Below are 112,816 nucleotides of genomic sequence, written 5' to 3'. Positions count from 1 at the left end.
CGACGCATGCGTCGGGCCACCGGTATAGACGGACACGCCGGACAGTGAGCGTTCCCTGCTGTTGGAAACGAGCGGCGGCCTCGGTAGGAATTGAAAGTTCGATCGAGTTTGAAATCGCCATAGACAAGTCGACCTTGCCGAGTCATCCCGCTGGTTGTCACCGCTTCCCGGCGGCTTGTTCCTCCCAAAGGCGCAGTAGGCGTGGATTGGAGACCCGGGAGCGGTTCCTGTAGCGCTTGTTCTTGCCGGCGAGTATCTCGGAGGCGAGCTGGTGGAGTTCCAGGGCGGAGCTGCCACGCCAGTTCAGCTTCAGGGCTCCGGCTAGCAGTTCGTCCGCGGTGAAGGCATGGCCATGCTGTCGGAGTTGCTGCAGTCCGTCTAGCACGAGGTCGAAGTCGCTGGGGTGCCCCAGTCCCGTGCTGCTGTTAATGCTGCCGGTGAAGGCCTCCAGGGCCTCCCAGACGACGGGTTCGCGGACAGTGGGGTTGGCCGGAGGGATAACGTCTCCACCCAGGTGTTCCGGATGGTAAGCGTCCACCCAGGGCTGGAGCCATTCGTTATTGGTGGAGATCGCCACGATGGCGGAGGCGCCACGGAGATCCTCGGCCGCGGCCAAGGACTCCATGTTGGGGCAGTACACAATCAACGGCCCTCTGGGGCTTTGATTGCTACTGGTGTGGCGGTCAGCGCTGATGCGCACGCCGCGCTTCTCCAGCTCCTGGAGCGGGGGGACGTCCCGGATGTAACCGCGCTGCGGAACCCGCAATCCAATGGATTCCCAAGCTGGGGTCTCACTTTGGTTAAAGGCCCACTTCAGGGCCGGGAGAACCGCATCCTCGGGCCGGACGGGTAAAGCGACGTACGCCCGTGGGGCGTCACGCTGAGGCTCGAACATCACCATGGGTGAGGGCCTACTTTCTCGGCTCGAAGCGCAGCACAACAGTCATGACCGGCTTCAGCCCTTCGGCGGGTGCGGGTCATTGCCGTAGGAGTTCTTCTCTCCGATGCGACCGTCCTTGTTCTTGATGACGTGCTCAGCACCCCGGTCCACGGCCATCTGCCGCCCGGTTCGCTGGGCCTCCGCCTTCGTGGCCGACACATTGCTCGCGCGGCTGTTCCCCTCGACCTTGTTCTTCCACACGCCGTCCTCGGTGTACGTCGTAACGCTGGGCTTACGAGCCATGCCATTCCCCTTTCGAGTATCAGTAACGGAGTGCTGTCCCTATGTAATCGAATCTACCCAAGAGGTCCGACGGCCTAACTAGCTCTGTGATGCCACCACCGATTGAACGTCGGCGCAGGGGTTGCTTCCGTCGCCCTCCTTTTCCTGCGAAGGGCGGGGGTGCGGGTGCTCCCAGGCGGCACGTGCGAAGCAGGAGGGGCCCAGAACAGCGCAGCAGATCAAACAGAATACTCCGCTGGACAGCAGCCAGCTGAACCAGGGTGGCCCTTCCGTTACTCCTCGGGTGCTGAAGCCCTGGGCGAAGCCGATGAACACGCTCAGGCACCACAGGCCAACCCCGAGCGAGAGCAGCACGGCCACGCCTTGCCATCCGATCTCGTGGACCGTTTGTCGGCCGGTAAAACCGTCCACGCTTTTTGCGACCAGGGGCTGCCCGTCGAGATATGCCTGGGCAATCCGGCGCCGCTCATGGATCGAATTGGACCAGCGCATGATGCCGTAGAAGACAAGCACCAGCATCCCGAGCCCTGCGGCGGTGACACCGCGATTCTCTGCGGTGAGTGCTTCCCGGATCGGCGCGTCGGTCGGAATGGCCCCGAGGTAGGACGCCGTTGTTGCGGCCCAGCCGAGGCTGAGGAAGATGACCAAGGCCGCGAGTAAGAGCTGTCGGCCGGGGACGGCGTGTAGCGCCAACAGTTTCGCGGTGGTCTCACGCTGGAGGCTTTGAGCTACCGATCGGTCGAAGGTGGGCGAGTGGGACTCTGCTTCCTCCCGCCAGTAAGCGGCCTGGCGCCGTAGTCGCGCGCCCAGAGCGAGCTGGCTCAAGGCCATGGGGATGCCTGCGACCGAGGCGGCAGCAGCAAGCAACGGTGCGATGAGATCAATCAAAGGATTCACGAATGCAATTATGTCTCTGTTTCAGAAACCTCTGCCCAACCGACGCGTGAGATACGACTTACTTAGCGGCGGCGTAATAAGCATTCTGAATGTCTCGTGGAATCCGCCCGCGGTCGGAGACGTCGTGCCCGTTGGCTTGAGCCCACTTTCGGATTTTGGGTGTGTCCGGGTTCCATCGGATCGCCGAACGATGGGGGCCTGTCTTGGTTGACCTGCTGGGGATTGGACGACTTCCTGCAATGAACGGGCGTAACGCTTGCCGCAGTTTTTTGGCGTTGGCTGCTGAGAGGTCGATCTCATAGTCGCGCCCGTCCAAAGCGAAGGTGAGGGTCTCGTCGGCGGGGCTGCCGTCGATGTCGTCCTTGAGTTGGAGTACGACGTTTTGGGCCATGGGTGGTGGTTCCTTCCGGTCCCTGGGCAAAGGGCTAGGTCTAAGACTGGCAGAGGTTGTTGACACTCAGACTTTCCGATCCTAGTGGCCCGTCTGGTGCGGGTTTGACCAGGTCGGCAAGGTATAGATAGACCATGGTTGCCGCTCAGGAAACGTCCCTTCAGCGCATTCTCGAAGGCGAGAAGCAGTACATGGTTCCGCTCTACCAGCGGCCCTACCAGTGGAGCAGGAAGCAGTGGTCGGTGCTGTGGCAGGACATCGCTCAACTGGCCGAGGACCGAAAGGAACAGCTAGGGAGCACGCATTTCATCGGGTCTCTCGTGCTCGCTCCGTATCCGGGCAACGTGGCCGGGGGTGTGACGAAGCACTTGGTCGTCGATGGTCAGCAGCGGTTGACCACACTGACGATTCTGTTGGCTGCCATCCATGACCACATCCTGTTGATGGATCCCGACGACCGACGTGGGGCGAACCGGATCATGCACCAGTTCCTAGTCAACCAGTACGCCGACGATCCGCACCGCATCAAGCTGGTTCCCACTCAGGCCGACCGACAGTCCTACATCGACGTCATCGACGGAGTGCCCGGCGCCGATGGGGAGGACGCTGTCGGGGAAGCCTATCGTTTCTTCCGCGCTGCGTTACTGAACGAGGACGTCGACATTCCCGCGGTGGAGAACGCCGTGACGAGTGGCTTGTCGCTCGTCTCGATCAGCACGTCGGAGTCCGACAATGTGCACCGCATCTTCGAGTCCCTCAACAACACGGGTCTGAAGCTGTCGCAGGGTGACCTGCTGCGCAACCACATCTTCATGCGGCTCCCCACTCTGGGTGAGGAGGTCTATCGATCCACGTGGAAACCTCTCCAGGACTTATTGACTCGTGAGGAAATGGACGCCCTGTTCTGGTTGGACATCGTGCAGCGCAATCCGAAGATCACCATCGGTGACACCTACCAGGAGCAGAGGAAGCGCTTCGAACAGTTCGCCTCTGAGGAGGAGATCGCGAGGGAGGTGACTCGTCTGCTCGGGTTGGCGCGTCTGTACCGGTTGATCAGCCACCCTGACGAGGAAAAGTCCGCAGCGGTCAGAGCTCGTCTCCAGCGGCTCATGGACTGGGGCTCGGCCACCGCCGCGCCGCTACTGTTGCACCTACTGACGAAACGCGCCGAGGGCCATTTCGACGACGAAACCTTGACCGAAGCCCTAATGGTGATTGAATCCATGCTGGTCCGTCGGGTCCTGATCGGGCGCCCCTCGGCGGGTTTGAACCGGTTGTTCGCTCAGGCAGTGGCCGAGATCCCCGGCGGCGCCGATGTGGTTGACGAGGTGCGGGACTACTTCTCCCGGGGCCAGCGTTACTTCGCCTCCGACAAGGAGATCGCTCGAGCCGTACACGACATGCCGTTCTACCGGCAGGGCCGTGCCAATCAGCGCAAGCTCATCCTCCTCTGGCTCGAGGAGCTCTACGGGAGCCGTGAACCGGTGGATCCTGCGAAGCTAACCATCGAACATGTGCTCCCCCAGACCCTGTCGGGCGGGTGGCGGCAGGTGCTGGAGGCCACAGGCGATGTTGCAGCTGTCGATGAGATTCACCAGAGCCTTGTGCACACTCTCGGCAATCTGACACTCAGTGGTTACAACTCCAACATGAGTAATCGGCTGTTCGAGGATAAGCGAGCCGAGCTGGGCCGGAGCGGACTGCGCATGAACCAGTTCATCTCCGCGAAGCAGGAGTGGGGTCCGGAGCAGATCCACGCGCGTGCCGATGAAATGGCGGAAATGATCTGTGAGGCGTGGCCTGGCCCAAACCCCGGTGTTCGGGACGAGGGGCCGGATGATCTGTGGTCGCGGCTCGACCGGATGTTGGCTGAAGTTCCGGCAGGACGGTGGACCACGTACGGGGATCTCGCGAAGGCATTGGGAACCGCAGCCCAGCCCATCGGCAATAGATTGCGCGACTTCCCGGTCCCTCACTCTCATCGCGTGCTGACCTCGGACGCTCGCCCCGCAGCCAACTTCAAGTGGTCCACCGGTGGGCAGACGGACGAGCCGGCTGAATTGCTCCAACAAGAAGGCGTCGTTTTCGACACTTTGGGACGCGCCAGCGTCGACCAACGATTATTCCCCGCAGACCTGGTCTTGCTCGTGTCGGAACCCGAGGATGAAAAATTCCCGGACACAAGACCCAAGTATGCGTCCTGATTAATGATTTTTGCATCGAGTCAATTTAACGTGAAGCAGTCCTGGCTGCGGTTCTCGTAAGTCGAAGTGAAGTCCGTTTCCAAAACGCACCGACCAAAAAACCTACTGAAAATCCACTGCCGAGGCTCAGAACAGGCAGCTCGCGTCACTTTCGTAAAAGAGATGGAACGCTCAAATGCCTAAGGGTAGCAATCTGCTAGGTCAAATACTAATCAAGCGCCCCGCGGAGACGAAGGCCGGACTTTTCCTGACCGTTCGGCAACCGTGACTTCAACTACTGTATAGCAGAAAACAGAAACACTAAGCACGATTTGGTATTTGCATAACGACATCCCAAATCAATTTGGGAGAATTGAGGGTAGGTTATTGTGAGTAGGTTTGATGTTGTAATAAATAATGCAGCTGATTCCATGATTAATTCCGTCGACATGTTCAGAATAATGTTGCCGTCGGATCGCGGTTCAAAACATGCGGGGGAAGAGGGGCGGTATGTTGAGCATATATTTGCAGAATTTTTGCGAGCTAACCTTCCCTCTGCCGTAGAAGTGGGCACAGGGTTCGTGCTCGACATAGATAGGAATTTGCATAGCTATCAGGTGGACATACTAGTGTATGACCGTTTGGGGTATGCGCCATATATAAAGTATGGGGACGCCGTAATTGTACCTAAAGAAGCCGTAATTGCAGCTATCTCAATTAAGAAGGTACTGCGAATCAAGGAAGTTGCGCATGAATCAAAAAGCTTGGGGCACATTGGCGAAATTTGTGGAGGATTCAGTCTGCCACGGCCATACTTGGCTCTGGTTGGTATCGACAGTGAGCGCAGGGCGGGCACCAATAAATCAATGGAAAGTTTTATTCAAAGAGTATTCGGGGCAATTCAGCGTGGTTACCCGGATCGAGCTCAGGGCTATTGTTCTAATGAACTTATAGACGCAGTAGTTGTTCTAGAAGAATTTTTGATCAAGAAAACTAGTAAAAAAGAGAACTCCCCCAAGGTGAGAAAAAGCGTGGATTATAGATGGTTTGGGGGTAGTGGTATAAAGCGCAGCACTCGGGCCATGGCGGTACTCCATGGGATAGAAAAGGTTTTAGCAGAGCGTGATGCTGTGAGATCTGAAAGGCCAACTTTTGGACTCACTCCAAGATCAGGGTCCAAGCTTCTGGGTTCCATTCCTATAAAATTTGAGGATCGAAAATATATCAACATGGAGCGCGTGCAAAAGAAAGCGCTGAAAAAGGAAATTGCCCACCTTTTGTTCCTATTGAAAAGCAAAAGACTACTTGAAAGCGCATAGCAAATTAAACACCAATTAATAGGGACATGTCGAGATGACGGAAGACATGTGCGGCCGGCTCGCCGCATTCGACCAGGCGAATAGCGCTTTGTGCAGAAACGCCGTACTGGCCGGGACGAGACCGCCGAGGCTGTGCAGTTGATGGCCGAGGCCAGTTGGGAAGACCGGGACCGCCAGCAGGACGCAGACGAAAAGAACCAGCACCCCGAGGCGCTGGCCGAAGAGGCTGACCACAAGTACGACTCGGCCGAGCGTCCCCAAGAGTTCGCGGCCAGCTTTGAAAATCTATCCGACGGCGAGGCCGTGCAGGCACGCTTTAGGGTCGCCTAGGATCAGGCCAGCCTGCCCACCGCCGCCGTCTTCAAAGCCCAGGGCGTGACCCGAAGGCCCGCCAGACCCACGGCGCCAGCGGCCAGACGAAGGCCTCGCAGAAGGGCATGGGCCGGTAGGGATGGGCCCGAAATTTCGCGGGTAATGTTAGTCCAGAGTTGGCTTTGTGCTTACAACGCCTTCCGGTTGGTTCCTCAGCCGATCATCGCCGGAAGCTTCGGCTTGCAGAAATTGGAGTGTATGTGTCGTCATCACGAGATGACCGGTCCGCTGACTTGGTCGACAAGTCGTCCGGCGACCCCGTCGCGACGGGTTCTGTTGCTTTTAATTTGCTGCGTAGGGGGCACTAGTTACGGTGACAGAGACGATTGTCGAGGAGCTGGTCGTGAAGTCGCGCCATCGTGTCAAGAGCTACGGTGAGGTTTTCACTCCGAGTCACATGGTCAACCGGATGCTTGACTTGGTCCGCGAGGAGTTGGAGACCGGCCGCGACTTCGTCGACAAGACCTTCCTTGAGCCTGCAGCGGGCGACGGTAACTTCCTCGTAGCGATCCTCCGTCGCAAGCTCCACGCGATCGAGGAGCGGTACCCCGTAGAGGAGTGGCCGGAGGAGTCACTGTTCGCCCTGGCCTCGATCTATGGCATCGAGTTGCTGGAGGATAACCACCAGGACGCGAAGGCGATCATGATCGCCGAGTTTCTGGGGTTCCACCAGGCCCACGGCATTCCCTGCGGTCCAGAAACGGACCTGCGCCGGGCGGCGGTGTTTCTCATCGACACGAACATCGTTCGCGGCAACACCCTGACCGGTCTGACCCCTAAGGGGCAGTACATTCAGTTTTCGTGGTGGAACCGGATCGAGGGAGCGGCGGGCATGGTGCAGCGTGAGCCGTTCACGCTCGTCTCGTTGCGCGATAACGGTGCCCTCGATTTCACCATCTACGACAACTATCAGATGTGCCGGATCGACAAGGTCCACGAGGAAGTGAGGGCCGATGCCTAGTCCGAAGATCAGCACGTTCCGCGAAATCACTCCGCTGGTCTATTCGTGGACGACGCCGGATATTCCCAAGTACGTCGGCTGGGAGAAAATCGGGTACACGGAGCAGGGGAGCGCCATGGTCCGTGTTGCACAGCAGGCATCCCAGTTGTCGGTGGAGAAGAAGCTGCTGTGGTCGCGCCGAGCCTTGTTCACCTCTGAAGCCGGTGGGCGCTTCACGGACAAGGACTTCCATGGCTATCTTCAGCAGCAAGGCGTCAAGCGCGAGACTGAGCCCAAGCGCACCGAGTGGCACCACTTCGACCCTGCGCCGAAGGGGTCGGTGGACTACTTCAACGACTTTGCTGGCCAGGACTTCCCCGATATCCCGATCAGCGGCCACGAGGATGATTACATCTTGCGCCCTGAGCAGCAGGCGGCCGTTGACCAGGCCGTGGTTGCCTTTATGTCCGGCAAGGAGGAGGTGCTTTGGAACGCCAAGCCACGCTTCGGTAAGACGCTGACGACGTATGACCTCATGCGGACACTTGACGTCGTCAGGGTGCTGGTTGTCACTAACCGTCCCGCGATTGCGAACTCCTGGTTCGACGATTTCACCCGCTTCATCGGCCACCAGACGACGTTCCGCTTCGTCTCAGAGTCGCCCTCGCTGGCCGGCCGCGTACCCATGACTCGAAAGCAGTGGCGGACCTTCTCCCGGAACCACATGGAGGATGACCCGCGCATCGTGGAGTTCGTTTCCCTGCAGGACCTCAAAGGGTCGCAGTACTTCGGCGGCTCGTACGACAAGCTCAAGCACGTTGCCGGGTTTAAGTGGGACTTGCTGGTAATTGATGAGGCCCATGAGGGCATTGACACCACCAAGACCGACGTTGCGTTCGACCAGATCAAGCGCAAATGGACCCTGCACCTGTCGGGCACGCCGTTCAAGGCGCTGGCGTCAGGCAAGTTCGACCAGGACCAGATCTTCAACTGGACCTACGAGGATGAGCAGACCGCCCGTCAGAACTGGACCAATGACGGCCAGGAGAACCCGTACGCGGCGTTACCGAAGCTCAACCTGCTGACCTACCAGATCTCGAGGATGATCACGGATCGTCTGGCCGAGGGTGTCGCCATCGATGAGGACGAGGCGAACATCGACTACACCTTCGACCTCAATGAGTTCTTCGCGACGAAAGACAACGGCTTCTTTGAGCATGAGCCTGAGGTCATTAAGTTCCTCGACTGCCTCGCGGCCAATGAGAAGTACCCGTTCTCCACCCCCGAGCTGCGCGATGAGATTCGCCACTCCTTCTGGTTGCTCAACCGCGTCGCCTCGGCTAAAGCTTTGGAGAAGATTCTCAAAAAGCACGACGTCTTCAAGGAATACACCATCATTCTGGCAGCCGGCGACGGACGCTCTAACGAGTCGGACCCGGTCGCAGCAGGCAAGTCCCTCGACAAGGTACGCACGGCCATCACCGAGGCGGAGAAGTCGGACGGCAAGACCATCACGTTGTCTGTCGGGCAGCTAACCACAGGTGTCACAGTGCCGGAGTGGACCGCGGTCATCATGTTGTCGAACCTGTCCTCCCCGGCCCAGTACATGCAGGCGGCGTTCCGGGCACAGAACCCCTGCACGTTCGAGCGCGGCGGGCAGGTCTTCCAGAAGCAGAACGCATACATCTTCGACTTCGCGCCCGAGCGTACGCTGACGATCTTCGATGCCTTTGCCAACAACCTGCACCCGAACCCCTCGGGCGACCAGGGGGTGCGGCGGGACAACATCGGCCGGCTGCTGAACTTCTTCCCGGTGCTGGGTGAAGACGCTGAGGGTCGGATGATCGAGCTTGACGCCTCCCAGGTCCTAACGTTCCCGAAGGTATTCAAGGCCCGCGAGGTCGTGCGCCGCGGCTTCTTGTCGAACCTGCTGTTTGTGAACGTCGCCGGCATCTTCCGGTACTCCGAGCACATCAAGGAAATCCTGGACAAGCTGCCTACCGCGAAGCAGGGCAAGGTCAAGACCGGGGAACCTATCGAGATTCCGCAGCCGCCGCCCGTCACTGACCCCGACGGCAGCGTCCAGGTCGACGTGGAGACCGTTATCAACCCCAAGGTCTCCGAGCTCGGCCAACCCATCTACAGCATCGAGGACATCCCTACCCCCGAGCCCGACGCCCCGGCGTCCACGAGAGCGACAGCGATCGCCAAGGCAGTGACCGAGCAGACCCGCTCCAAGCGCGAAGAGTTAACGAAGGTCTACGGGCTCACCGACACCCAGGTCCAGCGTGACATCAAGCGCACCGAGCAGGCCGTGAAGGATCAAATCGAGCGCGCGTACACCGAGCGCAACATCGCAAGCAAGCACCTCGAGGACGAGCTGAAGAACGCGGCCACAGATGCTGAGGCCCAGGCTGTTGAGGCCAAGAAGGCCGAGCAAGACGAGACGTTCAAGGCAAACGTCATGGCCATCGTCGACAAGACGATGAAGGAAATCGTCCCCGAAGTGGTCACCCTCGAAGAAACCAAAAAGGTGCAGAAGCGCGCAGACCAGACGATGGACGACGCTCGGTCCCACCTGCGGGGCTTCGCCCGTACGATACCCATGTTCCTCATGGCATACGGAGATCGCAGACTCCGACTCTCGAACTTCGACGACTACACGCCCGACGACGTGTTCGAGGAGATCACGGGCATCAGCGAGGCCGAGTTCCGTCTGCTGCGCGACGGCCAGGAGGTCACCGAGGAAAACGGCACCGTCACAAGGATCCCGGGCCTTTTCGACGAGACGGTCTTTGACCAGGCCGTCCAGGAATTCCTGGACAAGAAAGAATCGCTGGCCGATTACTTCGACGACTCACAGACCGAGAACATATTCGCCTATATCCCGCAGCAAAAGACGTCGCTGGTCTTCACTCCGCAGCCGATTGTAAAGATGATGGTTGACACACTCGAGGCGGAGAATTTGGGCATTTTCAGCGACCCGGACAAGACGTTCGCGGATCTTTTTTCCACAGCAGGCCTGTTCCTGATGGAGCTCGTACGCCGCCTCGACACCGGCCTGGCCGAACTATTCCCCGCCCAGAATGAGCGCCTCCAGCACATCCTGACCGCACAGATATTCGAAATGAGCCACAACGAGATCCTGCACCGCATCACCATCGAGGCCGTCTCCGGAGGCCTTGATGAACGGAAGAAGTGGATCAAGGACTCCGGTCACTTCAGGGTCGGCGATCTCGCTCGAATGACCCCGGAAGATCGGCAAAAAATGGTCGACGAGATGCTGATGGAAGGTAACTGAGATGAACAAAAAATTCGATGTCGTCATCGGTAATCCGCCATACCAGGAGGAGGCCGGTGGTACTGCGACTCACGGCAGGCCCATCTACCACCTCTTCATGGACGCGGCCTACGAGGTCGGAGAGAAAGCCGTGCTCATCACCCCGGCGCGTTTTCTGTTCAACGCTGGATACACCCCGAAAGCGTGGAACGAGAAAATGCTTGCCGACCCCCACCTGACCGTTCCGCACTACGTGCCCAACAGCGACGAGCTTTTCCCCGGCACGGACATCAAGGGCGGCATCGCCGTCACCTACCGCGACGAGGACTTCGAAGGCGAGCCGGTCGGCACCTTCACGAAGTACCCGGAACTCAACACGATCCTCCATAAGGTTGTCGAGTCGCACGAGGAGTCTATCGCCCTCAAAATCACGAGTTCCCGCTCATATCGGTATACAGCCGAGATGCACAATGATCACCCGCAGGCGTCATCCACAATGTCGAGTGGTGAAAAGTTCAAAATCAACACCAGAACCTTCCAGCAACTCTCCTACCTTTATCACTCCGAAGCCCCTGGGGGAAACGAGGGGTATGTTCGCGTGTACGGGCTTGCCGGGCGTGGTCGGGCCTACCGCTGGATTCGTAGCGAGTACCTCACTGGCCCGAAGAGCTTCGGAGCACACAAGGTCGTGCTCCCGGCCGCGAACGGTTCCGGAGAATTGGGGGAGGTGCTGTCGACTCCGATTGTCGTGGGGCCACAGGTGGCGGTCACTCAGACCTTTATTACGATTGGATGCTTCGACGACCAAGCCACTGCTGAGGCTTGCCTTAAGTACATCAAGTCGAAGTTCGCCCGCGCACTTCTCGGCGTTCTCAAGATCACCCAGCACAACCCTGCGAAGGTCTGGAAGTATGTGCCGCTGCAGGACTTCACATCGGGCTCGGACATCGACTGGAGCAAACCGATCCCTCAGATTGATCAGCAGTTGTTTGCCAAGTACGGGCTCGACGTGGACGAGATCGCCTTTATCGAGGCCCAGGTCAGACCGATGGAATGACCGTTGGAAAGGCGTGCCAGAGGTTGATGCGCCCTACCTGGCTCTCCTGGCCCCGCCGAGCGTCCACAAGATATCTAAGCGTAATGATGAGCCCAAACCGCTGGCTGGCACCAAGGCGCTCTCCTAACGATAACTGCAGCCATACCAAACGAATGGCAATGTTCCACTTTCTTGAGCCGGAAATCCAACATAGAAGACGTCCCCTAATCACTGAGGACGCGGGCAGTCCAGTAATTGCCCTGGGATGGTTTTTGCCCTGGCTGGCCCACCAATAGTGACTGGTCATGCATTGATCCTCGCATTGGCGGCGCACCGGCCTCAAAGCCGCCTGTAGACTATCAACTCCGAGATTCAACGGAAGTCGGAACTGTCCGACTCCTGGCTTGATGACGTTATCCACCGCATTGATGACCTACAGGTCAAACTAAACACACAGCGACCTCCCTTTACTCTCGTTTGAGGCTATCACGGACCTGATTGGCTGCGCGGTCTGAAATACAACAGGTGACTGTGCCGGCGGATGTCTTTCGTCAGAGATCGGCCATAATGATAATCAATAATTCCAGCACAGAGCTGGGCGCAGGCGCCTTCGCAGTAGCGCCGCATCACTCACCCGGACTACACCGGGGCTGGAGGAACACATGAAGGCGATCGAGACGATGTAATAGGCGCACCGGGAAGCCTTAGGACTATCATTGCCAATTCACGGATGGCAGAGTAAGCAAGACCGTAAGGTCCCTAGGCTCAATATTCTTTCGGTCAGCAATAATCTTTACAGCGCGTTGTTTCCGCCATGTATTTACGGACATCACCAATCGTTACCGCTCGTCAGGCGCATGAACTTGCAGGCGAATATGGGAAAAAATATTAAGTCTTCCTAGGATTTTGTTATGCTAGAAAAAATCAACTGGCATAAAAACTAATTGCAAGAAGACCCCCAAATGTTTAAAGGAAAAATCAATAGAAGTTAGTTATCAAAGGTGAAGGGAAAATTGTGCCGAAGTCAAGATTATTTTTCTCAGACTACTTCGATATTGATGAGCGCTTTCTTGAAAACTATGGAGCACTGAACATTTGTATCGTTTCGGACTTACCTCTATTTATCGATCCTTTCTTGCTGTTTAACAGCAAAAAACCCGAATATAAAGCTCTTCATGAACAAATTGTGGACTACCTGATATATTTGCGTGACAATTCTAGTCCTAACTTGGACGTGGGTACAATTACAAACCTATATAGCTTTAAGGAAGTAACTCAAAATTGGCTTGGATTTACTATGTTGGGGAATCGCGGAAGTGCGCTTGGAGAAGAGTTTGCTCATTCCCTAAACAATTCTCTTCAAGAAATTTTAAGTAACTTCGGCCAGGAAAGCTATACAAGCTCCTCTCACGTAGAAAAACTAGCACTTATTAGTCCGGGTGTCGGTCGAGACAATATTAGCGATTTTACTGTAAATTTAATAAAGAGATACCTTCTCCAGTACACAGAAACGTTCGCTCGGCGGTACGTCGCCGATGAGCAACGCGATACGTTTGCAGTCAAACGTTCATACTTCAATTATGCAACGCATTCTTGGGTAACCGAAAACTACATGTTACCGCGTCTGGGGGATGATTACGTACTGCTCACACCAAAAGACATCCTTACAAGGGATGAAACTTGGATTAACCATCGCGACATGCTGGCTAAGTATCAGCAGCTACCCGCCGCAATTGGGGACAATGAACTGCGAGCCCAAATTAATCGGTACTTCGGAGAGCGACTAGGGGTTAGGCCGAACCAAAAAGAACGGAGAAAGGCAGCCGCTGAAACTATCAAGCAGTTCAAGGAACTTGTTGATGTCTACATCGGGCAGCAGGAGGAAAGGGGTCCTGCGGCACAGGAAGTGTCCAATGAAAAAGTCAGTTTAGCTTGTTCATTGTTCATTGATTCAGTTCGTGAGTTAATAGATGAACTCAGTGTAAAGACGAAAGTTTATGAAAAGCCGTGGACTAGCTACGACGAAGCCCGTCAGCGGGTTTTCATGTTCAAGCAATATGTTGAAAATCAAGACGGATATCAGGTATTAAATCGCGGGGGCAAAATAGGATTATCTAATGAAGAGAAAGACAATCATCCATCCAATGAAAAGGAGGTTCAGCTCTACTTCGGTCTTGTTTGGTGTAATAGCGATTTCGATGTCAATAGGGAGGTCAATAACGGGCGGGGGCCAGTAGACTTTAAGGCTAGTTATGGTGCCCATGACAAGTCGTTAATTGAATTTAAACTGGCACGAAGTTCAAGTCTTAAGCGGAACTTGGAAAAGCAATTATCAGTTTACGAGGCAGCTAATCAAACCCGTAAATCACTTACTGTGATAGTTGTATTTACTGAAAATGACCAAGTTAAGCTAAATAGAGTGCTGGGTGAGCTTCAGCTTACAAATGAAGAATCGATCATTGTAATTGATGCGCGGAGGGACAATAAGATCTCGGGATCAAAGGCTTAGCAAGCACCTCAGGGTCGCATTGTCCTCGCATGGCATATTTGGCGTTCGAGGTCGGTTGCAGTCGCAGGCCACAATAAATCTATTGTTAATCCAAATCGGAATTATTTCCCTTTTTGAGTCATTGGATTTTTTGGCATCTGCATGTGAAAGAGCAATTTTGTAGTGATTTTTCCACGCCATAACATAGTCCTTACATCGGAACTCTGACCTAACGTATATATTTTCACCTCGAGTGGCTCTATTAGATCTGTTCGCGCTTGAATGACGATTTCAGAACCTTATGATGTCCTGGTGATTTGGCTCTTCATACTTCAGCGTGGTTACTGGTTGGTCAGGTAGGGGTGGTTCTCGCCGACGGGGGTCGTGCTGCGCGGCTCAACTCGCTTTCGTCGAACACATGCGTGCCGCTCTTGTAAGTCTGTATCCCATTCCAATCTGGACTGAAGACCTGTACGTGCCAATGCGTGATGGCCACTCCACCTTTGGCCCTCCCGCACTGGTCCGCACGCGACACTCCCACAAGGCTTTCCCGGGTGTGGAACTGGGGGGGAGTCGTCGTGTAACCCATGGGATGCGAGACGTCTCGTCCGGAAAAGTTGCGCCCGCATGATTCCGCGGTCCGGTGTGTCTCGCATCTTTGTGCTTTATCCAGGAGCCTAGAATTCGATACTCAACGTCGGTTGCGAGACAGATGAGGTGGACATGGGGAAGATGATCGGCTACGCCCGAGTATCAACACGGCAACAGGATGCGGACCGTCAAGTGTCTGACCTGCTGGGTGCGGGCGTGCGGCGCGATGACGTCTATGTGGACAGTGGAGTGTCTGGCGGGCGTGCTTCGCGTCCACAGTTCGACAAAGCGGTAACTGCCCTCGAGGAAGGCGACACCCTGGTCATCACCACGCTGGACCGGCTGGGCCGGTCGACGCAGAACATGCTGACCTTCGCTGAGGCGCTGCGGAGGAGAGGTGCCGGGTTGCGGGTACTCAACCTGGGTGGGGGAGACGTGGACACCGCCACCCCGATGGGCTCGATGGTCTTCACCGTCATGGCGGCGCTGGCTCAGATGGAGCTGGAGATCAAGCGGGAGCGGATCACCGACTCGGTAGCCAAACGCCGTGCCGCCGGCAAGGACCTCGGCGGGCGGCGGCAGACCTTCACCGACTCCCAGATCCGCAACGCCCTGCGACTGATCGACGGTGGGGAGCCGGCCACCCAGGTCGCCCGCGACCTCGGGATGTCGCGGGCGACTCTCTACCGGCGAATCCGAGAGCTGCCAACCGCCGTCGTCTGAGCGGGCGGCAGCCCAGTTCGGGGGAACCGTCGATTGAATCGTGACCGTGAGGGATTCAGGGCTCGAGCGCTGCGGATTGGCTGAGCCCTAGAGTTCCGCTGGAGTCGCCGGCCAATGGTCAGCGGCAGGTGCGCCCGTGTTGGCCGGGGCGGCTTCGGCGCCCTCGGACCCAGGCACCCACCCCCACACCGGCCAGTGCCCAGAAGGCACCGGCGCCCACTCCGGCGAGCACGATCCAAAACGGTACGCGCAACTGGTCCTCCAGGGGAGGCCGGGACGCGGTGCCCGTGGTGTTCTCCGTCATGGCGGCAGGATGGCACAGGCGACGGTGGCTACGGGAGCGTCACTAAGGTCTGTGTCGGTCCGCGAAGCGGCCTACAGGGCCCTTCGGATTTGAGGGGTCGGCGACGGTATGGGCGGCTCGGGCTGGTTCCGAAGTGATTGCTGAAGGCTCTGCTGAAGTGGGCAGGATCAGCGGGTGCACGAGCAGCTCGGTTCTTTTGGCTTTACATATGGCCGGTTAGCGGCAGACTGTGGGGCGGTGGAGGCTCCTCCATCGGCTGATACTGCTTCTGGTGACAGAGTCCTGCTCGCGCTCATCCACGACGGCTGCGCTTGCGCTTAGATCAATTCGGCATGGGGGCCCTCATGGACGGCGAGGTAGATCCTGTTGCGCAGCTCGTTGGCCTCGGCGGACGTGAGTGTCCGCAGGAGCGGGCGGATGTGGATCCGGATCAGCGCGTTGCTCTGGCCGGCGTTGATGCCGAGGCGCTCACGAGCTGTGACCGGAAGCTGCGCACATCGCGTCAACGATAGGACCTCGACGGCTTCGAGGAGGTCCGCGTCCTTGCCCAGGGCTGTCCGGACCCGGTCACCGATGGTCTCGCCGTCTTCGCTGTCGTCGAGCACGACGGAGATGTCCCGACGCGTGCCGGGGAGCAGAGAGACCTGCTGCCAGGGCTGCAGGTCGAGCATCTGGGCTGCGATGCGCGGCTCCGAGGAGCGCAGATAGCGGATATCTGGAATTGACTTGCGCAGCATCAGGGCCCGTTCCAGCCCCATGCCCAGGGCCAGTCCGGACCACTTCTGCGGGTCCACGCCCGAGCCGCGCAGCACCTCGGGGTGGATGCGCCCGCATTCGGCGAGCTCGAGCCACTCGCCCTCCAGGTTCACGTCCACCTGTCGTCCGCCGAGCGTGTACGGGTGCTCGACGTCGGTGATCTGCCATTGCGCCCCGGGCAGGACCGCTTCGACGACAATGGTGATCATCTCGAGCAGGTCCTGATCGGTGGTCTGCGATGTGGAACGGATACGCCACAGGTCGACCTGATGTGGTTCCCCCACGTGCGTGCGGTCGACGACGTCGCGCCGGTAGACGAGGCCTGGGACGACGAGCAGTTCGTCGACGGCGGACCGGCCGCGGTAGTCCTGCAGGGCCCTGGGCAGCTCCGCGCTGGTGTGGGTACGCAGCACCACGGTGGGCGAGACGTAGCGGGTGTACCGCTGTGCTCTGGTGATGTCACCGGGGTCGTAGCCCAGACGGTCGTAGTTGTCATGGGTCGCCACGAGAGGTGGATGGTGCACCCGGCGGACGGAGCTACCCCATTGGTGCTGCAGCGCGGTGACAAGATCCTCCAGCAGCAGCTGCATCGAGTGCGCCCCTTGTGCCGGGTCGCTGAGATCACGCAGGCTCAGCGCGCGGGCAAGCTGGTCAGGGCTGAGGTACGAGAGTGCCGACATGGAAGTCTCCTGAGACGGTTGGGCCGATGCTGGGAATAGAAATTCCCCCGGCCGTGCCTGCGGAGACTAGGCGGCGTGACGTTGCGCGCTCACCACCCCGCGGCCACTGAACGGCCGGGGGTGCAGAAATCGCTGAACACGCTCCATGCGGTTAAGGGTAGCAACGATGACCAGCACCGGCACCTGTGCCGACTGCTGACCGCAGCCGTGAAGCGCCCGGTCCCGATGGCGGCACGGGCAGACCCGGCCACCCGTGAAAGAGCGATCAAGCGGACCATGGACCAGTTCAGTGGCCCGTCAGCAGGGGGGTGAGTGATCGTCTCCAGGAAGGAGGGGGTCCGCCAGCACCGGCCGGAACGCCCTAGCCGGCCTCGTCATGGTGGGTCCCCCCTGCGCGGCGTGCCCATTGGGGAGGAAGCCGGGCATGCCAGGATCCAGGTGGAAAGCTTGGTGCGGGCGGGTCCCCGGTGGGTCCCGAGGAGGCAGCCTGTCTCCGCGGCACGGGAACTCTAGGTGCCGGCGTGGGTACTCTCCTCCGGCTACTCCGCCGTGCCCTTGTCGAAGAGGAACCGGGCCACCGCCTGGGCCGACTCGGTGAGATCGCCCTGTCCCGTGTCCGTGAGCACTCCGCCGAGCCAGAGGTCTGCGAAACCGTGCACGAGGGACCAGGCGGCCAGGGCGGCGACCTTCGGATCCGGTCCCACCACTTCGGGTGGCAACGTCGCAATCCCTGCGGAGAGCGCCTCGGCGGCGGCGGCGCGCGCCTGGACGACGTCGGCGCGGGAGGCCTCGTAGAGGTCCGGGCGGAACATCACCTGGGTGTGCGCCCGGTGCTCCACGGCGAAGTGCACGTAGGCGACACCGACCTCAAGGAAGCTGCCGGTGCGTTCAAGCACCTCGGTGAGGTGATTCGCGAGCATCTGGAACCCCTCCGCCGCCAGGGTCGTCAGGAGCCCGGCCTTGTTGCCGAAGTGATAGGCGGGGGCCGCGTGGGAGACCCCCGCCCGGCGCGCCAGGTCCCGCAGGCTCACCTGGGAGGGCCCCACCTCGAGCACGGCCTGGACAGCGGCATCGAGCACCGCGCGGTGGAGGTCGCCGTGGTGATAGGTGCGGGGGGTCATTCCTGCACCCTACCCCATATCTAGGCATTGACAAGATCCCGCCGGAGGCGCAGTCTTGTCAGTGACAAGATAGAACGCCAAGGAGGGCGCCATGTCAGTCTTGCTCGTCTTCCTCGCCGCCACCCTGGCAACGCTCGGCGTCGCCGCACTCCTTGGGCGCCGCCGCCTCCGGGAGTCAGCACCCCTGGCCCTGCGCGCAGGTCTGGCGGTGATGTTCCTCGTCACCGGGGTCTCGCACTTCGTGGGTCTGCGCGAGGATCTCGTCGCGATGGTGCCGCCCGTGCTGCCCCACCCTGAGCTGCTCGTCACGGTCACCGGGGTGCTGGAGCTCGCCGGCGCACTCGGGCTGCTGCTGCCTCGGACGGCCGCATGGGCAGCCGGTGGGCTGGCGCTGCTGATGGTGGCGATGTTTCCTGCGAACGTCTACGCCGCGTCCGCCGGTCTGACGCTGTCCGGGGAGCCGGCCACCGCCTTGCTGCCGCGTGCTGCCATGCAGCTGCTCTACATCACAGCCGCCGTCGTCGTGGTGATCACGCACTGGCGCCGCGCGGTGCTCGGCGACGCGCTGGGAAGGCTCACCACCGCCCTGCCCCGGGCGCACGGGCCCGCCGCAGCGATGCACGAGGAGGCTCCCACCGCCGGCATCGTGCTGATCTCCCGGCTCCGGCTGCGCTCGGCCAGGCACGTGCCGGGCTTTCTGCTCGCTTCGCTCCGGCTGCGGCGGGCCCTGCGACAAGCACCCGGGGCCCTCTGGCTCGATCTCGCCGCCCAGCCGCTGACCGCCACCTTCTGGACCTGGTCGGGGTGGACGGACGAGGACGCGATGCGCCGCTACACCGGCTCCGCACTCCATGCCCACGTCATGCGGACCTACCGGCCGCACCTGCAGGAGTCGACCTTCCGCACGCTCCCCGCCGCCCAAGCACCCACAACGTGGCCGGAGGTCAGAGGAATGCTCGACGCCACGACCGCCGAGCGGTAGCCCGCGACAGTGGTCGCAGCGGGGGCCCCTGCCGGAATCACTCCGGCAGGGGCCCCCGATGAGTCCATGAACCGCGGTGCCGCAGAATGAGTGGCCCGTGGGCGACTCACTCGGTGGGACCGCCCCTGAACTTTCCTTTGGGATGGCAAGGTAGCCAGACATCCTGTGCTTTACATATGGCCGGTTAGCGGCCAGGGAGTGGGGGAGTCCTCTTGCCTGCCGGATTTCGTTCCGCACTGGCTCCCAGGTGTTTATGCAGCTTCTCACCCCGCTGCAGCATTTGGGACGGTCGGCGCAGAACATGCTGGCCTTCGCCGGGGCACTGCGAGGTACAGGCGCCGGGCTGCGGGCGCTGAAGTTCGGTGGGGGAGACGTGGGCCCCCACACCCCGTGAACTCAATGGTCTTCACCGTCATGGCCGCCTTGGCGCCGATGGAGCTGGAGATCAAGCGGGAGCGGAGCACCGACACGGCCGCCAAGCGGAGAGCCGCCGTTAAGGACATCGGTGGTCGGCGCCAGACCTTCACCGACTCTTAGATCCGCAACGCTCTCCGGCTGGTCGAGGCAGGAGAGCCGGCTACGCAGGTCGCGCGGGACCTGGGAATGTCCCGAGCTACCCTCTACCGCTGGATTCGAAAACTGCCCATGCCGACCTTCTGGGTGAGTGCTATCGGAGTATTCAGTGGGTGGTCTTCGCGGTCGGCCGCCGAGCTGTCACCGATCCGCTCCACGCCCCGCTTCAGGAGCGGTGGCCGCCCGTGAGTCCCGAGCCCGCTGCTCCCCGTGGCATGTGTAGTGGTCCCACCAGTGGATATCGACGGGGTATATACCTGGCATCCGGGTAAGCGACTTCCGCGGGGGGCAACTCGGCACGAGAGTGGTGACTGGGATCACAGGGCGTCCGTGTCGGCCGTCCCGGAGGGCGAGGAGATCACGTGGACCGCAGCGACGCGATGGGCAGCATCGAGGCCATGGCCAAGAGGTGCCGCAACTGGGGACGTTGGGGTGAGGACGACGTGCTGGGCACCCTGAACTTTATCGATGACACCAAGCGCGTGCAGGCCGCCAGCCTGGTGTGCACCGGCCGGAGCTTCTCGCTGGCCCAGGCCTTCGACACGAATGGCCCACAGACTGGGTGGCGGCGCCGCACGAATCCGGTGCACACCATGACCGACACCGGCCTGGAGGCGGAGTTCGGCGACCAGGGCTTCCCGCACGGCTTCGGCGGGGCCGACGACGTGATTGCCATGCCCCTGCAGTGCTCTACCCAGTGGGACGGGCTGGGGCATATCTTCGACCGCGGCCGTGCCTGGAACGGCCGCCGCGCCGGGGCGGTGGTGACCTCCGACGGGGACGGGGTCACCGGCATCGAGACCGCCGCCGCCCAGCTCGTCAGCCGCGGGGTGCTGCTCGACGTGGGGCGGGCGCTGCAGGGGGAGCTGGGCCTGGAGCGCCCGGAGCTGCCGGACGGCTTCGCGATCACGCCCGGGCACCTGGAGGCCACCATCGACCACCAGGGCGCCTCATCACAGGTGGGCCGGGGCGACATCGTGCTGATCCGCACCGGCCAGTACGCCCGCACCCGCCGCGAGGGCTGGGGGCACTACGCCGGGGGTCCGGCCCCGGGGCTGTCGTTCACCACCGCCCCGTGGCTGCACGAGCGGGAGGTCGCCGCGGTGGCCACCGACACCTGGGGGTTCGAGGTGCGGCCCAACGAGTTCGACGACGCCTTCCAGCCGTTACACCAGATCGTGATTCCCAACATGGGCTTGTTCATCGGGGAGATGTGGGCCCTGGACGACCTCGCCGCCCACTGCGCGGCCGAGTCCCGCTACGAGTTCCTGCTCTCCGCTCCCCCGCTGCCGATCACCGGGGCCGTCGGGTCCCCGCTGAACCCCGTCGCCCTGACCTAGGACCCGCACACCGCGCCTTGTCCCGTCAGGCCTCAGCACATCATGCGGCGACTGCCACCGGACGACACCCATGACCACCCACCGAGGAAAGACCACCACCATGCCCGCAGTCCAGAAAATCGGCATCGTCGGCTCAGGCGCCGGCGGCCTCACCCTCGCGGCCCTGCTGGTCGACGCTGGCCTCGACGTCGAGGTGCTCGAGAAGGCCGGCGGCCCCTCGACCCTGGGCTCGGGCATCACCTTGCAGGGCAATGCCCTGCGCATTTTCCGCAACCTGGGCATCTGGCCGCAGGTGCATGAGAAGGGCTACCCCTTCGACACCCTGGGGTTGCGCGCCCCGGACCCCGAGGCCACGGTGATCGCCGTGCTCGATGACGTGAGGGTGGGCGGGGAGGACCTGCCGGCAACCCTGGGCATGCCCCGAGCAGAGCTGGCTGCGATCCTGCGCCGGCGTGCCGAGGAGGCCGGCGCGACGATCCGCTACGGGGTCACCGTTACCGGGCTCGAGCAGGACAGCGACTCCGTGACGGTCAGCACTGTCGCGGGCGAGGATCTTGCCTACGACCTGCTGGTGGGGGCGGACGGGTTGAACTCCTCGGTGCGCACGGCGATCGGCATCACTGACCGGCCGCGCCGGACCGGCATGGGCATTTGGCGGGCCTTCGTGCCGCGCCCGGCCGAGGTGACCCGCACCGATCTGTACTACGGCGGTCCCGCCTACATCGCCGGCTACTGCCCGACCGGGCCCGACACCATGTACGCCTACCTGGTCGAGGACGCCCAGGAACGCCACGGCGCCGACGGCCCAGCTGTCATGGGCGAGCTCGCCACCGGCTACGGCGGGCCGTGGCGGCAGATCCGGCAGAGTCTCGACGAGAGCGCCAACGTAAACTACACCCACTTCACCACCCACCTGGTCGAGGGCCCCTGGCACCGCGGACGTGTGGTGTTGCTAGGCGACGCCGCTCACAGCTGCCCGCCCACCATCGCCCAGGGCGCGGCCATGGCCGTGGAGGACGCCGCCGTGCTCGCCGAGGAACTGACCCGGGCCGACAGGTTTGACGACGTGGTGCTCACTCATTACTGGCAACGGCGCCTGCCCCGCGCCCGCACCGTGGTGGAGGCCTCGGTGCAGCTGGGCCAGTGGATGCTCGAGGGCAAGCAGGACGCCGACGTGCCCGGCCTCATGCACCTCGTCGCGGACACGATCAAGGCGCCGGTGTAGGTGGTGCGCGCGCACCATAGGGCATCACAGCATCTCGTCTGATCACTGAAAGGACTCCACCATGGTCAAAATCGCTCGCTGGACCCAGGACGGCGCCGTCCGCACCGGGTTCGTCCACGAGGGCCGCTGCCTGACTCTGCCCCAGGGCACCACGCCCCAGGTGCTGTTCGAAGCGGGTCTGGAGGCCACCCTGGAGCTGGCCGCCCGCACCGTAGCCGACGCCCCGGCCGACGCCCCGGCTCTGGCCGAGGTGCGCCTGCTGGCCCCGGTGACTCCGCGGACGGTGCGGGACTTCGTCACCTTCGAGGAGCACGTCGAAGGAGTCTCGGCCAGCATCGACGGCGCCGGGGGCGTCGTGGAGCAGTGGTACGAGGCGCCGACCTTTTACTTCACCAACCCGCACACCGTCCGGGCCACCGGGGAGACGATCCCGGTGCCGGCCGGGTGCCACCGCATGGACCTGGAGACCGAGGTCGCCGCGGTGCTGGGCGCGGTCGACGGGCTCACCGGCACGAACCTCGAGCCCGAGGATGCCCACCGGATGATCTTCGGGTACACGATCCTCAACGACTGGTCCGCCCGGGACGTGCAGGCCCGGGAGATGAAGGTGCGGCTGGGCCCGTGCAAGGGCAAGGACTTCGCCTCCACCCTGGGCCCGTGGATCGTCACCGCCGACGAGCTCGAGCACCGCCACGACGCCGAGGGGTTCCTGGACCTGGCCATGACCGCCTGGATCAACGACGAGCCCCTGGGCACCGACTCCCTGGCGCACATGGGCTGGCCCTTCGCCGAGTTGGTCGCCTACGCCTCTCAGGACTCCCTCGTGGCCCCCGGGGATGTGCTGGGCTCCGGGACGTCCGGAAAGGGCTGTCTGGCCGAGCTGTGGGGCCGCAACGGGGCCCTGCTCCCGCCGCCGCTTCAGGAGGGGGACCGGGTGCGCCTGGTCGTGGAAGGCATCGGGGAGATCGAGAACACCATTGGGGCTCGCCGCCGCGACGGCGTTCCAGCCGTGCCGGCCCGCCGGCGCGGCCGGGCCCGCGCCGGCGGACCGATGGAGACCACCACAACCACCACAGCGCTGTGACGGGATGTGATCAGGGCATGATCGGAGCATGAAGGACGTCGACCTCAACCTCCTGCCCTCGCTGCAGGCGCTACTGGAGCTGCGCAACGTCTCGAGGGCGGCCGAGCGGATGCATCTGAGCCAGCCGGCCATGAGTGCGGCACTGTCCAGGTTGCGGCGCCACTTCAACGACGAGCTGCTGGTGCGCGCCGGGCGCGGCTACGAGCTCACCCCCTTCGCCCAAGCCCTGGCCCCCCGGGTGGACCAGGCCCTGGCCGACGTGCAGGACGCCATGCAGCTGCGCACGGACTTCGACCCTGCCGCCAGCGACCGCACCTTCGTGCTGGCCGCCTCGGACTACGTCACCGGGGTGCTCATCCGCCACCTGCGCGCCCACATCGCCGCCGAGGCCCCGGGAATCGCCGTGGACTTCGTGCCCACCTCCCGGGCCCGGATCAAGCCGGGATTGGAGTCCTTCGGCAACATCGATCTGATCGTGGGCCCGATGGGCTTCGATCTGGCCGGCAGCACCCGGCAGCTGTTCCGCGACGAGTTCGTCGTGATCATGGACGCGGCCAACCCTCTCCTGGGGCAACGGGAGCTCACGGTGGCCGACATCGCCACCGCCCCGCAGGCGGTCGGGGAGTTCGGTGGCAGCATCATCACACCCCCGATGCAGTTCTTCCAGCGGATGGGACAGTCCCCGGCCGTCGCGGCCCGGGTGGCCGGGCTGCAGGCCCTGCCCTCAGTGGTGGAGGGCACCGACCTGGTGGCATTGGTGCCTCGGATGCTGGCGGCCCGTGCCCAGGGCGTGGTGGCGGTGGAGTTCGCCCCCAATCTGGAGGTGCCGTTGGTCGAGTCGATGTACTGGCATCCGCTGCAGACCTCCGACCCGGCCAACTTGTGGCTGCGGTCGCTGGTGCAGCGGGCGGTCCAGGGCCTGGGCGAAACCGTCCTCGACGCCCACCCGGTACGCGTCGGGGCGACGCTCCCGAGCTGAGCCGGCCCCGCCGGAACCGTCTCGGTTCTGGCCCGGCTCAGCGCAGGGCGTCGGAGATCGACTTCGCCCCGCCGTGACCGCTCTGCCCGCCGTCGACGGGGATGTCGGCCCCGGTGATGAAGGAGGCCAGAGGGCTGAGCAGGAAGACCACCATGGCCGCCACTTCCGCCGGCACCCCGGCCCGACCCAGCGGGATCTCCCGCAGCGCGGCCTCGAGGAAGGTGGGATTGGCGCCGGCGGTCATGGGGGTCTCGATGAAACCGGGGTGGAGGGTGTTGACCCGGATGCCTCGGGGAGCCAGTTCAGTGGCAGCCACCGCTGACAGCCCGCGCAGGCCCCACTTGCTGGCGGTGTAGGCCACCGGATAGTGGGCAGTCAGTGCTGCGACGGAGCCGACATTGACGATGGAGGAGCCCGGGCCCATCAGCGGCACGCAGGCCTGGATGCCCAGCAGGGGGCCGGCGACGTTGATGTCGGCCACCTCAGCCAGATCGGCCGGGGTCGCCTCGAGCAGACGGGGACGGCGGGTGATGCCGGCGTTGTTGACCAGCCCGTCGACACGGCCGAAGCGATCTTCCAGCGTCCGGGCCAAGCTGGACCATCCTGCGGGGTCGGCGACATCGAGGGGGTGGTAGGTCACGGTCTCACCGCAGCCGGTCATCACCTGGTGCAGTTCCGCGGAGGGGTCGGCGCCCCGGGCCGTGGCGATCACCTGGGCGCCGGCTGTGGCCAGCAGCTCCACGGCCGCCAGTCCCAGTCCGCCTTTGGTGCCGGTGACCACTACCGTTCGTCCGGTCATGTCGATCCCGGTGTCCGCCACCGCAAGGGTCGGGGCCGTGCTCTTGTCCATGGAGGGTCCTTTTCGTCGAGGTGTGGTGCCGGTCACCAGTGTGGAGCCGGGGGCCGCGGGGTGGACTCGCGGCCCCCGGATGCCTGCTATCGATGCCGTGGATGCCGAAGTGGAGGACCGGTCAGGTGGCTGACTGCCCCATGGTGGCGCGGAAGCGCTGCTCGGCTTCGTCGATCTCGCCCAGCTGGCCCAGGATCTCTTGGGGGTTGGAGTCCCCGATCACCTTCTGCAGCAGCGGGGTGTGGTCGAAGATGGCGTCGCGGACCGGCCGCAGGGGGCGGGGGGCGTGGTGGAAGACCTTGCCCAGGGCCCAGGCGATCTGGGTGTGACGGGCGGTGTGCGGCCGGCGCGGGGACTCGAAGCCGGCCAGGGCCGCGCTGACCTGGTCGTGGTCGCGCAGATCCACCCCGGCCAGGGCCCGGCCCAGGAAGTAGCCGTCCTCGATCGACATCCCGGCCCCGTAGGCGGCATAGGGAGAGGTGGGGTGGGCGGCGTCACCGACGATGGTCACCCGGCCGGTCGACCACTGCTTCAGCGGTGTGCGGTCGCGCAGCACCCACCGCTGGACGTTCTCGGGCGGGGTCGCGGCGATCAATTGGGGCAGCGGGGTCGGGAATCCGGCGGCGAGGGTTGCGGCGGCGTCGTGCAGGTCGGCGGTGAACTCGTCGGTGGCGTCGTGGGCGGTGAGCACCCACCACTGGAAGCCGTCGCGGCCCTTGCGGCGGATCGAGGTCCACGCCCCCTGGGTGACGCGGTCGTGGGAGACCACGCACAGCCCCGGCTCGGCCTCCACAGGCGGGTCGTAGATGAACCCACCGAAAATGTGCAGATTGTGCTCACGGATGGGCTGGTCTCCCCAAAGGGTCTTGCAGACCATGGAATGGATCCCGTCGGCCCCGACCACGACGTCGGCTTCGACCACCTCCCCGTCGGCCATGAACAACCGGGCCCCGTCGCGGTCCTGCTCGATGCGCTCGACCCCACGGTTGGTCTGCAGCATGCCCTCGGGCAGGGCAGCCAGCAGGCGTTCGTAGAGCTCCGGGCGCAACAGGCCGATGAACCCGCCCCCGTAGTGGTCGATGACCTCCTGCGGGAGATTGACCGCGGCCCGGACGTGGCCGGTGACGCTGCGGAACTCGGAGCGGCAGGGGGCGCCGAAGTCCTCCAGGTCCACCCCCATCAGCCCCAGGGCCTTGATGGGCGGGGGCCACAGGTTGAGGATGTTGCCGGCCGGGCGGGCCTGGGCGTAGCGCTCGAACAGGGTGACCTCGTGGCCGGCCTGGTGGGCGGACAGGGCGGTGGCCATACCGGCGGGGCCGGCGCCGATGACCGCGACCCGGCCACGGGAAGGAGTGGAGTTCATGATGGTCCTCAAAACGGTGTGAAGGAACTGATGCAAGGAAAGCGGTGCAAAGAAAAGTGGTGCGGCGCGAAGGTGGTGCAGGAAAAGCGAAGGCCTCAGGAGGCAGGGTCCGCCTGGAGCAGGCGCATCTGTGGCTCCCCGTCGGTCAGACCGGCCACAGTAGAGAGGAACTCACGGGTGTGCTCGTGGTCCATGTGGGCCTCCAGGGCGGACTGGGAGGCCCAGATCTCCACACTGGTGATCGCGTCGGGGTCCTCGAGGCTGATGTGGAAGCCGTACTCCACGCATCCCTCGTCGTGCCGGGATGCCTCGGCTACCCGCCGGCAGGCCTGCAGCAGCTCCTCCCGACGACCGGGTGCGGGACGGGCGACGCCGATGGCGATAATCATGGGTCCTCCTCGATGAGGCGATGATGGTGGAAGACGAGCAAAAACGTAGTGTGCACTACGCTTTAGACAGAAGGATGTGTCCTCTCTCACAGCGGTGTCAACCCCTCTGCGGGGGACATTCCGCTCGGGAGGCTGCACGACGGATGAACGGGAGGCACTGATGCCGGGGCCCTACGAAATGACCGAGGACGTCGACTACACCGTGCGCCCACCCCTGCAGCAACGCAGCCGCCAGACCTGGGAACGCACCCTGGCCGCCGGAGTCGAGTTGCTGCGCGAGGGAGGGCATGACGCCTTCACCATCGCGGCCGTGTGCGAACGGGCTGGGGTGCCACCGCGGGCGATCTATGCCCGGGTGGACACCAAGGAGGCCCTGTTCCTGGCGGTCTACGAGCACGGCCTGGCGCAGGTGCGTGAGCACATCCAGCAGCTCTTCGACGGGCTGCCCGTCTCAGGCGACTCCCCGGGGCATCTGGTGGGGGAGGTCGTGCACGGAATCGCCGGGGTGTTCTACCGCCACGAGGCCTTCCTCAAGCCGGTCCTGCTCCTGTCCAGCACCCATTCGGAGGTCCACCGCCGCGGCAGCGCCTACAGCCAGGAGCTGGGCGAGAACTTCGTCGTCGCCCTGCGGCGCCTGGTGCCACAGGTTCAGCACGAGGACCCCGTCAAGGCCCTGCGCTTCTGCTTCGGGCTGATCCACTCCGCGGTGGTGATGCGCACCATGTACGGGCCCGGCTTCGCCGTTCCGGCCGTGTCCCAAAAGCAGTTCCAGGACTCGTTGGCTGAAGCGGCCGCACGCTACCTGTTTGCCCGGCCCACTCAGTGATCCACTCGTCGTCACTACTATCGGGCATCCATGGCGCGGATACTTGCTATGCACAGATGCCGATTCCCCGATCGGCGGAACCCTCCCAGGATGGTGTTCAGGATCACAACCGGTCCCCCCTCCTTCAACGAAAGGTTCCCCGTCGTGGAGAAGCTGCTGGCTCACCTGAGCCACCTCGAGATCACCAGCCCCGACGTCGAGGCCTCCGCGGCCTTCTACGTGGAGAAGTTCGGCCTGCGGGAGGTCCACCGCGAAGACGGCCGGGTCTACCTGCGCTGCTGGGGCGACTACGACACCTACAGCCTCGTCATCGTCCCCGGCGAGGAGCCCTCGCTGGGCCGGATGGCCTGGCGCACCACCTCCCGCGAGGCCCTGGAAACCGCCGCCGCCCGTGTGGAGGCCACCGGCGTGCAGGGCCAGTGGACCGAGGGTGGCTACGGCTACGGGCGGGCCTATGAGTTCACCGGCCCCTACGGCCACCCCATGCGCCTGGTGTGGGAGGTGCAGAAGTACGAGGCGCCGGCGGAGTTCGCCTCCACCTACCCCGACCGTCCGGAGAAGCGCAGCGCCCACGCCGCCGCCCCGCGCTTCCTGGACCACGTCACCGTCGCCACCCAGGACGTGCGCGGCTTCGCCAAGTGGTACTCCGAGACCCTCGGCTACCGCACCATGGCCTTCGTCGACCTGGAGGAGGCACCCATCACCGTATTCTCCGTGCTGACCACCAACGAGAAGTCCCACGACCTGGGCGTGGTGCTGGACACCTCCGAGCGGGCCGGGCGGGTCAACCACATCGCCTTCTGGGTGGACACCCACGAGGACCTGCTGCGCACCGCCGACGTCATGATGGAGCACGGCACCCCCATGGAGTACGGCCCCTCGATCCATGGGGTCGGCGAGCAGAACTTCCTGTACTTCCGCGAGCCCTCGACCCTGCGCATCGAGCTGAACTCCGGGGGCTACCGCAACTACGTCCCCGACTGGGCCCCCAACACCTGGACCCCGGCCGAGGGATCCTCCAACTTCTACCGCAACGGCATCATGCCGCACTCCATGACCGAGTCCTTCCCCCATGCCGAAGGCTTCACCGCCACCGAGGAAGGGGCCTCGGAGGAGATGAAGGCCGCGATCATCAATCCCTACGCGACTCAGGGCCGCGGCTGAGCAATGCACCACACGCCCGGGCATTTACGGCCCGGGCGCCGGGGTCCCGGCCACCGCGACAGTGGCCGGGACCTCCGCGGCACATCGACAGGAGCACACATGACCACCACGCCACCGCACCGGACCGGGCGCCTGGAGGGCAAGGTCGCGGTGATCACCGGCATCGCCTCCGGCCAGGGCCGAGCGGCCGCCTGCGCCTTCGCCCGGGAAGGCGCCACCGTCATCGGTTGTGACCTCGACCTGGACGGTGCGGCCGCCACTATCGCCGCCGTCCGCGCCGCAGGCGGCACTGCCGAGAACGCCCGGCGGGTGGACCTCACCGACGAGGCGGCCGTGGCCGCCTGGGCCGCCGACGTCGGCACGGCCCACGGGCGCGTGGACGTGCTCTACGCCAATGCCGCCGCCACCCGCTTCGCACCAGTGGAGGAGATCTCGTTCAAGGACTGGCGGTGGAACTTCCGCCACGAGGTCGACGTCGTGTTCCTGCCCGTGCGCGCCTTCTGGCCCCTGCTGGTCGCCGCGCAGCGGTCGGCAGTGGTTCTGGTGGGCTCCACCGCCGGGGTGACCGGGTCGGTCACCAACGCCCGGCTGGCCCACACCGCGACCAAGGGCTCGGTGGTGGCCATGACCAAGCAACTGGCCGCTGAGGGCGCGCGCAAGGGCATCCGGGTCAACTGTGTCAGCCCCGGAATGATCCGCACCCCCGCCACCGAGGCCGACCTGCTCGCCGAGGACCATCCCATGCGCGCCATCGCCGGCCACATCCCCTTGGGCCGGGTGGGGGAGGCGGAGGAGGTCGTCTCCTGCGCGCTGTTCCTCGCCTCGGAGGAGGCTTCCTACGTCACTGGCACCAACCTCATGGTCGACGGCGGCTGGTCGGCCGTCCTCCCGGGCTGAGCTTCCCGATTTCCCCTCCACGTTCTGCGAAAGGACCTGCACATGTTCGAGTACTTCCCCGGCAACTACGTCTGGAACCTCGGGGTGGTCGCCGCCCTCAACAGCGGCGGCTACATCGACGAGGTCGACCGCGCCTGCCGCCCCCTGCGCGATGTGGCCACCACCAACGAGGATGTCGGCACCCAAGATTTCCTCACCGCCTGGACGGGGCTCGTCGACCAGCTCGTCGCCCAGGCCCAGGAGATGGAAGCCACCGGCCGCACCCGCGCCGCCGGGCAGACTTACGCCCGGGCCACCAACTACCTCATCAACGCCGAACGCATGCAGGCGGCCGGCTCCGAGGGACGCCTGACCACCTACCGCCGCTGCCTGGAGCTGCTCGAGCGGGCCTTCCGGCTCTCCGACCCGGCCACCACCCGGGTGGAGGTCCCCTTCCGCGACACCACCCTGCCGGCCTACTTCACCCAGGCCCCGGCCACCGCGCACGGTCCCGCCCCGGTGATGATCATGTTCAACGGCCTGGACTCCACCAAGGAACACATCTACTGCTCCGGGCACGGGGTCGAGCTGGCTACCCGGGGAATCTCCACCTTGATGGTCGACACCCCCGGCACCGGGGAGGCCTTACGCCTGCAGGGGCTCACCTCCCAGATCGACACCGAGAAATGGGCCGCCGCCTGCGTGGACTACCTCGAGACCCGCGACGACGTCGACCCGGCCCGGATCGGGCTGGCCGGCTGGTCCCTGGGCGGCTACTACGCCCCGCGAGCCGCGGCCTTCGAGAAGCGCCTAGCCCTGGTCGTGGCCTGGGGCGCCAACCACAACTGGGGCGCCGTCCAGCGCCGCCGCCTGCAGAAAGAGGGGGAGCGGCCCGTACCGCACTACTGGGAGCACGTCATGTGGGTGTGGGGCCACGAGGACCTGGACACCTTCATCGACTTCGCCGACGACGTCCACCTCGACGGGGTCGTGGAGAACATCACCGTGCCCTTCCTCATCGTCCACGGGGAGAACGACCGCCAGATCCCCCTGGAGTACGCCCACCGCTCCTACGACCAGGCCGTCAACAGCCCCAAGCGACAGCTGCGGATCTTCACCAAGGAGGAGGGCGGGGCCGAGCACATCGGCTTGGACCACCTGCCCTACGTCAGCGCCTACGTCGCCGACTGGGTCGCCCAGACCTTCCAGGAGCTGGCCACGGGAACCCTGGCCTCCGGCTAGGAGGCCACTGCCGTAGTGTCCGGACAGGCGCCCACCAAGTAACAAGAACAGTCCAGCAGGGGGTGAGGAACAAGCACGTGCAAGTTCCCCACCCCCTGTTTCAGCAAGGGTTGGTGACCTCCCGACTGAGTTAGAGAGGTCAGCCACCCTTTTAGGGCCGTTGGTTGCCAGATGGAGAGCAAAGTCAAGACGGCTCCGTCCCCGGCTTTACATATGGCCGCGTTAGCGGCCAGTGAGTCACGGCAGTTACCTCAGCGGCGTTGCGCTCCTGATGCACTGCCAGGGATCCTGTGGTCCGCTAAAGTCCAAAGAGGGTGATCGATTCCCCTGATGTTGATATCGATTGCCTTGTCCGGTGGTGAATTTCTCGCCTTCGGTGCCCTCACGCAAGAATTTCAGAGAGGAATCGCGATGGCCGATCAGAGCGCCCCCGAATCCGAGGAGGCGTCGGCAACTACCGCTGAGAAGGCGTCCGAGCAACTCCTGAAGCTGGTCGGTAAGGTGATCGACACAGGTGTCGGTCCACTAGCGGGGTCGATCACATGGGCGGAGGATCGGCTGGCCCGCGTCCAAGGAACCCGCTACGAGCCCAACGCCGAACCGACACGGAAAGTCCGGCCGGAAGAGCACGATGATGTCGAGAAGGCGATCAAGAGACTGATCGTAGAGTCGGTCGAAGCGGCCGGTGTTAGCGGTTTCGTGACCGGGCTGGGCGGGTTCATCGCGATGCCAGTAACTGTTCCCGCGAACATGGCGGGCGCACTGGTGATCAACGCTCGTCTCGCCGCTGCCATCGCCTACCTGCGAGGGTATGACCCCAAGGATCCGCACGTCCGCACCGTAGCCACGCTCATCGCGGTGGGTTCAAACGCACAACAGATCGCGACGACAATCGGCATCAAGGTTGGCGAGAAGATGGCGATGCAGGCGATCAAGCAGCTCCCGATAAAGTTGATTCGCGAGATTAACAAGAAGGCCGGTTTCATGCTCCTGGCCAAGTACGGATCGAAGCGTTCGCTCATAACCTTGGCGAAGGGTGTACCTCTCGTCGGTGGAGTGATCGGCGGCGGGGTGGACGCGACCATGACCAGCGTTATCGGCCGCACCGCGAAAGCGATGTTCCCCGCCGACTGATCGATTCGCCTCCCAGTAGTCACCTTGGTCTCAGCGCCAGCCGATCCCCATCCGGAAGTCTTGAGCGGAGCAGCCGGGGAACCCCACTGATGTCGGTGACAGCCCAGCACTGATTACCCCGGCATGAAGGCGGCTTGCTTCAGTCGCGTTCCAAGCTCAGGTATCGGTCGACGGTGGCCCGCCCGACGCCGATGATCTTGCCGATGTCTGCCGGGGTGAGCCCTTGGGTTTGGAGGTCGCGCGCCCGCGTGGCCTCCGGGTGTGATGATCATCGGGCGCTCGATCGTGACTTGGTGGCGGCCGGCTCGGCGCCCGTGAGCCACAGCCATGTCAGCCTTGGTCCATTCCGAGAGCTGTTCGCCAAGCTTGACCACGTGGAGTGCTCCAGCACGGTGATGGGACTACCGGACGTTCACGGGACTGTCTCGTAGATCAGATTGTCACCGCCTCCATGGCACGGATCCGCAGGGTGGCCAGGGGCAGGGGTTAGTTGTAAGCACCAATGCTGAGAGGGGCTCAGACGAACGGTGTCCGCCCCCGAAGAAGGTAACGGGGGCGGATACCGTTCTGTGGAGATCCACGTTGGGCGGCCCTTCCACGGCGAGGGTGGACTGCCTGTCGAAGCGGTGCGACGGGTTACGGCGTCCTTTCTCTGGGTTCTTTCTCGTTGACGCGCTGGGTAACGAAGGTGCCGTCTTGTGGTTGTTCCGAGGCGGATCTAGCCCTGGTGGCCTTTTCCCGGGCGGCGGCGCGTTCGTCGTCGGTGAGTGGTCGGAGGTCGGCGGCGGCTGGTCCGGTGATCCCGGTTGCGAGCAGCGTCGCGGCGGCCAAAGCGGCGCCGACGCGGTGCATGATTCTCATGTCATCTCCTGGTGCACTGGTCACTGCGTGATCCACTCGCCTGAGTGACGTTCCCTGGGGCGCATCCTGGGTTGCTTGCCCTTGGTTAGGGGGGACGAGTTCCCGGTGCACTTCTTGTTGTATTTACCCCGCCGGAGGGAAGGGCAGAGGCGCCGGGCATTCACCCTTGGTGCGTGCTTCCTTGGAGATGCTTTCGCCCCATTCATCGCCGTAGTAGGTCGCGTACTGGTGGACGATGCCTCCGAATGGGCCTGGGGCGTTCTGTGCCCCATTGGACACAGTCCGACCCGTGCAACTGGCGTTGTCCGGTGGAGCGGCTGCAACTGGTGCGGCTCCGAGAGTGGAGGCGCCCACGACAAGAGCAGCGGCGAGTGTCGCGGTGCTCAGTTTTGATGTCCACTTGGTCATGCTTCCCCCTGGTGTTGGTACAAGGTGGGCCCCAACTTAGAGCTGATAGCGGTGCATGAGAATAGGCACCGGGAGAGCGTCACGATGTGACGATGCACGAGCTGGGGCTGCTCCGTCGAAGCGGAGCAGCCCCAGCTCCTTTCGGTGACCGCTCGGAGTGGAAGCCGTCCATAGCCGGCGGAAGCAGAAGTGCCACGTGCGCGCGTTAGGTGACCTGCCGGCTGTGGTCGGGTGGTCGGTTGGGGTCCCCGCTGTCCATCATGGGTGCGGGAAAAGCCGCGGAGCGATGGAGCTTTTGCCGTGCACATGTGGGCACGGGGCCAGTACCTCAACCACGGTCATGATCTGTCAGGAGGCTGCAGCCGCAGGCTCCATCGTCTGCTTCTGGGAACCGTCGGTGCTGGAGCCGGCGCTGTTCTTGGTCGCCTTGCGACGGCGCTGCACACGCTGCACCTTATCCGGTGCAGCCAGACCGATCTTGCGTAGCTCTTCGGCGGTCCAGCCACCATTGTTCACGGCGGCCTGGAACGCGGCGGTGTCGTTCTTCTCAGCCTCCTTGAGGGCCTCGCGAGCCTCATCGAGGGCGCCGCGAGTAGCAATCGCCCGGCGGACGTAGTCCATCCGGTCGTTGAGCAGCCGCTGGGCGGCTTCCTCGGCCTGCTGGGGGTCGGTGAGTTTCGCCATGCCCCCACCTTAACGGACGCACACCGTGCGTTCCACCGTCCACGGGCGCTGAGCCGGCGCTTCGCACCCGTGGTGCCCCAGCGGAGCAAAGCTATGTTTTATGTGCCATAAAACGGGTGCACCGCTAGCCCGCGGGGCTTTGCGGTGGCACACTGGTCGTGTGGGGCCCACTTCAGTGGGGGCGCTGCGCTGGGCCGGCAAGGAAAGGAGGTGCTGTGGTGGAGGGCGAGAATCCGCGCCACGTGTGGAAGTCGAGGCGGAAGCGGATCGAGGGCAAGACCCAGTACGTCCGGGTGTCCATGTCGGAAGCCGAGCGTGCTGCGTTGATGGTGCTGGAGCAGCAGACCGGGCTGTCACCCTCGGCGCTGATGGTCGAGGCGGTGTTCGGTTCTGCCGATCCGGTGGCGGTGCAGCTGCGGCGGAACCAGTTGGCGGAGTTGCTGGCGATGCGCCGGCTGATGGCCACGATCTCGAACAATGTGAACCAGATCGCCCGGCACGCCAACAGCACCGGTGAGGTGTTGCCGGAGGCGGTCGAGACGATGCGGGAGGCTCGGCGGTTCGGTGAGGAAGTGCTGGCGAAGCTTGAGGAGCTCGCGCCGTGATCCCGAACATCACCAAGGGTGACAAGCCGGTCGGGCTGATGAAGTACCTCGTGGGTCCGGGGCGGTCCAACGAGCACACCGACCCGCACCTGGTGGGCGGCTCCCCGCTCATCATGGCGTGGTACGACGATGTGCAGCTCAACGAGGACGCCGCGGTAGGCATCGCCCGCGAGGTGGATCTGAACCGGCGGATGCTGGGCTTTGATGCAGACACCAAGCACATCTGGCACTGCTCGTTGTCGATCCCGTACCAGGACCGTGAGGTCACCGACCAGGAATGGGCCGACATCGCGAGTAAGTTCATGGACGGGATGGACTTCACCGAGGCCGGGGCCAAGGCCCCGTGCCAGTGGGTGGCGGTGCATCACGGGCGCTCCACCAAGGGCAACGACCACATCCACATCATGGCCTCCACCATCCGTGAGGACGGGACGAAGTGGGCCGACGGCCACGACTACGCGCGGGCGCAGAAGGTCGCCCGGGGCATCGAGAAGGACTTCAACCTCATCCAGCTCGGCAACCACTCCGAACGGTGGCTGCAGCAGGGAGAGATCGCTTGGGACAGCACTAGGGAGCCGACCCGCTTCGCGCTGGAGCGCACCGTGCGCGCGTGCGCGGTGGCCGCCGAATCGGAGGCGCAGTTCGTCCGTTTGATGCGCCGGGCCAACCTGCTCGTGCACCCCCGCTTCGCCGCCGGCACGGACTCCGTAGTGACCGGATACTCGGTGGCGGAGCGTCCGCCGAAGGGAATGCGGCCGCTGTGGTTCGGGGGCGGCAAGCTCGCCCAGGACCTCACCCTCCCGTCCCTGCGGACCCGCTGGCCGGACACCCCGGTCTCGGCGCAGGAGGCGTCAGAGGAATGGATGGCGGCCAAGCGGCACCGCCGCATCGTCCACCCCGACGCCCCCGGTGCGGTACTGGATGAGGAGACCGCCCGGCGGTTGGCCGGGGAGTTGAAGGAGGTGCGCCGGCGGCTGGTGAAGATTGCCCCGGACGATCACCAGTCATGGGCACACGCGGCCCGGGAAGCCTCCGGGGTGTTCGCGGCCTGGTCCCATGCGACCGAGGACGGCCAGGGGCCGCTGGGGCGCACTGCCCGGGTGCTGGCTCGGTCCGCGCATCGGTCCGGGGTGAAGATCACCACCCCCTTGGAGCCACCGTTGCGCACCAGTGGCACCACCGCGTTCCTGCTGGCGGCCACCCGGGCGCCGTCCCCGGTGGCTCAGGCGCTGATCATGAATCAGATGCTGCGGATGACCCAGGCGTTCTACGAGATGCACCAGGCCAACCAGGAGCTGCGGGAGACCCGGCTGATCAACGACGCCTTCGAGCAGCACCTGGCCGCCGTCGCCGCCCCCTTACCCGAGGTGGAGACCTCCGCCCCTACACGCTCGGCCTCTCACGCCGGACCCGCCCGTGACCGCGGGACGTTGCGGGAGACCCAAGGAACCACTGCCACGGTGCGCCCCTATATGGATCACACCCGAGACGAGCACGGAATGGAGCTGTAGCGATGAGCACACAACCCGACGGCGTGAACGACCTGCTCTCCCGGGACCTCCAAGCGGCGATGGCCGTGGCCGGCCGCTGGGGCGAGATGATGGCCCGGCAACGCGCCGAGCAGGTCCGCCAACGTGTCACGGAGCAGCAGCACCGGCGACGCGAGCTCCAGGAGCGCTTCGAGGCCGAACGCGCCGTGATGCGCACCGAGCTCGCCCCCGTGGAACAAGACCGGTTCTGGGAGAACGCGAAACCTGAGGACATCGCCGGCCACTACGGGCTGGCCTGCCAGTGGGAGGACTACGACGAGGTCGCCAAGACCGCGCGGGCACGGATCGAAACGGAGGTGAAGGACCGCCACGGATTGTCCGTGGAGGACTACCTGAACGACCACGCACCCCAACAGCAGCGCACCGACGATCCCGACCAGGAGATGGCCGCCCGCGATGTGAAAGACGCGCAGCGGGACCACGCCGAAGCCGCCCGCAACGCCGCCGTGGCCGCACAAGGAGACCTCCAGAACGACACGGACACCCGTCACGCGGCCTCCGACGCCGAAGAGCTCTGGGACTCCGGAGACCGCAGGGCCCGCCTAGCGGACAGCCTCATGGCGGCCCTCGGCAGGACCGAAGCCGGCCGCGACGGTGTGCAGGCCCGTCTAGCCGCGGACCGGGACCAGGGGACGCCGCCGGTTAAAGCGGTGCGCTCCGCCAAGCAGGGCCCCAGGGTGCGCAAGATCATCGGCCCCAGGGTCGGCAGGCAAAGAGGTCTAGGGCTGGAATAGCCCAGTGCTCTACTGTGTGCAGTAGTAAAGAAGCACCTGACTTCACTTTGGTGTAGAACGGTGTTCCAACCTCCCATCATGGGTGCGGGCTATGATCGCTCCTTCGTTCAATGAAGGGTGAAGGGAGAAGTGCGCTGGTGTCTCATAACGATCCAGATCCCCTCAATAAAGATCGACCGTCTAAAAATAGGATTATTGAAGGCGTAATATCAGGAACAGTTTCCGATTTGCTTGCAAAATCAATTGGGGCGGCGGTGGTTATAGTACTTGCTCTTCTGGGCGTGCCCCCTCTTATTGATTACATAAGGACAGAAGTGGGCCCTACTCCACCTCCACCTACGGCAGCGCCTTCCGATAAGCCTGTGTCGCCGAATTCTGAACCTCCCACGGTCATTGCAGAGCCTCCACCCCCGCCCCTCCCACCTACTCTGAAATCCTCGCCGACACCCACGCTCGCCAGCATCCGTGTCAGCATAAGTGAACCGCGTAATGTGATATATGGCGAAAAAGTTGGTCCAAACCGTTTTAAACGAGATGACCAACATGGCAAAGTAATAGTTTCGTACACGTGGCAAGCCATTAGAAGCAACGGGACTGTGAACGAGAACCTCGAGTGCGCGATTCATGCGGAGGTAGCTGGTCCTCAGTGGGTAGCAGCGATGGAGGCGGACGAGTGCACCTTTGAAGATGAAGGCAGCATCAGTTTCAGCGACGACAATGTCCAGGAATATACTGAACCAGGTGATTACGTTGTTACGGTGACGGATCAGCTCACAGGTGCAACAGGAACGGCTACATTCACCGTAGTTTAAAATTCTTTTCTTGTATGAAAAAGTTCCTCTGACTGGAACTGCAGGGTCAGGAACAAAAACTTTAAGACGTGTTATCGCGGCGTGCAGCCGTAAACGGGGACTTTTTCTTTTGGTAGTGCGCGCATGGTGAGGTCGACGTAGTTGCGCCACCACGCTGCCAACCCGGTGGAGGAGGCGGTGCGCGGGTTCTTTCCAGGCGCGCCACAAACCAAGCGACGCATCCCTGCCTTTCGTGGCGCCACCCGCGGGCGCACGAGGTGAAGGTGATGGAGCGGCCAGCGATGTCGATATGGTGCTAGTACTACTAGACCGAGATGCCCGTCGACAAACTTGGCGACGTCCGTGTGGACGACAATCTCGAGTCCACCCCAGGCATAGGAATCCTGATCAAAACAACTCGATACCTAGTGAGTAGTTCGATGCCCAGTACAGCACAGCCTCCCACAGCGCATTTTGTAACTAGAAAAACCGCCGGACAAAAGTCTTAGCACGTGCAGGAGCCCTGTGGGTTAATGCGCCGATAATCGTGATTATGTAAAGTCACCATCCGCGTATCCCAGAAGAGGCATGACGGGTCTCTCTCCCCGTCACGTGCCGACCCCTCGGCCGGGGCCAGGTGCTGGGCCGAGTCCGCTGCCGGTCATGGAGACGGCTCTGCCGAGGGGAACCTCGCACTCCTTATGGGTCGAGCAGGATCGCGGCGGCCGGGCAGGCCATCGCGGCCTCGCGGACCGCATCGTGCGCAGCCTCTGGTGGTGCTACATCGAGCAGTATCACGACGCCGTCTTCCTCGCGCTGGTCGAACACCTCCGGCGCCAGGGCGGCACACTGCCCGGAACTGCAGCACCTGGTGTCGTCCACGCTGACCCGCATGTCCGCCCCCTCGTCCCCGGCCGACCCCGGGAAGGTGTCAGTGCCATGTCGCGGGTGGATGAGTCCCCGCCCTCCTTGATGTAACAGCGGCGGCTGGAGCGCTCTTCCTTCGGACATCTATCGTCGCTGGTCATGACGTATATGGACGGGTTTCCAGCGGCTCGGTAGCGTGGACCACCACGGAAGAAGCTGCGCCGTACGGTTACCAGGACTTAGGTGCACCATGACCTCCACCGAACCCGTCACCCTGCCGCTCACCCGGCAGTGCCCCGACGCCCCACCGCCCGAGCACCTGAGGTTGCGCGAAGAGGCGCCCATCTCCCGGGTCACCCTGCCCTCCGGAATGACCGTGTGGGCCCTGACCCGCCACAAGGACATCCGCGCGATGCTGGCCGATCCGCGGTTCAGCTCCGACCGCAACCATCCCGGGTTCCCGGCCTTCACCCACGAGACGATCCCGGTGTCCTTGAGCCTGCTCGGCATGGACCCGCCGGCGCACGGGCCGGCCCGCCGAGCAGTGATGGGAGAGTTCACCCTCAAACGGATCACCGCACTGGGCCCGCGCATCCAGCAGATCGTGGACGAACGCATCGATGCCCTGCTGGCCGGACCCCGCCCGGTGGACCTGGTGCCGGCACTGTCCCTGCCGGTGCCCTCACTGGTGACCTGTGAGCTGCTCGGGGTGCCCTACGCCGACCACGACTTCTTCCAGACCCGCTCCGCCACCCTGCTCTCCCGCAGTGTGGCGGTGCGGCAGATCCAGCAGGCACTGGGCGAACTGCTGACCTACCTCGACCGACTGATCGCCGCGAAGCAGCAGGATCCCACCGACGATCTGCTGGGCCGCCAGATCCGCAAACAGCAGGAAAAGGGCACGGTAGACCATGAGACCCTGGTCAGCCTGGCCTTCCTGCTGCTGGTGGCCGGTCACGAGACCACCGCGAACATGATCTCCCTAGGCGTCCTGGCACTGATCGAGCACCCCGAGGACCTGGCCGTGATCCGCCAGGACCCCAGCAGGACCCCCGATGCCGTGGAGGAGCTGCTGCGCTGGTTCACGATCGCCGAACTCGGTACCTCACGGGTGGCCCTGGAAAACGTGGAGATCGGCGGGGTGCTCATCCGCGCCGGGGAAGGCGTCCTCGGGCTCTCCAACACCGCCAACCGAGATCCGGAGGTATTCACCGACCCGGAGACCTTCGACATCGACCGCGGCGGCCGCCACCACCTCGCCTTCGGCTACGGCCCGCACCAGTGCCTGGGCCAGAACCTCGCCCGCCTGGAGCTACAGATCGTCATCAACACCCTGTTCCGGCGCATCCCCGACCTCCGGTGCGCCGTTCCCGTCGACGAGTTGCCCTTCAAGAACGACTCCGACATCTACGGCCTCCACGAGCTGCCCGTCACCTGGTGACCACGGTCGTCCAGGCACGCTCGATGAACGTGACTTCCTGGCACGTGGCCATCTCCTGTGTTCCTCGGGCTCCGGAGCGCATCGCGAGTGCACCTGATACTCCTGCTTCCCGGCCCGGCACCGCTCCCGGCTCACCCGCCAGGCGGGCGCGGTGTCGTACTGCACCGCCTGCGAGGGCCGAGCGCCGCCGGCCATGGACGCCCCGGCAACACTTGAGGCCTCGGCACATAGTGCGCCGGGGCCTCAAGTGTTGCCGTACCGCCCATCAGGGGCGGTGGCCGGGTGAGGTTAGTTCTTCGTCGTGGCCGGGCGCCGTCGTCCCAGGACGGCCCGGGGGTTGAGCTTGTCGGTGTAGGCGATGGAGCCGTAGCGGAACAGCTGCACCGCCACCCGCAGCACCAGCACCCCAAACACGAACAGCTCGGCGATCACGATGCCGGCGGTGAGCGGGCCGAGGGTGCCGAAGCCGTTGCGCAGCATCGCGGTCACCGGGGCCGTGAGCGGGAAGAACGTGAAGACCTGAACGATCAGCGCACCGGGGTCGGAGATGATGAGGCTGATGGCATAGAAAGGGATGAACATCGCGAAGATCAACGGCCCGAAGATCACCCCGGCGTCCTTGGCGGTGGGCATGATCGCCCCGATCGCCACCAGCACCCCGGTGAACAGCACGAACCCGCCGACCAGCAACAAGAAGGCCACGGCCATGGTCCCCGCATCCAGAGGCAGCCGGCTCAAGTCGAGGTCGGGGATGTTCAACCGGGTCCGGAAAAAGACGTAGCCGATCACCACCGGGGCCAGCAGCACCAAGATCTGCACTACCCCGACGGCGAAGACGGCCAAAATCTTACCCATCACCAGCGTGGTGGGGTTCACCGTGGTGAGGATCATCTCGGTGACCCGGTTCTCCTTCTCCTCCAAGGTGGAGTTGAGCATCTGGTTCGACAGCATCACGATCACCAGGAAGAACACCACCAGCAACCCCAGCGGGGCGATCGCCTCGGTGAACCCACCGGTGACCTCCCCGTCCCGGAAGATCGTCGACTCCACGCTGAGCTCGCCGGCCGCGGCCGCGGCCAGGCCCGGGTCCCCGATCTGGGCCTGGGCGGCGGTGGTCAGCAGGGACTCGGCCACCGCCTCGTAGGCCCCGTTGTCGAAAAGCCCCCGGTCGGCACCGATCACCTCGATCGGCTGGACGGCCGGATCATCGGGGTAGGCGAAGTAGGCGTCCAGCTCCCCGGCCTTCACCGCCTCGATCGCCGCAGTCGGGTCGGTGGCGGGTTGCCCGCCGTAGGCGGCGGCCAACTCTTCCGGGATCGTCCCGGAGTCGTCCGTGTAGGCGAAGGCGATCTCGGCCTCGGCCTGGGCGTCCTCGGAGTCGCTGATCGAGGAGTTGGAGGTGAACGACAGGGCGAAGATGATCGCGATGACCACCGGCACCACCAGAATCGCGATCCAAAACCCGCGCTTGCGCACGGTCCGCAGGAACTCGAACCCGACGACGGTGGAGAGATTGTGCTGCGCCATCAGGCCCCCACCCCCACCGTCTCGGGCTGGGTGGCGTCGTCGAGGCTGTCGGTGCCGTAGACCCGGATGAAGATCTCCTCCAACGAGGTCCGGGCCGTGGCGAACCCGGACACCGGGACGCCGGTGCGCACGAGTTCGGTGAGCACGGTGGTCTCATCGGCCCCGGGTGTTGGGGCGATTTCGGACACCTGCCCCTCCCCTGCCGGCTGAGTACTGAGCACGGTGTAGTGGTGTGAGGGTGGTAGCGCACCGGTGTGGGTGAGCCGGTAGGTGGTGCCGCCGAACTGTTCCTGGACGTCGCGGACGGTGCCGTAGGCGTGGGAGGCGCCGTCCTTGAGCAGGATCACCCGGTCACAGAGCCGCTCGACCTCTTCCATCTGGTGGGTCACCATCACCACCGTCGCCCCGGCCTTTTGCTGGTCTTCGATGATGTCCATCAGCAGCCGGCGGTTGACCGGGTCGAAGCCCTTCGTCGGCTCGTCCAGGATCAACAGCTCCGGGGTGTTCATGATCGTCACCCCCAACTGCACCTTCTGCTGCTGACCCCCCGAGAGCTTGTCCAGACGGGCGGTCGCTTTTTCGGCCAGTCCGACGCGTTCGAGGTATTCCAGCGACCAGGACCTGGCCTTGGTCTTGTCGAGGCCTTTGAGGCGGCCGAAGTAGGTCATGGTCTCGAGCACCGGTTCCTTCTTGTACAGCCCCCGCTCCTCCGGCAGGTACCCGAGCCGGGCGCCGTCGGCGGGTTCGAAGGTCTTGCCGTTGATGTGCAGGACCCCGGCGGTGGGCTGATAGATCCCCAACAGGGCCCGCAGCGTCGTGGTCTTGCCGGACCCGTTGGAGCCGAGGAAACCGAAGGTCTCCCCCGCGTGCACGTCGAAAGACAGGTCGTTGATGACAGTGGTGTTCCCGAAAACCATCCGGAAGTCGTCAATGTGGACCAGCGGCTCACTCATGGTGTTCTCTTTCGCATACGTCCAGCCTACGGAGGCGCTGCTTACCGCCGCCGGAGCCCTGCCTCCGGCGCCTCGAGGGAATCCTGGTGCCGCGTCCTTGCTGCCCGCGATGCCTCGGAGCCCTCCCCATGCTCGGTCGTCTGCACCAGTGATGGTGGGGGGCGTCCCTTCGCTCCGGGACACCGCGTTCCCGCCCGGTGACCCTCAGCTGGCCTCCTCCCACCGATAACTGGCGCCAGCAGGCCGTTACAGGGCCGCACGAGAGCCTGTCGTGGTGACGTGCTGCGGCTGGACCGTCACATCCACGGCCTGTTCGCTTTGGTGACCGGCCGATAGGAGGATGAGAGACGCCTCGATCCCCCGTGCCGGGTACCTCCGTGATCCCCGAGATGACCCGGCCCCTCCCCCAGGAGCGACATGCCCCTCTCCCACTCCGCCTCCCGCCGCGCCCGCGGCCGCACCGCCGCGGCCTGGACCTCGGCGGCCATGGCCCTGGCCCTGCTCGCCGGCTGCTCGAGCGCCCCGGCCGACCCCGGTGGCAGCCCCGCCACCGTTGCGAGCACGGCGGCTCCCTCACCCACGGCTTCCAGCGCGTCTGCGGAGCCCGCTACCACTCCGGCTCAGACCCCGGCCGCGCCCGCGGCCGCATCTTCCGAGGCTTTGACCGCGCTCAACGGGTTGAAGGTCGCCGCCCGGGGCACCATGTCCGACTACGACCGCGATCGTCTGTTCGGCGGGTGGATCGACGCCGACAGCGACTGCGAGGACACTCGCCAGGAGATTCTCCACCGCGACCTCGCCGACGTCGTCTCCGCCGACGGATGCACGGTCGACTCCGGACTCCTGAACCCGGATCCCTACACCGACACCACGATCAACTTCGTGCGCGGGCCGGCCACCTCCTCCGACATCCAGATCGACCACGTGGTCTCCTTGGGCAATGTCTGGATCACCGGGGCCCGCAACCTCTCCCAGGACCAGCGCGTGGACCTGGCCAATGACCCGTTGAACCTGCTGGCGGTGGACGGGCCGACCAACCAGGCGAAGTCCGACAAGCCCGCCGATGCGTGGCTGCCGCCGAATGTGGACTTCCGCTGCGAGTTCGTCGCCATCCAGATCGCAGTGAAGGCCAAGTACGAGCTGTGGGTCACCGTCCCAGAGAAGACCGCCATGACCGAGGTCCTCGCCGACTGCGAAGGCCAGGAAGTCCCGACCGCCGCGGTCGTCGCCGACCTCGAGGCCAACGCCCCGGCCCCGGCCGAGGAGGCGCCCGAGCCAGCACCTGTCCCGGCGCAGAAGGCCCCTGAGCCGGCCCCGGTAGTGCCCGAGCCGGTCGTCCCCGAGCCAGCCCCAGTGGCACCGGCCCCGGTCGTTCCCGCTCCGAAGCCCGAGCCGGTGCCCGCAGTGCCGGCGGCTCCGGCCGCGGCGTTCGCCAACTGCTCCGCGGCCAAGGCCGCCGGTGCGGCCCCGCTCTACGCCGGGTCCCCGGGCTACGCCCCGAAGCTCGACCGTGACGGTGACGGCGTGGCCTGCGAGAGCTGAGCCCACCCCCATCAGCACGAAGCCCCGCTTCTCCTCGTCCCGGCAGGGAACAGGAGGGCGGGGCTTCTCCGTGTCATCGGTCGATACTCAGGAGCTCCAGGAGTCCCCGGGCTGCTTGGGCCAGCCAGCGGTAAACGCCTCGCGAACCGCGGACTGCTGTCGTTCGAGCGGGGCGGTCTCGGCCTCGGCGATCACCGTGACGAACGCCTTGGTGTCCTCCACCAGCGAGGTGATCTTCTCGGGTTGTCCACGGCCCAGCTGTAGGTGGTGGCGTAGTCGACCCGGTGGCCGGAGGCCACCACGGCACCGTCCTCGGCGATCTCCACGGACACGGGATGAGCTCCTCTGCAACGCCGGACTACTGGTCAGCTCGAGCGTAGTCAGGCCACCGGCACCGAGCCCGGGCGCCACGCGCTGTCGTTAGGCAAGACCGGCAATTACTGGACTACCGAGGACAGCACAGACGCACGCCCCACGAATTGTGGGCGCGGTTCAGTCGGTGTGCGTGATCCTGGAGGTTCTTGATGGCATGGAGGTCGTCCCCGGGATGGGCGCAGCCCGAAGCTCTGATCGCTGGCCGTTCTTACTTCGCCCATACCCCGAGCTCGTTGCCGCTGGGGTCGGCGAAATGCAGTCTCCGGCCTCCCGGGAACGTGTACGGCGCCTGGAGGATGCGCCCACCGGCTTTGACGATGGCCCGCTGCGTTTCCTCCAGATCCTCCGAGTAGAGCAGCACGAAGGGGCCTCCGTTTGGGCGCGATTCGGAAGCGGCCAACAGTCCTCCCACTTCGGCGCCGTCATCGGTTGGGGAGGCGATGCCGGCGTATTCGGGACCGTAGTCGACAAGTCGCCAGCCGAATGCCTCGGCATAGAAAGCTTTCGCCGCGGCGAGATCGGTGACGGTCAGTTCCACGTAGTCGATCGAGTGATGGCGAGGCTGGGCTGTCATGACGGAATGGTAGCTGCGGATCAACATTTCCCGGCGGGCGAGTTCTACTCCACCACCTTCTTCGTGGACAGCGCCCGGTATCGGTCTTATACGAGGTTGCCGTAACTGAAGACTGTCCTGATGACAGCATTTGCCACCCCTGTCACACCACATCTGAGGACCACTTCACAAGATGGGTTCTAGCCGACGCGGAAGACCTGGATCAGCACGCCGTCCGGTCCTCGTTCTCCGGTGCCGATGAACAGGGTGCGGTTCATCCATGCATGTGGGCCGGCCTCATCGGCGGTCAGGCGTGGCACGCAGCAGAAATAAATTCTGGTGGGATCAACGGTGCCACCGGCCATCACCGTGCGCAGGTCCTCCGGCGTCCCGGCGCGCAGGGCGCGGTTCTGCACCAGGATGCGGTGGCCGTCGTCGAGTTCCAGGACGTAGTCGGCGGCCAGGTAGGCCAGATCCTCGGTGGGGTACTGCTGGAAGTCCGCCCCGACGTCAAGCACCCGGCCGGCGACTCCGGGACCGTGGACCCGGCCGCCGCGGATCGGGACCACGCGTCGCACCCCGTCCACGGTGGCACCGACGGTGATCGGGGCGTCGACGTCGACGTCGATGGTGGCGATGTACTCGAGCTGCGGTGCCGGTGGCGTACCAGGTGCAGACGGGTTCTTTTGGCGGGGGTTGCTCATACGTAGTTCTTTCCTCGAGGGGCTTCCGGTTGCCGGATCGATGTCCTCAGCACGTCGATGGCTGCGGCGACCCGGCGGGGTGGGCGGTGTCCGGCTGGCACGACTGCCACCACGGAGTTGGTTGGGACGTCGTCGGCCACGGGTCGGTACACCACCTCGGTCTCGTCAAATGTGGCGCCGGTGGCTGGCAGGCTGTTGGCGAACGAGTAGCCGAGGCCACGGCCGACGAGGGTGCGGATGGTGTCCATGGTGGCGCTGCGCCAACCGACCCGGATGCTCAGCCCCACGGACTCGACGATCGCCGTCATCCGCTCCGCGGTAGGAGGGACGTCCAGCAGCACGGCCGGCTCCTCGACGACCTCACGGAGCCACACCGACTCGGCTCCGGCAAGCCGGTGATCGGCCGGCAGCATCAGATGCAGGCGCACCGGGGCGATCTCGACCTGGTCGAAGTCGGTGTCGGCCTGCTGGGAGTAGAGAAACACCACGTCCAGGCGCCCGGTGCGCACCTGCTCCTGCAGATCCTGCGGCGCACCCTCTTTGAGGCGCAGGTCCACGAGCGGGTGCTGGTGCGTGAAGTACTCCACCAGGGGCGGCACCAGCCGCGGCGACAGCGTCAGGCTCACCCCGACCCGCAACGGTCCGCGCATGCTGCCCGCGCTCTCCGCGATCGCTTCCTGCGCCTCAGCCACCCGCTCCAAGACGCCACGGGCATGGGCGGCAAACTCCACCCCAGCAAGAGTGGGTGCAACCTTCCGGGAGCGGCTGCGCACCAGCAGAGGTGTGCCCACAGCCTTTTCCAGCTCCGCCACGGCCATGGACGCGGCGGCCTGGGAAATGTGGCAGGCGACCGCAGCAGCCGTGACGGAGCCCAGATCCACGGTGGCCACGAAGTACTGCAACTGTCGCAGGGTCAACTCAGGCATCAGTTCCTCTGATGAGTCGCATTGGTTCAATTGAATTTTCATATCTGGTGACCCAGCTCACACTAGAGGTCATTCCCACCCCGCGCCAATTCCTGGAGGACACTCGTGAGCATTCCGGACACCGACTCCCTACGGCCCCGCATCGTCACCCTCGGCACCGCCGGCGGACCGCGCTGGTGGCGTGCCGAGCAAGCGAGCCGGCGCACCGGCATCGCCACGGCCGTCGTGGTGGGCGAGGCGGTCTATCTGGTGGATTGTGGCCACGGCGTGGGCCGGCGGATGGCCGAGGCCGGCCTGGAGATCCGCGACCTGCGCGGAATTTTCCTGACCCACCTGCACTCTGACCACACCGTGGACCTGGCCAGCCTGGCCATTTTCGGGCTCTACGAGCTGCTGGATCGGGTCGGTGACCCGGTGCGCATCATCGGCCCGGGCAACCGCGGGGCGCTGCCGCCCGCCTCGCCGCGGGCCGTCGTGGCGCCCACCCCGCTTGCCCCGGACTGCCCGACCCCAGGGACGCAGGAGATGTTCGAGACCCTGATGCGGGCCCACGCCACGGACCTCAACGACCGGATCATCGACTCGCTGCGCCCCTCCCCCTTCGAGCTCTTCGAGGCCCAGGACATCGTCGTCCCGGCCAGCACCGGCTACCACCCCAACGAGAACCCGACCCCGGACATGGAGCCGTTCGAGATCTACCGCGACGAACTGGTCACCGTGTCCGCGATCCTCGTCGAGCACCCGCCGATCGCCCCGGCCTTCGGCCTGCGCTTCGACACCGCCGAAGGCTCGGTCACCTTCTCCGGCGACACCGCCTACACCCCCAACATGATCCGGCTGGCCCGCGACACCGACCTGCTGCTGCACGAAGCCATCGACTTCGGCTACGTCGAGCGCCTCTACGGCGACAAGACCGACGAGGGCTCCCGTGCCGCCCGGGACCACCACTACAAGTCCCACACCTCCGTGACCGACGCGGCCCGTGTCGCCCAGCAGGCCGGGGCCCGCCAGCTGGCCCTGCACCACCTCGTGCCCGGCACCGCACCGGATGCGGTGTGGCAAGAAGCCCGACTGCATTTCGACGGCGTCTTCCACGTGCCCGACGACCTCGACGTCATCAACCTGCATCCCGCCCTGGACCGTATCGCTCTCTGACCTGCATCATCTTCTGAGGAGCCACTGTGACGACCACACCCACCACCACCCAGCAGAGCCCGCCACCTCCCGGTCCGGCGGTCCAGGAATCGCTGAACACCAAGGACATGCGGCGCATCCTGGCATCGAGCTTCGTCGGCAGCGCCATCGAGTACTACGACTTCATCCTCTACGCCACCGCCGCTTCCCTGGTCTTCAACCACGTCTTCTTCGCCAACCTCGACCCCGCCGTCGCCCTGTTCGCCTCTTTCGCCACCATGGCCGCCGGCTACCTCGCCCGCCCCCTCGGGGGCATCGTCTTCGGGCACTACGGCGACCGGATCGGGCGCAAGAAGATGCTGGTGCTGTCCATGCTGCTCATGGGCGGAGCCACCGTGCTCATCGGCCTGTTGCCCACGACCGCACAGATCGGCATCGCAGCGCCAGTCATCCTCGTGCTGCTGCGCCTGGTCCAGGGCGTGGCCGTCGGTGGTGAGTGGGGCGGGGCCGCCCTGATGGCTATGGAGCACGCCCCCCAGCGCAAGCGCGGCTTCGCCACCGTCTTCGCCAACGCCGGCGGTCCGGCCGGCGCCATCCTCGCCACCCTGGTCGTCTCGGCCGTCTCGGCCCTGACCGGTGACCAATTCCTGGAATGGGGCTGGCGCATCCCATTCCTGCTCTCCGCGGTACTGATCGTCGTCGGCATGGTGATCCGCCTCAAGGTCACCGAGACCCCGATGTTCGCCCAGCTCGCCGAGGCCGGCGAGAAGCGCCGCCTGCCGCTGACGGACGTGCTGCGCAACCACCCGCGCGCGGTGGTCCTGGCGCTGATCGCCGCCACGAGCTTCTACTGCTGCCAGGGCCTGCTCACCGTCTGGGGCGTCTCCATCGCCGCCGCAGAAGGCGTGGATCGGGAAGCGCTGCTGAACTGGAAGGCCGCCGGCGCGGTCGTGACCCTCGTTGTCACCTTCTGGGCCGCCCGCATGAGCGACCACATCGGCCGCCGCAAAATGCTGACCATCGGTGGGGTCATGGGCATCGTGGCCGCCTACCCGCTGATGCTCCTGCTCAACAACGGGACACTGTGGGGCTTCGCCGTGGCCATCATCATCGGCCAAGGCGTGATCCAGGGCCTGCTGTACGGCCCGATCGGCGCCTTCATCGCCGAGCAGTTCCCCACCCGAGTCCGCTACACCGGTGCGTCGCTGGCCTACCAGGGCGCCTCAGTGCTCGGCGCCGGCTTTACCCCGATGATCGCCACCGGGCTGATGATCGTCGGTGGCCTCACCCTGGTGGCGGTGTTCTGGGTCACCGTCCTGGCTGCTGGCGTGGTCGCCGTACTGCTGACCAAAGAAAGTTCCCGCACGGCCCTCAGCTGAGCACTCCACCCTCCCGCGGCGGCCACCCCTCGCAACGACGCGGGGTGGCCGCCGCTGGACGGAACTGGGACTGCCGGCAGACCAGCGGCACCCGCAGTGAGGGCACACCGGGACCGCCAGCACGGTGGGTTGAGGCTTCTGATTCATCTGCCACTGTGACGAAGCATCCCCGCGACCACTTCATCCCCGACACCTCCGCCCAACCACTCATCGATCGGGGTCCTGTGCGCTGGCACCGAGCCAGGCCCTTGGATCACCTGGCCAACAAACGCACCTTTGTGGCCTGGATTCTCCGTGAGCCGTCACTGACGACGAATCTGTTCCTGCTCGTCCTACTCGCGGTCCCCTAACCGGCCATATGTAAACCCCGGGAGGGACTAACCCTGTAGTCGATGCCCTGGTGGGGCCGAGGACGCCGTTACTGCGGTATCGATTGGTCTGGTGGTTCCGGGTTTCGGTTACGGAAAAGTGGCGGAGTGGGGCGAGTGGGGGCGACCGACTGGTCGGAAGCAGCGACGTAGGTGCCGGCGTGAGGTTGACGTACCAGCAACCCGGCAGCAACAAGGTGGTCTATGGCTTTCCTGACCGTGATCCGTGACACGTTCAGTCGGGCGACGAGCTCGCTTTCCTTTTCCAGCTTGGCACCTGGGGTTAGCACTCCGTTGCGGATGGCATCCTTCAGGGCCAGCTCCAGTTGGTAATAGAGGGGTATGGGAGAGGTTTTGTCGATCGCCAGTGGCAACGTTGCAGACATTGTGGGCTTCCAGAAGCACGTGGATTGATGGGGACTACAGCGAATACCGGGCGCGGGCGGCATCTGTGTGATGGGTCCGGGTCCGCATTCACAAGGTCATGCGGCATCTTTGGGCATGGCAGGTCGCGGCCCGTTGCATGGGTGTCGAGGCGGTCCGGCCTATCGGAGGGATGCTGGGGTGACAACGCCCGTGGGGAACAGGCCGAGGGTATGTTCCGCACGGGCGTTGTCACCGGTGGCCGCCCCTGGTGCCTGCCGGCGTTGCTGGGCGGTTGCCATCGATGTTCCGACGTGACCGGTAGGCGCCGGTGACGGTGAGGCCCATCGGTGCGCAGGGCACCTGAGCTTTGCCGCTTAGCGAGGACGGGCGCCGACGCTGGTGTGTGGCAGCGCTTGGAGGAACTGCGCTGAGGCGCGGACATCGGCCATCGGTCCCACACCGTGTGGTGGCCCGGAGAGCATGGTGTCCTGTTCCAGGACGTACCATCCCGGGTAGTCGACGGCCTCGAGCTCGGCGACGATCTCGGCAATCCGGCAATCGCCGGCGCCGAGGGGGACGAACATTCCTTGCCGGACCCCGGCGGTGAACTCCAGCTCGCCGCGTCCGACTTGCCCAGCCATCTCGGCATCGACGTCTTTGAGGTGGACGTGGCCGATGCGGGAGGCGTGCTGTCGCACCAGCTCCAGCGGGTTCGTGCCGCCGATGAGCAGGTGTCCGGTGTCGAGGCAGAGATCGACGGAGGTCGCCTCGAGCACCCGGTTCACCGCGGCGGCGGATTCGATCATGGTGCCCACGTGCGGGTGCAGCACAGCCGTGATCCCCTGCTCAGCGGCCCGCCGGACGACTCGCTCCAGGTTTGCCCCGAAGACCGCCCACTGCTGATCGTCCATCTGCTGCTTGTCGTCGTAGGAGACGGCTCCGGTGTCGGCGGACAGCACCAGCACCTGCGCTCCGGCAGCTTTGAAGGCCTCCAGTTCGGCTTCGACCGCAGACATGGGGTCGTGGTTCTGGTCGTGGAGGACGACCGGCAAGAAACCGCCGACTGCCCTGAGCCCGTAGTCCCGCAGTGCTTGGGCGCGGTCCTGGGGGTCCACGGGCAAGAACCCGACAGGCCCGAACTCGGTGGCGGAGATTCCCAGTTCCGCCATCTCAGTCAGTACCTGTTCAGGGGTCAATTGGTATCCCCAGCCCTCGGCCTCACACACTCCCCACGAAATGGGGGCGGCGGCCAGGCGGTCGGTCATGATTGCCATATACGTATCCCTGTTCTGTGTGGTGTGTGGACTACTGCCCGTGGCGGGGCCGTTCACCGGCGGCCTCCCCGGCCAGCTGCTCGTCGGACCCGAAGTGGGCGAAGGCGCCGAGCTCCTCGAACTCGTTCTCCCCGGCGTTGAGGCTCACCACCGGGATCCCGGCCTCCTCCGACCGCTGCAGCACATCGCGCATTGCGTCGGGCTTGGCCAGAGTCACGGCGATGCCGTCGACGCCCTGATCGATGTACTGCTGCACCAGCTGGGCTTGCCGGCCGCCCTCGGGGTCGGAACCGTAGAGGAACTCCACGTTGTTCTTGGCCGAGGCCTCCTCCGTCCCCTTGCGGATGGTGTCCCAGAAGGTGTCGTCGGGCGCGGCGTGGGTGACCATGGCGATCTTCATCGGCTCGGTCTGGGCCACCTGGCCGCCCTCCCCCTCGGCCGCGGCGGGCGTACGCCCGCCCTGCGACGAGCAGCCGGCCAGGGCCAGAGCGGGAACCAGCAGCGCAGCTCCGGCTAGCCGTCACCGGGATGCCCACCGACGGGACGGGGTGGAAACACGTCGTGCAGTCATGGAAATGCTCCTCTCTCGGCAAGGCTCCGCGCCTCGATGCGCACCTACAAATAACCCCATGCAATGTGTTGCCGCTCACACTAATACGTACTACAGTTTCTGCCAAGGGATTTGTCAGGACAACGTTTCATGACCCGTTCTGGCCTGTTCTCGCCCCGTAGACCTCTCTTGAAGGAGCAACTCGTGTTCGACTCGCGCACCTTGAACGTCGGTTTGATCGGTGCCGGCCGCATCGGCTCCAGCCATGCCCAGCTCATCGCCCGCGCCATTCCCAACGCTCGTCTCGCGGCCGTGGCTGATCCCGTGGACGGTGCCGCCGCCCGCCTGGCCGTGTCGCTGGGGGTGGACACCGCCTACACGGACATCACCGAGCTGCTGGTCGACCCGGCCCTGGATGCGGTGGTGATCACCGCCCCGGCCCGCTTCCACACCACCCTGGTGGAGCAGGCCGCCGCGGCGGGCAAGGCGATCTTCTGCGAGAAGCCGGCCGGGATGACCTTGGAGGAGATCGACCGGGTCCACCGCGCCGTGGATCAGAACGGGGTGGTCTTCCGGATCGGGTTCAACCGCCGCTTCGCCGACGGATTCCCGCAGGCCCGCGCGGCCATCGAGGCCGGGCGAATCGGCACCCCGCAGCTGCTGCGCTCGACCACCCGCGACCCGGGACTGGCGAACCCCGGCGCGGTGGCGCCGTGGACGATCTTCCTGGAGACGCTGATCCACGACTTCGACACCTTGAACTTCCTCAACCCCGCCGCCCGGGCGGTACAGGTGTACGCGGTGGCCGATGCGCTGGTGGCCCCGGACTTCAAGGAGGCCGGGCTGCTGGACACCGCCGTGGTCACGATCCGCTACGACAACGGGGCGATCGCCACCGCCGAGGCCAGCTTCTCGGCCGCCTACGGCTACGACACCCGGGCGGAGGCCTTCGGCTCGGCCGGCATGGTCACCGCCGGGGACCTGGCGGCCTCGAGCATGCGCTACTACGGCCCCGAGGGCCTCGCCGCCGACACGGTGCGCGCCGACACCCAGTCCATGCGTAGCGCCTACACCGGAGAGCTGCAGGCCTTCGTCGACACTGCCTTGGGCACCCCGACCGAGGGGCCAGGCACCAAGGCCGCCCGGGATGCGCTGCGGATCGCGCTGGGCTGCATCGAGTCCTACCGCACCAACGCCCCCGTCGAGCTCTCTGTCGCGGAGGCCACCCGATGAGCGGGTTCACCCTGGCCGCCAACGCGGAGATGCTCTACGGCGACCTGCCGTTTGAGCAGCGGGTGCGGTGCCTGCACGAGGCCGGGTTCGAGGTGGAGATCTGGGGCTGGACCACCAAGGACCTGCCCGCCCTGGCCGCCACCGGGGCCCGGTTCGGGTCCATGACCGGCTACGTGTCCGGCAGCCTGGTCGACCCGGACGGGGCCGCCGCGCTGCTGCGCACCGCCGAGGACTCCCTGGCGGCGGCGGCGGTCCTCGACTGCCCCCGGCTCAACGTCCACGGCACCGGCCTGGATGACAAGGGCCTGCCCGTGGTGGCCCATGAGGTCGTGACCGGGACCGACTGGCTGGCTGCGGCCCGCACCCTGGAGCGGCTGGCCGCCCTGGGCGAACGCCACGGGCGGATCTTCACCCTGGAGAACCTCAACACCGCCGTCGATCACCCGGGGGTGCCCTTCGGACGGGCCGAGGACACTCTGGCCCTGGTCGCGGCGGTGGACAGCCCGCACCTGCGGCTGAACCTGGACCTGTACCACGCCCAGATCGGGGAGGGGAACCTGGTGGAGCTGTGCGCCCGGGCTCTTCCGCATATTGGGGAGATCCAGGTCGCCGACGTGCCTGGGCGCTGCGAGCCCGGCACCGGGGAGATCCACTACCCTCGGGTCGCCGCGGCCCTGACCGAGATTGGATACGAAGGAGTGGTCGCGATGGAGGCCTTTGCCGCCGATACCCCCGACGTGGCCCTGCAACGCTTCCGCGACGCCTTCACCACCTCCCGGCGATGACTCCCACCTCCGCGTCACAGGACGCCCCCGGCCGCCCGGGCCGGCGCCGCGTCACCATGCGCGATGTCGCCCAGGCGGCCGGGGTCTCCCAGCCGCTGGTTTCGATCGTCTTCCGCGACGCCCCCGGGGCCAGCGAGGAGACCCGGGCCCGTGTGCGGGCGGTCGCCGCCGAGCTGGGCTATCGCCGTGACGAACGCGCCCGCGTGCTGCGCCAACAGCACTCCCGGCTGCTCGGGGTGGCCTTCGAACCGATGCAGCCCTTCCACGGAGAAATCGTCGACGGCCTGCACCTCGCCGCCCAAGAGCACGGCTACGACATCGTCCTTTCTGCCATCACGCCCCACCGCGCCGAAGACGCTGCCGTCGAAGCCTTGCTGCGCGACCGGTGCGAGGTAGTGATCCTGCTGGGCAGCTCATTGCCTCAAGACCGGCTGGAGCACCTGAGCAGAACCTTGCCGGTCGTCTCTGTCACCCGGGCCGTCACCTCGGAAGCCATCGCCAGTGTCGCCACTGACGACCACCGGGGCATGGTCCTGGCCGTGGAACACCTGATCTCCCTCGGCCACCAGCGCATCGCCTACATCGACGCCAACCGTGAAGCCGGCGGCCAGGACCGCCGCGCGGGGTATCAAGACGCCATGACTGCCGCAGGCCTTGCGGACCAAGCCCTCATCGTGGCCGGCGGCGCCTCGGAGGCCGAAGGTGCAGCCGCCGTCACCGAGCTCCTGTCTCAAGACCCCGCCCCCACAGCCGTGATCGCTTTCAACGACCGTTGCGCCGTCGGGGTGATCAGCCAGGCCCGGGTCCTCGGCCACAGCGTGCCCGAAGACCTCTCGGTGGTCGGTTTCGACGACTCCGAGCAGGCGTCCCTGCCCTACATCGATCTCACCACCGTGGCCCAAAACCCTCATCAACTGGCCCACACGGCCGTCGAGCTCGCCCTGCGCCACCTCACTACCGCAGCGACAGACACTCCCGCCCCAGGCGAACACATCGTGATTCCCTCACAACTTGTCACCCGCACCAGCACCGCTCCTGTCCACCTCTGATCCTCAAAGGAAACCAAAATGGTCACATCTTCTATGGGCAGCGCCGCGTCCAAGCCGTCGCTGCCTCCGCTTGTTCCGGGGCCGTATCGCCAACGGCTTGGCACAGTGGCACTCATCGCAACGTTCGGTGGTTTGTTGTTCGGCTACGACACGAGCGTGATCAACGGTGCGATGGAACTCATGTCCCGGCCCGACCAGCTCAATCTCGATGCGATCGGTGAAGGTATAGCGGTCAGCTCGCTGCTCTTCGCTGCCGCCGCTGGCGCCATCTCGGGCGGCCGGTTGTCAGACGCCTGGGGTCGCCGCAAGACCATCATTCTGCTCGCGGCGATGTTCTTCGGCGGAGTGATCTTCTGCGTCGTAGCCCCAAACCTGGCGATCATGGTGGTGGGCCGCATCATCCTCGGCCTGGCCGTGGGCGCCGCCTCGACCGTGGTACCGGTGTTCCTGGCAGAACTGGCGCCCTTCGAAATCCGCGGTTCACTCGCCGGCCGCAATGAGCTGATGATCGTCACCGGTCAGCTTGCCGCGATCGTCATCAACGCGATCATCGGCAACCTCTGGGGCGAGGAGCACCCCTGGGTCTGGCGGGTCATGCTGGCCTTCGCCGCGCTGCCGGCGATTGTGCTGTTCTTCGGCATGCTGCGCATGCCGGAGTCCCCGCGGTGGCTCGTGGAGAAAGGCCGCAACGAGGAAGCCCTGGAAATCCTCAAAAGCCTGCGCCCGGAGGATCGCGCCAAGCCGGAGCTGGATGAGATCTCATTCGTCACCAACGAAGAGGAAAAGCTCATCCCGATGGACCTCGCGGGCATCTTCAGCAACAAGAACCTGTACCGCATCGTGCTCATCGGTTGCGGCATAGGGTTCTTCCAGCAGCTGACCGGCATCAACTCAATTCTCTACTACGGGCAGAGGGTGCTCATCGATGCCGGTTTCTCGGCCGGTGGAGCACTCATCGCGAACATCGCGCCTGCGGTCATCTCGGTCATCACCGCGATCATCGCCCTGCGCATCATCGACCGCATCAGCCGCCGCAAAACGTTCTTGTTGGGGTACGGGCTGGTGACGATCTGCCACATCCTCATTGGCACCGCCGCCACACTGCTGCCCGAGGGAAGCCCGATCAAGCCGTATGTGCTGCTGGTTTTGATCGTGCTGTTCGTCGGCTCGATGCAGCTGTTCCTGAACATCGCCACGTGGGTCACGCTCTCGGAGATCTTCCCGCTAAAGATGCGTGCCTTCGGCATGGGTATGTCGGTGTTGGTCCTCTGGCTCACCAACGCCTTCCTAGGACTGTTCTTCCCGACAATCATTGCCGCAATTGGAATCTCAGGCTCGTTCTTCGCCTTCGCGGTGGTCAACGTGGTCGCATTCGTCTTCGTCTACAAGGCAGTGCCGGAAACCCGCGGACGCACCCTCGAGGAACTCGAGGAAGATGTCACGACCGGCGCAATCTACGTCATCAACAAGCCACAACACGTGGACTCCTGACCGAACACTCACGATGAGCCCGCCGCCACTCGAGGCGGCGGGCTCATCGCCACTCACGGAACATCCACCGCAGGACGGTCCGCCGCTAACCGGCCATATGTAAAGGGCGCGCTCGATGAGCCAGGTTGCGGATTCGACGCCTCATGGCTTTCGGTGATGTGAGCTTTTTGTGAGTCTGCAGCGTTGATTCGATCCACCCGTTGAGGTGAGCTCAATCGCCGTTTTCGCGGGACCTTGTACTTTTGAGGTGCTCAGGGTCGATGGCTACCGTGGAGTGGCCTTCGTGATCGCCGGGCGATCGCCATGAGCACCAGGACGACTGCGCACAAGCTGCCCAGGAACAATGCGGCAACGGTCACGGCTGTGCTCAACGAACTCACAGTGGCCAGGATCCCGACGCCGATCGCGACACCACCCTGCAGGAAGTACGCGACGAGGTACAGCAACGACAAGTTGGCACCGCGGTGCTCCTCTGGTGCAGCACGGTTCATGACCCCCAGGCCGCCGGAGAAGGCAAAGGAGTACGCGACCCCGCCGACCAGGCACCAGGCGAAGAAGAACCCGATCAACCCGGATGCGGCGGCCACCACCATGAGAGTCAGACTGCCGGCTGAGAGCAGTGCACCGATGACTACTGCAGCCTGCACGGGCAGCCGCGTCGAAAGCAGTGCCGTGACGCCGATCGCTGCGGCCGAACAGCCCAGGAGCAGGCCGGTCACCAAAGCGTCGTCTGTCTGCGTGAACTGGCGGATCATGTGCGCACCAAGGGACAGCATGATCGCACCCACGCAGTAAGCGAGGGCAACCGAGATCGTTGCGATCATGAACGTCAGTCGTACTCCCGGGGCCAAGCGCAGCGCCTGGGGCCGCCATCGCGGGGCGTTCGAAGGACGGTCATCGGGAGAGAGTGTGAGAGCGATGATCGTGCAGAGCGCCAGACCGAGAAGGACGATGTAGCTCCAGAACATCGGCAGGGGCACGAATCGGGCGAACAGGCCGCTGAGCACCAGGGCGAGCATTAGCCCAGTGGCGGTCGAAATCGTGGCCAGCGTGCTGGCGAACCGAGGATTGGAGGTGACATTGTTCTCCACTAGCGAGGCGGTTGCGGCTCCCATCGCCAGTCCGGTGCCTGCTCCCTGGAGCACACGTCCGGCGAACAGGAATCCGACGTTCGGGGCGAGGGCGAAGAGCACGGCTGAGGCGGCGATGAGGACAAGGCCGATGATCATGACTTTTCGTCTGCCGAGCTGGTCGGATAGTCCTCCGAACAGGGGTAGGACAATGATGATCGCGAGCTGGTAGGTGGCGAACACCGCGGTAATGACCGCAGGGGTGAGCCCCCATTGCTCTGCGTACGTGGGGTAGAGGACGCTCGGCGCCCCGCTGGACCATAGTGCCAGGGCCAGCACCGATGCCGAGGCCCAAAATGCTCTTCGCCTGCCGAAGCGACTGGGGCGCGTGCTGGCCTGAGGGATGATTTCATGGCGCGCCATCGCTGTCGTTTGCCGTGTCATTGCGGAGGCAACTCCTGTACGTGTGTTGCAGCGGTGCTGGTGCCCTGCGTGGACAAAAGGCTCCCCATGTCAGCAGCAGCTCAGGCCAGGGTCAGCACGGTCTTGCCGGGGCCGGACTTGGTGGACTGTGCCGTGGCGGCCTGCTCGAGAGGGAAGGTCGCGGTGATGGTGGGGGTGAGCTGGCCGGTGATGGTCAGCTCGGCCAGGGCGGTCATGCCCGCGCCGTCTGCTTCGACGAACAGCCCGGCGAGGCGGACTCCCCGCTCGCGTGCGTCGTCTTCGATGGCCGCGAGGGTTTGGGGCAACGTTGAGACCAGGATGCCATCGGGTTTGAGCACCTCCAGTGCCTTGACGGGGTAGTCACCGCCGACGGTCTCCAGAACCACATCGAGGTTGTCGGTGGCTTGGGTGATGTCGGTGGTGGTGTAGTCGATCACCTCGTCGGCGCCCAGCGTGCGGACGAAGTCGGTGTTTGCGGTGGAGGCCACGCCGATGACATATGCACCATGGGCCTTGGCGATCTGGACGGCGAGGTGCCCGACTCCGCCGGAGGCCCCGTTAACCAGCACCCGGCTGCCTTCACCGATCCGGGCGGTGTCCACCAGCGCCTGCCAGGCGGTTAGCCCGGACAGGGGCAGTGCCGCGGCCTGGACGTGGTCCAAGCAATCCGGTTTCGGTACGAAGGCGCGGGCCGGTCCCACGGCGTACTGGGCGTGGGCGCCGTGCCCGTGCGGGAACGGCAGCATCCCGAATACCGCATCGCCGGGCCGGTGGATGGTCACTCCTGGGCCGGTGACTTCCACGGTGCCCGCGAGGTCCCAGCCGAGCACGAACGGCGGCTGGCCCACGAACATGCCGGTCTGCCGGTTCATCCCGTCGACGGGATTCACGCTCGCGGCGTGCACCCGGACGAGGACTTCGCCCATGCCGGGTTCGGGCCGCTGGACGGTGGTGGGCTTGAGGACCTCGGGGCCGCCGAGTTCGTCCTGACTGATGGCCTGCATCGTGTGGTTCATGCCTTCTCCTTACCGGTGGACAGGTGAGTGGTGGTCCAGCATGGTTTCGGTGAACTGTTCCCAGTACTGGAAGATCCCGCCGTGGCCGGCGTTCGGGTAGATCACGAGCTGGCTGTCTGGGATGCGGCGGTGAAGGTCTTCGGACAGTTCCGAGGGGACCATTCGGTCGTGGTCGCCGTTGGCGACCAACGTCGGGGCAGAGACGGAGGACAGGTCCTGGGGCTCGGCCCTGCCCCAGGCCTTAATGACCTTCAGCTGCGTCCGGAAGGCCTGCGTGGTAATCGAGGCGTCCCGGTCCATGACGCGTTCGTCCAGCCGCTGCAGGTACGCTTTGGCAGCGTCCTTGCCGGTCTTGTCGCGGTTGAAGAAGAGGAACTCCTTGGCGTCGGTGCGCGCCGCCGCTCCGCGGACCATGTCCCAGTACACATACGCCGCTCCGGTGGGCCGGTTGATGCCGGCCCCGCCCGCCGGGCCGGTTCCGGCCAGCGTAAGGCGCCGCACCAGTCCGGTGTGGTCCAGGGCGATCTGCTGCGCGATGAAGCCACCCAGGGAGAAGCCGACGAGGTCCACTTCGGTGAACCGCATCGCCTCGATGAAGCCGACGGCGGCGTCGGCCATCCCCTTCACGGTAGGGGGCACGGTTCCGCTGGACGCGCCCACGCCGGGCAGGTCCACGGCGATGACGCGGTGATGGCGGGCCAGCGCGTCCATGAGGCGGGGATCCCAGTTGTCCAGGGTGGCCCCCAGATGTGCCAGCATCACGACCGGTGTGCCGCCGGAGGCACCGAGTTCTCGGTAGGCCATCGTTTGGCCGCCCGCGAGGATCCGCTGGGTCGGAGCCGTCACCCACGTCGATGCCAGGGCCTGTGATAGACCGTCGCCCTTCGGCCCACCGGCATCGTGGGGCGCGACCGATTCGGTGCTGACGAGCACCTTGCCGCGAACCCCGCCCGACAGAAGCGCTTCCAGCGCCTGCCTGGTCTGTTCGAACGGCAGAGTCCGGTCGACGACCGGCCGGATGGTGCCCTGGTCCACGAGTCCAGCAATCGTGCGCAGCTGGTCCCCATGGGGTTGGATGAACAAGAAGTGGTAGATCACGCCCAGCCGGCGGGCCTGCCGCCGAATGCCGCTGCTCAGGGCGCGGATCGCAGCCTTCACCACCGGGTTGACCCGTGCCTGCGCCGCGAAGTCCGGGTCCGGCGGCCCGGTGATGCTGATGACGGTGCCGCCTGGCCGTAGAACGCCCAGGGACTTCTTCAACGTTTCGCCGCCCTGGCTGTCCAAGACGAGATCGACGCCGGACAGCTTCGCTGCGAAGTCCTCCGTGCGGTAGTCGATGACGATGTCCGCGCCGAGTTCCCGCACCAGATCGGCATTGGCGGCGCTGACCGTGGTCGCCACGGTAGCGCCTAAATATTTGGCCAGCTGAATGGCCACCGAACCCACGCCCCCCGACCCGCCATGGATGAGGACGGTCTGGCCGGCACGCAGCTGCCCCATCTCCACGAGTGCGTTCCACGCGGTCAGACCGTTCACCGGCAGGGACGCGGCTTCCGCCATGGTCACCGTGCTTGGCTTCAACGCGAGGTACTTCTCATCGATGGCAATCAGCTCGGCGAAGGCCCCCATCCTGGTCAGGTCCGCATAGGCGAACACCTCCATCCCCGGCTCGAACTGGTGGGCCAGAGACCCGGTGGCCACCACCTCACCGGCGAACTCGCTGCCCACGACCATCGGCAGTCTGAACGGGAAGATCTGCTTGAACTCACCCGTACGAAGACGCTCATCACCATGGTTGACGCCCGCGGCCTTCATCCGCACCAGAACCTCGTGGTCGCCCAGGACCGGTTCGGGCACGTCCGCCTGGCGCAGCGGGGACCCGTACTTCTGTAAGACGAACGCCTTCATGCCAACTCCTGCAGGGATCTACCATGGTGGTTGTAAACTGTTACCAGTGACCCTATTCGGACTGGTAACACAGTGCAACTACTTGGAGGTTGGCTTGATCACGTCGCCACGGTCGGGGTGCCCGATCAACCGCGCCCTGGAAGTCGTCGGGGATCGATGGAGCCTGGTGATCCTGCGCGACGTCATGGCCTATGACCGTCGCAGCTTCCGTGAACTGTTGACGGCCAACGACGAAGGCATCAGTGCTCCTGTGCTATCCAGGCGCCTGGCGGATCTGACGAGTGCAGGGTTCTTGTCCAAGACCGAGGCCCCGCGGGGAAAGCAAGGGCGGTACTCACTGACCGAACTCGGGATCCGAACAATCCCGCTAATGGTGGAGTTGGCTAACCTGGGCGTCGCCATCGACCCATCCACCGCGGAACAGAGGCCGGGGTTCATGCGCTCGGGCAATAACGACGAGCTGGGTTCCAGAACCGAGGACCTACGGAGACAGCACATCGGCGCAGACGACGCGGCCGACGTGCCCTTGCCGCGGTGACCTGGACCGCGACCGCCGACTCAATCCTCGAAAAGGTCGCCCGCGGCCGCGTCGCGCTTCAAGCCATCCAGCAAAACTGAGACACACCATTAGCTCAGTTCTGGGCTAGTCGAAGCTCACCACGGCCGAAGGAGAAGTTCTCCTTCGGGACCGGCACCAGTGCGATAAACACGTCATCGGCGCTGATACCCAGGGCCCTGACGGTGTTGTCGCAGATCGCCCGGACTACTGCGCGTTTGTCGGCCAGCGGTCGTTCCGCGGTGAAGAGAACGGTGATGATCACTGCGTTCTCGCTGCGGTTCATCCCCATGTACGAGGGGTCGAGGAACAGTGAACCGGCCGGTTGGTCGGAGATGATGACGAACTGGTCCTCGCGGGGAATGCCCAGGGCCTCGTGGAGGGCTCCAGGCAGTGCCGAACCCAGGGCCTGCTTCTGTTGAGGCGAGAATCGGTCAGCGGGGATGTGTGCCTTGAATACGGGCATGGTTCGGCCTTTCACTGGGGGTAGATCAGCTCTTGGCCACCTGGGTCGCAGCTTTGCCGTTCACGTCGTTTCGAGCGGGAAGACCAGCAGAGAGCCGGAGGCTGTTGCCACGGTTTCGCCGCCCTTGTCGACGACCTCGCCTTCGGCGAAGATGACTCGGCGGCCAGGTTTGACGACCCGGCCCGTGCAGGTCAGCGGTCCACTGTCGGCGCTGACCGGCCGCAGGTAGTTGGTTTTGATCTCGATCGAGGTGTACCCGGTCCCAGCCGGCAACGTGGAGTGTGCTGCACATTCCAGGGCAGAGTCGAGCACTGTGCCGACGAAGCCGCCGTGGACCACGCCGATCGGGTTGTAATGCGATTCGTCGGGCTGGCCGCGGAACGTCACCGTGCCATGCTCGACGTCGACGAGGTCCATGTTCACATGACCCGCCATGGGAGGATTCGGCAGATCCCCGGCGACCATTCTTCGAAGGAACTCGATCCCGTCGAGCGTGGGCATCACAGCTCGCCCCTCGCGTGGGTCACGCCAGCGGATAACCGTTTCCCTTTCAGCCGTGAGGGAAGATTCAGAATCAGCCATGCCGGACTCCATTCCTTGTTTCCTGGTCGGTGAGGTGCTCAGGCGGTTCGGTCCGGCGGTGTTCCCGGAAGGGCTACGTTCTGCAGCCGGAGGAGTCCACGGGCCAAGACCTTCGAGGCCGCATCGTCGGTGATGACGACCTGCCACAACTGCTGGGTGCGTCCCTGCTGGAGCGCTTCAGCCTGGACCGAGGCGAGCCCGCCGGTGGACGGTCGCAGGAAGTCGGTGGCGTTGTGCACGCCCACGGCGAACTGGCCGCGCTCGGCCACCGCGTAGCTGGCGGCAACACTTCCTGCGGACTCGACGATGGTTGCGTAGAGACCGCCGTGGACCACTCCCCACGGGGTGAAATGGTCCTCGTTGAGCTCGACGTGACCGCGAAGACGAGTGTCCCCGACCTCGTCGATGACAAACCCTGAGGCGGCAACGAACCGGCTCGCGTCCTCTAGGGAGAAACCGGGAATCTTCGTTGCACTGCTGGTCATAGGTGACCACCCCTCACTGGCTCTGTATTCTGAAGCTAGAGTAGGGGCCTAAAGCTGTCAACCAGGACGTCATAGGTGAAAGGGGTTCGCTCACCATGCGATGGCTCGAGATGGATACCGGCAATTGCTCGATCCAGCGCACGCTGACCGTCATCGGGGAGAAGTGGACGATCCTCGTCCTGCGCGAGGTGTTCAACGGAGTGCGTCGGTTCGACCAGATCCGGGAGCACACGGGCATGTCGGACGCGGTGCTGGCCGACCGGCTACGCACCCTTGTTGCCGCGGGCGTGCTCGAGGCCATGCCGTACCGCGAACCGGGGCGGAGGGCCCGTTACGAGTACCGGCTGACGGCGAAGGGACGTGATCTCCATCCGGTGCTCATCGCCCTGCTCCAATGGGGCGACCGATACTGTGCCGATCGTGAGGGACCCGCCATCGTCGTCGCCCACGAGGGATGCGGTGAACCCGTGGAAGCAGTCGTGGAATGTGCAGCTGGCCACCGTCTCGCCTCTGCCGCAGACAGCTATGCGCTTCCCGGCCCGGGTGCGCGTCGGCGGGCATAGGCTCTGTCAGCTGAGGGCCGGCGCGATTCCCGGCCATCTGTAAAGGTTCGCTGATCAGGCCTTTCCTGGCGGGCTCGATGATCTCCTGACTGGGCCTTCATCGGTTGCTTATATTCACTCCTTGCTGACAGAGAGGGCTGCCGGACCGGTAGCCGGCCTTATGTAAAAACCCATTGAGATTGGTGCATATAAACGTTCAGCGCTTCGTATATTCCATCGGTCGGGAAATACGGCTACCTGTCTCGATTGAATTTTCGTTCGCTCCGTAGGGGTCGCAGTCGGTGTAAAGGCGGGTCCGCCCGGCCTGCGCGCTCATGACGCGGCCCCGGCCAGGCCCAGCAGGCGCACCGCGTTGTCCTTGAGGATCTTCGGGCGGACCTCGTCCGTGAAGGACTGCTGCTCGAAGGCGCCCAGCCACTTCTGGGGGGTGATCAGCGGGTAGTCGGTGCCGAAGAGGACCTTGTCCTGGAGCATCGCGTTGGAGGCCTTCACCAGGGACTCCGGGAAGTACTTCGGCGACCAGCCGGAGAGGTCGATCCACACGTTGGCCTTGTGCGTGGCGATCGAGTTGGCCTCCTCCTGCCACGGCACCGAGGGGTGGGCCATGATCACCTGCAGCTCGGGGAAGTCCGCGGCCACCGCGTCCAGCAGCAGCGGGTTGGAGTAGCCCAGCTTGATCCCGTAGCCGCCGGGCAGGCCCGCGCCCATGCCGTTCTGCCCGGTGTGGAACAGTGCCGGCACCCCCAGGGCCTGGATCGCTTCGTAGAGGGGGTAGAACCGCTCATCGGAGGGGTCGAAGCCCTGCAGGGACGGGTGGAACTTGAAGCCCTTCACCCCGTGGTGCTCCACAAGCTTCTTCGCCCGCTCCACGGCAGGCCCGCCCTGGAGCGGGTCCACGGAGCCGAAGGGGATGAGCACGTCGTTGTTGCGCGCGGCACCGGCGGCGATCTCCTCGATGGAGTTGGGCTCGTGCCCCAGGGCGGTGGTGGCGTCGACGGTGAAGACGACGGCGGCCATCCGCCACTGCCGGTAGCGCTGCGCGATGGTGTCCAGGGACGGGGAGCGGTCCTCGGACTTGAAGTACTTGGCGGAGGCCTCGGTGAGCGCTGCCGGCAGGGAGGGGTGCCCGTGGTCGGAGCACTCGATGTGCACGTGCATGTCGATGGCGTCCAGAGACGCGAGGTCGAGCCCGTACTCGTAGATCATGCAGATTCCTTTCAGGGGCCCCGTTGCCTAAATCAGGTGCTATCCAGCAGCTTGATCTGCTTTTTGGGGCGCTAACCCACGTTGTTGACGTCAAGGTCGTTGCCGATGACCACTGGCCCATCGAAGTAATTCTCAATGCAGGGTCCGTGAGCTGTAAGTCAAATAAAGAAGGGACTTGTTGAGTGGCCGTGCAAGGCCCTTCGTTGCGGTAAGTGCGTCCGGATCACGCGGCAGGGCTGTTGACGGGGTCGTAGGACTGGGCGTTTGAGGTTGCCCCACCATCGATGGAAATGATTGTTCCGGTGATGAACGAGGCTTTTTCCGAGGCCAGGAACACCACGGTGTGAGCAACCTCGGAAGGGTCGGCGAGCCGGTGCATGGGCTGAGGTGCCATCAGGCTCTCTTGAGCCTCTTGCGGAAGATTGAGGACCATCGGTGTGCCGATCGCCCCCGGGGCGATGCCGTTGACGCGGATGCCGAAGTTCGCGTACTCGCCGGCAGCGGTCTTCGTCAGCCCCACAACCCCATGCTTGGCGGCAACGTAGGCCCCGGCCTGGGGAGTTCCAACCAGGCCGGCTTCGGAGGCGGTGTTGATGATCGCGCCACCGCCGTGCTCCATCATGTGGTTGATTTCTTCCTTCATGGCCAGGAAGACGCCTTTGAGGTCGACGGCGATAATCTTGTCGAAGTCTTCCTCGGTGGTGTCGGCCAGGAAACCGCCGACGAGCACGCCGGCGTTGTTGTGTGCGAAGTCCAGCCGGCCGTAGGTCTCCACGGTGGTGGCGATCAGGTTCCGGACACTGGCAGCATCTGCCACATCTACGGGGACGAAGACGGCCTTGCCCCCTGCCTCTTCGACCAGACGCACGGTCTCCTCGGCCTGGGCGCGCATCGGTCCGATGTCGGCGACGACGACCGAGGCGCCTTCACGGCCGAAGGCGATGGCCGTGGCTCGTCCGATACCGCCGGCGGCGCCGCTGACCAATCCGGCCTTGCCAGTGAACTCACTCATGGAACTCCTTCTTTTATGGGGTGATCACGATCTTCACCATCGGGTGGGGGCACAGTCGGCGGCGGTAGTTGCCGGAGGGGTGGGGCAGGTGGAGGCAGTGCTGCCGTGATAACTGGAGGGATCTTGCGGTCAGCGTCAGAGGATTTGGTGCTCATTGAGGCAGAGCATTTTGCGTTCTCTTTTTCTGAGGTCCCGGACCTACCCCACCTGCATGGGCGGCATGGAGTCCTCCACGAGCTCGGGGTAATGAGGAGTACTGGAACTCAAAACCTCGACGCGGGCACCCGCAGGTAGGGCAGTAAAATTCTTGATGGAGTGGGAGCTTTCTGCCATGGGTGGTGGCCTTTCTCCTGTGTGGCTCCTCGGCTCAGGGGCGATGATTCTCCTCCCATTGTCGAAGCGGCCCTCCTGGACCTACACAGGCGCCAGAAGCTCGTGTGCTGCCCGAATGGGGGAGCTATCGGGAGAGATATCCGCCGTCAATGGGCAGGTAGGCTCCGTTGACGAAGGACCACTGGTCTGCGCTGATCATGGCGACAACTTCACCGACTTCACGGGGCTTACCCATCCGTTCGATGGGATGAGCCATGTCCAGTGCTGCGCGGGTTTTCTCGTCCAGGGCCATCTCTAGACCGGTCTTGATGAAGGCCGGCCCTACCGCGATGGCCCGAATGTTCTGTGCCGCGTAGTCCACGGCGATCTGTTTGGTCAGCCCGACGACGGCGTGCTTCGCGGCGACGTAGGGCGCCAGCCCTGGGAAGGCAACCTGTCCGAGGATGGAGGAAATGTTGATGATCGTTCCTCCACCGTTGCGCAGCATGGCCGGCACCTGGGCTTTGATGCCGTAGAAGACACCGTCCAGATCGATCGACAAGGTGCGCCGCCACAGATCGGTGGAGATCTCTGCCATTGGCGTAGGAGGCGGGGCGATGCCGGCGTTGTTGCAGGCGATGTCGAGACGCCCGTAGGTATCCAGGGCAAATTGAACGAGTCCCCGGCTTTCCTCCGGGGAGCTAACGTCGGTGTGGTGGTAGGTGGCGGTGCCACCAGCATTGAGGATGAGCTGGACGGTTTCCGCGCCCGTGTCATCGTTGATGTCGGAGACGACGACGTGGGCGCCTGCCTGGGCATAACACTGAGCGATCGAGCGGCCCAGGCCTGCTCCGGCTCCGGTGACCAGGGCGACTTTGCCTTCCAACGGCATGAGATTCCTTTTTTCGGTGCTGGGAGGGGTGGAGGCAGGACCGGGCCTGAGGTTTTATGCCTTGTTCTGGTGGAAGTGCTGAGCAGCCTCGATGAACCACTGCATGGCCTCTGGGTTGGCCAGGGACGTAAGGTTCACCGCCTGTTCCGGGGCGAAGCCGGCGAATAGTTTCTTGACCGGGACTTCCACGCGCTTGTTCGAGTGGGTCTTGGGGATGGCTGGGGCGTGAATGATTTCGTCGGGGACGTGACGGACCGAGGTGCGGGCCCTGATCTGTTGCTTGACCCGGTGAGTGAGTTTCTCGGTGAGTTCCGTGCCCTCGGTGAGCACGACGAACATCGGCATGTAGTACCCGCCGTCGGGTTGCTCGGCCCCGACCACCAGGGAGTCCTCGATTTCTTCGATGCCTTCCAGGGCGGCGTAGATGTCGGCGGAGCCTAGGCGCACGCCCTGGCGGTTGAGGGTGGCGTCGGAGCGGCCGTGGACGACGAATGCCCCTTCGGGTGTCTCGGTGATCCAGTCCCCCTGGCACCACACCCCGGGGTATTTCTCGAAGTAGGCGGCCCTGTACTTGGATCCGTCCGGGTCGTCCCAGAAGCGCACCGGCATCGAGGGCATGGGTCGGGTGATCACCATCTCCCCAACCTCACCGACGACTTGCTGGCCCTCGTCGTTCCAGGCCTGCACGGCCACGCCCAGCAGTGGACCCTGCAGTTCGCCCAGGTGCACGGGTTCCAGCGGGTTGGAGCCGATGAATCCGCTGCAGATGTCGGTTCCTCCGGAGTCGGAGCCCAGGTGGACGTCGGCTTTCGCTGCCCGGTGCACCCAGGCCCAGGTGGAGTCGGGCAGCGGGGAGCCGGTGGAGAGGATGGATTTGAGCCTGGACAGGTCCCAGTCCTTGCCCGGTTCCAGTCCGGTGCGCTCGACCAGGGAGAGGTAGGCGGCCCCGACGCCGAACATCGTGGCCCCGGTCAGAGCTATCACTTCGAACTGCCGGTCCTTGTGGCCGTAGGTGGGCGATCCGGCGTAGGTGACCACCGCGGCCCCGGAGGCCATGTTGTTGACCAGGGTGTTCCACACCATCCAAGAGGTGTTGGCGGCCACGTAGTAGAGATCGCCCGGTCCCATGTCCTGGTTCAAACCCGTGCCCTTGCACGCCTCCAGGAGCATCCCGCCGTGGCCGTGGATGATGCCCTTGGGTTTGCCCGTGGTTCCGGAGGAGAACAGCACCCACAGCGGGTGGTCGAAGGCCAGGCGCTCATAGGACGGTGACACGGTGTGGTTTACCAGCTCGTCGAAGGCCGTGCTGCCGACGGGCAGGCCTGCCCCGGGGTCGAGGTTGCGCACGACGAGGACGTGCTCGACGGTGGGCAGTCCGGCGGCGACCTCCTCCAGGTGGTCCAGGCGGTCAAACTCCTTGCCGTTGAAGCGGTAGCCGTCGCTGCCGATGAGCACGGTGGGCTCGAGCTGGCGGATCCGGTCCAAGGTGGCGGTGGCTGACAGGTCTGGTGAGTTGATCGTCCACACTGCCCCGAGGGAGGCGGTGGCCAGCAGCCCGATGAGTGCCTCGGGCACGTTGGGCAGCACGGCCGCCACCCGGTCTCCGGGGCGCACGCCCCGGCCGCGCAGAGCGGAGGCGAGCGAGGCGACCTGGGCCTCGAGCTGGCGCCAGGTCAGGGTCCGGGTGGTGTTGTCCTCCTCGATGGTGAGTACCGCGGTGGTGTCGGCCAGGGCGGGGTCGGCGGCATGGCGCAGGACATTTTCGGCGTAGTTGATGCGGGCGTGGGGGTACCAGAGGGCCCCGGGCATGCGCTCCTCGGCCAGGGCGGGCCCGGTCAGGTCGTCCCCGATCAGCTCGAAGTACTCGGTGACGGCGGCCCAGAACTCGGACAGTTCGGTGACCGACCAGTGCCACAGGGCCCGGTAGTCGGTGAGCGCAACACCTCGGGTACGGTCCAGCCACTGCAGAAAGTCCCAGATGCGGGTGCTGGTGCGGTACTGCTCGGTGGGCGCCCAGGTGACGAGGCGTTGGGTGGGTTCACTGGCCGTGTGCTGGGTCTCGGTGTTGGTGGTGTCAGGGGTGGTGGGCATCAGGATCCTCCCTTGCCGGACAGGACGGGCGTGGCCTCGAGACGGCCGATGATCTCGTAGAGGCTGTCGATGACCAGGTCCGGGGCGCGGTCTGGGCCGGCGGCCCAGGCGTCTTGTGCGGAGTGGGTGCCGGTGGTGACGAGCCCGGCCAGCGCCCCGTGGCGTTTGGCCATGGAGCATTCCAGGGTGAGGTCATCGCCGAGCACCATGATGTCCTGGGGCGGCATGCCCAGGCGGGCGGAGATCGCTTCCATGGCTTCCGGTGAGGGCTTGCCCAACAGCCGGTACGGCTGACCGGTGACGTGGGAGAGACCGGTGGCGATGAACCCGGAGACACCCACATTGAGCCGGGAGCGGGAGGCGAAGCTGGGGGCGTCGGAGGTGCAGTAGATCGTGGCTCCGGCGGCGACGGCCTCGGCGGCGATCTGGAGTTTGTCGCGGCCGAACTCGGTGTCCCAGCCGATGACCACGGCGCCCACCTTCGAGGGCCCGTGCCGGAACGCGTGTTCGTGATCGGCCAGGGCGATCCCGCGCTGGTGGAACTGGTCGGTGACCCCGGGGCCACCAAAGGCCAGGATCAGCTGGTCGCGGTGGCGACGGGAGATAACCTCGGCGGCGACCACGGCCGGGGTCATGACCTCCTCGTCGGCCACGGCCAGACCTGCCGCGCGCAACCCCTGGGCGATGGCCTCGGGTGGCTGCTGGGATCCGTTGGTGAACACGACCAGGGACCGTCCCGACCGGCGGATGGTCTCGATGAGTTCCACGGCCCCGGGCAGGGGCTGCCCGTGTTCGCCGGCGGGCTTGTCGGAGAGGATTAGGCACCCGTCAATGTCGAGCATCACCCCGCGCACCTCGGCGAGTCGTTCCTCGATGGTGTGGGGGCTCATCGGGTAGCTCCTGTCGTGGGTTCACTGGTGCGGTGCAGCTCCACGCGTTGTCCGTCCTTGTGCACGGACAGGTGCTTCCAGCCGGGCAGGGCGTGGACGGCGCTGATGAACTGGACGGGATTGGTCACCGGGGTGCCGGGGCGGCCCGGTGCCCAGGCGGGGGCCGGTCCGGCGGCGTGCATGGCCTCGATCTGTTCGGCGGGCAGCACCACGCGCAGCAGCAGCTCTTCCTCCTCCAGGGGCCGGCCGACCCGACCGGAGTACTCGGCCTGCAATCCTTCGACCGTCACCGGTGTCGGCTCAGCGGCCAGCTCCGCGGCCCGCGGTGAGGCCTCGACCTTGGCCATGACCTCGGGGGCGACCTCACCGGCCGGGGTGCCGTAGTGGCCCAGGACGAAGTGCATGACCTCGTCGGGGATGCGGCTGTAGCGTTCCTGGCCGTTGCGCACGGCCATGACGTTGAGCAGGGACTGGCTTCCGACGAACTGGCTGAAGGGGGTCACCATGATCGGATATCCGATCTCCCGGCGCACCGCCTTGGCCTCTTCGATCACCTCGGGCAGGGCATCGGCCATCCCGATCTCGCCCAGTTGGCGTTTGAGCGTGGACATCATCCCGCCGGGGACCTGGTGCTGGTGCGGGGAGAGGTCGAACTCCGTGGGACGGCCCGGTTCCAGACCTTGGGACCGGGCGATCTCCCACAGGATCTCCGCAGCCTCCTGGGCGGCGTCCAGATCCAGGTCGTAGGTGATGCCCACGGCGTCGAGGTTCTTCACGAGTTGTTCGAGGCTGGGCTGGGCGGTGCCGTTGGACAGGGGCCCCAGTCCGGTGTGCAGCACGTCCACGCCCAGCTGGGCGGCGACCACGTAGAGCTCGGAGGCGGTGCCGGTGGTGCAGTGGCTGTGCAGTTCCAGGCTCATGTCCCCGGCTCCGGCCCGCAGCTTGGGGATCAGGCTGCGGGTGCGCTCCACCGTGAGCAACCCGCCAGGGTCTTTGAGGTAGACCGCGTCGATGTTGCCGTCGGCCACGAAGCGGTCCAGGTTGTGGGTGTAGCTGTCGTCGGTGTGCACCGGGCTGTCGGTGAAGGTCAGGGCCGCGACGACGTAGTCGATGCCTTCCTCCTTGGCCCAGCGCGAGACCCGCTGAACCGCCTCGGCGTCGTTCATGGGATCGGCCACCTGCAGCCGGCGCACCCCGTGGCGGGCCATCTGGCGCAGGGCCATGCGCATCACGGTCTCCGGGGACTTCTCCCAGGACATGAAGCGCATACCCGGGGTAATCGCCGACAGCGGGGTGTTCGGGGTGACCGCCCGCATCCGAGAGATCCGCTCCCACGGGTTCTCCTGGTGGAACTTCACCCCCATGGACAGGTTCGTGGAGCTGGTGAAGTCCAGGGCGTGGTAGCCGGCCCGGTCGATGGCCCGGCCAACGGCCTCGACCATGCCGGTGGTCAGACCGGTGGCCCCCCACAGGCTCTGGTTGCCGTCGCGCAGGCTGGTGTCGACGAAACGGATCGGTCCACGCCCGGTCCGGGCGGTGCCCGAAGGCTGGGTCTGGGTCTGGGTCGTGCTCATCGCACGGCCTCCTTCGCAGCTTGGGGTGAGGTCCATTGCTCCCACATCGGCCCGAACCACGAGGTCGTCACGCCACCGGCGGCAAAGTCGGGGTGGGACAGGACGTGGCTGTGCATGGGCAGGGTCGTGGCGATCCCGGCGACCACGGTGTTCTCGGCCGCGGCCCGGGCGGCGGCGATCGCGGCCGGGCGGTCGTGGGCGCGCACGATCAGCTTGCCCAGGAGGCTGTCGTAGAAGGGTGGGAAGCGGTAGCCGTCGTACACGTGGGTGTCCACCCGGATGCCGGGCCCGCGCGGCCACTGCACCTTCTGGATCAGCCCCGGGTTGGGGCGGAAGTCCTGGGCGGGGTCCTCGGCGTTGATCCGCAGCTCGATCACCGAGGAGTTCGGGACCGGAGGCACATTGGGCAGTTCGGGGTCCAGGCCCAGGGCCAGGCGCAGCTGGGCGGCCACCAGGTCCACCCCGAAGGCCTCCTCGGTCACGGGGTGTTCGACCTGGATGCGGGCGTTGACCTCCAGGAAGACCACGTCTTCGGAGGTGGTGTCGACCAGGAACTCCACGGTGCCCGCCCCGCGGTAGGCCAGTTTCTGAACCAGGGCCCGGGATGCGTCGTGGAGGACGCGCCGGCGGTGCTCGGAGAGCCCCGGGGCGGGGCACTCCTCGACGAGTTTCTGGTGACGGCGCTGCACCGAGCAGTCGCGGTCCCCGAAGATCTGGGCGCCGCCACGCCCGTCGCCGAAGACCTGGACCTCCACGTGCCGGGCCGCCCCGTAGTAACGCTCCATGTACAGGGCACCGTTGCCGAAAGCGCCCTGGGCCTCCGCGGCCGCCTGCGGGGCCTGACGGGCCAGGTCTTCGGCGTTGTGGACCAGCCGGATGCCCTTACCGCCCCCTCCATGCACGGCCTTGATCAGCGCCGGAAAACCGATCTCGTCAGCCAGGTGGGCAGTGTCGGCCGGGTCTGCGATCTCCACCGCTGGGGCCACCGGCACCCCGGCGGCCACCGCCACCGCGCGTGCGCTGCTCTTGTCCCCGACCGCGCGCAGGGTTTCGGCCCGCGGGCCGGCGAAGGCAATGCCTTCGGCCTCGAGCATCTCCGTCAGCGCGGGCTGTTCGCTCAAGAACCCATATCCGGGGTGGACCACATCGGCGCGGACGTGGACGGCAGCCTCGGCGATGTACTCGGCCTTGAGGTAGGAGCTGCCTGCCTGGGCCGGGCCGATCACCACCACCCGGTCGCAGATCCGTGCGGCGGTCGAGTCCACGTCGGCGGCACTGACCGCCAGGACCGGGCTGGCCCCGATGCGGCGGGCCGCCGCGGCGATCCGCACCGCGATCTCCCCACGGTTGGCGATCAGCACCACAGGCTTCTGCTGTTCCCCAGCGGTGCTCATCACTGGCCCCCCGTGTCGACCACAGCCAGTTCCTGGCCGAACTCGACCTGCTCGCCGTCGGTGACACTGAAGGACACCAGACGGCCGGCCACCCCGGCGGTCACCGGGCTCATCAGTTTCATGACTTCGATGATCCCGATGGTCGTGTCGGCCTGGACTTCCTCGCCCTCCTGCACGAACGGGGGCGCCCCCGGAGACGGGCTGCGGTAGAAGACCCCGATCATCGGGGCGGTGATCGGTTCCCCGACGACCGGCACCTGCGGGGCCGGGACGGGTACCGGGGCCGTGGCAGGGGCCGGCGCGGGCGCCGTGACCGGTGCGGCGGCAGCGGCCGGCGCGACAGGGGCGGCCTCATGGGGTGCGACGGAGGGTGCGGTGACGGGCTGCTCGGCGGGCAGCGCACCGTTCTTGGACAGGCGCACCGAAACGTCGCCGAAGTCGATGCTCGCCGTCTCGTAGGAGCCTTGTTCGAGCTGGGTGACGAGATCGAGCAGGTCCTGCCAGCTGACGTGGTCTTCGCCGGTCATCACTGGACCCCCTTCGCGGCCTTGGACACGAGGTTGAGCAGGCTGGTGGTGGTGGCTGGGGTCTTCTGGTCCTTGCTGTCGCGGCGCTTCTTCCAATGGGTCTCGGGCCGGGCCTGCAGCAGCATCACGTGGGAGGTGCCGTCGGAGTGTCGCTCCAGTGCCCACTCGATGTCTTGGGGGAAGCCGTAGTGCTTCTCCACGCGCACCCCAATCTCGCACAGCTGGAAGATCTCCTCATCGCTGAGGCAGGGCACCTCGCGGCGGGCTTCGTCGACCTCCCGGAACACGATGCCGGTGCCCTCCGGGTTGGGCACGTACTCGTGGTCCTTCCGGGCGATCCTGCGGTCGGTGATCTTCGGACCCACCTTGGACAGCCAGTACTCATCCGGGGTGACCTCCCCCGAGACGACGGCCTGTCCCAGGCCCCAGCTGGCGTTGATCGCCACCACGGAACGGTCCCCGGTGCGCGGGCTGACGGTGAAGGTGACCCCGGCGACGTCGGCATCGGCCATGAGCTGGACGGCCACGGAGATCTTCGACGCCTCCATGCCTTCGGTCTCGGGCATCCCGGAACGGTAGGCCACAGCCTGGGGGGTGTAGAGGCTGGCCCAGCACTCACGGACCTTGGCGATGACGTCCTCAACCCCGGTGACCCACAGGTAGGTCTCCTGCTGGCCGGCGAAGCTGGCGGCGTCGCTGTCCTCATCCACGGAGGAGGATCGCACGGCCACGGCGATCCGGTCGGTCTCGGTGTCCCCGCGTAAGGCGGCCGTCTCGCGGCTGAGCTGCAGGTAGGCCTGGGCGATCTCGTCGTGGATCTCCGCGGGCAGCTCGGCGGCCAGGATCAGGTCGACGGCCTGGTCGTGGGCGGCCTGCAGGGAGGTCGCGTTCTGCGGGTCGACGCCGGTGACGATGTCCATGAGCTTTTGGCGCCGTCCTTCCGTGTCACGGAAGTCCTCGTAGGCGTCCACGGTGACGGCGAAGCCGGCCGGCACGGGCAGTTGGGCCTGGACCATCTCCCCGAGGCTGGCGCACTTGCCGCCCACGGTCGGTCGGTCGGTGGAGCGCAGTTCTTCGAAGCGTTTGGTGTACTTTCCCATGGTCGCTCTCCTTACAGGGCGTCGGTGTCGGTGGTGGTGGCGCCGACGGAGGCGGTGGCCGGGGCCTCGCCCAGGATGGTCACCACGCCCTTGTCGCCGTCGACGCGCACCCACTGGCCGGTCTTGATGGTGGAGGTGCCGAAGCCGGTGCCGACCACGGCGGGCAGCTCGTATTCGCGGGAGACGATCGCGGCGTGGCACATGATGCCGCCGATGTCGCTGACGGCTCCGCGGATGCGTCCGAACACCGGTGTCCAGCTGGGGCTGGTCACCGGGGCCACGAGAATCTCCCCGTGCTCCACGGTGTCCAGCTCGTCCGGGCGCAGCACCACGCGGGCCGGTCCCTCGGCCACGCCCGGGGAGCCGGCGAAGCCCTCCAGGACGCTGCCCGAGGCGTTGCCGTCCTGGGCGGTGAGCCAGCGCTCCACCGTCTCGGGGGTGATGCCCCACAACATGATGGTCAGCGGCTCGTTGACCTCCTCGGGCACCGGGCCCAGGGCCGGCGGGGGGTTCCACGCCGACAGGGCGTCGTAGATGTCCCTGCGCTTGGCGATGATGGCCGGCCAGTGGAAACCGCCCTGAGGGGTGCCGCCTGCGCCCCAAGCCATCTGCAGGTCGTGGATGGCCTCTTCGACCTCGGCGCGGCGCAGGAAGAAGATGTCTTCGACGTTGTCCCAGAAGCCCCACTGCACGAACCGGGCGGAGAACTCCCGGACCTTGTTCCAGAAATTGGTCAGGAACCAGTGCTCGACGTAGAAGTTGTGGTTCTCCACGTACGGAAAGACGGTGCGCGAGAGCTCCAGGGCCTGGTCGAAGGCCTCGATGACGTCCTCATCGAGCAGGGCCCGGTACTGTTCGACGATCTCGTCGCGCTCCGCGGCGACCTTCTCGATCGGTCGGGTGAGGTCCTCCCCGGCACGCAGTCTCCCGATGTAGTCCCCGATGCCCTGCAACGGCATCTTCAGGTCATCGATCCAGGAGCGGTGGGAGTGGTACATGCCCGAGCCGTAGGAGAAGTTGAACCACGGGTCCTTGGCCTCCTCCAGCGCGTCCAACCACTGCTGCCCGGAGGGGGTGTCCCCCAGGCTCGTGTAGAGGCTCTCCTCGTCGGTGGCAGCCAGCACCGCGTCACCCACACCCAGCTCCTCGGCACGGTTGGCGAGCTTGCGCAGCTCGTCGTCGGGGCGGAAGAGCAACACGTCCACGCCGCTGACCATCCGGGAGATGGTCTGGTCGTCGATCTCCGGGAAGTTCTCCTTGCACAGGGTCAAAAACTGCAGGTAGGCGGTATAGCCCAGATTGAGGAACTCCGAGTGCAGGGTCCAGATCTGATCCCCGTATTCCAGCAGACGGTGATAGGCGGCCAGCAGCTGGTTGCCCTGGGTCGGGCCGCGGTCACTGATGACGCGCTCCAGCGGCTCGAACTCGCTCAACGCCGGGACCTCCAGGGCACCGACCCCCCGGATCGCCTCGGTCACCCGGGTGATCCACTCCTCGTAGAGGGCGTCCCAGTTCTGGAAGTAGTAGCCCGCACGCTGAGCGAACTCCTCGGCCCGGCGCGCCTGCTCCTCCACGTCAGGACTGGGCAGGGCGGACATGTAGGTGTACCCGTTGACCACTCGCACATCCAGGCCCTTGGCCGGGGGCAGGGCGAAGACGCGGGTGTTGGTCACCCCGGTGCCGGTGAACGATCCGTCGATGACCGACTGGTCAAAGGGGTAGGAGACCTCGGGGAAGTGCAAGGAGTTGCGGAACCACGTCTTGGCGGAGTCCTCTGTCTGCCGCCCGGGCAGGAACCGGTTGTGGTAGGCGTACATCTTCTCCCACCCCTCAGCCCCCTCAGGAGTCGGCAGGCTGTAGGGATCCGGGAAGGAACGGCTGTCGCCGTCGTGCTCGGCCCTACTCAGGTTGTTCGTTGCAGAAGTCATGGTGTGCTCCCCGTCGTGCTGGAATCGGCGCGTCCTGGACCGGGGCCCGGGACGGATCAGGCCCAGCGTGGTGGGCCTTCCGTGGTCGAACGTTCCCCCAGAGTGACAGGACGTGATCCACCTCACCCCAAATCATTTCACTCAGTGAAATAGGAATCTGAGGAGCCCTGCATCGGCTTGGCCTTGAAGAGTGATTAGGAATGACATTCCACTGAGTGAAATGAGGGCGTATCATGGAGCGGGATGACAGGAGAGCCATGACGCCGGACTTGCACGGGGCCCCGCCCCCCAAATCGGTGGCCGAGCGGATCTTCTCGGTGCTTTCCGCCTTCGACCACGCGCACCGGGCCATGCCCCTGTCCCAGATCGCCAAGCGCTGCGGACTGCCGGCCCCGACCACCTACCGCATGCTCGCCACGCTCGAGGGGCTGGGTGCGATCGACCGCACGCCTGAGGGGCTGTACTGCATCGGCCCCCTGGTGTGGGAGCTGGGGGTGCTGGCCCCCACCCACGACGTCATCGGCCAAGGACTACGCTCGGTGCTGCTCCAGCTGGCGATCCGCGCGCGCATGATCGTGAGGGTCTACGGACTGCGGGAACGCAGCGCCCTGTGCCTGGAGGAAGTCCTGCCCAACGGTGCCAGTGATCCCGGCAGCGGCGCCGGACGGTCCGTGCCACTGACCAGCTGCGCCGCCGGCCACGTCATTCTTTCGATCATGGCCGAGGTCTCCCCCGCCGCCCCCGGGATTGGGGAGCCTGGGGACCCGCACCTGGCCGCGACCGTTCGCGCCGCCCAGGAACGGGGCTGGGCGACAGCCACCGATCAGGACAGCGGCAGCGAATACGCCGTGCCCATCAGCGCCACGGGACGACCCCCAATGGCCCTCAGCGCAGCCCCCCTTCCCGGGCACAGGCTCGACACGGCGCCCTCGCACCGGCTCACCGCAGCGCAGGAGCAACGGCTCCTGACCGAGATGAAAGCCGTGGCCGGTCACGTGGCCAAGGCCCTATCGGACACCGCCTGGTCCTGACCCACCGCCAAGCCCTCGCTGCCCCGACTACGAATACAGAACGGAAACAGGACCCATGAACCCCGCTCCGCTCGAGAAGCCCTACCGCAGCCCGGTCAAATCGGTCACCGGCCGCGTTCTGGAAGTGCTGAGCTCCTTTGACCTGGACCACCAGCTGATGACCCTGACGGAAATCTCTCGCCGGGCGGGAATCCCGATGTCTACCGTCTACCGACTCGTGGGCGAACTCGTCGACGGGCGGTTCCTGGAACGCTTCGAGGACGGACGTTACGGGCTGGGCATCCGGCTGTGGGAGATGGGCGTGATGGCCCCGTGGTACGGGCAGCTGCGCGAAGCCGCCATGCCCTTCCTCCTCAATCTCCAGTACGAATCTGGGGACACCGTGCAACTGGCCGTCTGCGAGGGCGTCCACGCGCTCTACCTGGAAAAACTCACCGCCGACACCTCAGCCCCGCACGCGTCCCGCATCGGCACCCGCATGCCCCTGCACGCCACCGGCATCGGCAAGGTTTTCTTGGCCTTCGGGGAAAAAGCGTTCACCGACGCCATCCTGGCCATGCCCCTGGAGCGGTACACCGACACCACGCTGACCGATCGCAGTTCCCTGACCCGCGAACTCACCAAAATTCGATCCCAGGGATACGCCCTTAGTCACCAGGAATATCACCCCGGATCCTCCTCGGTGGCCGTCCCGGTTTTTGCGGGGCCAGTCCTCAAGGCCGCCATCGGCATCGTCAGCTACTCCATGCGTGAAGACCTCGACCGCCACGTGCTCTCGATGCTCGAAGCAGCACAGAAGCTGGGGGAACGCCTGGCCGGCTGAGCAAGCGGTGCGCCAACGGTGCGCCGCATGCAACTACCACCACACCCTCTTGTAGGCCAGCACAAAAGTTTTTGGAACGACGTTATGTGATGGGCGTTTGCCCCCGGCGATGACACGACCGCGGAAGGGACGCTTTAAACAACAGCACCGTCAGAGACAGCGTGTGCTCAGATGGTCGACATGGGCAGTTCACGTATACGCCGGTAGAGAGTAGCCCTCGACATCCCGAGGTCCCGAGCGACCTGGGTGGCCGGCTCCCCAGACTCGATAAGCCGCAGCGCGTTGCGGATCTGGGAGTCGGTAAAGGTCTGACGGCGTCCGCCCAAGTCCTTGCCCGCAGCCCGGCGCTTGGCCACCGAGTCGGTGATCCGCTCCCGCTTGATCTCCAATTCCATCTGCGCCAAGGCCGCCATCACGGTGAACACCATCGACCCCATCGGGGTGGCCGTGTCCACGTCTCCTCCGCCGAGGTTGAGCACCCGCAGCCCGGCATCTCTTCCCCGCAGCGCTTCGGCGAAGGCCAGCATGTTCTGCGTCGACCGCCCCAGCCGGTCCAGCGTGGTGATGACCAGGGTGTCACCCTCCTCGAGCGCGGCCACGGCCTTGTCGAACTGCGGACGCGACGCACGGCCTCCAGACACTCCACTGTCGACATAGACATCATCGCGCCGCACGCCAGCGTTCAACAGATCAGACACTTGACGGTCTGCGTCCTGCTGCCGCGTCGACACTCTCGCATACCCGATCAGCTTCCCCACGTCCACCTCATCTGTCTCGCAACCTACGTTGAGTATCCGATTCTAGGCCCATGGATAAAACACATAGGTACGAGACACTCCGCGTAGCGGAATCTCGGGGTCGCAAAAAAGTTCGACGAGACGTCTCGCATCCCTTGCCTTCCAATACAAGTAGGGGGTTCGTGGAGGGGTCCATCGTCGGGTGGGTGCGTTGAAGAGCCCTTACGTCCGGGCTACGACCTGGCTACCCAGGCATGGTGATCACCTTTTTCTTGGACGGTTGTTTGGACACCTGCCGTACGTCCGATTCCTAATGGCGGGATCGATATTCTTCGGCAGCGATGGGTATCTAGCCCGACGGATGTTTGAAGGACCTCGGTTCCTGCGACGGCGCGGCAGGGGAGGTAGATACCCCATGGATTTGAGGCCCAGGACACCTGGTGACCCACATGCCCCTTCCTTGCGCGTCGGCGCATTACATGGTGCGGGACGGTAGTCATGCCGGAATCACGCCGTAATCCAAACACTGGCCGTACAGCACGGCCTCTGCTCCTCGGTGGTTCCACTCCTGGAGAGAGCACGCTGTAGCCCCTGCTCTCGCCACCCGCCTCAACTTGCAGAGTGGGAGGTCGCAGAAGCGCCCCGTCATCCCACGTCCTGAGGAGCATGCAATGACTACACGAGACCTTTCAAACGACCCCGCTCATCAAGCCACGCCCGATGGCCTTTCCCGGCGCCATCTGTTGGCAACCGGCGCCGCGCTGGGGCTGGGCTCCGCTGTCGCATTAAGCGGTGGGCAAGTTGCGTACGCAGACACGTTGGGTGCCCTGGCTCCTGGCATGGTCGCCAACTTCGACCGGATCGACGCCGCCGTCGAATGGGACAACGGCAAGGCCTACTTCTTCCGCGGATCGCAGTACGTCCGCTACGACATCGCCACCGACCGCGTCGACCCCGGCTACCCGCTACCCATCGCCGGCCACTGGGACACCCTGTGGAGCGACCGGATCGATGCGGCCGTCAACTGGGGCAACGGCAAGGTCTACATCTTCCGTGGATCGCAGTACGTCCGGTTCGACATCGCCACCGACCGCGTCGACCCCGGCTACCCGCTACCCATCGCCGGCCACTGGGACACCCTGTGGAGCGACCGGATCGATGCGGCCGTCAACTGGGGCAACGGCAAGGTCTACATCTTCCGTGGATCGCAGTACGTCCGGTTCGACATCGCCACCGACCGCGTCGACCCCGGCTACCCGCTACCCATCAAGGGCAATTGGCCGGGGTTGTGACGGCTACTGATAATCCAGCGTGCCGGGCGTTTAGCACATGGGCTCGTTAGCGCTTCATCACCGGAACGCGTCACGCCGCTTCGGCAGGTTATAGCTGTCGGCCACTGCATTGCACAGTGGCTTGATCATCGGGTCGTTCCATGATCCCGCTGCCCCTCAGCAGTGCGTGGATCAGCACGTAGTGGGGTTTTCTCACCGACCGTCGACTGACACTGCGGCTACGGATGATCTCAACCACTCAAAATCCCCGCTCCAAGAAGTGAAGTCCCCGGCCCACCAGCCAGGGGCTTCACCCTGTCCACCGCTCCGCAGCACGTCACCAGACCTAACTAGAACGTGCTACAGACACCGATGCGCAGCACCTTCCGGGTCTCGCAACCCACCCGTCTCGCATCCCTAGAACTGCAAGGCGCGCCAACGCACCGAAAGCTCTTAAAACTCGGTCCCACCCGTCGGGGAACCCTGACCAGGCGCAGTGTCAGTCAGTGAATCGTTCATAGGCACTCTGCCGAGAGGTGTTCAACGCCCAGCCAACCCCGGCCCACGAAGCCCCGCTTCCTCGGGCGTCCTCCACGGCACCGTGCAGCGCCACGCCGGCCCCGCGCTGCAGTAGGCGCAGGAACCTCACTCGCTCCAAAGCGCGGTCGGTGGTCTCCTCGGTCTTCGCAGTCGCCAGGCATCCGCGGCCATGCGTAGGGACTGGGCTACAGCCACCCCGTCGCAGCCGTCCACCGGCACGGAGTGATCGGCCAGGGCGGCCCCCAGCTCCCACGCCGCGTGCGGGGCCGTCACGCCCTGCTGTCCATCGTGCTCGAGCACGCCCACCTCCGGGATGTCATGAAACCCTGACGCTGTCAGGTGTCCCTGAGATCACTGGAACGTCAACCGCTGAGACCGGCCCCGGAGCGCGCAGGGGCGAGTCCCGGAGGTCAGATGGGCATACGTTCTGAGGGCCCGTATCTTTCCGGTTTGCCATGACCGAACAGCACGAGCCGGGGACGCAGATCCGCCAGTCTGCGCATGGACTCCCGATTGACTTCCGGCTTCCAGGTCAGAAAGTCCGGTGGTTGGGACAGCCGTCGGATGTTGAAGAAGACGTCCCCGCACAGCAGCACGGCGTCCGATTCGCGCCACAGGGCGATGTGCCCAGGTGAGTGCCCGGGGACCTCGAGCACGGTGAACCCTGCGACCTCGTCCCCTTCGTGCAGCACGCGGGCGACCGGGTGGCCTGGTGCCAACGGGAACTTGCCCATCAGCCGAGCCAGCCGACCCTCCCCCGTTGCCGGGATCGCGGTCTCGATGGCCTCGCGGTCCGCCGCGCCTGCCCAGAGCGGGATGCCTAGCCTGGTGCAGACGGCACGGGAGGATCCGAAGTGATCGGGGTGGCCGTGGGTGATGAGGTTCGCCTGCAGGTCACGGCCGGTGACTTGGCTTAGGACACGTCGTCGAGCAGCGAGGGTACCGGCGTCGACCAGGATGTTCTCCACCACGTAGACGTTGATCTGGTTCCGGGGAAAGCCAGCCAGCTGGCTCACCCCTGGGGCAAGCTGCAACACGGAACACCTCACTCGTCGAAGGCGCATTCCTCACCTGACAGGATGAGCCGCCGGTGTCCTGCCTTCAAGGCTGCACTACGGTTTGACCGAACAAGACCACCGGTCGTGCACACGAGTCCGGAAACCCGGACTCCGCCATTAGCGGCGGATCCCGTGCGCGTACCCGGCCGGGCGCCCCGTCATCTGATGCACACGGGGGCTGCCGCACGAACAGGTGACACCCGCTTGGGCGGAGCCAGATTGTGATGCGCCCCCGGGTGGTGGGGCGCAGGCGGTCCGGAGGACGATAGTGAGGGTGTAGAGCACCCATGGCAGTGACCGTGGTGCCGGCTGACTCTGGCCGATGGCTGACACGGTGCTGCCCAGGGCGTTCCGGGAGGAACTGATGGACATCATCGCTGATCCCTTCGAGTCCGCGCAGGCTGCCGTGCAGGCGCGGATCGAGCAGGTCCTGGATGCGGTAACGGCCAAGGACTTCGACCGTTTGGCGTCCTATCATCTGGCGGGTCCGAAGTTCTCGAAGTTCGATGACGTCGATCCGTTGGACCGTCAGGACGCCGAAACCGGTATGCGGATGGAGGTGGAGCAGTTCACCGGGATGGAGGACTTCCACGGCCGGTTCGATGACCTGAAGATCGACGTGTTCGGCCCCGTGGCCATCGCCACGGGAATCTTCGTGTGGGACTGCCGGGCCGAGGGGGAAGTCCTCTCAGGTCGGACCCGGTCGACCTTGGTCTTCGTGGACAGCAATGAGCAGTGGGTGATCGCCCACGAGCATCACTCCCCGTTTCCCACCAACGACTGAGAGAGGGTTGCAGCCGGCTGTCGACGCCGATCACCTGCGCTGGCATCTCTACCGACCCTCACCGGAAGTGACCCAGTCAGGCCCTCGCACCGGAATCGGAATCGGCGACGGTGACCGGCCCAGCGGTCACCGGCTCCGGGGGTCGGGGCGGGAGGTGGCGGTAGAGGGTGGTGCGGGTGATCCCGGTCTTGGCCACGATCTCTGCGATCGTGTGCCCGGACTCGCGCAGATGCGCCGCATAAGCCAGCCTGTCCGGATCCACCACCGAGGGCCGCCCGATCCGCCGGCCCTTGGCCGTGGCCACCGCCCTCGCGTGGGCGGCGCGTTCGAGGGTGTAGGTGCGCTCCATCTGCCCGAACAACGCCAGCAGCACCACCGCCAGCTGCGCCATCGGATCATTCGGGTTCGCGGAGTCCACCTTGATCGGATCCGCCAGGTTACGCACCCCCACCCCCCGCTCGGCCAGGTCGTGGATCAGGTTCAAGGTGTCGCGCACGGTGCGCCCGAGCCGGTCCAGGGTGTGCACCACGATCACGTCCCCCTCCCGGGCGTAGGCCAGCGCCGCGGTCAGCCCGGGGCGATCCGTGGTGGCCCCAGACTTCTTGTCCACATAGATCCGCTCCGGGGCGATGCCCACCTGCCGAAGGGCATCGATCTGCCGGTCGAGGTCCTGTTTGGCTGTCGAGACCCGCGCGTACCCTAATTCCATGCCATTAGCGTACCGGAAGTCGTTTCCGTACGTATTAGTCGGAACTTTGTTATGGAACTAACTTTTGGGACCGCAATGGCTATCCATAGTCCTCGAGGAGGGACCTCACCGCCGGCCGTGCCACTACCAAGGAAGTGGGATGGCCACCTCGAACCCGACGAGACGTCTTGCAACCCTTGACTTGAGAGTCATACCCGCGTCCCTATGAAGCAGATGGGCCCTGCCGTGCGAGGCATAGGGATTCGGGGAGGGACATGAGCAGAGCGATGGATACGTTGACCCGGTTAACGGCATGCTGACTCCGCCCAGACCGGACACCAGGTGCAAGCACAGTCGGGACTGATCCAACGCTTCGGGCGGCCTGGCGTAACTGCCCAACTCCTGGGGCTTCCGTGCGCCGGTTTGTTCCTGGCAACCCCGCCTCCGGCGGATCGGTCCGCCGGGGGCGCACAACCCCGAGGCAACAAGCGATACCCAGGAGCGTACATCTGTCGGTGTACCCAAGAACTCAACCCACGGATGGATGAAACACCCGCCAACAAAGTCCACGATTAAATCTACAAGGTTTGGACATGAGGTCCGACGAGATCGGTAGATCTCAGGTCAAACAGGGCTTAGACGCACCACATTCCTGTGGTGCAGGAATACACCTTATAGTGCCTCGTCAGCTCGTCAGCTCGTCAGCTCGTCAGCTCGTCGGCGAAGCATCTCGCGGATGCTATTGGCCCAAAACAGCCACGGGCAATTCTCACCTAGATCAGTCATGTAGCCGCCATCTGTACAGGAGTTCACTACCATGCGCACTACCTCCGTATTGAACAACGAAACCACGTCGAGTCGTCGGAGGGCGTCATGGACGAAGCTGGTACTGACAGCAACGTCCCTGGCCTTGGCCTCTTCTGCCCTAGCCACAGCTCCGGCTATGGCCGCCACGTCGAAGGACGGATGCACGGTGACCGCTAAGAAACCAGTGGTGAGTGCCGCATTCACCGCCGTCTGGGCTGACTATCCGATCCACGTGAAATGCAAGGGAGGGCGAACGGCCATCATCGAACAGGAACGGTATGAAGCGGACCCGGGAGATGACGACGCCACTGGCGCCAGCCCCTTCCGGCACACCTTTTGGCCCCTTGACGGACACACGACGAAGCACAGCAACCATGCCCTTCACGACACGGACGGGGACGGTGGCGTTGAGATCTACCACAGGGTCAGATTCCGGGTGGACAAGGACGGCCGTCTTGGTGGTGTCTCGGCCTGGGACTACAGCCCCATCACCTACTACTCCCATTTCGGATGACACACCGCTGATGAATTCGACGCGGGGGTGAGTAGAAAATACATCTAACCCGTTGGAACAGACGTGCCGACATCTATGCCGAGTCTCAAGAGACGGCAACGGCGACACCGAATAGAACTCACCAGGACCCGTGGTCCCTCCGGCCTCTGACCGGAGGGACCACAGGCTTCGTTCTGAAGTGAAGGTGTAGGCGACTGTGGCCCCTGGTCGGGCTTGGCTGCCTTGATGGTAGGCGTGCCACTGGCCGCCCACTGTCGGGGATGGCCCCGACCTTAGGCTCAAGTCCCGGATGTGGGCGGCTGAGTGAGGCTAATGGAAGTGTGGCACTGGACCGGTGATGCCCTGCCGTGTCCGACTCGAGGTGAGCCGGGTGGTCTTCTGCCGAAATGCATGGATTTCGGCTTGTCGTGCTCGTAGTGGCCACCTGAAACTTGAGACCAGTGAGGGCGTGCGTCACCGCACCCGGCGGGGGCCAGCCCGGCGTGAGGGGATGTGACGGTCATGATCACAGCATCCGAGAGTCAGGGGGCCGGGAACACCGCCGGGGACGGCGGCCCGGGGGATGCACTGGTCGAGGAGTTGCAGTACCAGCAGGACCTGGCACGGCAGCGCGTGAGCCAGCGAGAGCAGCAACGCCTGGCCACGCAGGAGAAGCTGCACCACCCGGTGGGCCTGGTCGAGGTCAACGACCCGGTCCGGGTGGCCCAGCGCCTGGACCGGGTCACCCGCTACCTCTCCGGGGGCGACCCGATGGAATCGCCGGCCGCGGCACCGGCTGCGGCGCTGGTGGGCAGCGCTGCCCAGCGGCTAGGAGCCCCCGCACCCAGCGGACTCGAGTCCGCCGGGGCGCAGGAATCGTTGCTGGAACGCGTCATCAACACCTCGGACTTCGTCGACGTCCGCTACCTCGAGACCGGCGTCCAGGCCCAGCGCTGCGTGGGCCGGGTGAACATCGGCGACGATCGCGGGACCGCGCTGGGCTACGGCACCGGGTTCCTCGTCTCCCCCTGCCTGCTGCTGACCAACCACCATGTCCTGCCGGATCCGGACACGGCGCGCAGCAGCAGCATCGAGTTCGACTACCAGGACGGCATCGACGGCAAACCGCTTCCCCCTGCCGTCTTCTCCTTCGATTCCGACCGCTTCTTCGCCGCCGACCGCGACCTGGACTTCGCCCTGGTGGCTGTCGCCGCCGGCCCCGCGGTACTGGCCCGGTACGGTTTCTGCCCTCTCACCGCCGCTCAGGGCACCGTGATCATCGGCGAGTTCGTCACGATCGTGCAGCACCCCGGCGGGCAGAAGAAACAATTGGCCCTGCGGGAGAACAAGCTGGTCGACATCCCCGAGCTCGTCCTCCACTACGCCGCGGACACCGAACCAGGATCCTCCGGCTCCCCCGTCTTCAACGACCAGTGGGAGGTCGTGGCCCTGCACCATGCCAGCGTTGCCACCCCCCAGCACGCACCGCAGTACGGCTTCCTCAACGAAGGCATCCGCATCAGCCGGATCCTCCACCACCTGATGCAACTGCAACTCACAGTTGAGCAAGCAGCCCTGCTCACCCAGCTCACCACCGCCGGCCCCTCCCCGACCACCCAGGCCGGCACCGCCCCCGACGCCACCGCCGGTGCGGGCACCACCCCCGCGGCACCGCCACCTCCGCCGCCGGCTGCCCCGCCGGTGGAGACCACCCCCGCTACGCCTCCGGGCAACGCTGCCTCCACCGATGGCGCCGTCTCTGTGGAGATCCCGCTGCGCATCACCGTTCAGCTCGGCACCCCGGTGCCCGCCCCTACCCTGGCCTCCCCACCGGGCACGACGACGACCGAACCGCCGGCTACGGACGGTCAGGCAGTCGAGGCGATTTCCATCGACCCCGACTACAGCAACCGTGACGGCTACCGCGAGGACTTCCTGGGCGCATCCGTACCCCTGCCGGGCCGCCAGGCCTTCGGCGAGACCGCCTCCGCGGAGCTGAAATACCACCACTTCAGTGTCGTCATGCACCGGCACCGCCGACTGGCCCTGTTCACGGCGGTGAACATCGACGGGCGGAGCGCGACCAGACCGCGACGGGACTCCGATCGCTGGATCATCGACCCGCGCCTGCCCCGCGACGAGCAGACCGGCGAAGACGTCTACCGGGACAACCCCCTGGACCGCGGGCACCTGGTGCGCCGGCTCGATCCTGCCTGGGGCCCGATGGCTAAGGCCGCCAACGACGACACCTTCCACTTCACCAACGCCACCCCCCAGCACCACGACTTCAACGCCGGCCAAACCCTGTGGCTCGGCTTGGAGGACTACATCCTCCACAACACCGACAACCACGACCTCACCGTCAGCGTCATCACCGGCCCCGTCCTCCACGACGAGGACCCCCACTACCGCGGCGTCGCCCTGCCCCGACAATTCTTCAAACTCGTCGCCATGGTTACCACCACGAACAACCTTGTCGTCACTGCCTATCTGCTCAGCCAAGAAGCCCTCTTGGACGAGTTCACCACCGCACCCGAAGAGTTTTCCTTCGGCGCCTACCGCGCCTTCCAAGTACCTGTCCGACGCATCGCCGAGCTAACCGCGCTCGACCTGCCCCCCTACATCGCAGCCGATCCCCTCGAGCGACTCGAGACCACCGCTCTGCCACGAATGGTCCTCCGACCCGAAGACATCTTCCTCGGCACCTAACAACCCGCCGACGTCTCGCAACCGAACCGTCTTCCATTCCTTGCCTTCAGGGACTGGGTGTGATGGGTGACCAGGAGCGGTGGGTGCGTCCTGGGATCAGCCCTGGTAGCCGTCGTCTTGCCCGGACACCAGGTGCGCTGCGTGCTCGCGCATGTACTCCCGGAGGTAGGGAGCTTCGAAATCGACTAGGCCGTAGCCGGCGGTGCGGATCATCCCGGCTTTCAGCAGCCGGTCGCGGTAGACGCTGGCATAGCGGCTGTCCTTGTTCATGCGGGCCGCGATATCACCCATGCGCGATGGTCCGTCGTCTCGGGCCATCATCACCAGGAACGTCCGGTCGACCGCCGACAGGTCTGCCAGGGCTGGTTCGTGCACCAGGGCGCCGAGGCGGGCTTGAGCCGAGGCCACCCCGGTCGTGACGTGGTCGGCGGTGATGGGGCCGACACCGCTTTGGCGCCAGACGTGGTAGCCGACTAGTTGAATCATGAAGGGGTAGCCCTGGGTGGCTTGGGCGCATGCCGTGGCCAGGTCGTCGCTGATGGAGCGTCCGGCACGGGCGATGATTTCGAGGAAGGAGTCGGCGACCTCAGTGACCGGGACGGCGGCCAGCAGTGGGCGTTCGGCCCGGCGCAGAAAGGTCGTGGGCCGGCTGTCGCCGGCCAGCAGCTCTTCCACGGCCCGCGGCAGACCGGCCATGATCAGTGCGATGCGCCGTCCCTCGCGGATGAGCATCTGGATGTCGCCTGCCAGTACCTGCATCTGGTCCAGGTCCAGGCTGTGGATCTCATCGACGGTGACGCACACCCCTGTGCCGTGCTCCTCCAGCGCATCCAGCAGATCCGCCAGATCATCCGCCCACACCCGCAGCTCAGGGTCTGAATCGTAAGTTTCCCGGCCGACTTCGCCCACCGGTGTGGTGATCTTCCAGCTGATCGCTCCGGGGGTATGGTCAGGGGTGCCGAGTTCCTGCCGGTACCTCTTGGCCCGACGGGCAATCCGCTCCAGCATTCCGGGTCCGGCGGTGGCGTGGATGACGACCCAGCCGTTGCGCAGAGCCACTTCACCCAGTTCGTTGAGCATCACCGTCTTGCCCACACCCCGGGCACCGGTCATCAGCTGCAACAGATAGGGAGACCCGGGACCGTCGTCGATGGACTCCTGGAAAGCGTCCAAGATGGGCTGGCGGCCCACCAGCAGCGGTGGGGCGGCCCCGGCAGTGGGCTTGAAGGGATTCGGCACGGCCACCTCCTCGACTTTTGCGCCGTTTAGTTCTCTTTAGTTCTTTTAGAACACTACCGTGGGTCGGCCACCCTGTCTCTGGACCGCCTGTCGCCCGCAACCTGCCCTACCGCGGTGGGTTCACCCAGAGGTCCGCGACCTCTCCTCGTTGCAAGGGTGCGTTCCGGACCCTCGGTTGCCGGACAGTCTCAGGCGCCTGCCCCGCCCTGCCCGGAGACGGTCGGTGGGCCCCGTTAGGATCGACACCGTGCAGGCCGGTGGCGCACTGCGGTGTCTCAGCGACGGTATCCCCGGGGCCATCCGGAGCCTGCCGCGGCCTGACTGGCAGGCACCGGGAGGGAGAGATCTCATGGCCCGGACCATGCTGTCCTACACCCTGTTCTGGGTCCGCCTCGGCTACCGCATCTGGCACGGGACCGCGCACTGGTTCCTGAGGATCATCCCGATGGCACCGGTGTTGCGCCACCACATCGCGGGGGTCGTCGCACTGATCCCTTATCTGTGGGTGGTGTGGGGCTTCACGGTGGCCTTCGACTTCAGCTGGCGGGCCCACGTGGTCGCCGGTGTGATCACCGCGGGGCTGCTGCTGCTCATGCACCGGGTGGAGGCCGCCCGTGCAGTCCGGTGATATCGCACGGTTCTACTCCCACGTCCTCAAAGGACCGCACGCCGACTCGTGCTGGCTGTGGCTGGGGGCGATCAGCGACGACGGCTACGGCCGGTTCTGGATCAACACCGCCGGCGGTCAGCGCGCCGTCGCCGCCCACCGCTTCGCCCTGGCCACCGTCCACGGCGGGCTGGGCGCGATCGAGGGGTTGACCGCGCTGCACTGGTGCGACGTTCCCCTGTGCGTGCACGTCTCCCTGGGCCCCTCCACGCACCTGTTGCTGGGCACTCGCTCGGAGAACATGGCCGACCGGGCGATGAAAGGCAGGATGCCCTCGGCCACCGCCGCCCGGTGGCGCCGACTCTCCCGGGCCGAACGCTCCGCCCGGTCCCGGCAACTGCGCGAGAAGCTCAAGACCCACGGCTGGGACGAGGGCCTCGTGCGCGAACTAGTGCACGGCATCGACCCCGAACACCCCACCCTCTTCTAACGCGTTCTCCTTACCGTTCCAAGGCCGGCTAAGGTGAGTCCAGCGCCGTGTCACTGCTGGCGATGGCGTACCGCACGGGTGGCGACGAACAGGCCGAGTTGCGTGCGTTCCCGCACCAGGCGCCCGGCCTCCATAAAATGATCCAGATCCAGGAGGAAGTCGACCTCAGCGCTCAGAGGTTCGGACAGGAGCACCGGGACCGGCTCAGGGGTGGGCTCACGTCGGGCCAAAGAGTTTCATCGCATTTTCCTCACCCTCCCATGAATACCCGTGGCACCGCGGGGCGGACTCGCCAGCCATGTCCGGACCCGCATCGTCTTCGACACGCCTGGACGAACCATGGGTGGGAATTCCTTTGAAGAGGGCGCGGACCCCACCGACTGAAAGCCGCAGCCGTGGGGCGATCTCGGCAAGACCCACCCGCTCCTCCTTCATGCCGGCGAGCTCACGCGCTGTGAGGCGGTAGCCCGAGCAGCGTTCTGCTCAGCCTTGGTGCGGATCTCGGCGATGTGCCGTACGGCGATTTCCATGATCTGTTCGGCTTCGCCTTGGGCGAGGAAGAACTCTTCACCCATTTCCAGCAGCCCTTGCTCCCGGGCCACCGCCTCGACCGCCACCCGACGGGTCCGCTGCCGAGCTTCGGTCTTCGTCGGACACTCAATTTGCTCCACAACGGAACAGACGGTGCAGTCCCTTTAGGATCGGGGACACCACTACCGAGCAGGAAGAACCCAGACGATGACCCACCAATCCGATGACCTCGGTGAGGCCAACGCCGAGGTGCAGCAGGAACACCTCAGCGTCCTCAATGAGGACTCCCTGACCGCCAACACCGATCGCAACAATGACAGCGTGGACGACGAGGCCCCCGCTGAGCTGACCGCTCAACCCGCCGCGACGAACGCCTACAACCACGCCGATCCGCCGCCGGCCGCTACCAGCCAGGACGGCTGAGGACGGACATGGACGGGCGCAACGACGGGGCAAGCGCGGCCGCTGAAATGCCCAGTGACGACGTCGAGATCCGCGACGAGGTGCGGGTGGCGGAGGAGCAATCCGACGACGAAAGGCTCAACGAGACCACCGACAAGGTCTTCGAGTCGTTCTCCGAACCGCACGAGTCCGACCCGATCGGGAACAGCGAAAACGACACCGAACTCCGGCACGGCCAGCACCGCCCCTAGCTACCGCAGCCACCCCGCCAGGGCCCGCACTCAGCAGTGAGTGCGGGCCCTGACCGCGTCGGCGCACACATGAGGAGCAGGGCGCCAACGCGAGGGGTCCAATGCCCCAGTCCCTGCCCGGCCACGAGTGACCCCACCATGCGGAAAGCGGTCCGCGATACGGACCGTGCCGTGATGCGCGACGCCTCCGGTGAGCGGCTGGCCGAGTACCTCCAATGGGACGACGAAGGACTTGACCAGCTCATATCCACACGGGGGTGTCCTCCGCGTTCCGATCACCACCACCCAGTAATTCGAACACCCCGTGCCCACGAGGGGAAACAGCTGCTGCACCGGGGTCTTCCCGGGCAGCTCACGACAACTCTCGTTGCAGCAACGACCAGCACCGGCAGGTCCGGGGCGAGCCATATGTAAGCGAAAGGGGGCTGAAGCGCGATGAGACGTCACCGGATGGTGCGGCAGTCGCTGGCGCTGGACCAGCCGCGACGGTTATTACATCGAGGCCAGCGCTAAGTCGTCACCCACCCCGAGGGGCACAGCGGGTACTAGGAAGTTGAGTGCCCCAAATCAGCGACTTGCATCAGCGGCGACACGCGACCTACATGTCTGGCGCATGCGCATGCGCCATGTAAGACTGAGCCTATGAATGACTACAGGGCCCCCAAGATGCAAGGACGGAAGGTGCCTTTCAGTACGCGCCTGACTCCTGAGCAGCATCGACTCGCAGCAGAAGATGCTTCGAAGGCGGGTCTGTCTATGGCTGAGTACATCGGCGCCCTTATTGAACGTGCCGCCGGCCGTCCCAATAAGCTCGACAATCTTCAGGAGGCGGAACTCCCGCTCAAGAACACCGCTTAAACGACTGACGGCCCGCCGGGCAAGGCGGGCCGTCTAAGTCAATCAGCTGTCCCAGGTCGCCAAACTCGTGACAGCTGGTTCAACAGAACTGAATCAGGAACCGCATGAACCCAATACCAGGGGACTGTTGTGTCCCCTAGTGTACCTGAGGCGCGTCCGCAAATGGACCCCTCATCACTCAACCGCGCCGATTTTCGGTCACACACCTCCCCCGAGGCTGCCCTCGAGGCCCCCGGGGAGCTCCCCTCGCACCGTCGGCGGGTGCGGGTGGCTTACGAACGCTCCAAGGCCGTGGTGCTGCGCGCCGTGCCCAAGGGCTACCGGTTGGCCCGCCACGTGGTCGCCTGGAAGCGTGCCGCCCTAGAACACCCCGCCCTGGAGCTGATGCGTGCCGATGGCCGGGCCAACATGGCCGCCCTGGTCGAGGTCATCGCCGTGCAGCAGGATCCGGGGTCGCGGACCTGGCGTACCACCTGGGCCTGGGTCGCTGAGCGCCTCGGGGTGCATGAGGACTCGGTGGGGCGGATGATCCGCCGGCTCAAGGACTGGGGGCTGCTGGCGGTGGTGGCCACCGGCCGCTCGGCCCGCTACACCCCGCGGTCCACGGGCAAGAAGCAGGGCGAGGCCCCGGTCTACGCCCTCACCGTCCCCGCGCCCCCGAAGCAGGCGCCCACGCCGGCCGAGAGGACGGAAGAGGAGGCAGCTGAGGCTGTGGATATAAATGTCGGCCCGGTCCCCCCGGAGGGGGTATGTTCTCCCCCGCACGCGCGCGAAAGCCTTTCCCCAAAGGACGCGGCTACGCCGCGACCCTCTGCCAAAGCCGCCGCACAGCGGCGGGAGGTCCAAGCCGCCCTGGCCCAGCGGACAGCTCCACTGTGGCCGGCTCATGGGACGGTTCAGCCTTTGACGGTGGGGGCGGCCCGGTCTGATTGGAAGCAGGCTTATCGTTGGGCGGGGTTGGAACTCCAACACCACGCCCTGGTGCTGCGGCGGATCACCACCGCCTACGTGGTCTCGGTGGCCAAAACCCACTTCCAGGCCGGCTGGACCATCGCCGATGTGCTCCACGCCCTGGACTGGGCACCTAACGGCCACCGCTACCCCCACGACGCGGCCACCGGCATCACCCACCCCGGGGCCTGGTTCGCCGCCCGCCTGCGCGCCTGGACCCACCCCGACGGCACCCCAATGCGCTCCCCCGACCAGCGGGCGGCGGCAGAGGCCGAACAGCGCCGGGCCGAAGCAGTCGCGGCTGCGGCCCGGTACGCCGCCCAGCAGGCGGCGGATGCTGGGGCATGGGGTGTGGCCGTTAGGTCTGCGGGGGTGGCGCCGGTGGATGGGCGCCCGTTTAGGGTGCGGTGGGCCGCGCAGATCGCCGCCGGGGCCGCCGCTGCCCGCAGCCCCCGGGGGTGACCGGGCGGTGGTGTGTGGTGACACGAACGCGGTGCAGGTAGTGCTGAGGCAGTGTTTGGGGCGGTGTTGTCGGGGAGGATGGGACCATGACACGGGATGCGGATCCGTTGGTGGAGGATTTGGTGGTGCTGTTCACCGGCCTGCACGAGGTGCTGGTCGGGCAGGCGGCCGCCCCGAGTGCGGTGACCCAGATCGCCCAGCTGGCCGTGCATCTGATCGGCCCGGCGGCCGGGGCTGGGGTGTCCTTGCTGGAACCGGACGGATCGGAAGTCACCGCTGCAGCCACGGACACGGTGATCGAGGCCATCGACGGGGTGCAGGACGAGCTCGGGGAAGGCCCGTGTCTGAGTGCTTGGGCCAGTGCGCTCACTGAACGGGTCGAGGACCCTGGGGCCGACATCCGGTGGCCGGGCTGGTCGACGGCGGTGGCGCGAATGGGTGTTGGTGCGGTGCTGGCGGTGCCGCTGGTGGCCGGCGGGCAGACCCTGGGCGTGATCAAGGTCTACGCCACCACCCCTCACGCCTTCAGTGCCACCGATGAGCGGTCCCTGGAGCTGGTGGCCGGGGCCTTGGCCGCCCTGCTCACCGGAGGCCAGGCCAGCCAGGATCCACCCCGGGTGAGCACGGCGCTGCGCGCCGTGCTCACCCGCCAGCAGACCATCGACACCGCCACCGGGGTGCTCATGGAACGCCATCACCTGGACCGGTCCCAAGCGAGGGCCCGACTCCAGGGCACCGCCGAGCACGAGCACCAGTCGGTGCCCGAGGCCGCCCGCCGGCTCCTGGACCCCCTGGAAGGACCCGTGCAGTAACCCAGACCGCGCGGGCCCGGTTGTCGTAGGGGCGGGGCTGTGAACCGGCCACCGGTGGTGTCGCGGGTGGCCGGCCGAGCCCCGCGCCAGGGGCTCGTACGGTGTCATCTTGGCCGGAGTCGACCGGTCCCGGCCCGGTGCTGGCTACGGTGAGGACCATGCCGATGACGCACTACCGGCGGATGAGCCCCGCCCAGGCCGAGGCCGCCCTGGAGGAGTTCCTCACCGAGCGGGTCCCGGCCCTGCAGCGTCTGCGTACCGAGCTCGCTACTCAGGGCATCGATATCGAGGTGGTTCTGGATGGCACCCCGGCATCGTTGAGCATGCTGTGGGCGTGGATCACCTCCCGGCGGGCGGAGCTGGCGGCGGACCCCACGGTGACCGATGCGGTGGAACCGCGGGAGAAGTGGCCGTCCTGGGCGCGGCACACCGTGACCAGCATGCACGTGCCCTCGGCGACGATGTTCGTGCTGCTGGACGGGCTGGTCTCTTACCTGGCCCAGGTGTTGATCATCGGCGCCCCGAGCGCGGTCTGGGGCCTGGGCTCCCCAGGAGACTCACGGCATCATCTGCATCAGCACCCGGTGCTGCTCGGGGGCGGGCAGCAGATTTTCGTGCCGACCTTGCCGATGGCGGGGATGCTGCGGCTCAAACGCGGGGAACCCTCGCTGGGGAAGAACGAGCTGGCCGAGTACGCGGCGGCGATGATCGCCGCCCTGCACGATGAGCACCCGTCGATGGTGGTGGATCCGCCGGTGGTGGTGGTCGCTGCCCCGACCGGCTTCGATGTCGGGGTGCGCGCCGACATCGCCGGCCAGCACCCCGGGTTGGTGGCCCGGCTGGCCACCGAGCTGGCCGCCCGGGACGGCGTCACCGCGGTCGACCGGACAGCAGCCGATGCCCTGGAAGTGAACGCCCCGGGGTGGGATCCCGAGGACCTGCAGCGGTGGGTGAGCGGGTGGCTGAGGACCTATCTTCCCTTCGACCGCTGATCCCGGCTGGTCCCGCCCGGTCCACCGCGTGGCCGAGGGTGCGCCGCACCGGGCTGCAGCGGGGAGCCGTCCAGGCCACCTGCCCGGGGTTCTGGCAGGTCGGTGTGACCGAGCTTGTCCTCCACCACGTCCAGGACGAGTGCTCCCGAGGTGGCCGCAGCACGCTCCTAAGATCTGATCCGGGCTCTGCCGGAGGGCGGCGGCCACTGTCTGCGACGTCGGTGGTCTCCGGTACTGGTGCCCGCAGTGACCCAGATGTGGCTGGAGGCGGTACACGGCCCCCCGGCCTGTACCGCCTCCAACGCTCACCCCTTGATGCAGACTGCTGGTCGCACCCGCCCACAGGACACCGTTGTCCGCTGTGGGCGGCGCCAGTCTGGGGCCTGACGACGATGGAACCTGCCCCCACGGCGAGCCCCGTTCGTCCTCTGTCCCCACCATGAACCATGCCCTGACCAGCGGCAACAATATGCGAAATGTTGCACCGGTCACACTGAATCGCGTCTCGCCGGACGGCTCAGCACTTGAGCACGACCACCACGCCATGCCGTGCCGCGGGGCGCGTACGGTATGCGGGCAGCCCAGGGCACCGAGGGCTGCTCCCCCACTCCCCCACTCCCCCGGGGCCACCGAGGCTTTCATCAGTGGAGGGGGGGCCTTCAGCTCACCGCCGGTCAGCCGGACAGCTCCTCGTCCTCGGTGGACTCTTCGGCGTGTCCGGGCCACACACCAGAATCCGCTGGAGGGGCCCTGGCCCGGGTCCCGGCCAGGTTCTCCTGCCCGGCCCAGGGCAGCTTGGACGTTGCCCGCCCGGTGTCGGGTGCCGTCTGAGTTGCGGGGTGTCGAGGCGTTATGTGCGCTGTGACTGGCGGTAATGTCGCCAGGGTCGATCTGTGCCCCCCGGCTGACCCCCCTTCAGGTCGGGGTGCGGCGCGATCGTCGGTGTCCTCACCGCTGGTGGGGACCCACGCGGGCCCTGCCATCCCCCCATGAGCAGGGCCCGTCGTCTTTCCCCCACCCCGCCGCCCTCGCTGGGGTGAGATTCGCAGGGCCGCCGGTGGCTGCGCTGAGTGTCGGGCCGTCACCGGTGCCGCTGCTCTGGTCCCCGATGGCCGGGGTGCGGGGTTATCGGTACAAGGTGGTGCTGGGGGAAACGCCGTAGGCGGCGCGGTAGTCGGTGGCGAAGCGCCCGGAGTGGGCGAAGCCCCAGCGGGCGGCGATGGCGGCCACGGTCGCCCCGGTGGTGGGATCGGCGTTGAGGAGCTCGGTGTGGGCTCCGGCCAGTCGTGCTTGGTGCAGGTAGACGGTGAGGGTGAGCCCGTGGGGGTGGTTGGCGCGGAAGGCCTGGGTCAGGGTGGCGGTGGTGGTGTTCGCCGCGCGGGAGATGTCTTCGATGGTGATCGGCTGGTGGGCGTGGTCGTCGATGAATTGTTTGGCGATGCGGTAGCGGCGGGTTTGGGCGGCCATGGTCAGTGATCGCATTTCGTGGTCACCGGTCAGAGGGAAGCATTCGAGCATGGCCACGGCCAGGTGGCGGGTGAGGTTGGCGCGCACCAGGGGGGATTCGAAGGCGCCGGTGTCCACGGTGTCTTGGGCCAGGCGAGCCAAACCCGCCCAGTAGGAGCCCAGGCGGGGGCTGGCCGGGTGGGAGGAGGCGAAGGCCACCGGGGTGTTCTCGGCACCGTAGACGGTGCCGGCGACCTCTTGAAGGAGGCCTGCGGTGAGGTAGACGTTGGTGGCCGCCAGAGTGTCCACGACGAACAGGGTGGGGTTGCGCGGAGCGATCAGCACCGGGGTCCTGATCCCCGTGCCGGCCTCGTCGCGGGTGGACCAGTCGCAGCGGCCCGTGTGCCCGTGGACAACGCTGAACATCTCCGTGTCGCCTAAGGAGGAGTACGCCCCGACGAGTTGCACTTGGGAGACGGTCAGGTCCTCGTCCCCGGCGCGGTCGTCGTGGTAGGAGAAGTCGCGGTCGGTGGGGTGGAAGGCGAAGCGGGCGCCGATGGTGTCGAACAGCATGGACACGGCCTCCGGGTCGGTGGCCGTGAGCTCGAGGTGGAAGGTCTCACTCATCGGAGCCCTCCTGCGCCGGGCACAGCGCACTGCACGGACCAGGTCGGCCGGGCTCGTGCGTGCCACGACTGAGCGCACCTGCTCATCTTTGAGATCCTCATTCCCCTGAGGAACAGCCCACCGCGAAGATGCTGCCTCCTATGGTCCTCTCCGTACCCGGCGACCGAAACCCCTGAAGCGTGCTCGATCACGGATCGAGCCGTTGGATGCAATCGGCGCCCCGGGAGAAGTGGGCCCCCGTTCTCGGGGGCGGCGAGAGTGGTCTGAACGACTGAAGGCGGTCCCAGCCCCCGAGCGGTTCCGCCTCCACCGCTTGAACCCCCGTGCTCGGCTGCTGGTCGGGGCCACCGGTCAGCACGCCGTGGCCCCGATCCTGGTGCCCAGCCTGAGCGAGAGAACACCCCGGGCCAACCCCCGGCTGGCCCCCGTCCGTCCTCTACTTCCCCCGATGCGCGGTGGTGGGAGTGCTGCTGATTTCGGGTTGCCCGTCGTCGCGGTGGCTGGAGTTGTCCTCTTGCGGGTCCGGGGGGTCGGGGGCCCGGGTGGAGCTGAGGTCCACGGTGACCACCGCATCCGGGAAGAGGTCGCGGGCCCGGGCGGTCATCCGGGTCAGTTCCTGCCGGTCGCCAGGTGTCGGGTTCCCGGTGACGATCAGGGTCACGGTGTGGGTAGAGCGGTCGATGCGGACGAAAACGGAGATGGTGCGGCTCATGGCCGGGGCCTTTCATGGCAGGTCCACCCCGAGGACGCCGACTGTGTGAGCCCCCCTGGGGGAGATGCTTCCACGGTAGGGCAGGCGGATGTACAACCCCCTGGTAGCTCGAGCGGTCTCTGCTCTGGTCACCACCTCGTTGCGCTGCCCAGCGGCCATCCCGGACGGGCCATGGGGGCAGTGGTCGAGCGCGCCCTCGCACCGCTGACCTTCCCGGGTCAGGTCCCCGACTCTTCCAGGGGTCGTCGCCGTTGCCGAACTTCGGAGGCAACCGAACCAACACAAACGAATACATTTACTAGTAGCAGGCACATCAGCAATCGCAATTAGTAACCATGTTCTATTCTGGCGGTATGAGACCCCCCGTGCCGCTGAGCATTGACGACCCGGTGCTGGTGAATGCGGTCCTGGTCCGGGTCCCGGCCGGCTTCCCCTCCCCCGCTCAGGACAGCTTCGACGACGGGCGGATCGACCTCAACGAGGTGCTGATCCGGGACGTGACCTCCACCTACCTCTTCCGCGTGACCGGGGACTCCATGGAAGGCGTCGGTATCTATTCCGGGGACGAGGTGCTCGTGGATCGTTCCCTGACCCCACGGCACGGCAGCGTGGTGATCGCCGTACTCGACGGGGACTTCACCATCAAGACCCTGCACGTCCACCCCGATCGGGTGGTGTTGCACCCGGAGAACCCGGCCTACCCGGACGTGGAAGTCCCCTCCTTGAGCGAGCTGGTGGTCTGGGGTGTGGTGGTCTACGGCATCCGCCACATCAACCAGCAGAAGTACCGGTAGGCGGTGGTGTGTGGTGATCGCCCTGGTGGACGTGAACAATTTCTACGCCTCCTGTGAGGCGCTCTTCGAGCCTTCCCTGGCGGGTAAGCCGCTGGTGGTGCTCTCCAACAACGACGGCTGTGTCGTCGCCCGCTCCCCCGAAGCCAAGGCTCTGGGGATCAAGATGGGGGATCCCTGGTTCCAGCTGCGCGCCGACGCGGCCCGGTGGGGGCTGATCAAGCGCTCCTCCAACTACCAGCTCTATGCGGATTTGTCCGAACGCGTGATGCTGCTGTTGGCCCGCCACAGCCTGGGGCAGGAGGTGTACTCCATCGACGAGTGCTTCCTGCTTCCTCCGGAGGGCGCCCCGGCGGAGCAGGTGCGGTGGGCGCGCCGGCTGCAGGCCACCGTGGCCCGCAACGTCGGGCTGCCGGTGAGCATCGGGATCGCGAGTTCGAAGACGCGGGCGAAGATCGCCACCGAGGCCGCGAAGAAGCTACCGGCCACGGGTGGGGTGGTCCACTGGGACGAGGCCCCGGAGGGGTACTGGGACCGGCTCATGGCGGTGCTGCCGGTCACCGAGGTCTGGGGCATTGCGGGACGATTGGCCAAGCGCCTGGAGGCGATGGGGATCGAGACGATGGCGCAGCTGCGCGATGTGGACCCGGTGGCCGTCCGGGACACGTTTTCTGTGGTGCAGATGCGCACCGTGCTCGAGCTCAACGGCTTCCCCGCCATCCCGGTGGAGGACGAGGTGGCGACCAAGCAGCAGATCCTGGTCTCCCGGTCGTTCCCGGACCCGATTTATGACCCGGAGATCGTCGGGGCCGCGGTGGCCGAGTTCGCCCAGCGCGCCTCCCGCCGGCTCCGGAAGGAAGGAACGGTCGCCGGGCGCCTCACCGTCTTCGCCACCACCTCCCCGCACCGGCCCGGACCCAGCCACAACGTCTCCGCCCAGGTGCGTCTGGCCGTGCCCACCAACGAGCCCACTCCCCTGGTGGCCGCGGCCCGGGCGGGGCTGGTGCCCAAACTGATGCATGGCATGTCCTACATGCGCGCCGGAATCCTGTGCACGGACCTCGCCCCTGAGGGTTCGGTGCCTGTCCTACCCGGTGTGCTCGAGCAGCCGGTCCCGATCGGGGAGCTCATTGACGCGGTGAACCGTCGCTTCGGCACCGGCACCCTCGCCCTGGGCCGCTCCGGCGCCTACTCCCCCGCCCCCTGGACCAACCACCAAGCCGACCTCTCCCCCAGGTACACCACCGACTGGGACGAACTACGCACCGTCAGCTAATCGGTAGCTCACCTCCTCCGGCACTGCGTCGAGGCGCGGCATCCACCACATGCTCTTTGGCGCAGGCGATTTCCCGAAGTACCCCAGGGTCCCTGACACGGAGTGGGTACCACACTGGTGCCACGCCGATGTGGTACCAGTGTGGTACCAATTGTGGATGACGGTTCCTTCGCTTTAACACGACGGGTGATCTCGCATCATGTATTTGCAGGAGCTGTCACTTCGCAGCCTTTGACTGAGTGGCGACGACGGTTCGCGAGTCCAGTGGGACCCCGCGGCGATATCTAGGCATGAAGGTGTCGCACCAACGGCAGCCGGCGCAATACCATGGCGGTACTGGTGTAGTACTAACACCACACCAGTGTGGTGCAAAGGGCAACGCTCGAGAAGTTCTGTGTAACCGGGGCGCTCCTCAAGCAGGGGCCATACGAGCTCTTCAATCAACTTCTGCTGAGAAGTTTCCACGGCAGCATTTGGGCATGAAGATGCCGTGCCGGCAACTGCCGACACGGCACCATGCTGGTACTTATATGGTACTGGTGTAGTACCAATACCACACCAATGTGGTGTGCGAGAGACTATTTTATCGGCACGTTTTGGCCGTAGCGCTCCTCAAGCACGGGCCATACGAGCTCTTCGATCAACTTCTGCTGGGAGGTATCTTCAGCTTCGGCGGCGTAATTGAGCAAGGCATGCTGGGTGTTGTTAAACCGGAAGTTGTACCCCTTCACCTTGGCTCCATTCCGCGCCCGCCGCTTCCACGGCTTTAAGGGTGGTCCCTGATCGGGAGTGTCCGAACCCGAGCGTTCGGCTGCTGCTGCAAACCGCTCGATCTCTTCCTCTCGATTGGAGGCAATCGGTCCACGTTTCCTCACCATGCGAAGACCTCCTGGGTCAGCAGTTGAATTTCGGCCTTGGCCTTGGCATCGCGCATCTCTACGACCCCCTTGCCGTCGGCCAGGCAGTCAGCGAAAGCCTTGCGCTGATGCAACACGGTCTGAGCAAGGCGCACTCGAGGGAAGTCCTCGAGGTACGACTGCGCTTCCTCTCGTTCCTTGGTGAACACGTTGGAGGAGACGAAGTTGAGGACCAGCATTGATTTGAGGCCCTCGTTGAAGTCTTGGGCCCCTTCGACCGTCTCCAAGAGGCCGGCCACGGCGTCAAGGTCGGCTTGGGTGGCGCGCGTAGGGCTGATCAGCATGTCCGCAGCAGTTAGTGCTGTACGCATCTCTTTGGAGTCCTTGCCGGGGACGTCGACCAGGATGTGATCGAACTTGGGTCGGAACTCCTCCAAAAACTTATGCAGTGATCCCGACTTCTGCACGGACTGCAACGAGGGGAGCCCGGCTTCCTCTCGGTCAGTAGTGAAGTTCGAGGTCGTGCGGATCGTCGGGTCTGCGTCGACCAGCAGCACGTCCTTCCCCTGTCGCTGCAGCTCAACGGCCATGTTGACGGTAAGAGTCGACTTGCCCGTTCCGCCCTTCTGATGCCCAAAGACAATGATCATGGCACCACACTAACACCAATGTGACGCCACACTGGTACTGGTGTGGTACCGCATTAGTCTTAGTGGTGTGGTACTTGTGTGGTACCAGTATGGGCATTATGTGGCTGGACGCCGGTCAGTGAGGGCTCAATCGTGGTCCATGGGGCCGTAATCGGGCCCAACCCGTACGTAGGCGCATCCTCAGGGCATGCCCGGACCGGCAGAGCTGGCTGCGAGTCGTGTGCGGACCCAGGTCTATAAGGACAATGAAGTCGCCACCTCACCTTCAGGCGGGGTGGCGACTTCATGCAGCAGTAGCGCAGCCTCTGGGCGTGCTACAGGGGATCTGCGCAGCGAGATCGGTGCGTGCTAGGGGAGGACGGTGACGTTCGCCGCCTGGGGGCCCTTGGGGCCCTCCTGGGTCTCGAACTCCACGTGGTCGCCTTCGTTGAGGGAGCGGAACCCGCTGGAGGCGATGGCGGAGTAGTGGGCGAACACGTCCTTGGAGCCGTCGTCAGGGGTGATGAAGCCGAAGCCCTTGTCGGCGTTGAACCACTTGACCACACCAGTAGTCATATCTTCTACCTGCTTCTGTTCTGCGATCTCTCGAGCCTCCCGAGGTTCGAGGGCTCGTGCACGTCAGGGACGTACGCTGTCCACCCTGGCAGAAAGGCCCGTCCCCGGACAGGGGCTGATCGCATTGCGACCCATGGGCCACCCTGCCCTCGGGGGTGGCGGTGATGCCGCGCTGAGCGCTGTGCTGACCGGACGTGTGGTCTCCAACCGGCTCTCCGACCGGCTCGCCGGCCCGGTCTCAGGGACTGCACCGGGTGGCGGGGGAGGGGTCGGGGCCCTGGGCGGGGTCGTGACGGGGTAGCCCGGGCAGGGTGTGGCGGGGTGAAAGGCGTTGAGGTGCTGGGGTTGGGTCGGGCGCGGGTCAGCGCCGGGCGCGCGGGCCCCGGCGCCGGGGTGGCCGGCGCTTCGCTGGGGTGTGCCGGTCGATGGGGGAGTCCTGGGACTCGAGCAGGTGCTCGGCCCCGGCGAAGAGGGTGGCCGCGATCAGCAGCACTCCGCCGTCGTTGCCCAGCTGCAGGTCCGAGTCCACCACGAGCCAGGAGCGCCTGGCCTTCAGGTCGTTGGTGACGCGCACGGTGAAGCCGGTCGCCCGGGCGGTGGCCGGTACGGTCTCCACCCGCTCCACGGCGGTGACCTGAACCTCGGGCAGCTCGTGTCCGGTGAGCCGGTAGTCGGTGAGGACTTGTTGTCCCAGGCTCAGCAACGCCGGCACCAGAGTAGCGGGGGTGGCCGTCGTCTCGGTGGGCAGGACCACACTCAGCCGCGCGCGGGTGCCCGTGGCGGTCATGCGCAGATGGGCCGCGACGGCGAAGGAGTCCACGACCGGGACCTCGTCCACCGCGGGGGCGGTTGCGGCGGGTGGGGTGATAGCGCTCATGGGTACTTCCGTGGGGCAGTGGCGGGGATGGGGACAGCCTTTCACGTGCCCGCCCCCAGGGGCGGGGTGCCGGTGTGGCGAGGTCGGGAAGATGACGCCCCGCCGAGCCTGCGGCGCCGCTTCTGGGCCGCTGGTGAGTCCTCGCCTCGGGCACGGCCGGGCCACTGGCCCGGTGCCCGCTTGGTGCTCATGGAGGGATGCGGTGCTCAGCTGCCCCTGCGCGGTGACGCGCCGGGCACCGGGGGCTGGGCCGCGCTGTCGCCGGATCAGCGCGGCGGTGGCCGAGACTAGGGACTGTCCCTGCCGCCCCGCATCCCGGAAGAACCGATGACACTCACGCACAGCACGATCCCGATCCGCCTGCTGCCGGCCACGTTGCGGCCCGTCCCGGCCACCACGGGCTACGTGCTGGGTGCCTACACCGCCACCCAGGAGGCCTATCCCGGAGCGGATCCGGCCCAGTGCCTGGAACTGCTGCTGGAGGGCATCGTCGTCGCGGTGGTCACCGAGGGCGACGGGGAACCGGAGCAATTGACGGTCATGGGCGACACCGAGGAGGAACGCCGGGTGCGCGAGGAGCAGGTGGAGGCGTGGATCGGGGACTTCACCCGGGCCGGGCTGAGCTACCAGGAGGTCATCGGCGGCCGCCTCTATGAGGTCGGCTACGACCGGGAGCTGGTGGCCATCGCCCTGCTGGCTGAAGCAGAGCTCACCGCAAGGTTCGCCCAGGAGACCGAGCGTTTCTACGCCGCCTCCCGGAGTGCGGTGGCGCGCCAGGACTTCCATTCCCTGTCCGGGTCTTCGGCGATGACCGATGAGCAGATCCGCGAGGAGTTGGCCGAGTACGGGGCCGGGGTGGTGTTCTGGTCCCCGGCCCAGCGCGCCTGGATCAGCTGAGCACCCCAGGGGGTGAGCTTGCTTCAGGGGCGCTTCCGCCGGTACCGGCATCTCCTGCCCGCGGTGGCCCGCGCGGGGAGCATCGTCGAACAGGGCTTTCCGAGGCGTTGGTGAGCGCCGTGCGGGAAATACAGAAAGCCGGACCAGGGGTGGTGTCCGGCTTTCTGCGTGGGTGATGCCTTCCGCCACGGCACGAGTGTGAAGCATCGTGAGGGGTGCTGATCAGGTGGAGAAATGTTTGGGCCGAGGCTTGGCGACTGCCTAGGCTGGGTACTGTAAGCATGCTTTGCAGCGTTGGTCAGTGCTTGTTCGTTGTTGCGATGTCCCTGTTCGGGGGCCGTGTCCGCCACGATCGAAACGAGGAAAGATCATGACTGTTCCCACCGACCGGTCCACCTCTCACCGCTCACCGGTCCAGATCGCGGCCCTGCTCTACGGGGCCGTGTTCCTGCTCGTGGGTCTGGCCGGGTTCATCCCGGGGATCACCACGAACTACGACCAGCTGATGGCCGCCGGTCACCACTCCGAGGCGATGCTGATGGGCATCTTCCAGGTCTCCTGGCTGCACAACATCGTCCACCTGCTCTACGGCATCACTGGAATCGTCCTGGCCCGAACTGGTTCCGGGGCGCGGAACTATCTGCGCTGGGGCGGGGCGGTCTATCTTGTGCTGTGGATCTACGGGTTGCTCGTGGGTCAGAACTCGCAGGCCAACTTCGTGCCCCTCAACGACGCCGACAACTGGCTGCACCTGGTGCTGGGTGTGACCATGGTGGGTCTGTCCTTCCTGCGCCGGGATACCCACGGCGGGCCCACCCGCATCACCTCCGGCCCGGCCTACTGATCACTGGGCCTGTAGGGGTGACAGGTGGTGCAGCAACCACTCGCTGTGCTCGCACCGGGCTCCTGACATCGCAGAGATGCCCGCCAGCGGTATCGATTCCCACATCGTGGCGGGCCGCTGAAGCCCCTGGTCCATGTCGACCAGTCCGGCCACGGTCCTTCACCGGGCTGCGACGGCGAGGGGGGTGGGCTGCGACTGAGGATCCCGGCCTGGTCCACTTGGCGGCAGCAGGCGGAAGACCCCGCACCCGCATCATGGGTGCGGGGTCTTCTGCGTGAGCGCAGGGGGTGGGCGGCCCCCAGTTCTACGAGTCCGGCCCGTGGACATAACGTCATGCCCTCGCTGGCCATCGCCGTTTCGCCGGCCGCGGCCATCACCACCAATCGCGCTGGCGACTATCCGGCAAAGACTTTTGAGAGCGCTACCGGCGCGGTAGAGGTCAATCCTTCGCAACACCGCAGGTGTTGGCTTCCGTCAGCCGTTGTAGCCTTCCTCGTAAGCCGCTTTGAGCTTGGCGTCCGCCGCGCGCTCTGCGTTCTCCAGCTCTGCCTCCGTGGGAGTCCGGTGCTGCTTGCCGGGCAGGAAGTGTCCTTGTCGCATGGCCGTGGCGACCTCGGGGAGTGCGACCAGCAAGCTTTCAAGGCGCTGCTGGTCCAGGCTGTTCACCTCGCCGGAGGCCTTTTGCTTCTTCACGGTCTGGACCCATTGATCCAGGGACCTCGCGATCTGTAGATGTTCCGGGTACTTCTCCGGCTCGGCCTTCATGAGGTGCTGGAAATCCTCCTTGGTCAGCTTGGTGGCATCGTTGTACTGGAATCCGAAGTCCTGTGGGGCGCCCATCTTTTCATCCCTTCATCGGTGCAGTGCGCGAATCCCAGGGCGTCCGCCCGAATTACGCTACCCACCTTCAGGAACACTCGAGCCCGGCAGGCGCAGGGAAGGCTGAGTATGACCTTCCCTTCCCGCGATGACGTGGACAGGGATTTCACCGCAGCTGTCCCGGGGCAGCACAACTCCTGGCGCGGCGGTGAACATGGTCGGCACGATGCCAGCAGCGGCCGCCGGCGGAGTCACCAAGACCACCACCGCCGTCTCCCTAGCAATGGTCGCCGCCGCCGAGAGGCGCCAAGTCGTGCTCATCGACCTCGACCCCCGTGCGGCCTCCTCCAAGTGGTTCGGGGTGGAGCCCACGGCGGAAGGAATGCATGTCGGAGCGATCCTGGGCGATGAGAACCCTGAAGGCTGGGCCGAGGACCTCGCGGTGCCCAGCGGGTGGCACCCCAACCTCCGGGTCATTCCCTCGGCCCGCAACGTCTCCAACCGCGAGGCCGACCGGGCCGATCACGCGGAGCTGCCGCTGTTGGTCTCCCTGACCGGTCTGCAGGCGGATGTGATGGTCATTGACTGCCCGAACCGGCAGGGTGGGCCGTTGACGCTGTCGGCGTTGAACGCGGCGGACACCGTGGTCTACGCCGCCACCGCTACCAGTGATGGCATCGACGCAGGTGGACGGGGCCCGGCGCCGGTCGCCCAGTTCCGCCGGCACCGCCAGCAGCTGGGTGCCCCGGACACCCTGACCGAGGCCGGCATCGTCGTCGGTGGGGTGAAGGAAACGATCATGAGCCGCGCGGCGGTGGCCGGCCTCGAAGAGCTGCGCGCTACCGGGTTGTTCCTGGAGCCGTTGGTTCCGGACCGGGCCATCGTCCAGGAGGTGCGGATCTGAAGGGGAGTGGTACGGCCAATACCGCAAGGGCGCCCGGGTGCTGGAGGCGTACACCGCGATCGCGAAGAAGGTGCTGCGATGACCGAGCAGCCCGAGCGCCCCGCCTCACTGGCCCGCCGCCGGCCCCGCCCGGCACCGGATGAGCACATCGACCCGGTGGACTACACACCCCCACGCGCTACCTCACCCCAGCCCGCGACACCGCAGGTGTCGTCCCTGCCGGTGCAAGCGGCACCGGCGGCGCAGCCCCCGGTGACCGCGCCCAAGCGTGGGTGGGGCCGGCCGCGCCGGGAACCCACGATCCAGCTCGGGGTGCGGGTGGCCCAGGACGTCTCCGATCTGATCGAAGAGCACACCGAGCACGACGGCACCGCGAGAGCGGTGATCGAGAACGCGGTGCGCGCCTACGCCCAACAGCTCAACCGATAACCCTCGGCCCCGGTAGGGGAGGGGTGCGGCTGCGGGCGGCCTTCCCATGGTCGGCGAGGAAGGAACCCGGCTCACCGGTGCTGGTGGGCCGGGTTCCTCATTCTTTGGACAGGCGGTGGGATGGGGCAGGTGGTCCCGTTGGTCGTCGATCGACGCGGGCGCCCGCGCACCTTCCGCAAGGAGCCAGGGCCAACCCCCAGCGGGATCGGTTGTAGGGGGCCAAAGGGACGACCAGCGCTGTCCAGGCTGGACGCGGGGCGTCCCAGCGGCGCCGTACCGGACACGGACCGTCAGCCCGTCACCGGCTGCTCATCGTGCGGGGAAGCCATGGTGACGGTCCCCGTGCTCGAGCCCTGCCCCGAGGCGTTCCACTGCGATGCCACAGCGGTGGTCGGCCAGCACCGGGCCCGCCGTCACAGAACGCCCGGACGGCCGCCTGCTGTCCGGTGGGGGAGTTGGGGGTCTACTGGGCGGCGTAGTAGGCGTCCTTGACGGACTGGTGAATGCGGCCGCGGTCGGAGACCTCGTACCCGTTCGCGTTCGCCCAGGCCCGGATCTTCGCCGTCTCCGGGTTACCACCAGTGGAGGAACGGGCCCCGGTGGTCCGGGCGGTCTTGCCCTGGGCCCGCCGGCCAGCAGTAGCGAAGGGGCGCAGGGCCTCCCGCAGCTTCTCCGCATTAGCGGTGGAGAGGTCGATCTCGTACTGCCGGCCGTCCACACCGAACTGGACGGTCTCCTCAGCGGGACCGCCCTCAAGGTTGTCTTCGAAAATGATCCGCATATCGCCTGTGGTGATCAGCCACCGGTCTTACGCACCCTTGGCCCGATTCAAGAACGTCACGCCTTCTTACAGCTGGGCATCCTAGGCGCGCCGGACGGGCATGAGCTGATGTCGTCGCTACGCTCACCCTCATTGCTTCAGCAAAGACGGGGAGGGCTCGTGGCCGCAGGATCTCAGAACGATGGATCGATGGGATGTCTGCATGCCCTCGTGATGCTTGGCTCACTAGCCACGCTGGCGCTGTCCTTGGTGATCGAGATCGCCAGTTGGCTTTTCCCACTCGACTTTCCCTTCCTGTGGGTGTTCGGTGTCTCCCTAGTACTTTTGATCGTGTCGGTGGCTGCCACCGGCCAAAGCGGCAACTCTGCCTCGCCGCAACCTTCAAGCCACGCCAGCATGTCTCCGTCAGCGACGTCCTCGAAAAGCCCAACTGCTACCTCCGCGGCCTCCCACTCCACGCCGGCCACGCGGCCCCGGCCTCCGGCCAGGACCACTTCTGCGAAGCTCAGTTCAGCCACCGGTGAGGCGCCACAGCACAGACCGGGACACCGCACGTACATCAGCACCAGCGGGAAGACCTACTACTTGCCCGACGACGGGCAGGCCACCACAGCCACACCAAGTGCCCCTACCGGCGACGTCCCTCCGCCCAAACCAGGGCATCGGACCTATGTCAGCTCCAGCGGAAAGACCTACTACATACCCGAAGACAGGCGCCACACACCGGTGACGCCCAACTGGTCTGCCAGCACGGCCGAGAAAGCGCTCGAGCACAGGCCGGGACACTATCCCTACATCAGCTCCACCGGCAAGACGTACTACCTCCCCGGAAGCCCCCGCATGGCCACATGGCAGGAGGCCGAGGCCAGCGCCCAGCAGTGGATGCGCACCCACGGATACCCCGACGCCCGGCTGACCTCACCCGGGCCCGACGGAGGCGTCGACATCTTCTCCTCCACCGCGATCGCCCAGGTCAAGCACCACAAGCAACCGATCGGCCCCGGACCGATCCGGGAGCTGGTGGATCTCACGCTGTACTCCAAATATCGCGGATGGGGCGCCGTCTTCTTCTCCACGTCGGGCTATACCGCCTTGGCTTTGGAGTGTGGCCAGGAGTGGGGCGTCCCGCTCTTTCAACGGGACCACCTCCACCAAACGTGGGTCCGTGTCGCTTAGACAAATCCGACAACTACGCCACTACTGTCCGTCGGCCTCGGTTTTTATGCGGGTGAAGGTGTCGAGGATCCTGGTATGGGTCTGGCGGGGCAGTGATCTGACGCCGGGTTCCCCGAAGGGGGTGCCGGGGACAGCGGGGGAGTTCTGCAGGAGGTCGTCGACCCCGTCGCGGGCCACCATGAGAAGTCCGTGTGTTGCTCGGGTGCAGGTGACGGCCAGTCGCCCGAACGCGGAGTTGAAGGCGTCCAGCCGGGAGGCCCCTGACAGGGGGTGGATGGCGACGGTGAGGGCGTTGGTCTGTCCCTGCCACGAATCCACGGTGGAGGCCACGATGAGGTTTTCCGGCAAGTCGAGCTTCTTGACGAGACGGGCCACCATGTCCTTGGCGTCGTCGACGGCCTGGTTCCGGGTGGCCAGGACGGCGACCAGCGGGTCATCTCCAGGACTCGCGAGTGAGATCAGGTTTAGTTTCGTGGGCTGGCCCTGCCCGTCGTACTTCGTGGTGCGCAGGGTGAAGCCCTCGTCGGTGAGCAGTTCTTCGAGCAGCCGCTCCAGCACTTGGATCATCGGTAGGTCGATGTCGGCCGCTTCGGCGTCCGGCAGGCCGGAGATCTCCAGGAGGGTGGGTTCACCGGTGCCGACCTGTTCCCAGACGGTGCGGGCGTCCGGGGCGACATCGCGCACCTCCAGGGACCGGTCTCCGGGGCCGGCCACACAGGTGAGGGTTTTCCACTCGGGGTAGAAGGCCTTCCACAGGGGGAGTTGTGCGGCGGTTGGGCGCCAGACCGAGGGCAGGCTCAGGGTGACGGTGGTGTCGAGGTGCTCGTAGTCGGTGGGCCATGCCCGGTAGGGATTGTACTGCTCATCACCGCGCCACGGGTTGGCGGTTCCGTCCAGTGGGGGCAGCTGACCGACGTCGCCGACCCCGATGCTCAAAGGGGCGAGGCGTTTCACCCCGTCGTAGAGGTAGTGGGCCATCTGCCAGGCCTCATCGACGAAGAGCACGTCGAAGAGGGACTCCTCCTCGGGATCGGCGAGCAGAGCGTTCTTGAGGTGACGGCCCACCCATTTGTACATGTGGGAGGTGGCCACGATGACCTTCGCGTCATGGGGCACGTCCTTGGCGGAGGCGACCACGGTACAGGACTGGTGGATGGCCTCCGGGACGCTGTCGATGCGCTTGCTGGAGACCAGCAGGCACACCTGGTGCCGGCCCAGGGAGTCGCCGAGGTCCTGGGCCAGGGGCAGGATCTGGTTGTTGGTGAACGCCGTGATTCCCACCCGCCGGGTCCCGGGATGGTGCACCGCGGAGCGGACGAGCTGTTTGAGGACGTGGCTCTTGCCGGCGCCAGCAGCGGCTTTCAGCAGGATGCACTCGGTGTCCGTCCTGCCGTCGAGGGCGTCGAACATGGCCGTCTCGGCCGTGTCGGCGACCTGTTGGTTGAACAGCGCCGCCTCCGAGTGATGCAGCGAATCCCCGTCGGCGGGTGACTGGGGGGTGCGGATGTCGGTGATCGTCAGCATCAGTCGAGGTCATCCATCGTGAGGTCAGCAGGGGGGCGCCCAGTCTGGTCGACCGTGGCGGCGGCCGGTTGGGTGGTAGCGGCGACGTCGAAGCCATCGGTGTCCACCAGCGGCGGCCAGACTTCCGGGTTCATCAAGCCTTGCGCGCGCTGCTCGGCGAAGAAGTCCGACACTGCAGCCTCACGGGCCTCGTGGTTCTGGCAGCAGAAGCCGTGGTGCTCGGGGTCCGCGTAGTAGCTGTCATCGGTGCAGCTGGCTTTCGGGGCATTGGAGGCATCGACGGCCGGTCGGTCGATGTTGACCGCCCCGACGGGCCTTTTCTTGATGTCGACGTCCAGCAGCAACAACAGCTCCATGCCTTCACGGACTGGCTCCCCGGCGAAGGGCTCGAGATCGAGGGGGGCCGTCCAGTACCAGCTCGGATCCTCCTCCTCGTCGGTGGGCTCGAAGACACCGGTGGGCATCCCCAGCAGCTGCACGGAGCCCTTCTGCTCCTTGAGCTGAATGGTGTCGTGTTCGATGCAGGCCCGGCCGTTGACGTGCAGGGCCATTGCCGTCGTGCCCTCGCTGATGCGGCGCGAAGCGACCTCCAGCTGCAGGGGGTGCGTGGCGACCACCCGGGCGGAGGCGACATCGCGGACGCCGGCGTCGTGGGCGGCGTCGGTGGCCACGCAGGTATCGGCCAGGAGGGTGCATAGCCGATCGGCTTGGGTGTCGCTGTCGAAGAGCTCCACCTGGTTGTTGCGCCAGATCCGGGTGGTGCGCCCGAAGCGGACCAGGTCGTTGGCGCGGTACTCCAGGCGACGCCGCCACACCGCCTGGGCGCTTCCCTCGAAAGACTCCCGGAGGGCCTGGGTTGCCGAGGCCGGAATGACACTCAGGGCCTCGACCGCCTGCTCAAACACGGTCGTCTTGTAGTGCAGCTCCTCGGTGACCAGGCGCCGGTACTCCGGGGAGGTCCGCAGCATCCTCCCCGAACGGCCGGGCTTGGGCATGGCCCGGTGGATGGCATCGGAGGTGGCGTTGGTCAGCCGGGCCCCCGGGGTGTGCGGGCTGGCCGCGATGGCGTCGGCCACAGCACGGTGATCGATGGGCGTCCCGGGGTGGGCACTGGCCCAGGCGGTCAGCAGGTCCAGGCGCCCGGCATCGACCAGGGGCCCCCCGGGGACCAGGTGGAAGGCCAGCACGTCGCGGAGCGCCACGACTGGGGTGCGGCTGACGAAGGCGCGCGCACGGTCCTCCTCGAGCAGGAAGCTCACCGCCAGGCGCCCCGCCTCGTCCAGGGGCTCAGGCATGTCCACGGGTTCGCCGTCGTAGGTCAGGGGAGTGCGGCCTGCCTGAAGGTCCCGGGCCCAGCGCAGCCGGTTGATCTCGATGCCCGCCAGCGAATCGGCGACCGACACCAGCAGGTCCGCGGTGGGGGAGTCCGGGACGATGAGGTGGATCGGTGCTGCGAGACCGGTGGTCGGGTCAGCCGGTGTCATGACCCGGGCGAGTTGTTCGCCCAGCAGCCGCATCACGTGCCGGCGGGTGTCGGGCGCCTGCGGGTTGGAGAAGGTGTAGTTCGACCACGGGGTGGTGTTCCCGGCCGGATCGGTGGCGCGCAGGGCCATGCCGTGGATGCCCAGGGTGGCGGAGTCGGATTTCGCCATCACGACGTCGACGGTCCCCGGCTCCCCGACCGGGTCGGCGCGCAGACGGCCGGTGCGGACCGGGTGGCCGCTGCGGGTGGCCCGGACGACGTCGGCTAGGCGCTGGGAGACGTGGGCCCCGACTGTCTCACTTCCGTCGAGGAGCCCGATCAGCGCCGGGCGATCCTCGGCGGCGATCCCCAGCTCCACCAGCAACGACTCCGGGTCCTCGCTTGCGCGCAGCTGGTCCCGGCACAGGTTGAACAGCGAACACGTCGAACAGCTGCGCGGATCGAAGACCGCCTCGATGTGATTGACCCACTCCACCAGGACATCCTCGGGAACCTCCGACGGGGACGCCGAGGCGGCAGAACCGGCGGAGGAAGCAAAGGACGACGACGAATGGCTGACCGGGGGCTCGGCCGTCGCCAGCAGAGCCACCCGCTCGGCGACCCGGGCCCGGACCTCCCGGCGATGGTCGCCGAGCTCTTCGGCGACGATGGTGGGCTGCAGGAAAGAATTGCGGGGAACCGCCAGCACACCCTTCTCGTGCACGACCATGCCGGCGGGAAGCTCAGCCCAGTGCTCCGCGGCCTCGGCCCCGAGGGCGACTTGGAGGAAGCCCTTGAGCAGACGGTTGTCCCCGATCCGAGAACGTACCCGTTCATAGTCCTTGGCATCCCCCATCACCAACCAGCTGCCGACGATCGTGCCGTTGTTCTGGCGGGGGGCGACGACGGCGAAGTCCGGCAGGACGTCGGTGGCCTGCTCCGCCTTGTCCTCCGGCAGGCCGAAAAACGGCATGGACAACGACGTCACGAACGTACTGGCACCGTCCTCAAGGGCTGCGCGGTGAGCAGTCTCCAGTGCAGCACGAGTGAGGTCGCGGGACACCTTGGCATCGGCCCGTCGCACCGCCTGCGGCCTAGGTGTGATGTCCAGGGAGGTTGTGCCGCCTCGCGGCGGTGAGTCGGGCTGACAGGTGAGGACCTCCGGTTGTGAAGTGGAGCTGTCTAGGAACCGCTTC

106 protein-coding genes and 1 pseudogene are annotated in these 112,816 nt (G+C 65.6%); 53 read left to right on the top strand and 54 right to left on the bottom strand.

The annotated features are described in order from the left end of the window. Window positions 1-157: 157 nt before the first annotated feature. From RF647_RS15285 to RF647_RS15270, 4 genes are all read right to left on the bottom strand, one after another. The gene (locus tag RF647_RS15285; protein ID WP_368812466.1) at window positions 158-901 is read right to left on the bottom strand and encodes a hypothetical protein; all 744 of its coding nucleotides are present in this window, start codon (window positions 899-901) and stop codon (window positions 158-160) included. A 54-nt stretch (window positions 902-955) separates the two neighbouring features. Then, window positions 956-1,183, bottom strand: coding sequence for a DUF2188 domain-containing protein (locus tag RF647_RS15280; RefSeq protein ID WP_368812465.1), 228 nt, complete (start codon window positions 1,181-1,183; stop codon window positions 956-958). A gap of 78 nt (window positions 1,184-1,261) precedes the next feature. Then, window positions 1,262-2,080, bottom strand: a complete 819-nt coding sequence (locus RF647_RS15275; RefSeq protein WP_368812464.1) for a hypothetical protein — start codon at window positions 2,078-2,080, stop codon at window positions 1,262-1,264. Between the two features lie 58 nt (window positions 2,081-2,138). Further along, complete coding sequence (locus RF647_RS15270) at window positions 2,139-2,471, bottom strand: Lsr2 family protein (RefSeq protein WP_368812463.1); 333 nt, start codon at window positions 2,469-2,471, stop codon at window positions 2,139-2,141. Between the two features lie 134 nt (window positions 2,472-2,605). Here RF647_RS15270 and RF647_RS15265 point away from each other — a divergent pair, with 134 nt between their 5' ends. The 8 genes from RF647_RS15265 to RF647_RS15230 all read left to right on the top strand — a co-directional run bounded on the left by RF647_RS15265 (window position 2,606) and on the right by RF647_RS15230 (window position 15,403). Further along, the gene (locus RF647_RS15265) at window positions 2,606-4,675 is read left to right on the top strand and encodes a DUF262 domain-containing protein (protein WP_368812462.1); all 2,070 of its coding nucleotides are present in this window, start codon (window positions 2,606-2,608) and stop codon (window positions 4,673-4,675) included. A gap of 410 nt (window positions 4,676-5,085) precedes the next feature. Next, window positions 5,086-5,973 carry a DUF6602 domain-containing protein gene (locus tag RF647_RS15260; RefSeq protein WP_368812461.1) on the top strand — a complete coding sequence of 296 codons (888 nt, stop codon included), beginning with the start codon at window positions 5,086-5,088 and terminating at the stop codon, window positions 5,971-5,973. Window positions 5,974-6,063: 90 nt separating this feature from the next. After that, the gene (locus RF647_RS15255; RefSeq protein ID WP_368812460.1) at window positions 6,064-6,303 is read left to right on the top strand and encodes a hypothetical protein; all 240 of its coding nucleotides are present in this window, start codon (window positions 6,064-6,066) and stop codon (window positions 6,301-6,303) included. A gap of 355 nt (window positions 6,304-6,658) precedes the next feature. Next, window positions 6,659-7,306 (top strand): hypothetical protein, encoded by a 648-nt coding sequence (locus RF647_RS15250; protein ID WP_368812459.1) that lies wholly within the window; start codon window positions 6,659-6,661, stop codon window positions 7,304-7,306. Next, on the top strand, window positions 7,299-10,586 hold the full coding sequence (locus tag RF647_RS15245; RefSeq protein WP_368812458.1) for a DEAD/DEAH box helicase: 3,288 nt from the start codon (window positions 7,299-7,301) through the stop codon (window positions 10,584-10,586). Before RF647_RS15250 ends, RF647_RS15245 begins: the two co-directional genes overlap by 8 nt. A 1-nt stretch (window position 10,587) precedes the next feature. Then, window positions 10,588-11,622 carry an Eco57I restriction-modification methylase domain-containing protein gene (locus tag RF647_RS15240; protein ID WP_368812457.1) on the top strand — a complete coding sequence of 345 codons (1,035 nt, stop codon included), beginning with the start codon at window positions 10,588-10,590 and terminating at the stop codon, window positions 11,620-11,622. Between the two features lie 994 nt (window positions 11,623-12,616). Further along, on the top strand, window positions 12,617-14,110 hold the full coding sequence (locus RF647_RS15235) for a hypothetical protein (RefSeq protein WP_368812456.1): 1,494 nt from the start codon (window positions 12,617-12,619) through the stop codon (window positions 14,108-14,110). Window positions 14,111-14,812: 702 nt separating this feature from the next. Beyond that, the gene (locus RF647_RS15230; RefSeq protein ID WP_368812455.1) at window positions 14,813-15,403 is read left to right on the top strand and encodes a recombinase family protein; all 591 of its coding nucleotides are present in this window, start codon (window positions 14,813-14,815) and stop codon (window positions 15,401-15,403) included. A gap of 621 nt (window positions 15,404-16,024) precedes the next feature. On the opposite strand, the gene RF647_RS15225 is transcribed toward RF647_RS15230, so the two are convergent. Then, complete coding sequence (locus tag RF647_RS15225; RefSeq protein WP_368812454.1) at window positions 16,025-17,143, bottom strand: hypothetical protein; 1,119 nt, start codon at window positions 17,141-17,143, stop codon at window positions 16,025-16,027. 539 nt (window positions 17,144-17,682) lie between these two features. Further along, window positions 17,683-18,264: a TetR/AcrR family transcriptional regulator gene (locus RF647_RS15220; RefSeq protein WP_368812453.1), complete on the bottom strand. Its 582-nt coding sequence runs from the start codon at window positions 18,262-18,264 to the stop codon at window positions 17,683-17,685. A 91-nt stretch (window positions 18,265-18,355) separates the two neighbouring features. On the opposite strand from RF647_RS15220, the gene RF647_RS15215 reads away from it, so the two are divergent. The 6 genes and pseudogenes from RF647_RS15215 to RF647_RS15190 all read left to right on the top strand — a co-directional run bounded on the left by RF647_RS15215 (window position 18,356) and on the right by RF647_RS15190 (window position 24,447). Then, entirely contained in the window at window positions 18,356-19,246 is an 891-nt protein-coding gene (locus RF647_RS15215) for a DoxX family protein (protein WP_368812452.1), read from the top strand. A gap of 259 nt (window positions 19,247-19,505) precedes the next feature. Then, window positions 19,506-19,891: pseudogene (locus RF647_RS15210) on the top strand (transposase); the annotation flags it as partial. A gap of 308 nt (window positions 19,892-20,199) precedes the next feature. Beyond that, window positions 20,200-21,159, top strand: a complete 960-nt coding sequence (locus RF647_RS15205; RefSeq protein WP_368812470.1) for a cyclase family protein — start codon at window positions 20,200-20,202, stop codon at window positions 21,157-21,159. A gap of 100 nt (window positions 21,160-21,259) precedes the next feature. Further along, window positions 21,260-22,384 (top strand): FAD-dependent monooxygenase, encoded by a 1,125-nt coding sequence (locus RF647_RS15200; RefSeq protein ID WP_368812451.1) that lies wholly within the window; start codon window positions 21,260-21,262, stop codon window positions 22,382-22,384. A gap of 61 nt (window positions 22,385-22,445) precedes the next feature. Next, window positions 22,446-23,468, top strand: coding sequence for a fumarylacetoacetate hydrolase family protein (locus tag RF647_RS15195; protein ID WP_368812450.1), 1,023 nt, complete (start codon window positions 22,446-22,448; stop codon window positions 23,466-23,468). 28 nt (window positions 23,469-23,496) lie between these two features. Next, window positions 23,497-24,447 carry a LysR family transcriptional regulator gene (locus RF647_RS15190; protein ID WP_368812449.1) on the top strand — a complete coding sequence of 317 codons (951 nt, stop codon included), beginning with the start codon at window positions 23,497-23,499 and terminating at the stop codon, window positions 24,445-24,447. A gap of 37 nt (window positions 24,448-24,484) precedes the next feature. Here the strand turns inward: RF647_RS15190 and RF647_RS15185 are convergent, their stop codons facing one another. The 3 genes from RF647_RS15185 to RF647_RS15175 all read right to left on the bottom strand — a co-directional run bounded on the left by RF647_RS15185 (window position 24,485) and on the right by RF647_RS15175 (window position 27,049). Beyond that, window positions 24,485-25,297, bottom strand: a complete 813-nt coding sequence (locus tag RF647_RS15185) for an SDR family NAD(P)-dependent oxidoreductase (protein WP_368812448.1) — start codon at window positions 25,295-25,297, stop codon at window positions 24,485-24,487. A 121-nt stretch (window positions 25,298-25,418) separates the two neighbouring features. Next, window positions 25,419-26,660, bottom strand: a complete 1,242-nt coding sequence (locus RF647_RS15180; RefSeq protein ID WP_368812447.1) for an FAD-dependent oxidoreductase — start codon at window positions 26,658-26,660, stop codon at window positions 25,419-25,421. 95 nt (window positions 26,661-26,755) lie between these two features. Continuing rightward, the gene (locus tag RF647_RS15175) at window positions 26,756-27,049 is read right to left on the bottom strand and encodes a putative quinol monooxygenase (RefSeq protein ID WP_368812446.1); all 294 of its coding nucleotides are present in this window, start codon (window positions 27,047-27,049) and stop codon (window positions 26,756-26,758) included. Between the two features lie 160 nt (window positions 27,050-27,209). Between RF647_RS15175 and RF647_RS15170 the strand changes: the two genes are divergently transcribed. From RF647_RS15170 to RF647_RS15150, 5 genes are all read left to right on the top strand, one after another. Then, window positions 27,210-27,875 carry a TetR/AcrR family transcriptional regulator gene (locus RF647_RS15170; RefSeq protein WP_368812445.1) on the top strand — a complete coding sequence of 222 codons (666 nt, stop codon included), beginning with the start codon at window positions 27,210-27,212 and terminating at the stop codon, window positions 27,873-27,875. A 144-nt stretch (window positions 27,876-28,019) separates the two neighbouring features. Further along, window positions 28,020-29,039: a VOC family protein gene (locus RF647_RS15165; RefSeq protein WP_368812444.1), complete on the top strand. Its 1,020-nt coding sequence runs from the start codon at window positions 28,020-28,022 to the stop codon at window positions 29,037-29,039. Between the two features lie 99 nt (window positions 29,040-29,138). Next, entirely contained in the window at window positions 29,139-29,936 is a 798-nt protein-coding gene (locus RF647_RS15160; RefSeq protein ID WP_368812443.1) for an SDR family NAD(P)-dependent oxidoreductase, read from the top strand. A 42-nt stretch (window positions 29,937-29,978) separates the two neighbouring features. After that, on the top strand, window positions 29,979-31,157 hold the full coding sequence (locus tag RF647_RS15155) for an alpha/beta hydrolase family protein (RefSeq protein ID WP_368812442.1): 1,179 nt from the start codon (window positions 29,979-29,981) through the stop codon (window positions 31,155-31,157). A gap of 330 nt (window positions 31,158-31,487) precedes the next feature. Next, the gene (locus RF647_RS15150; protein WP_368812441.1) at window positions 31,488-32,291 is read left to right on the top strand and encodes an EcsC family protein; all 804 of its coding nucleotides are present in this window, start codon (window positions 31,488-31,490) and stop codon (window positions 32,289-32,291) included. Window positions 32,292-32,927: 636 nt separating this feature from the next. On the opposite strand, the gene RF647_RS15145 is transcribed toward RF647_RS15150, so the two are convergent. Both RF647_RS15145 and RF647_RS15140 read right to left on the bottom strand, forming a co-directional pair. Next, window positions 32,928-33,152, bottom strand: a complete 225-nt coding sequence (locus RF647_RS15145; protein ID WP_368812440.1) for a hypothetical protein — start codon at window positions 33,150-33,152, stop codon at window positions 32,928-32,930. Window positions 33,153-33,908: 756 nt separating this feature from the next. Further along, on the bottom strand, window positions 33,909-34,244 hold the full coding sequence (locus RF647_RS15140; RefSeq protein WP_368812439.1) for a hypothetical protein: 336 nt from the start codon (window positions 34,242-34,244) through the stop codon (window positions 33,909-33,911). A gap of 215 nt (window positions 34,245-34,459) precedes the next feature. Between RF647_RS15140 and RF647_RS15135 the strand changes: the two genes are divergently transcribed. From RF647_RS15135 to RF647_RS15120, 4 genes are all read left to right on the top strand, one after another. Beyond that, complete coding sequence (locus RF647_RS15135) at window positions 34,460-34,849, top strand: MobC family plasmid mobilization relaxosome protein (RefSeq protein ID WP_368812438.1); 390 nt, start codon at window positions 34,460-34,462, stop codon at window positions 34,847-34,849. Beyond that, a complete protein-coding gene (locus tag RF647_RS15130; RefSeq protein WP_368812437.1) occupies window positions 34,846-36,360 on the top strand; it encodes a relaxase in 1,515 nt (504 codons plus the stop codon). Before RF647_RS15135 ends, RF647_RS15130 begins: the two co-directional genes overlap by 4 nt. A 2-nt stretch (window positions 36,361-36,362) precedes the next feature. Next, window positions 36,363-37,133, top strand: coding sequence for a hypothetical protein (locus RF647_RS15125; RefSeq protein ID WP_368812436.1), 771 nt, complete (start codon window positions 36,363-36,365; stop codon window positions 37,131-37,133). A gap of 137 nt (window positions 37,134-37,270) precedes the next feature. After that, the gene (locus RF647_RS15120; RefSeq protein WP_368812435.1) at window positions 37,271-37,945 is read left to right on the top strand and encodes a hypothetical protein; all 675 of its coding nucleotides are present in this window, start codon (window positions 37,271-37,273) and stop codon (window positions 37,943-37,945) included. Between the two features lie 678 nt (window positions 37,946-38,623). Here the strand turns inward: RF647_RS15120 and RF647_RS15115 are convergent. Beyond that, complete coding sequence (locus RF647_RS15115) at window positions 38,624-38,818, bottom strand: ferredoxin (protein WP_368812434.1); 195 nt, start codon at window positions 38,816-38,818, stop codon at window positions 38,624-38,626. Between the two features lie 223 nt (window positions 38,819-39,041). Here RF647_RS15115 and RF647_RS15110 point away from each other — a divergent pair, with 223 nt between their 5' ends. Next, the gene (locus RF647_RS15110; RefSeq protein ID WP_368812433.1) at window positions 39,042-40,232 is read left to right on the top strand and encodes a cytochrome P450; all 1,191 of its coding nucleotides are present in this window, start codon (window positions 39,042-39,044) and stop codon (window positions 40,230-40,232) included. A gap of 288 nt (window positions 40,233-40,520) precedes the next feature. On the opposite strand, the gene RF647_RS15105 is transcribed toward RF647_RS15110, so the two are convergent. Then, window positions 40,521-41,759, bottom strand: coding sequence for an ABC transporter permease (locus tag RF647_RS15105; protein WP_368812432.1), 1,239 nt, complete (start codon window positions 41,757-41,759; stop codon window positions 40,521-40,523). Further along, entirely contained in the window at window positions 41,759-42,712 is a 954-nt protein-coding gene (locus tag RF647_RS15100) for an ABC transporter ATP-binding protein (RefSeq protein WP_368812431.1), read from the bottom strand. Before RF647_RS15100 ends, RF647_RS15105 begins: the two co-directional genes overlap by 1 nt. Window positions 42,713-43,129: 417 nt before the next feature. Here RF647_RS15100 and RF647_RS15095 point away from each other — a divergent pair, with 417 nt between their 5' ends. Beyond that, window positions 43,130-44,254 (top strand): excalibur calcium-binding domain-containing protein, encoded by a 1,125-nt coding sequence (locus RF647_RS15095; protein ID WP_368812430.1) that lies wholly within the window; start codon window positions 43,130-43,132, stop codon window positions 44,252-44,254. A gap of 87 nt (window positions 44,255-44,341) precedes the next feature. Here the strand turns inward: RF647_RS15095 and RF647_RS15090 are convergent, their stop codons facing one another. The 4 genes from RF647_RS15090 to RF647_RS15075 form a co-directional block, all read right to left on the bottom strand. Next, entirely contained in the window at window positions 44,342-44,476 is a 135-nt protein-coding gene (locus RF647_RS15090) for a hypothetical protein (protein WP_368812429.1), read from the bottom strand. Between the two features lie 361 nt (window positions 44,477-44,837). After that, complete coding sequence (locus RF647_RS15085) at window positions 44,838-45,203, bottom strand: VOC family protein (protein ID WP_368812428.1); 366 nt, start codon at window positions 45,201-45,203, stop codon at window positions 44,838-44,840. A 179-nt stretch (window positions 45,204-45,382) separates the two neighbouring features. Continuing rightward, window positions 45,383-45,886 (bottom strand): DUF3237 family protein, encoded by a 504-nt coding sequence (locus RF647_RS15080; RefSeq protein ID WP_368812427.1) that lies wholly within the window; start codon window positions 45,884-45,886, stop codon window positions 45,383-45,385. Beyond that, window positions 45,883-46,812, bottom strand: a complete 930-nt coding sequence (locus RF647_RS15075) for a LysR family transcriptional regulator (protein ID WP_368812426.1) — start codon at window positions 46,810-46,812, stop codon at window positions 45,883-45,885. The genes RF647_RS15080 and RF647_RS15075 overlap by 4 nt, the downstream gene beginning before the upstream one ends. Before the next feature lie 105 nt (window positions 46,813-46,917). Between RF647_RS15075 and RF647_RS15070 the strand changes: the two genes are divergently transcribed. Beyond that, a complete protein-coding gene (locus RF647_RS15070; protein WP_368812425.1) occupies window positions 46,918-47,967 on the top strand; it encodes an MBL fold metallo-hydrolase in 1,050 nt (349 codons plus the stop codon). Window positions 47,968-47,993: 26 nt separating this feature from the next. Continuing rightward, window positions 47,994-49,325: an MFS transporter gene (locus RF647_RS15065; RefSeq protein ID WP_368812424.1), complete on the top strand. Its 1,332-nt coding sequence runs from the start codon at window positions 47,994-47,996 to the stop codon at window positions 49,323-49,325. 418 nt (window positions 49,326-49,743) lie between these two features. On the opposite strand, the gene RF647_RS15060 is transcribed toward RF647_RS15065, so the two are convergent. From RF647_RS15060 to RF647_RS15050, 3 genes are all read right to left on the bottom strand, one after another. Continuing rightward, window positions 49,744-50,079, bottom strand: a complete 336-nt coding sequence (locus tag RF647_RS15060) for a GntR family transcriptional regulator (RefSeq protein ID WP_368812423.1) — start codon at window positions 50,077-50,079, stop codon at window positions 49,744-49,746. Window positions 50,080-50,433: 354 nt separating this feature from the next. Beyond that, on the bottom strand, window positions 50,434-51,333 hold the full coding sequence (locus tag RF647_RS15055; protein WP_368812422.1) for a TIM barrel protein: 900 nt from the start codon (window positions 51,331-51,333) through the stop codon (window positions 50,434-50,436). Between the two features lie 31 nt (window positions 51,334-51,364). Further along, window positions 51,365-51,751, bottom strand: a complete 387-nt coding sequence (locus RF647_RS15050) for a substrate-binding domain-containing protein (RefSeq protein ID WP_368812421.1) — start codon at window positions 51,749-51,751, stop codon at window positions 51,365-51,367. 336 nt (window positions 51,752-52,087) lie between these two features. On the opposite strand from RF647_RS15050, the gene RF647_RS15045 reads away from it, so the two are divergent. The 4 genes from RF647_RS15045 to RF647_RS15030 are packed head-to-tail and all read left to right on the top strand — an operon-like array spanning window position 52,088 to window position 56,441. Then, complete coding sequence (locus RF647_RS15045; RefSeq protein WP_368812420.1) at window positions 52,088-53,116, top strand: Gfo/Idh/MocA family oxidoreductase; 1,029 nt, start codon at window positions 52,088-52,090, stop codon at window positions 53,114-53,116. Further along, a complete protein-coding gene (locus tag RF647_RS15040) occupies window positions 53,113-53,901 on the top strand; it encodes a TIM barrel protein (protein ID WP_368812419.1) in 789 nt (262 codons plus the stop codon). The genes RF647_RS15045 and RF647_RS15040 overlap by 4 nt, the downstream gene beginning before the upstream one ends. Continuing rightward, a complete protein-coding gene (locus RF647_RS15035; protein WP_368812418.1) occupies window positions 53,898-54,950 on the top strand; it encodes a LacI family DNA-binding transcriptional regulator in 1,053 nt (350 codons plus the stop codon). Before RF647_RS15040 ends, RF647_RS15035 begins: the two co-directional genes overlap by 4 nt. 18 nt (window positions 54,951-54,968) lie before the next feature. Further along, entirely contained in the window at window positions 54,969-56,441 is a 1,473-nt protein-coding gene (locus RF647_RS15030; RefSeq protein ID WP_368812417.1) for a sugar porter family MFS transporter, read from the top strand. 251 nt (window positions 56,442-56,692) lie between these two features. Here the strand turns inward: RF647_RS15030 and RF647_RS15025 are convergent, their stop codons facing one another. From RF647_RS15025 to RF647_RS15015, 3 genes are all read right to left on the bottom strand, one after another. Beyond that, on the bottom strand, window positions 56,693-57,955 hold the full coding sequence (locus RF647_RS15025; protein WP_368812416.1) for an MFS transporter: 1,263 nt from the start codon (window positions 57,953-57,955) through the stop codon (window positions 56,693-56,695). Window positions 57,956-58,035: 80 nt separating this feature from the next. Then, window positions 58,036-58,971, bottom strand: a complete 936-nt coding sequence (locus RF647_RS15020; protein ID WP_368812415.1) for an NADP-dependent oxidoreductase — start codon at window positions 58,969-58,971, stop codon at window positions 58,036-58,038. A gap of 9 nt (window positions 58,972-58,980) precedes the next feature. Further along, a complete protein-coding gene (locus RF647_RS15015) occupies window positions 58,981-60,879 on the bottom strand; it encodes an alpha/beta fold hydrolase (protein WP_368812414.1) in 1,899 nt (632 codons plus the stop codon). Between RF647_RS15015 and RF647_RS15010 the strand changes: the two genes are divergently transcribed. Further along, window positions 60,878-61,417 carry a winged helix-turn-helix transcriptional regulator gene (locus RF647_RS15010; RefSeq protein ID WP_368812413.1) on the top strand — a complete coding sequence of 180 codons (540 nt, stop codon included), beginning with the start codon at window positions 60,878-60,880 and terminating at the stop codon, window positions 61,415-61,417. The two genes, RF647_RS15015 and RF647_RS15010, sit on opposite strands and share 2 nt — an antisense overlap. A 94-nt stretch (window positions 61,418-61,511) precedes the next feature. Here RF647_RS15010 and RF647_RS15005 read toward each other — a convergent pair whose 3' ends face one another. From RF647_RS15005 to RF647_RS14995, 3 genes are read right to left on the bottom strand one after another with little or no spacing between them, the layout of a single operon-like run. Continuing rightward, complete coding sequence (locus RF647_RS15005) at window positions 61,512-61,901, bottom strand: tautomerase family protein (protein WP_368812412.1); 390 nt, start codon at window positions 61,899-61,901, stop codon at window positions 61,512-61,514. Between the two features lie 60 nt (window positions 61,902-61,961). Then, window positions 61,962-62,483: a PaaI family thioesterase gene (locus RF647_RS15000; RefSeq protein WP_368812411.1), complete on the bottom strand. Its 522-nt coding sequence runs from the start codon at window positions 62,481-62,483 to the stop codon at window positions 61,962-61,964. Between the two features lie 38 nt (window positions 62,484-62,521). After that, a complete protein-coding gene (locus RF647_RS14995) occupies window positions 62,522-62,968 on the bottom strand; it encodes a PaaI family thioesterase (protein WP_368812410.1) in 447 nt (148 codons plus the stop codon). A gap of 95 nt (window positions 62,969-63,063) precedes the next feature. Here RF647_RS14995 and RF647_RS14990 point away from each other — a divergent pair, with 95 nt between their 5' ends. Beyond that, complete coding sequence (locus tag RF647_RS14990) at window positions 63,064-63,531, top strand: winged helix-turn-helix transcriptional regulator (RefSeq protein WP_368812409.1); 468 nt, start codon at window positions 63,064-63,066, stop codon at window positions 63,529-63,531. Window positions 63,532-63,843: 312 nt separating this feature from the next. Here the strand turns inward: RF647_RS14990 and RF647_RS14985 are convergent, their stop codons facing one another. The 10 genes from RF647_RS14985 to RF647_RS14940 all read right to left on the bottom strand — a co-directional run bounded on the left by RF647_RS14985 (window position 63,844) and on the right by RF647_RS14940 (window position 76,457). Further along, window positions 63,844-64,737, bottom strand: a complete 894-nt coding sequence (locus RF647_RS14985; protein ID WP_368812408.1) for an amidohydrolase family protein — start codon at window positions 64,735-64,737, stop codon at window positions 63,844-63,846. A gap of 223 nt (window positions 64,738-64,960) precedes the next feature. Then, window positions 64,961-65,749: an SDR family NAD(P)-dependent oxidoreductase gene (locus RF647_RS14980; RefSeq protein WP_368812407.1), complete on the bottom strand. Its 789-nt coding sequence runs from the start codon at window positions 65,747-65,749 to the stop codon at window positions 64,961-64,963. A 457-nt stretch (window positions 65,750-66,206) separates the two neighbouring features. Further along, window positions 66,207-66,953 carry an SDR family NAD(P)-dependent oxidoreductase gene (locus RF647_RS14975; protein ID WP_368812406.1) on the bottom strand — a complete coding sequence of 249 codons (747 nt, stop codon included), beginning with the start codon at window positions 66,951-66,953 and terminating at the stop codon, window positions 66,207-66,209. Window positions 66,954-67,007: 54 nt separating this feature from the next. Continuing rightward, on the bottom strand, window positions 67,008-69,044 hold the full coding sequence (locus tag RF647_RS14970; protein WP_368812405.1) for an acetoacetate--CoA ligase: 2,037 nt from the start codon (window positions 69,042-69,044) through the stop codon (window positions 67,008-67,010). Further along, the gene (locus RF647_RS14965) at window positions 69,044-69,934 is read right to left on the bottom strand and encodes an HAD-IIA family hydrolase (RefSeq protein ID WP_368812404.1); all 891 of its coding nucleotides are present in this window, start codon (window positions 69,932-69,934) and stop codon (window positions 69,044-69,046) included. Before RF647_RS14965 ends, RF647_RS14970 begins: the two co-directional genes overlap by 1 nt. Next, on the bottom strand, window positions 69,931-71,508 hold the full coding sequence (locus RF647_RS14960; protein ID WP_368812403.1) for a pyruvate/oxaloacetate carboxyltransferase: 1,578 nt from the start codon (window positions 71,506-71,508) through the stop codon (window positions 69,931-69,933). The genes RF647_RS14965 and RF647_RS14960 overlap by 4 nt, the downstream gene beginning before the upstream one ends. Then, complete coding sequence (locus tag RF647_RS14955) at window positions 71,505-72,902, bottom strand: biotin carboxylase N-terminal domain-containing protein (protein ID WP_368812402.1); 1,398 nt, start codon at window positions 72,900-72,902, stop codon at window positions 71,505-71,507. Before RF647_RS14955 ends, RF647_RS14960 begins: the two co-directional genes overlap by 4 nt. Further along, window positions 72,902-73,429 carry an acetyl-CoA carboxylase gene (locus tag RF647_RS14950; protein ID WP_368812401.1) on the bottom strand — a complete coding sequence of 176 codons (528 nt, stop codon included), beginning with the start codon at window positions 73,427-73,429 and terminating at the stop codon, window positions 72,902-72,904. The genes RF647_RS14955 and RF647_RS14950 overlap by 1 nt, the downstream gene beginning before the upstream one ends. Next, window positions 73,429-74,529, bottom strand: a complete 1,101-nt coding sequence (locus tag RF647_RS14945; RefSeq protein WP_368812400.1) for a PEP/pyruvate-binding domain-containing protein — start codon at window positions 74,527-74,529, stop codon at window positions 73,429-73,431. The genes RF647_RS14950 and RF647_RS14945 overlap by 1 nt, the downstream gene beginning before the upstream one ends. An 11-nt stretch (window positions 74,530-74,540) precedes the next feature. Continuing rightward, window positions 74,541-76,457, bottom strand: coding sequence for a PEP-utilizing enzyme (locus RF647_RS14940; protein WP_368812399.1), 1,917 nt, complete (start codon window positions 76,455-76,457; stop codon window positions 74,541-74,543). 257 nt (window positions 76,458-76,714) lie between these two features. Here RF647_RS14940 and RF647_RS14935 point away from each other — a divergent pair, with 257 nt between their 5' ends. Both RF647_RS14935 and RF647_RS14930 read left to right on the top strand, forming a co-directional pair. Continuing rightward, a complete protein-coding gene (locus tag RF647_RS14935; RefSeq protein ID WP_368812398.1) occupies window positions 76,715-77,488 on the top strand; it encodes an IclR family transcriptional regulator in 774 nt (257 codons plus the stop codon). Between the two features lie 55 nt (window positions 77,489-77,543). Then, window positions 77,544-78,311, top strand: coding sequence for an IclR family transcriptional regulator (locus RF647_RS14930; RefSeq protein WP_368812397.1), 768 nt, complete (start codon window positions 77,544-77,546; stop codon window positions 78,309-78,311). A 167-nt stretch (window positions 78,312-78,478) separates the two neighbouring features. Here RF647_RS14930 and RF647_RS14925 read toward each other — a convergent pair whose 3' ends face one another. After that, the gene (locus RF647_RS14925; RefSeq protein WP_368812396.1) at window positions 78,479-79,069 is read right to left on the bottom strand and encodes a recombinase family protein; all 591 of its coding nucleotides are present in this window, start codon (window positions 79,067-79,069) and stop codon (window positions 78,479-78,481) included. Window positions 79,070-79,887: 818 nt separating this feature from the next. On the opposite strand from RF647_RS14925, the gene RF647_RS14920 reads away from it, so the two are divergent. Then, entirely contained in the window at window positions 79,888-80,340 is a 453-nt protein-coding gene (locus RF647_RS14920) for a hemopexin repeat-containing protein (protein WP_368812395.1), read from the top strand. 929 nt (window positions 80,341-81,269) lie between these two features. Here RF647_RS14920 and RF647_RS14915 read toward each other — a convergent pair. Beyond that, a complete protein-coding gene (locus tag RF647_RS14915) occupies window positions 81,270-81,896 on the bottom strand; it encodes an MBL fold metallo-hydrolase (RefSeq protein ID WP_368812394.1) in 627 nt (208 codons plus the stop codon). A gap of 343 nt (window positions 81,897-82,239) precedes the next feature. On the opposite strand from RF647_RS14915, the gene RF647_RS14910 reads away from it, so the two are divergent. Further along, on the top strand, window positions 82,240-82,701 hold the full coding sequence (locus RF647_RS14910) for a nuclear transport factor 2 family protein (protein WP_368812393.1): 462 nt from the start codon (window positions 82,240-82,242) through the stop codon (window positions 82,699-82,701). A gap of 76 nt (window positions 82,702-82,777) precedes the next feature. Here RF647_RS14910 and RF647_RS14905 read toward each other — a convergent pair whose 3' ends face one another. Continuing rightward, window positions 82,778-83,410, bottom strand: a complete 633-nt coding sequence (locus RF647_RS14905) for a recombinase family protein (RefSeq protein WP_368812392.1) — start codon at window positions 83,408-83,410, stop codon at window positions 82,778-82,780. A 952-nt stretch (window positions 83,411-84,362) separates the two neighbouring features. On the opposite strand from RF647_RS14905, the gene RF647_RS14900 reads away from it, so the two are divergent. Together RF647_RS14900 and RF647_RS14895 are read left to right on the top strand one after the other, a co-directional pair. Further along, window positions 84,363-84,710, top strand: a complete 348-nt coding sequence (locus RF647_RS14900) for a hypothetical protein (protein ID WP_368812391.1) — start codon at window positions 84,363-84,365, stop codon at window positions 84,708-84,710. A gap of 501 nt (window positions 84,711-85,211) precedes the next feature. Beyond that, window positions 85,212-87,398, top strand: coding sequence for a DNA/RNA non-specific endonuclease (locus RF647_RS14895; RefSeq protein ID WP_368812390.1), 2,187 nt, complete (start codon window positions 85,212-85,214; stop codon window positions 87,396-87,398). Window positions 87,399-87,494: 96 nt separating this feature from the next. Here RF647_RS14895 and RF647_RS14890 read toward each other — a convergent pair whose 3' ends face one another. Continuing rightward, entirely contained in the window at window positions 87,495-88,637 is a 1,143-nt protein-coding gene (locus tag RF647_RS14890; protein WP_368812389.1) for an AAA family ATPase, read from the bottom strand. A 349-nt stretch (window positions 88,638-88,986) separates the two neighbouring features. Between RF647_RS14890 and RF647_RS14885 the strand changes: the two genes are divergently transcribed. Then, window positions 88,987-89,265, top strand: a complete 279-nt coding sequence (locus RF647_RS14885) for a hypothetical protein (protein ID WP_368812388.1) — start codon at window positions 88,987-88,989, stop codon at window positions 89,263-89,265. Next, window positions 89,252-89,734 carry a hypothetical protein gene (locus tag RF647_RS14880; protein ID WP_368812387.1) on the top strand — a complete coding sequence of 161 codons (483 nt, stop codon included), beginning with the start codon at window positions 89,252-89,254 and terminating at the stop codon, window positions 89,732-89,734. Before RF647_RS14885 ends, RF647_RS14880 begins: the two co-directional genes overlap by 14 nt. A gap of 50 nt (window positions 89,735-89,784) precedes the next feature. Here RF647_RS14880 and RF647_RS14875 read toward each other — a convergent pair whose 3' ends face one another. Next, window positions 89,785-89,928 (bottom strand): hypothetical protein, encoded by a 144-nt coding sequence (locus RF647_RS14875; RefSeq protein ID WP_368812386.1) that lies wholly within the window; start codon window positions 89,926-89,928, stop codon window positions 89,785-89,787. 237 nt (window positions 89,929-90,165) lie between these two features. Continuing rightward, window positions 90,166-90,351 (bottom strand): hypothetical protein, encoded by a 186-nt coding sequence (locus tag RF647_RS14870; RefSeq protein WP_368812385.1) that lies wholly within the window; start codon window positions 90,349-90,351, stop codon window positions 90,166-90,168. A gap of 121 nt (window positions 90,352-90,472) precedes the next feature. On the opposite strand from RF647_RS14870, the gene RF647_RS14865 reads away from it, so the two are divergent. From RF647_RS14865 to RF647_RS14845, 5 genes are all read left to right on the top strand, one after another. Continuing rightward, complete coding sequence (locus tag RF647_RS14865; protein WP_368812384.1) at window positions 90,473-90,688, top strand: hypothetical protein; 216 nt, start codon at window positions 90,473-90,475, stop codon at window positions 90,686-90,688. Between the two features lie 8 nt (window positions 90,689-90,696). Beyond that, complete coding sequence (locus tag RF647_RS14860; protein ID WP_368812383.1) at window positions 90,697-90,918, top strand: hypothetical protein; 222 nt, start codon at window positions 90,697-90,699, stop codon at window positions 90,916-90,918. Between the two features lie 1,125 nt (window positions 90,919-92,043). Then, window positions 92,044-93,189, top strand: a complete 1,146-nt coding sequence (locus RF647_RS14855) for a hypothetical protein (protein WP_368812382.1) — start codon at window positions 92,044-92,046, stop codon at window positions 93,187-93,189. A gap of 86 nt (window positions 93,190-93,275) precedes the next feature. Next, complete coding sequence (locus RF647_RS14850; protein WP_368812381.1) at window positions 93,276-94,001, top strand: GAF and ANTAR domain-containing protein; 726 nt, start codon at window positions 93,276-93,278, stop codon at window positions 93,999-94,001. A gap of 158 nt (window positions 94,002-94,159) precedes the next feature. Next, window positions 94,160-94,993, top strand: coding sequence for a hypothetical protein (locus tag RF647_RS14845; protein ID WP_368812380.1), 834 nt, complete (start codon window positions 94,160-94,162; stop codon window positions 94,991-94,993). Between the two features lie 1,125 nt (window positions 94,994-96,118). On the opposite strand, the gene RF647_RS14840 is transcribed toward RF647_RS14845, so the two are convergent. Together RF647_RS14840 and RF647_RS14835 are read right to left on the bottom strand one after the other, a co-directional pair. Next, window positions 96,119-97,066: a helix-turn-helix domain-containing protein gene (locus tag RF647_RS14840; protein ID WP_368812379.1), complete on the bottom strand. Its 948-nt coding sequence runs from the start codon at window positions 97,064-97,066 to the stop codon at window positions 96,119-96,121. Between the two features lie 436 nt (window positions 97,067-97,502). After that, the gene (locus RF647_RS14835) at window positions 97,503-97,778 is read right to left on the bottom strand and encodes a hypothetical protein (protein WP_368812378.1); all 276 of its coding nucleotides are present in this window, start codon (window positions 97,776-97,778) and stop codon (window positions 97,503-97,505) included. 353 nt (window positions 97,779-98,131) lie between these two features. Here RF647_RS14835 and RF647_RS14830 point away from each other — a divergent pair, with 353 nt between their 5' ends. Both RF647_RS14830 and RF647_RS14825 read left to right on the top strand, forming a co-directional pair. Next, window positions 98,132-98,572, top strand: coding sequence for a LexA family protein (locus RF647_RS14830; RefSeq protein ID WP_368812377.1), 441 nt, complete (start codon window positions 98,132-98,134; stop codon window positions 98,570-98,572). Between the two features lie 10 nt (window positions 98,573-98,582). Continuing rightward, entirely contained in the window at window positions 98,583-99,845 is a 1,263-nt protein-coding gene (locus RF647_RS14825; RefSeq protein ID WP_368812376.1) for a Y-family DNA polymerase, read from the top strand. Between the two features lie 578 nt (window positions 99,846-100,423). Here the strand turns inward: RF647_RS14825 and RF647_RS14820 are convergent. From RF647_RS14820 to RF647_RS14805, 4 genes are all read right to left on the bottom strand, one after another. Beyond that, window positions 100,424-100,723: a hypothetical protein gene (locus RF647_RS14820; protein WP_368812375.1), complete on the bottom strand. Its 300-nt coding sequence runs from the start codon at window positions 100,721-100,723 to the stop codon at window positions 100,424-100,426. Then, window positions 100,717-101,352 (bottom strand): AAA family ATPase, encoded by a 636-nt coding sequence (locus RF647_RS14815; RefSeq protein ID WP_368812374.1) that lies wholly within the window; start codon window positions 101,350-101,352, stop codon window positions 100,717-100,719. The genes RF647_RS14820 and RF647_RS14815 overlap by 7 nt, the downstream gene beginning before the upstream one ends. Window positions 101,353-101,700: 348 nt before the next feature. Beyond that, entirely contained in the window at window positions 101,701-101,907 is a 207-nt protein-coding gene (locus RF647_RS14810) for a cold-shock protein (RefSeq protein ID WP_368812373.1), read from the bottom strand. A gap of 361 nt (window positions 101,908-102,268) precedes the next feature. Further along, window positions 102,269-102,784 (bottom strand): hypothetical protein, encoded by a 516-nt coding sequence (locus RF647_RS14805; RefSeq protein WP_368812372.1) that lies wholly within the window; start codon window positions 102,782-102,784, stop codon window positions 102,269-102,271. A 327-nt stretch (window positions 102,785-103,111) separates the two neighbouring features. Here RF647_RS14805 and RF647_RS14800 point away from each other — a divergent pair, with 327 nt between their 5' ends. Further along, window positions 103,112-103,681, top strand: a complete 570-nt coding sequence (locus tag RF647_RS14800; protein ID WP_368812371.1) for a hypothetical protein — start codon at window positions 103,112-103,114, stop codon at window positions 103,679-103,681. Between the two features lie 370 nt (window positions 103,682-104,051). Next, complete coding sequence (locus tag RF647_RS14795; RefSeq protein WP_368812370.1) at window positions 104,052-104,525, top strand: DUF4383 domain-containing protein; 474 nt, start codon at window positions 104,052-104,054, stop codon at window positions 104,523-104,525. 474 nt (window positions 104,526-104,999) lie between these two features. Here the strand turns inward: RF647_RS14795 and RF647_RS14790 are convergent, their stop codons facing one another. Beyond that, entirely contained in the window at window positions 105,000-105,365 is a 366-nt protein-coding gene (locus tag RF647_RS14790; RefSeq protein ID WP_368812369.1) for a hypothetical protein, read from the bottom strand. 193 nt (window positions 105,366-105,558) lie between these two features. Between RF647_RS14790 and RF647_RS14785 the strand changes: the two genes are divergently transcribed. Together RF647_RS14785 and RF647_RS14780 are read left to right on the top strand one after the other, a co-directional pair. Further along, window positions 105,559-106,248 (top strand): ParA family protein, encoded by a 690-nt coding sequence (locus tag RF647_RS14785; protein ID WP_368812368.1) that lies wholly within the window; start codon window positions 105,559-105,561, stop codon window positions 106,246-106,248. A 78-nt stretch (window positions 106,249-106,326) separates the two neighbouring features. Next, window positions 106,327-106,677: a hypothetical protein gene (locus RF647_RS14780; protein ID WP_368812367.1), complete on the top strand. Its 351-nt coding sequence runs from the start codon at window positions 106,327-106,329 to the stop codon at window positions 106,675-106,677. Window positions 106,678-107,140: 463 nt separating this feature from the next. Here RF647_RS14780 and RF647_RS14775 read toward each other — a convergent pair whose 3' ends face one another. Together RF647_RS14775 and RF647_RS14770 are read right to left on the bottom strand one after the other, a co-directional pair. Beyond that, window positions 107,141-107,458 (bottom strand): Lsr2 family protein, encoded by a 318-nt coding sequence (locus RF647_RS14775; RefSeq protein WP_368812366.1) that lies wholly within the window; start codon window positions 107,456-107,458, stop codon window positions 107,141-107,143. Between the two features lie 173 nt (window positions 107,459-107,631). Next, entirely contained in the window at window positions 107,632-107,976 is a 345-nt protein-coding gene (locus tag RF647_RS14770) for a hypothetical protein (RefSeq protein WP_368812365.1), read from the bottom strand. 208 nt (window positions 107,977-108,184) lie between these two features. Between RF647_RS14770 and RF647_RS14765 the strand changes: the two genes are divergently transcribed. Beyond that, complete coding sequence (locus RF647_RS14765) at window positions 108,185-108,634, top strand: restriction endonuclease (protein ID WP_368812364.1); 450 nt, start codon at window positions 108,185-108,187, stop codon at window positions 108,632-108,634. Window positions 108,635-108,655: 21 nt separating this feature from the next. Here RF647_RS14765 and RF647_RS14760 read toward each other — a convergent pair whose 3' ends face one another. Continuing rightward, complete coding sequence (locus RF647_RS14760) at window positions 108,656-110,158, bottom strand: hypothetical protein (RefSeq protein WP_368812363.1); 1,503 nt, start codon at window positions 110,156-110,158, stop codon at window positions 108,656-108,658. After that, on the bottom strand, window positions 110,158-112,683 hold the full coding sequence (locus RF647_RS14755) for a hypothetical protein (RefSeq protein ID WP_368812362.1): 2,526 nt from the start codon (window positions 112,681-112,683) through the stop codon (window positions 110,158-110,160). Before RF647_RS14755 ends, RF647_RS14760 begins: the two co-directional genes overlap by 1 nt. Between the last annotated feature and the right edge of the window lie 133 nt (window positions 112,684-112,816).

Origin of the sequence: Kocuria sp. CPCC 205263 (assembly GCF_040981075.1) — a bacterium.
Lineage (GTDB): Bacteria > Actinomycetota > Actinomycetes > Actinomycetales > Micrococcaceae > Kocuria > Kocuria rosea.
This window is presented reverse-complemented; position numbering and strand designations above follow the sequence as displayed.

Excerpts from the sequence above, each read along its gene's own strand:
- RF647_RS15285 (WP_368812466.1), bottom strand. The coding sequence starts at position 901 with ATGGTGATGTTCGAGCCTCAGCGTGACGCCCCACGGGCGTACGTCGCT.
- RF647_RS15280 (WP_368812465.1), bottom strand. The coding sequence starts at position 1,183 with ATGGCTCGTAAGCCCAGCGTTACGACGTACACCGAGGACGGCGTGTGG.
- RF647_RS15270 (WP_368812463.1), bottom strand. The coding sequence starts at position 2,471 with ATGGCCCAAAACGTCGTACTCCAACTCAAGGACGACATCGACGGCAGC.
- RF647_RS15265 (WP_368812462.1), top strand. The coding sequence starts at position 2,606 with ATGGTTGCCGCTCAGGAAACGTCCCTTCAGCGCATTCTCGAAGGCGAG.
- RF647_RS15260 (WP_368812461.1), top strand. The coding sequence starts at position 5,086 with ATGATTAATTCCGTCGACATGTTCAGAATAATGTTGCCGTCGGATCGC.
- RF647_RS15245 (WP_368812458.1), top strand. The coding sequence starts at position 7,299 with ATGCCTAGTCCGAAGATCAGCACGTTCCGCGAAATCACTCCGCTGGTC.
- RF647_RS15240 (WP_368812457.1), top strand. The coding sequence starts at position 10,588 with ATGAACAAAAAATTCGATGTCGTCATCGGTAATCCGCCATACCAGGAG.
- RF647_RS15230 (WP_368812455.1), top strand. The coding sequence starts at position 14,813 with ATGGGGAAGATGATCGGCTACGCCCGAGTATCAACACGGCAACAGGAT.
- RF647_RS15225 (WP_368812454.1), bottom strand. The coding sequence starts at position 17,143 with ATGTCGGCACTCTCGTACCTCAGCCCTGACCAGCTTGCCCGCGCGCTG.
- RF647_RS15220 (WP_368812453.1), bottom strand. The coding sequence starts at position 18,264 with ATGACCCCCCGCACCTATCACCACGGCGACCTCCACCGCGCGGTGCTC.
- RF647_RS15215 (WP_368812452.1), top strand. The coding sequence starts at position 18,356 with ATGTCAGTCTTGCTCGTCTTCCTCGCCGCCACCCTGGCAACGCTCGGC.
- RF647_RS15205 (WP_368812470.1), top strand. The coding sequence starts at position 20,200 with ATGGGCAGCATCGAGGCCATGGCCAAGAGGTGCCGCAACTGGGGACGT.
- RF647_RS15200 (WP_368812451.1), top strand. The coding sequence starts at position 21,260 with ATGCCCGCAGTCCAGAAAATCGGCATCGTCGGCTCAGGCGCCGGCGGC.
- RF647_RS15195 (WP_368812450.1), top strand. The coding sequence starts at position 22,446 with ATGGTCAAAATCGCTCGCTGGACCCAGGACGGCGCCGTCCGCACCGGG.
- RF647_RS15190 (WP_368812449.1), top strand. The coding sequence starts at position 23,497 with ATGAAGGACGTCGACCTCAACCTCCTGCCCTCGCTGCAGGCGCTACTG.
- RF647_RS15185 (WP_368812448.1), bottom strand. The coding sequence starts at position 25,297 with ATGGACAAGAGCACGGCCCCGACCCTTGCGGTGGCGGACACCGGGATC.
- RF647_RS15180 (WP_368812447.1), bottom strand. The coding sequence starts at position 26,660 with ATGAACTCCACTCCTTCCCGTGGCCGGGTCGCGGTCATCGGCGCCGGC.
- RF647_RS15175 (WP_368812446.1), bottom strand. The coding sequence starts at position 27,049 with ATGATTATCGCCATCGGCGTCGCCCGTCCCGCACCCGGTCGTCGGGAG.
- RF647_RS15170 (WP_368812445.1), top strand. The coding sequence starts at position 27,210 with ATGCCGGGGCCCTACGAAATGACCGAGGACGTCGACTACACCGTGCGC.
- RF647_RS15160 (WP_368812443.1), top strand. The coding sequence starts at position 29,139 with ATGACCACCACGCCACCGCACCGGACCGGGCGCCTGGAGGGCAAGGTC.
- RF647_RS15155 (WP_368812442.1), top strand. The coding sequence starts at position 29,979 with ATGTTCGAGTACTTCCCCGGCAACTACGTCTGGAACCTCGGGGTGGTC.
- RF647_RS15150 (WP_368812441.1), top strand. The coding sequence starts at position 31,488 with ATGTTGATATCGATTGCCTTGTCCGGTGGTGAATTTCTCGCCTTCGGT.
- RF647_RS15145 (WP_368812440.1), bottom strand. The coding sequence starts at position 33,152 with ATGAGAATCATGCACCGCGTCGGCGCCGCTTTGGCCGCCGCGACGCTG.
- RF647_RS15140 (WP_368812439.1), bottom strand. The coding sequence starts at position 34,244 with ATGGCGAAACTCACCGACCCCCAGCAGGCCGAGGAAGCCGCCCAGCGG.
- RF647_RS15125 (WP_368812436.1), top strand. The coding sequence starts at position 36,363 with ATGAGCACACAACCCGACGGCGTGAACGACCTGCTCTCCCGGGACCTC.
- RF647_RS15115 (WP_368812434.1), bottom strand. The coding sequence starts at position 38,818 with ATGCGGGTCAGCGTGGACGACACCAGGTGCTGCAGTTCCGGGCAGTGT.
- RF647_RS15110 (WP_368812433.1), top strand. The coding sequence starts at position 39,042 with ATGACCTCCACCGAACCCGTCACCCTGCCGCTCACCCGGCAGTGCCCC.
- RF647_RS15105 (WP_368812432.1), bottom strand. The coding sequence starts at position 41,759 with ATGGCGCAGCACAATCTCTCCACCGTCGTCGGGTTCGAGTTCCTGCGG.
- RF647_RS15100 (WP_368812431.1), bottom strand. The coding sequence starts at position 42,712 with ATGAGTGAGCCGCTGGTCCACATTGACGACTTCCGGATGGTTTTCGGG.
- RF647_RS15095 (WP_368812430.1), top strand. The coding sequence starts at position 43,130 with ATGCCCCTCTCCCACTCCGCCTCCCGCCGCGCCCGCGGCCGCACCGCC.
- RF647_RS15085 (WP_368812428.1), bottom strand. The coding sequence starts at position 45,203 with ATGACAGCCCAGCCTCGCCATCACTCGATCGACTACGTGGAACTGACC.
- RF647_RS15080 (WP_368812427.1), bottom strand. The coding sequence starts at position 45,886 with ATGAGCAACCCCCGCCAAAAGAACCCGTCTGCACCTGGTACGCCACCG.
- RF647_RS15075 (WP_368812426.1), bottom strand. The coding sequence starts at position 46,812 with ATGCCTGAGTTGACCCTGCGACAGTTGCAGTACTTCGTGGCCACCGTG.
- RF647_RS15060 (WP_368812423.1), bottom strand. The coding sequence starts at position 50,079 with ATGTCTGCAACGTTGCCACTGGCGATCGACAAAACCTCTCCCATACCC.
- RF647_RS15055 (WP_368812422.1), bottom strand. The coding sequence starts at position 51,333 with ATGGCAATCATGACCGACCGCCTGGCCGCCGCCCCCATTTCGTGGGGA.
- RF647_RS15040 (WP_368812419.1), top strand. The coding sequence starts at position 53,113 with ATGAGCGGGTTCACCCTGGCCGCCAACGCGGAGATGCTCTACGGCGAC.
- RF647_RS15035 (WP_368812418.1), top strand. The coding sequence starts at position 53,898 with ATGACTCCCACCTCCGCGTCACAGGACGCCCCCGGCCGCCCGGGCCGG.
- RF647_RS15030 (WP_368812417.1), top strand. The coding sequence starts at position 54,969 with ATGGTCACATCTTCTATGGGCAGCGCCGCGTCCAAGCCGTCGCTGCCT.
- RF647_RS15025 (WP_368812416.1), bottom strand. The coding sequence starts at position 57,955 with ATGACACGGCAAACGACAGCGATGGCGCGCCATGAAATCATCCCTCAG.
- RF647_RS15020 (WP_368812415.1), bottom strand. The coding sequence starts at position 58,971 with ATGAACCACACGATGCAGGCCATCAGTCAGGACGAACTCGGCGGCCCC.
- RF647_RS15010 (WP_368812413.1), top strand. The coding sequence starts at position 60,878 with ATGCCAACTCCTGCAGGGATCTACCATGGTGGTTGTAAACTGTTACCA.
- RF647_RS15015 (WP_368812414.1), bottom strand. The coding sequence starts at position 60,879 with ATGAAGGCGTTCGTCTTACAGAAGTACGGGTCCCCGCTGCGCCAGGCG.
- RF647_RS15005 (WP_368812412.1), bottom strand. The coding sequence starts at position 61,901 with ATGCCCGTATTCAAGGCACACATCCCCGCTGACCGATTCTCGCCTCAA.
- RF647_RS15000 (WP_368812411.1), bottom strand. The coding sequence starts at position 62,483 with ATGGCTGATTCTGAATCTTCCCTCACGGCTGAAAGGGAAACGGTTATC.
- RF647_RS14995 (WP_368812410.1), bottom strand. The coding sequence starts at position 62,968 with ATGACCAGCAGTGCAACGAAGATTCCCGGTTTCTCCCTAGAGGACGCG.
- RF647_RS14990 (WP_368812409.1), top strand. The coding sequence starts at position 63,064 with ATGCGATGGCTCGAGATGGATACCGGCAATTGCTCGATCCAGCGCACG.
- RF647_RS14985 (WP_368812408.1), bottom strand. The coding sequence starts at position 64,737 with ATGATCTACGAGTACGGGCTCGACCTCGCGTCTCTGGACGCCATCGAC.
- RF647_RS14980 (WP_368812407.1), bottom strand. The coding sequence starts at position 65,749 with ATGAGTGAGTTCACTGGCAAGGCCGGATTGGTCAGCGGCGCCGCCGGC.
- RF647_RS14975 (WP_368812406.1), bottom strand. The coding sequence starts at position 66,953 with ATGCCGTTGGAAGGCAAAGTCGCCCTGGTCACCGGAGCCGGAGCAGGC.
- RF647_RS14970 (WP_368812405.1), bottom strand. The coding sequence starts at position 69,044 with ATGCCCACCACCCCTGACACCACCAACACCGAGACCCAGCACACGGCC.
- RF647_RS14965 (WP_368812404.1), bottom strand. The coding sequence starts at position 69,934 with ATGAGCCCCCACACCATCGAGGAACGACTCGCCGAGGTGCGCGGGGTG.
- RF647_RS14960 (WP_368812403.1), bottom strand. The coding sequence starts at position 71,508 with ATGAGCACGACCCAGACCCAGACCCAGCCTTCGGGCACCGCCCGGACC.
- RF647_RS14955 (WP_368812402.1), bottom strand. The coding sequence starts at position 72,902 with ATGAGCACCGCTGGGGAACAGCAGAAGCCTGTGGTGCTGATCGCCAAC.
- RF647_RS14950 (WP_368812401.1), bottom strand. The coding sequence starts at position 73,429 with ATGACCGGCGAAGACCACGTCAGCTGGCAGGACCTGCTCGATCTCGTC.
- RF647_RS14945 (WP_368812400.1), bottom strand. The coding sequence starts at position 74,529 with ATGGGAAAGTACACCAAACGCTTCGAAGAACTGCGCTCCACCGACCGA.
- RF647_RS14940 (WP_368812399.1), bottom strand. The coding sequence starts at position 76,457 with ATGACTTCTGCAACGAACAACCTGAGTAGGGCCGAGCACGACGGCGAC.
- RF647_RS14935 (WP_368812398.1), top strand. The coding sequence starts at position 76,715 with ATGACGCCGGACTTGCACGGGGCCCCGCCCCCCAAATCGGTGGCCGAG.
- RF647_RS14930 (WP_368812397.1), top strand. The coding sequence starts at position 77,544 with ATGAACCCCGCTCCGCTCGAGAAGCCCTACCGCAGCCCGGTCAAATCG.
- RF647_RS14920 (WP_368812395.1), top strand. The coding sequence starts at position 79,888 with ATGGTCGCCAACTTCGACCGGATCGACGCCGCCGTCGAATGGGACAAC.
- RF647_RS14910 (WP_368812393.1), top strand. The coding sequence starts at position 82,240 with ATGGCTGACACGGTGCTGCCCAGGGCGTTCCGGGAGGAACTGATGGAC.
- RF647_RS14905 (WP_368812392.1), bottom strand. The coding sequence starts at position 83,410 with ATGGAATTAGGGTACGCGCGGGTCTCGACAGCCAAACAGGACCTCGAC.
- RF647_RS14895 (WP_368812390.1), top strand. The coding sequence starts at position 85,212 with ATGATCACAGCATCCGAGAGTCAGGGGGCCGGGAACACCGCCGGGGAC.
- RF647_RS14885 (WP_368812388.1), top strand. The coding sequence starts at position 88,987 with ATGGCCCGGACCATGCTGTCCTACACCCTGTTCTGGGTCCGCCTCGGC.
- RF647_RS14865 (WP_368812384.1), top strand. The coding sequence starts at position 90,473 with ATGACCCACCAATCCGATGACCTCGGTGAGGCCAACGCCGAGGTGCAG.
- RF647_RS14860 (WP_368812383.1), top strand. The coding sequence starts at position 90,697 with ATGGACGGGCGCAACGACGGGGCAAGCGCGGCCGCTGAAATGCCCAGT.
- RF647_RS14850 (WP_368812381.1), top strand. The coding sequence starts at position 93,276 with ATGACACGGGATGCGGATCCGTTGGTGGAGGATTTGGTGGTGCTGTTC.
- RF647_RS14845 (WP_368812380.1), top strand. The coding sequence starts at position 94,160 with ATGCCGATGACGCACTACCGGCGGATGAGCCCCGCCCAGGCCGAGGCC.
- RF647_RS14840 (WP_368812379.1), bottom strand. The coding sequence starts at position 97,066 with ATGAGTGAGACCTTCCACCTCGAGCTCACGGCCACCGACCCGGAGGCC.
- RF647_RS14835 (WP_368812378.1), bottom strand. The coding sequence starts at position 97,778 with ATGAGCCGCACCATCTCCGTTTTCGTCCGCATCGACCGCTCTACCCAC.
- RF647_RS14830 (WP_368812377.1), top strand. The coding sequence starts at position 98,132 with ATGAGACCCCCCGTGCCGCTGAGCATTGACGACCCGGTGCTGGTGAAT.
- RF647_RS14820 (WP_368812375.1), bottom strand. The coding sequence starts at position 100,723 with ATGGTGAGGAAACGTGGACCGATTGCCTCCAATCGAGAGGAAGAGATC.
- RF647_RS14815 (WP_368812374.1), bottom strand. The coding sequence starts at position 101,352 with ATGATCATTGTCTTTGGGCATCAGAAGGGCGGAACGGGCAAGTCGACT.
- RF647_RS14810 (WP_368812373.1), bottom strand. The coding sequence starts at position 101,907 with ATGACTACTGGTGTGGTCAAGTGGTTCAACGCCGACAAGGGCTTCGGC.
- RF647_RS14805 (WP_368812372.1), bottom strand. The coding sequence starts at position 102,784 with ATGAGCGCTATCACCCCACCCGCCGCAACCGCCCCCGCGGTGGACGAG.
- RF647_RS14800 (WP_368812371.1), top strand. The coding sequence starts at position 103,112 with ATGACACTCACGCACAGCACGATCCCGATCCGCCTGCTGCCGGCCACG.
- RF647_RS14795 (WP_368812370.1), top strand. The coding sequence starts at position 104,052 with ATGACTGTTCCCACCGACCGGTCCACCTCTCACCGCTCACCGGTCCAG.
- RF647_RS14790 (WP_368812369.1), bottom strand. The coding sequence starts at position 105,365 with ATGGGCGCCCCACAGGACTTCGGATTCCAGTACAACGATGCCACCAAG.
- RF647_RS14785 (WP_368812368.1), top strand. The coding sequence starts at position 105,559 with ATGGTCGGCACGATGCCAGCAGCGGCCGCCGGCGGAGTCACCAAGACC.
- RF647_RS14780 (WP_368812367.1), top strand. The coding sequence starts at position 106,327 with ATGACCGAGCAGCCCGAGCGCCCCGCCTCACTGGCCCGCCGCCGGCCC.
- RF647_RS14775 (WP_368812366.1), bottom strand. The coding sequence starts at position 107,458 with ATGCGGATCATTTTCGAAGACAACCTTGAGGGCGGTCCCGCTGAGGAG.
- RF647_RS14760 (WP_368812363.1), bottom strand. The coding sequence starts at position 110,158 with ATGCTGACGATCACCGACATCCGCACCCCCCAGTCACCCGCCGACGGG.